A 115,343-nucleotide genomic window follows, 5' to 3' on the forward strand; every position below is an offset into this window, starting at 1 on the left:
TCATCTATCAGATCTACCCCCGCAGCTTCGCCGACAGCAATGGCGACGGCATCGGCGACCTGAAGGGCATCACGGCCCGGCTGGAGCACGTGGCGAAGCTGGGTGCCGACGGCATCTGGCTGTCGCCCTTCTTCAAGAGCCCGATGAAGGACTTCGGCTACGACATCAGCGACTACTGCGATGTCGACCCGATGTTCGGCACCCTGGCCGACCTGCGCGAGCTGATCACCAAGGCCCACGCGCTGGGCCTGAAGGTGATGATCGACCAGGTCTATTCGCACACGGCCGATGCCCACCCCTGGTTCATCGAAAGCCGCGAGAACACCACCAACCCCAAGGCCGACTGGTACGTCTGGGCTGACGCCCGGGACGACGGCAACCCGCCCAACAACTGGCTGTCGATCTTCGGCGGCAGCGCCTGGCAGTGGGACACGCGGCGCAAGCAGTACTACCTGCACAACTTCCTCACCAGCCAGCCCGACCTGAACTTCCACAACCCCGAGGTCCAGCAGGCCGTGCTCGACTCGGTGAAGTTCTGGCTCGACTTCGGCGTGGACGGCTACCGGCTCGACGTCGTCAACTTCTACTTCCACGACAAGCAGCTGCGCAGCAACCCCGGCCGTGGCATGCCCGATGGATCCGACCCGGCGGTCACCGCCGTCAATCCGTATGCCTGGCAGTGGCACAAGTTCGACAAGAGCCAGCCCGAGAACCTGGAGTTCCTGAAGAAGCTGCGCGCGCTGCTGGACACCAAGGCCGACACGACCATGGTCGGCGAGATCGGCGACGACGATGGCCTGGCCCGTGTGGCCGAGTACACCGGCGGTGGCGACAAGCTGCACATGGCCTACTGCTTCGACCTGCTCGGCGAACCGCATTCGGCCCCCTACCTGCACGGCGTATTCGCCCGCTTCGCCCAGGTGGTCGGCAGCGGCTGGCCCTGCTGGGCGATCACCAACCACGACATCCCGCGCGTCGCGACCCGCTGGGGCGGCAAGCAGGCGCCGGTGGCGCTGGTGAAGCTCGCCGCCGCGCTGCAGCTGAGCTTGCGCGGCAGCGCCTGCATCTACCAGGGCGACGAGCTGGGCCTGCCCGAGGCCGAGATCGCCTACGAGGATCTGCAGGACCCCTACGGCATCACGATGTGGCCCGAATTCAAGGGCCGCGACGGATGCCGCACGCCGATGCCCTGGGATTCGACCGCCAAGGATCTCGGCTTCTCCAGCGCCAACCCCGAGGCCAAGCCCTGGCTGCCGGTGGCCGAGACGCACCGTGCGCTGGCCGCCGACGTGCAGCAGCATGACCCCGCCTCGGTGCTGAACTTCTACCGCCGCTTTCTCGCCTGGCGCCGCACCCAGCCGGTGCTGATCCACGGCGAAATGACGCTGCTGCCGGCGGACGAACAGGTGCTGGCCTTCGTGCGCGAGCATGACGGCCAGCGCATGCTCTGCGCCTTCAACCTCAGCGAGCGCGGCGCCACCTTGGCCCTGCCCGCTGGCATGCGCCTTGCACAGCCCTCGCCGATCAGCGACGGCGCGTGGACTTCCCCCTCGTCGTCATCCCCCGACACCGTCAGCTTCGCGCCCTGGGGCATGCTGCTGGCCCCACTGAATTGACCCCATCACCATGAGCAAGAAGCAGCAGCCCAAGGCAAGCCCCGACCCCGTGCCGACCAGCACCGACTGGTGGCGCTCCGGCGTCATCTACCAGGTCTACCCGCGCAGCTACGCCGACAGCAACGGCGACGGCATCGGCGACCTGCCCGGCATCACCCGCAAGCTCGACTACATCGCCAGGCTGGGCGTCGACGCGGTCTGGCTGTCGCCCTTCTTCAAGAGCCCGATGAAGGACTTCGGCTACGACGTCAGCGACTACTGCGATGTCGACCCGATGTTCGGCACCCTGGACGACTTCCGCGAGCTGGTCGCCAAGGCCAGGAAGCTGGGCCTGAAGGTGATGATCGACCAGGTGCTGAGCCACTGCTCCGACCAGCATCCCTGGTTCATCGAAAGCCGCAGCAGCCGCACCAACCCGAAGGCCGACTGGTTCGTCTGGGCCGACGCCAAGCCCGACGGCAACCCGCCGAACAACTGGCTCAGCGTCTTCGGCGGCAGCTCCTGGCAGTGGGACACGCGCCGCCGCCAGTACTACCTGCACAACTTCCTGACCAGCCAGCCCGACCTCAACTTCCACAACCCCGAGGTGCAGCAGGCGCTGCTGGACTCGGTCAAGTTCTGGCTGGACCTGGGCGTCAACGGCCTGCGCCTGGACGCCATCAACTTCTGCTACCACGACGAGAAGCTGCGCAACAACCCCGGCACCGGCGAGCCCGAGGCCAGCCCCGGCACCGCGCCGTCCACCAATCCGTACTCCTGGCAGAAGCACGTGTACGACCGCAGCCGGCCCGACGCGCTGAAGTTCCTGCAGCGCATGCGCGCACTGACCGACCAGTACCCGGACGCGACGATGGTCGGCGAGGTCGGCGACGAGTCCGGCATGCTGATGGTCGCCAAGTACACGGCCGACGGCGACAAGCTGCACATGGGCTACTGCTTCGACCTGCTGACCGAGGACTTCAACGCGCCCTATATCCGCAGCGTGATCGACAAGTTCCAGAAGGCCGCGCCGACGCCCGACAAGGGCTGGGCCTGCTGGGCCATCTCCAACCACGACGTCAAGCGCGTCGCCACCCGCTGGGCCGGGCAGGACCCGCGCGCCGAGCGTCTGGCCGCCGCGCTGCAGCTGAGCCTGCGCGGCGCCTCCTGCATCTACCAGGGCGACGAGCTGGGCCTGCCCGAGGCCGACGTGGCCTTCGAGGACCTGCAGGACCCGTACGGCATCACGATGTGGCCCGAGTTCAAGGGCCGCGACGGCTGCCGCACGCCCTTCCCCTGGGATGCCGACAAGGACGACCTCGGCTTCTCCGGCGGCAAGAAAGTCCGCAAGCTGAAGAAGAAGGCCAAGCCCTGGCTGCCCGTCTCGCCGGCGCACCGCGCGCTGGCCGTCAGCGAGCAGGAGGACGACCCCGACGCGCTGCTGCACCACTACCGCCACCTGTTGAAGTGGCGCCGCAATCAACCCGAGCTGATGCAGGGCGAGCTGGCGCTGCTGCCGGCCGACGGCGCGGTGCTGGCCTATGTGCGCGAGCACGCCGGCGGCCGGGTGCTGTGCGCCTTCAATATCAGTGACAAGCCGGTCAAGTTCGCGCTGCCCCAAGGCCTGAAAATCGCCGGTTTGCTGGAAGACAGCGGCGCCACCGGCGCCAAGGCGGCGCCGAAAGGCGAGAAGATATCCTTCGAACCCTACGGCGCGCTCTTCGCACGCCTCGCCTGACGGTCCTACAGAACAGAAACACAAGCAGTAGCAGGAGACAAAACCGTGTCACGCATCGAACTGAAGAACATCAGCAAGCGCTATGCCCCCGGCCTGCCGCTGACGATCAACGACGCCAACCTGACCATCGAGAAGGGCGAGTTCTGCGTCTTCGTCGGCCCCTCGGGCTGCGGCAAGTCCACCTTGCTGCGCATGGTGGCCGGGCTGGAGACCATCAGCTCCGGCGAGCTGACCATCGGCGACAAGCGCATGAACGACCTGCCCCCGGCCAAGCGCGGCGTGGCGATGGTGTTCCAGAGCTATGCGCTGTACCCGCACATGACGGTCGAGGAGAACATGGGCTTCGGCCTGCGGGTCATGGGCTCCAACAAGAGCGAGATCGACAAGAAGGTCAAGCACGCCGCCGAGATCCTGCAGCTCACGCCGCTGCTGGATCGCCTGCCCAAGGCGCTCTCCGGCGGCCAGCGCCAGCGCGTCGCCATCGGCCGCGCGATCGTCAAGGAGCCGGACGTGTTCCTGTTCGACGAGCCGCTGTCCAACCTGGACGCCGCGCTGCGCGTGCAGACGCGGCTGGAGATCGCCAAGCTGCATCACGACATCGGCCGCTCCAGCATGATCTACGTGACCCACGACCAGGTGGAAGCGATGACGCTGGCCGACAAGATCGTGCTGCTGCGCGCCGGCAAGGCCGCGCAGGACGACGGCAGCGTGGCCCAGTTCGGCTCGCCGATGGACCTGTACCACCGGCCGCAGAACCTGTTCGTGGCCGAGTTCATCGGCAGCCCGAAGATGAACGTGATGCCCGGCCGCCTGGTGAGCGCGGAAGCCGACTACGCGGTCGTCAACGTGCACGGCGTGGACGTGAAGGCCGCGGTGGATGCGCGCGCCGCCCGGCCGGGCGACACCGTCTCGCTGGGCATCCGCCCCGAGCACCTGCTGTGCGGTGACAGCGGCGAAGGCGCCGCGCTGCCGACCACGCTGCACCAGATGGAGCGCCTCGGCAACGAATCGCTGCTGTACCTGAACGTGGCGCCCGGCGCGCCCCTCGCCACGCTGCGCCTGGAAGGCCACGCGACCTCCGCGGAAGGCGCCAAGATCACCTTGCGCCTGCGCCCTGACCACTGCCATCTGTTCGACGCCAAGGGCCAAGCCTTCCGCCGCACCGTGGACCTGCCGGCATGAAATGGAACCCCTCGCCTAGTCTCGCCTCGCTGAACGCGGGCGAGCCCAGTCGGTCCCCCGAGGGGACGCCGGCGCTCGCGGCTTCGAGCCGCAAGCGCCGCCTGACGGGCCGGCTTGGGAGCGGCCCGGCGCTCGGCCCGCGAAATCCTCCTCAGTAACCGAGCATCCAGCACCATGCTGCACGCCGAAGCGATCGCCGCCCTGCTCGCCGCCCGCCACGGCGACCCGTTCTCGTTCCTGGGCCTGCACCAAGACCCGGACGGCGCGCGCCACCTGCGCGCGCTGCTGCCCCATGCCCGCCACGTCGAGGCCTGGTCGGCCGACGGCAAGACCCTGCTGTGCACGCTGACGGCGCTGCATGACGATGGCGTCTTCGAAGGCGCCTACCCGAAGGGCGCCGCGCCCGACTACCGGCTGCAGGTGACCTGGGACGACGGCAATCGCTCGCTGCTCGACGACCCCTACCGCTTCCCGACGGTGCTCGGCGAGATGGATGCCTGGCTGCTTGGCGAAGGCAAGCACCTGCGGCCCTACGAGGTGCTGGGCGCCACGCCGCGCGAGATGCTGGGCGTGGCCGGCACCGCCTTCACCGTCTGGGCGCCGAACGCCAGCAGCGTCAGCCTGCTGGGCGACTTCAACTACTGGGATGGCCGCCGCCACCCGCTGCGCCTGCGCCGCGAATGCGGTGTCTGGGAGCTGTTCATCCCCGGCGTGGCGGCCGGCGCGCGCTACAAGTTCCAGCTGCACGACAGCGGCGGCCGGCTGCTGCCGCAGAAGGCCGACCCCTACGCCCGCCAGGCCGAGCTGCGGCCGGCCACGGCCAGCGTCGTCGCGCCGATGCCCGAGGTCCTGCCGCTGAACGCCGAGCGCCGCAAGGCCAATGCGCTCGACGCGCCGATGAGCATCTACGAGGTCCACCTCGGCTCCTGGCGCCGCAAAGATGGGAATCAGTGGCTGAACTGGGACGAGCTGTCGGACCAGCTGGTGGGCTACGTCAGCGAGATGGGTTTCACCCACCTGGAGCTGCTGCCGATCACCGAGCATCCGTTCGATGGCTCCTGGGGCTACCAGCCGATCGGCATGTACGCGCCCACCTCACGCTTCGGCGATGCCGCGGGCTTCCGCCGCTTCGTCGAGCGCTGCCACGCGGCCGGCATCGGCCTGATCCTCGACTGGGTGCCGGCGCATTTCCCGACCGACACGCACGGCCTGGCGAACTTCGACGGCACCCACCTCTACGAGTACGCTGACCCGCGCGAAGGTTTCCACCAGGACTGGAACACGCTGATCTACAACCTCGGCCGCACCGAGGTGGCGAACTTCCTGGTCGGCAATGCGCTGTACTGGCTGGAGCGCTATGGTGTGGACGGGCTGCGCGTCGACGCGGTGGCTTCGATGCTGTACCGCGACTACAGCCGCAAGGCCGGCGAGTGGGTGCCCAACGCACACGGCGGCCGCGAGAACCTGGAAGCCATCGCCTTCCTGAAGCGGATGAACGAGGTCGTCGGCGGCGAGCGGCCCGAGGCCGTGACCCTGGCCGAGGAGTCCACCGCCTTCCCCGCCGTCTCGCGCCCGACCTATGCCGGCGGCCTGGGCTTCCACTACAAGTGGAACATGGGCTGGATGCACGACACCTTGCAGTACATGGCGCGCGACCCGATCCACCGCAAGCACCATCACGGCGAGATCACCTTCTCGATGGTCTACGCCTTCAACGAGAACTTCGTGCTGCCGATCTCGCACGACGAGGTCGTGCACGGCAAGGGCTCGATGCTCACGAAGATGCCCGGCGACGGCTGGCAGAAGTTCGCCAACCTGCGCGCGTTCTACGGCTTCATGTACGGCCACCCGGGCAAGAAGCTGCTGTTCATGGGCTGCGAGTTCGCGCAGGGCCGCGAATGGAACCACGAGCAGAGCCTGGACTGGCATCAGCTCGACATCCCGCTGCATCACGGCATGCAGCGCCTGGTGAAAGACCTGAACCAGCTCTACCGCAGCGCGCCGGCCCTGTACCAGCGCGACTTCGACCCCAGCGGCTTCGAATGGATCGACCACGGCGATGCCGAGCGCTCGGTGATCAGCTTCGTGCGCCGCGGCCACGAGCAGGATGAACGCATCGTCGTCGTGGCCTGCAACTTCACGCCCACCGTGCACCACGGCATGCGCATCGGCGTGCCGCTGCCCGGCGTCTACAAGGAACGGCTGAACACCGACTCTGCCTACTACGGCGGCAGCAACGTCGGAGCGCCCTTTGGCGAGATCACCGCCGAGCCCGTGCCGTGGAACGGCAAGCCGTATTCGATCGAGTTGTCCATGCCGCCCCTGGCCACCGTCTACTTCGAGCTGATGTAGGAGACCATCATGACCCCCAATCGTTCAAACCGCCTCGCCCGCGACGCGATGGCCTTCGTGCTGGCCGGTGGCCGCGGCAGCCGCCTGATGGAGCTGACCGACCGGCGCGCCAAGCCCGGCGTCTACTTCGGCGGCAAGACCCGCATCATCGACTTCGCGCTGTCCAACGCGCTGAACTCCGGCATCCGCCGCATCGGCGTGGCCACGCAGTACAAGGCGCACAGCCTGATCCGCCACCTGACGCGTGGCTGGAGCTTCATGCGCGCCGAGCGCAATGAGAGCTTCGACATCCTGCCGGCCAGCCAGCGCGTTTCGGAAGACGCCTGGTACCGCGGCACGGCCGATGCGGTGTTCCAGAACATCGACATCGTCGAGAGCTATGCGCCGCGCTACATCGTCGTGCTGGCCGGCGATCACATCTACAAGATGGACTACGAGGTGATGCTGCAACAGCACGTCGACTCCGGCGCCGATGTGACGCTCGGCTGCCTCGAAGTGCCGCGCATGGAAGCCACCGGCTTCGGCGTGATGCATGTGGACGAGAAGGACGTGATCCACACCTTCATCGAGAAGCCCGCCGACCCGCCCGGCATCCCCGGCAACCCGGACATGGCGCTGGCCTCGATGGGCATCTACGTCTTCAACACCGACTACCTGTTCGAGCTGCTGAAGGCCGACGCCGCCAACCCCAGCTCCAGCCACGACTTCGGCAAGGATCTGATTCCCTACGTGGTGAAGAACGGCAAGGCGGTGGCGCACCGCTTCTCGACCTCCTGCGTGCGCTCCGAGTACGAGGCCGAAGCCTACTGGCGCGACGTCGGCACGGTGGACGCCTATTTCGAGGCCAACATCGACCTGACCGCCGTGACCCCGGCGCTGGACATCTACGACACCGAGTGGCCGATCTGGACCTACTCGGAACTCGCCGCGCCCTGCAAGTTCGTCCACGACAACGAAGGCCGGCGCGGCATGGCGATCAGCTCGCTGGTGTCCGGCGGCTGCATCGTCTCCGGCAGCGCGCTGAAGCGCTCGCTGCTGTTCACCGGTGTGCGCGTGCATTCGTATTCGAGCATCGAGGATGCCGTGATCCTGCCCCACGTGACCATCGGCGCCGGCTCCAAGCTGAGCCGCGTCGTCATCGACCGCGGCGTGAGCATCCCGGACGGACTGGTCGTCGGCGAGGATCCCGAGATCGACGCCGCTCGCTTCCGTCGCACCGAAAAAGGCATCTGCCTGATCACGCAAGAAATGATCGACAAGCTGGTCTGAGCATGAAAGTCCTCAGCGTCGCATCGGAGATGTTCCCGATGCTGAAAACCGGCGGGCTGGCCGATGTGGCCGGCGCGCTGCCGGGCGCGCTGGCGCCGCTGGGTGTGCAGGTGCGCACGCTGCTGCCGGGCCATCCCAAAGTGTTGGCAGCGCTGGACGCGGGCGCCAAGGTGGTGGCCGAATGGCCCCTCTGGTTCGGCGGCCCGGCCCGGCTGCTGGCCGGCGCGGCGGCGGGCCTGGACCTGCTGGTGCTCGATGCGCCGCACCTCCACGATCGCGCCGGCAACCCCTATCTGGACGCCAATGGCCGCGACTGGCCCGACAACGCCCAGCGCTACGCCGCGCTGGCGCACGCCGCCGCCCGCATCGGCTGGGGCGAGCTGAAGACCTGGAAGCCCGACGTGCTGCACGTGCACGACTGGCAGGGCGCGCTGGTGCCGGCCTATCTGCACTACCTCGGCAACGGCGGCAATGGCGGCAAAAAACAGCCAGCCACCGTGCTGACGATCCACAACCTCGCCTTCCAGGGTCAGTTCAATGCCGCCGTCTGGCCGCAGCTGGGCCTGCCCGACGAAGCCTTCTCGATGCATGGCCTCGAGTACTTCGGCGACGTCGGTTTCCTGAAGGCCGGCATCCAGTTCGCCGATGCGATCACCACCGTCAGCCCGACCTATGCGCACGAGATCCGCACGCATCGCGACGGCATGGGCATGGACGCGATGCTGCGCTGGCGGCAGGCCGCCGTCAGCGGCATCGTCAACGGCATCGACACCGAGGTCTGGAACCCCGCCACCGACGCGCTGCTGCCCGCGCGCTACGGCGCGCAAGACCTGGCCCCGCGCCTGGCCAACAAGCGCGAGATCGAGAAGCGCTTCGGCCTGACCGCGGACGACTCCTCGCCGCTCATCTGCATGATCAGCCGGCTGACCGAACAGAAGGGCATCGATCTCGTCGCGCAGCACATCGATGCCATCGTCGCCACCGGTGCACGGCTCGCCATCCTCGGCAGCGGCGATGCCGGACTGGAGGCCGCGCTGCGCGCCGGCGCGCAGACCCATCCGCAGCGCGTGGCCCTGCGCATCGGCTACGACGAGCCGCTGTCGCACCTGCTGCAGGGCGGCAGCGACGCGATCCTCGTGCCCTCGCGCTTCGAGCCCTGCGGTCTCACACAACTTTACGGTCTGCGCTACGGCTGCGTACCGATCGTCGCGCGCGTGGGCGGCCTGGCCGACACCGTCATCGACGCCAACGACGCCGCGCTGAAGGCCGGCGTCGGCACGGGCATCCAGTTTGCCGACGTGACAGCCGAGGGCCTGCTGGAAGCGCTTCGCCGCGCCGTCCAACTGTTCCGCCATCAGCCTGCCGACTGGCTGCGCATCCAGCGCAACGGCATGGCGGCGGACGTCGGCTGGCGGTCCTCCGCCGCGGAGTACGCGGCGCTCTATGCCAGGCTCGTCGCCAAGGAATCGCACAAGTGAGCAAGATCCCCGCCGTCCAACGCATCCCCACCCAGCCGATCGCCGGCATGAAGCCCGGCACCAGCGGCCTGCGCAAGCGGGTCACCGAGTTCCAGTCCGGCAACTACTTGGCGAACTTCGTCCAGTCGGTGTTCAATGCCGTGCGGCCGGATGGAGGCTTCACGGGCCTCACCTTGGTGCTCGGCGGCGACGGCCGCTACTTCAACGACGCCGCGATCCAGCTGGTGCTGAAGATGGCCGCTGCCAACGGCTTCGCCCGCGTGCTGGTCGGCGCCAACGGCATCCTGTCGACGCCGGCCGCGTCGAACGTGATCCGCAAGAACAAGGCCTTCGGCGGCCTGATCCTCTCGGCCAGCCACAACGCCGGTGGGCCCGAGGGCGACTTCGGCATCAAGTTCAATGCCGGCAACGGCGGCCCCGCGCCGGAAAAGCTGACCGATGCGATGTATGCCGAGTCGCAGCGCATCAACGAGTTCCTGACCCTCGACCTGCCCGAGCTTGACGTCTCGCGCCCGGGGGCGCACCGCTACGGCGGCATGACGGTCGAGGTGATCGACTCCGTCGCCGACTATGTCCAGCTGATGAAGCAGCTGTTCGACTTCCCGGCCTTGAAGGCGATGTTCGCCGGCGGCTTCCGCCTCGCCTTCGACGCGATGCACGCCGTCACAGGCCCCTACGCCCACGCGATCTTCGAGGGTGAACTCGGCGCCGCACCAGGCACGGTCCACAACGGCACGCCGCTGAAGGACTTCGGCGGCCATCATCCCGACCCCAACCTCGTCCACGCCAAGGCGTTGTACGACCAGATGATGGCGCCCGGCGCGCCGGACCTCGGCGCCGCCTCCGATGGCGACGGCGACCGCAACCTGATCATCGGCCGCGACCTCTTCATCTCGCCCTCCGATTCGCTGGCCATGCTGGCCGCCAACGCGCACCTGGCGCCGGCCTACGCGGGCGGCATCGCCGGCGTGGCCCGCTCGATGCCCACCAGCGGCGCGGTGGACCGCGTTGCCGAACGCCTGGGCGTGCCCTGCTTCGAGACGCCCACCGGCTGGAAGTTCTTTGGCAACCTGCTCGACGCCGGCAAGATCACCTTGTGCGGCGAGGAAAGCGCCGGCACCGGCTCCAACCACGTGCGCGAGAAGGACGGCATCTGGGCCGTGCTGCTGTGGCTCACCATCCTCTGCCAGCGCAAGCAGAGCGCGATGCAGATCGCCCAGGAGCACTGGGCCAGCTACGGCCGCAACTACTACACCCGCCACGACTACGAAGAGATCGACTCCACCGCCGCCAAGAAGCTGATGGCCGACCTGAGCGCCAAGATCGACGCCGGCCTGCAACTGCCCAAGCTCAAGTTCGCCGACGACTTCAGCTACACCGATCCGGTGGACGGCAGCGTCTCGAAGAACCAGGGCCTGCGCGTCGTCTTCGAGGACGGCTCGCGCATCGTCTACCGCCTCTCCGGCACCGGCACCACCGGCTCCACCTTGCGCGTCTACATCGAGCGCTATGAGGCCGATACGAGCCAGCACGGCCTGGATACGCAGGCGGCACTGGCCGATCTGATCGCGCTGGCTGGGAAGCTGGCGGAGATTCGGGAGAGGACCGACCGAGAACGGCCGGATGTGATTACCTGAGCCGGGTGACTGGCATTCTAGGAGGCGTACTAGGCCGAAACCTTCGCGAAGTAAGTTTCGTCATAGAAGGCGGCAACTCGGCAGATTAGTGGGTTCATACATAAAACCCTCAGGATGCCCGGGGGTTGATTTAGTGTGGTTGGATTGATGTGCCAACCGGCGCGGGATGCCTGAGAGTTAGGACGCCAGCCGACACTCGTGTATGTGCCTCGCCCTTTACTTTTCGATCTTCTCAATGATCGCCTCGGCGGTTTTCGTGACGATAACGACGACGACTGCCTTGAGAATTGCACCGAACATGATTTCTCTCCTGGAGAAGTTGAAGGAGCCGTCACGATAGCGACCATCGACAGGCCGAGCCACATCGTCTTCTAGCACTCGCAAACAAATCTACCGGCTTCACTTGACCAGGAACTCCTCAATTCCGGGCATCTCGCGAATCCAACCTGCGATAGCGGTCTCCCGACTCTTCTCGCTCTGGAAGCGCTTGCCCGGCAGTGTCTCCATGAACTTTTCAACACCGTCGGCAATGGCGCGAGCCGCAGCCGTAGGGTCCGACCAGCGAGCGCCACTTTCTGCCCGCTCGCGAACCAGCCGAAGGGCTTCTTCTCTAACCTTCTTCCAGCCCGCTGCCGATACGTTGACGCTGGAACTTGCATTGTTGGACCGAGCTTTACCTTTGATTGCTTCCAACAGATTTTCAATTTTAGGTTCATTCAACGCATTCGATTGCGCCTCCCCAAGATGGAAGAATGCGTCGATCAGGAAGGAGCGAGCAGCTTTTTTTTGACCAAATCTTTCCGATTGACTGGCATGAACGCAGAAGCAATAAGAAAGGTAAATGCTATCAGCAAGGTTTAGTCGCCCCTCCTTCTCAGTGGCAATTCTTCTGTGCTCGGAGTCTGCGTCAATTTCAACTGAATTTGAGGGCAAAGCAAAATACTTGGAGATTTTTTCCACGCCCTCCATTGATCTACTCTCGCAGATCTTGATCAGGGACGCCAGCACAACGCGGCATAACTGGTCTTCCGTAAGGAAGCCAAAGCTTTTCTCGGAATAGCCGAACATCACTCCCCCGCCCCCTTCTTCCGCAGATATTTTCCGATATCTGTTCCACGTTGTTTCAATCGCCTCGAAAAAGTGTCAACCATAGTGGCCTCTGAGATTTTAAGTTTGCTCTTCTCAGCAATGCCAATGATGGCCATTCGAAAATGTCTGACGATCTGCCGCTCTGTGGTCCAACACTTCCCTTTCTCGCCTTCAAGTATCACTAGCCGTACCAGCTCGTCTTCAACCGTTTTCCACGGCGCGACTCTTTGCTTACCTCCCTTAGACCTCATCTCCGACAGCGCTTTTTGCTCTGCATCGTGCTTGAACTCAGGCATGAAAATTTCAAGCGATCTTTCAAGTATTGCAGATCCAGCGAAGTATGAGGCTCTCGCGAGAGAGTTCCAGGCGAATCGGGAACGACTATGGTCGAGGGCTCTTTTGGCGCGCGCGCAGCAAATACAACCCATGACAATAGGATATTGGCGCAGGTTCTGCCCCGAAACTCCAAAACTGCGCTCGAGAGATTGCGCTGCGTTTTCGTCCATTAGCACGCGCCAATAGATATAGTTGAGCGTTTCGATCGGCATGCTCGGAAATATGATTTTAAACGCCTCATTGAGGCGCACCATAGTCCTATTAAGATGATATTCAAAATCCTTGCCCTCTCGTGAAACGCTATTGAACATCGGCAAACCCTCGATCTACCCAAAGAACGCTTTAACCATTGCAGCGCGTAATGTGCCCGAGTTAGAAAGAGCGGCAGGCGCACAGCTTCATGTGGGCCATCTTCGGCCGCTGGTACACGTCGCCGATTGCTCAACGGCTCAAATAAAAATCCATCGGGATCAGTTCGACCGCCCATCCACCTTCTTCCCCCAAGGTCGCCGCCGGATGCATGGCCGCGATCCGCAGCGCCTCCTCCTGGCTTTTCGCCTCAATGATGAACAGCCCGCCCACCACTTCCTTCGTCTCGGTGTAAGGCCCATCGGTGATCTGCGTCTTGCCGGCGCGCGGGCGCAGCGTGCGCCAGTTCTCCAGGTCGCCGAGCGAGGCGGAGACCAGCACCTTGCCGGTGGCACGCATCTTCTCGTCCAGCGCCGGGCACTGGCTGACCAGGGCCTTGACGTCGTCGGGCGCCATCGCGGCGAATTTTTCGGGGGTGAAGTAGGCGAGGCCGAGGTATTTCATGGGGGTCCTTCCGGGTTGGCAATGCCCTGACGACGAAGACGAGGGTCGGGGATCGACAGGATCATTCAAACTATCGCCCATGAATTCAGCCAAACTCGAAGAAGGCCGCGCCTGGCCGATGGGTGCGCACTGGGACGGACATGGCGTCAACTTCGCGGTGTTCTCGGCCCACGCCTACAGCGTCGACCTGTGCCTGTTCGATGCCGTCGACGGGCGCGAGCTGTCGCGCACGCCGCTGCCGGGCCGCAGTCGCGATGTCTGGCACGGCTATCTGCCCGAGGCCGGCCCCGGCCTCGTCTACGGCCTGCGCGCGCAGGGCCCGTGGCGGCCGGAGCGCGGCCACCGCTACAACCCGAACAAGCTGCTGCTGGACCCGTACGCCCGCGAGATCGTCGGCGAGTTCCAGTGGCGTGACGAGCACTTCGGCGCCGACCTGAACTTCCCCGCCCACATGGACCCGAGCGACAACGCCCGCTGGGCGCTGAAGGCCCGCGTGATCGCCGAGGGCTCGGACGATCCGTTCGACTGGGAAGGCGACCGCCCGCTGCACCGGCCGCTGGCCGAGACCGTGATCTACGAGATGCACGTCAAGGGCTTCACGAAGCTGCATCCAGAAGTGCCCGAGGCGCTGCGCGGTAGCTACGCGGGCCTCGCGCATGAGGTGTCCATCGCGCACCTGAAGCGCCTAGGCATCACGGCCGTGCAGCTGCTGCCGGTGCAGTACCGGATCGACGAGTACCGCCTCGACCAGATGGGCCTCAGCAACTACTGGGGCTACAACACGATCGGTTTCTTCAGCCCCGACCCGCGCCTGGCCGCCGGCCTGGAGCCGCTGCGCGACGAGTTCCGCAACATGGTCAAGGCGCTGCACCGCGCCGGCATCGAGGTGATCCTCGACGTGGTCTTCAACCACAGCGCCGAAGGCGACGAGCTGGGCCCCACGCTGTCCTTCCGCGGCCTGGACAACGCCGCCTACTACCGGCTGCTGCCCGAAGCGAAGGCGCTGTACGAGAACCCGACCGGCTGCGGCAACGCCTTCGACCTGCGCGAACCGCGCGTGCTGCAGATGGTGCTGGACAGCCTGCGCTACTGGGCCGGTGAGATGCACGTGGACGGCTTCCGCTTCGACCTCGCGCCGGTGCTGGGCCGAGACGATGCGGGATTCGACGCCCGCGCCGCCTTCTTCACCGCGCTGGCGCAGGATCCGCTGCTGTCGCCGCTGAAGATGATCGCCGAGCCCTGGGACGTCGGCCCCGGCGGCTACCAGCTCGGCAACTTCCCGCCCGGCTGGCTCGAATGGAATGACCGCTTCCGCGACACGATGCGTGCCTTCTGGATCGAGGGTACGCGCACCGTGGGCGAGTTCGCGCAGCGGCTATGCGCCTCGTCGGAAGTCTACCAGGCCAAGGGCCGCGCGCCGGCCGAATCGGTCAACTACGTCGTCTCGCACGACGGCTTCACCCTGCACGACCTGGTCAGCTACGCCGAGCGCCACAACGAGGCCAACGGCGAGAACAACCGCGACGGCCACGGCACCAACCACAGCGCGAATTTCGGCGTCGAAGGCCCCAGCAACGACCCGACCATCACGGCCCGGCGCGACCGCGTCAAACGCGCGCTGCTAGCCAGCGCGCTGCTGAGCCAGGGCACGCCGATGCTGGCCGCCGGCGACGAGTTCGGCCACAGCAGCCGGGGCAACAACAACCCCTACTGCCAGGACAACGAGACCAACTGGCTCGACTGGTCCCGCGCCGACGAATCGCTGATCGCCTACGTCGGCCGGCTGCTGTCGCTGCGCCGCGAGGCCCTGCCCTTCGCCAACCGCTGGTACGACGGCGTGCCCGACCGCCTGGGCCTGCCCGACCTCGCCTGGCTGCGAGCCGACGGCCGCGCGATGGAGATCTCCGACTGGGGCCGCGCAGGCAACCCTGCGCTGGGCTGCTTGATCGGCAAGCCCGGCCGCGCCAAGACGCCGCTGCTGCTGCTGTTCAACGGCAGCGGCAGCGAGACCACCTTCCAGCTGCCCGGCAACATCAACGGCAGCTGGCAAATCGCCGCCGCCAGCTTCGATGCGCGCGAGACGGGCCGCTGGCGCGAAGGCGACGGCGAGGTCGCGCTACCGCCCGGCGCTTTCGCGGCATTGACGACGCTGGCGACGGCCGGGCACGCGATCGACTCGTGAGCGAAAAGACTAGACGGCCGGCCGTTGAAATTGGTAGACGTTCCGATCCTCGCCGTCTGGAAATGACTGCCTCGACACTTGCACGCCGCCCAGCCGGGCTATCAGCGCCTTTGCTGGTTCATTCGAATCGGCACAGTAAGTTTGAACGGCTTGCCAATGAAATTCGGCGTAGGCATGTTCGACAGCGGCACGCGAGGCTTCGAGCGCATAGCCTTGACCTCGCGCCTCGGGGAGAAGCCACCAAGTGAGCTCCCGCGGCCAGCCATGGCCTTGCCAGAAGCCACAGACACCGATGACCGCCGCATCCTCGCGCCGGCGGAGGGCCCAGACCCCGAAGCCCTGGACATGCCAGCAGCCGACGTCATAGACGAGGCGAGACCAAGCCGCAGCAGGCGACAGAGGGCCGCCATAGGCCGCAGACGCCTCGGCATCCGTGTAGAAGCGCTGATACGCCGATTCGCAGGAGCGATCCGGAGGAATGAGGTCGAGACGTTGCGAGTGGAGGCTGGGAATCAGCATGGCGCTTCGATGGGTTCGACGAGATGTGCCCTGTTGGCCGGAGCAGCGTAGGGCTCCGGCCAGAACTCGACGAGACGGGTGATCCGTCCGTCCGCCACGTCGAAGAACGAGATTGCCCTCGCTGACTGCACGCCGTCGGTGACGAAGACATCCGACACCGCCTCGCGTTCATTCCCGGTAACGCGATTGACCGTGAAGCGCCAGGGTCCGTTGGCCGGGTACTCGGAATTCATCTGGATGAAGCGTTCCGCGCCACGGATGCGCTCGTTGGACTGCGGCCATTCCAGGGTGAACTCGGGCGCGAGCACGGCGGCCACCGAAGCGAAATCATTGGTGGCCATGCGTGACCAGAAATCGTGGACCACGTCGATGGCGGATCGGGTTTGCATCAACGCACTCTAGCGCTTGAGCCGGTCAATCCGTAGGTTGGAGTGAGCACCGCGAACTCCAACAAGCAGCCGCGCAATAGGACGTTGGAGTTCACTTCGTTCACTCCAACCTACAGAAGCGGATCGGAAGTTTTCCATGTCAGAGCTCACCATCGGCCACCGGCCGGTCGCGCGGCGCAAGCGCGAAGTACTGCTCAAGAGTGCCTCCACGAAGCGGCTTGACCATGTTCCGCACCGTGACGATTCGCTTGCCCATCTCGATGCCCGGGCGCTCGCGGACCAGAATGTAGCCCCGGGAGGCCCAGAACCTCTCGGCTCGCGTATTGCCCTGCACGACGCCGAGACGAAGCCAGGCCGCGCCATTGGTCATGGCCCATTGTTCGAGCCCGTCATTCAACACCTGCGCATCTCCGCTGCCGTGACGATCAGTCGCCACGATGAAGGTGCCGATGTGGAAGATGGAACCTGCCAGTAGGTCGGTGATGACGTTGGCCATGGCGACCAGCGCGCCATTCGTGCCGACATAGCCGATGACCCATTTCTTCGTGAAGCTCATTCCCGCGGGCAGTTCGCTGGTGATCTCCTCCAACCCTTCGTTGGGTCCGGCAGGCTCGCCCGCCGTCGCCAGGAAATACGCCGGGTTCTCATCGAAGAACTGCTGCAGCAGTGGCGCCCTGTCCGTCGTGAGTTCAATCGTGTGAACGCCCTCTATGGGTGAAACGGGAAGCGTGGTGATCGGCATCGGCGCACTCTAGCGCTAGAACCCGCCCGTTCGTGAGCCCCGTCACGGTCTCGCAGGACCGTAGGCAATCCCCCTACCGCACATTGCAGCTTTGCTGCACCGGTACCGCCGGCATCGCCCACTGCCGGGCGGACGCGGGGTTTGCAACCATGGAGGCCATTGAAACGGGAGGTGGCCCATGAGGATTTTTCTGGTGGAAGGCTCGGTGGCGAATCGTCGGTTGCTGGTGCGCAAGCTACGGGCGATGCCGGGTGTGCGTGTCGTTGGCGAGGCCAATGGCGAGACGCAGGCGCTGGCCCTGATCGACTGGACCCGGCCGGACCTGATCCTGATGTCGCTGCCGCTGGCCGAGGGCTCGGGCCTGCATCTGCTGGCGGAGTTACGCCGCCGAGGCCACAGCTGCCGCATCGCCGTGATGACCAGCCAGGAGCGCCCGGTCTGCTGGGAGGACTGCCTGGCCGCCGGCGCCGATGCCTTCTACGACAAGGCGACCGACATGGACGCGCTGTTCGCCGAGCTGGCGCAGGCGCCGCGCCTGTCCGCCGGCGGCGACAGCTCCACGCTGCTGCGCGAGGGCCTGCGCGGCCTGTACAACAACGTCCCGCTGTGCGAGCGCCTGGCCCAATCGACTCGCAGCGCCCTGCGCGACGGCATGAGCCTCGCCGTCTACGTGCTGCGCCTGAGCGCGCCGCGCAGCATTCCCGCGGTGCAGGCCGACCTGGTCACGCACCTGCTGATCGAGCGGATGCGCGAAGCCAGCGACGAGGCCGGCACCGAGGTGCTGGTGCGCCGCTCGGCCACGCAGTTCAGCCTGGTGATGCCCCAGCTCGACGACGCCGCCCCGGCGGCAGAGCGCGCGAGCCGGCTCGGCGCCATGATGGGCGAGCCGGTCAGCGCCGGCGAACGCGGCTCGGCACTGAAGGTCGAGCTGGGCATGGCGCTGTTCGCCACCGATCCACTGCCCGTGCGCGGCATGCTGAGCCTGAACCAGGCCACTTCCTTCGCCGCCTCGTGAGGGCCGAGGGCAGGCCCTAGTAGTACGTGACGGTGACGCTCAGCGCATCCACGTAGAAGCCGGGCACCGCCAACAGCTGGCGGCCGGGGATGCGGCCGTAGATCCAGAACTGCTGCGCCGGCGCCAGGCCCAGCAGGTCCAGCGTCACGCCGGAGCTGACGAGCGGCGCCGCCGTGCCGTCGCCCCAGACGGTGGTGTAGGCGGGGTCGGAGTAGAGGTTGTAGTTCAGCGTGTTGGCGCCGCTGGTCATGCGCCGGTTCGTGAGGCTGCCGCTGCCGCCGGCGCTGAGCGCGATGTCGAACGGGATCAGCAGCCCGACGACGCCGCCGCAGGTGATCTTCAGGCTCGCGCTGGTGTCGGTATTGCCGAAGGCCAGCGGGCTGTAGTTGCCGAAGGCGACGTTGGTCGTCGCGATCGTGCAGGTGCAGACGACCGGCAGGCACAGCGCCCAGGCGCTGCCCCCCGAACCCAGCGCCATCGTCACAAGTAACCGTCTGGATATATTTCTCATCGCGTCACCTGCATGTCAAGGAACCGAGGTCGGGCAGCTCATCATCGTCGCCCTGCGGCGGCAAGGTGAATTCGAGCTGGCAATGGCCATCCGCCCAGGCGGCGGCCGCATGGTTGAGGCCTTCATCCAGGCCCGCCAGATAGGCGCGGCCGTCGTAGCCCACCGGGTAGCTGCGCGGCTGGCCGATCGTCTGCAGCAAGGTGCCGGGCGGCAGCGGCCGGCCGGCGGCGTCGACCACGCGCAGGCTGACCGAGCGACCACGGTGCACCGGGAAATCGATGTACGCGGCGCTGCGCGCGGCCGGCGTGAGGCGGATCTCCAGCGCCTCCAGCTCGGCGTCCATCGGCAGGTCGGAGGCGTCGATGCCGACGCGATTGGTCTGGTAGCCGCGCAGGCCGGTGACGAAGGCGCGACCCCGCGCATCGGTGTGGGCGACGACCTGGTTGTCCTGCAGCACGCGCACGCCGGCATGGCCGCCGACGTCCACCAGCGCGATGCCGCCTTCGATGCGCCGGCCGGAGAAGACGCTGCCGTCCAGCAGCGCGAAGCCACCGCTGGCGCCGGCGCGGATCTCGGTGTCGTCGCCACGCCGCGCCACGCCGCCGCTGAGCACCGCGTGCTCGCCCTGCCAGGTTGCCTGCGCGAGCTGGTGGCCGTCGGTCTCGGCCAGCAGCTGGTAGCCCAGGCCGGAGCCGATGCCGGCATTGCGCTGCAGCTGTGCCTGCAGCTGGGTGCTGGAGCCGCCTCGGCCATCGGGCTGGCGCTGCACGCTGAGGCCCGCGCTGTGGCGCGCATCGAGCGCATAGCTCCAGCTCAAGGACAGCGAAGTGCCGCTGCCGCCGGGGCTGAAGTCGCGGAACAGTGCCAGGCCCAGGTAGCCGTAGGGGCCGAGCGAGCTGCTGTAGTTCACCTGCGCCAGCTTGCTCTCGACCGGTCCGCCCTGCTGCAGCGTGTAGCCCAGGCCGATCGACTGGCCGTGCCAGGCCGTACCGACGGCCATCGCCACGACGAGCCGCGGCGAGGTGCCGTCGAGCTGGCCGACCTGGCTGAAGCCGGGGCTCATGCGGCGCACCTGGACGCTGCCGCTCCAGTCGCGCGCCTGGCGGTCCAGGCCGGCCGCGAGCATCCAGCCACCGCCCATGGTGCTGGAGTGGCTCGCCACCGCCGAGGCGCTGGCCGTGCCGAGCGCGGGCCACAGCGTCCAGCCGCTGAAGCCCAGGGCCTGCTGCGAGCGGGTCAGCTCGGCACGCAGCTCGCCGGTGAAGCGATCGGTGAGACCGCGGCGCTCGGTCGCGGTCAGCATGCCGCGGCCGTAGTGGTTGCTGGCGATGCCGTAGTCCTCGCGGATCATGCCGACCTCGAAGCTGCCGGCGCGCAGCCCGGGCTTCAGCAGCGCGGGGCTGACGTAGTACGGGGTGACGACGACCTGCTCGCGGCCCAGCAGGTCCTTGACGACAGTCTTGATCTCGCCCTGGCCGGTGACGACGGGCAGGTCCGTCAGGTCGAAGGCGCCGGGCTGCAGCCGGCTCTGCAGGCGCTGGCCGTTGTTGACGTACACGTCCAGCGTCGAAGGCAACGCCGCCTCGCCGCGCAAGGTTGGCAGCGGGAAGCTCAGGAAGCCCGGCTGCAGCGAGAAATCGGTGCCCCACTGCAGGCCGCCGAAGCGCACCGGCCGGCCCCAGGCGCCGGACTGGTTGATCGCGTCGCCCACCGTCAGCCGCGCCAGGCGCTCGGGCATGTCGTGCTGCCAGCGCGTGTCCAGGCGCACGCCGCGGGCCTCGGTGCGCACGAGGCCGGTGCTGCTGAAGTCGCCGTGCGGGCCGAACAGGCCCAGCTCCCAGAGCACGTCGGCGGCGTCCTGGCTGCCACGGTCGTGCTGCCATTGCGCGTCGTAGTTGATGAACGGCGCCCAGGCGGAGGGCTGGGTCACGCGCGGCACGCCGGGCGCCAGGTCGAGCTGCTGCGCGACGAAGGCCGAGGCCGGTGCCTCGATCTCCAGCGTCTGCGTGCCCTCGTCGATGCGCCAGCGCAGCGGGCCGTCGTTGCCGAGCAGCACGTGCAGCTCGCCGTCGATCACGCGCGGCGTGCCGGTCGGCGGCAGGCGCAGGTGCAGTTCGTCCCAGGATGATTGCGGCACCGCCAGTCCTTCGCTGAGGCGCACCGCCCGCAGCATCGCGTCCTGCGGCACGCCGTTGATCGTCAGCGCCAGCAGCAAAGTCTCACCCCACTGGGGGCGAGACTCGGCCTGCGCGGTAACGGCGGTGGCGGCGGAGGACGGCAGGACAAGGAACAACAGCAACGCCGTCGCCAGCGCGGTCAGGCAGGGGCTGTCAGGGGCGGTCCCGAGCCGGATCCGCCAGGTCATTCAGTGCCACCATCCTCACCCCTTCGTCGGTCTGCACCTGCACCCTCGCGGCCGCGACGGCCGTGTTGCCGGGCAAGCGGAACACGCGCTGCTCGCCCGGGAAGATGACCGAGGTGCTGCCCTTCTGCGTCAGCGCGGCCAGCGCCTCGCCGCCCTCGCCCTGCAGGCGCAGCTCGGCGATCTTCAGGTGCACATTGCCCTGGTTGGAAACCTCGGCCAGCAGGTCGCCGTTGGACGCGCGACTCACCTTCCACTGCTCGCTGCGCTTGACCTGCGCGGGCGCCACGAACACCGGCACCCGCATCGTCACCAGCACGCGCACGCTGCCCGAGACCTGTGCGGAATCGGCGGCGCGCGGGATCGGCACCTCGCGCAGCACGATGCGGTAAGTGCCTTCCTGCTGCAGCTCCTGGTTGCGGCGCAGGCCCAGGCGCAGCACCTGCGTCTGGCCCGGCTGCACGGTGAAGACCGGCGGGTTGACGATCAGGTCGGTGGTGGGGCCGTCCTGGTCGACGCCGTTGACGCGGGTCCAGGAGATCGCGTCGGCCTGCATCATCACCGGCTCCGCGCCGTTGTTGACGACCTGCACCGTGGCCCGGTCGTTGTTGCGGTCGAGCCGCACGTTGACCGGCATCAGCGTGACGTCGGAGGCCCGTGCAGCCAGCGGCGAGCACAGGGCGAAAACCAGCAACAGAATCCAGCGGTTCATGGCGGTACTCCTTCTGAGCTCGAGGCTCAATAGCTCACGGTGACGGTGACGGTATCGGTGTAGGCGCCGGGCACGACGTTGGCGAGCGAGGGCAGGCGGCCGTAGATGTTCAGGTTCTGCGCGCTGCCGGTGCCGGTGCCGGTGTAGCTGGAGCTGCCGGCGCTGCCGTCGCCCCAGACGCTGGAGCGGCCGGTGTCCAGGTAGAGCTGGTAGGGCAGCGAGCGGCTGCCGCTCTTCATCGCGCGGGCGCCGAAGTTGGAGGCGCCGCCGGCATTGCTGCCGGCGTTCAGCGCCACCGCGTAGGGCGTGGTGTTGGTGCACTGGACGCTCACCGAGGACATAGCGTCCACCGGCGACGAGGTGGCCAGCGGATCGATCGTGTTGCCGAAGTTCAAGGTCGTGCCCGAGACCGTGCAGGAGCTCACCACCGTGGCATTGACCTGGAAGTTGTTGCCGGTGGAGGCCGCCAGCGCCAGACTCGGCAGCAGGAGGGTGAACAGGGGAAGGCGCATCGTCGTGGGGGCCGGGTTCAGAGCGCGCCGAAGGCGCTGGCCTCGGCCAGCGTCAGCAGGCCGCGGGAGGAGACCGCATCGGTCGGGAACAGCGCCATGCCCAGCTCGACACCGAGCTGGTAGTCCTGGCCGCCATGCGTGAAGGGCTGGGCCATCAGCTCGCGCAGCTGGTGGGCGTAGTCGGTCGCTTCGTCGGGGCCGTCCAGCCGGGTCAGCACGACGCAGAACTGGTCGGCGCTGCGGCGCGCGACGATGTCGGAATCTGTGCAGGAATCGCTCAGGCGCGCGGCGATGTCTCGGGCCAGCGCATCGGCCACCTCGGCCGACAGCGCCGCGTGGCCATCCAGGCGCAGCACGTAGACAGCCAGGTTCACGCCGTCGCGGGCCGCGGCCTTGGCGCTCTGGTCCAGGCGTTCGACCAGCGCGGCCTCGTTGTACAAGCCGGTCAGGCCGTCGCGCAGCAGCCAGGTCGGGTGTTCGTCGACCGGCGTCGGGTGGACCTTGGGCGGGAAGGCGGCGAGATCGTCGAACAGAGTCTCCAGGCCCGAACCCTTGTCGTAGAAGGCGTCGGCACCGGCATCGATGCAGGCGCGGCGGTAGGCGTCGGTGTCCTGGCTCGTCAGCACGGCGATGTGGCCCTTGAAGCCGGCGCGACGCAGCTCAGGCAGCAGGTGCAGGCCGGAGCCGCTGGCCAGCGACAGGTCCATCAGCACGATGTCTGGCTGGGTCCAGCGGATCAGCGCCTGGGCCTGGGTCTCGCCGGTGGCCTCGCCGACCAGGCGCAAGCCCTTCATGCTGTCCAGCCTGCGCACGAGCAGGCGGCGAATGGACGGGGAATCTTCGACCAAAAAGACCTTCATTTCTTCGTCTCCCTGACTGCTATTTCGCGGTAAGCCATGTTCCCAAGACTGGCGTTCGCGGAGCAGCGGGGGATGCTGGAAGCTGAAGTGCGGCAAAGCTGTCTTCCTTTGCAGGTGAATTACCTACACGGGTTCTACAAGGCGGTAAGCCCGTGCTGGACGCAGTACTTCGTCAGCTCGGTGTTGTTCTTCCAGCCGGCTTTTTCGAAGATCCGCGCGCGGTAGCTGCCCACGGTCTTGACCGAGAGATGCATCACCTCGGCGATGTAGGCCGGCGCCCGGCCTTCCGCGATCAGGAGCATCACGCGGTGCTCCTGCGCGGAGAGCTGCTCGTGCGGCAGGGTCTGCGGCGCCTTGCCGCTGAGCAGGCCCAGCAGGTGGTCCGCCATCGAGGCGGTGACGTAGCGGCCGCCCTCGTAGAGCCGCCGCAGCGCGCTGCGCAACTCCTCGGCGGCGCGATCCTTGGGCAGGTAGCCGGCAGCGCCCATCTGCATCAGCCGCGCCGCGTAGGCCGCCTCGGCATTCAGGCTCAGCACCAGCAGCGGCACGTTGTGCAGCACGCGCAGCACGCGGCTGGCGCCCTCCAGGCCGCTGGAGTCGGGCAGCGACAGGTCCAGCACGACCAGGTCGGGCCGCGCGGCCGCGATGCGCTCCAGCGCCGCGGCGATCGTCGCGGCCTCGTCGACGATCGCGTCGGGCCATTCCTCGCGCACCAAGTGCGCCACGCCCACGCGCATCAGCGGGTGGTCATCGACCAGCAGGACTCTCATGCAGCGGCTCCCTGCGGCTGTGCCGCGTCCGATTCGGCCAACGGCAGCCAGACGCCGACGCGTGTGCCCGCGCCTCCATCGGCTGGTCCAAATTCAAAGCGACCGCCGGCCAGCGTCGCCCGCTCACGCATATTGCGCAGGCCCGAGGCATCGGCGCGCACATCGCCGGGCCCCTTGCCGTCGTCGATCACTTCGAGCTGGAAGCCCTCGCGCTCCTCGATCTCCAGGTGGCGGCCCTTGATCGTCAGGGTCTGCGCGCCGGCGTGGCGCAGCACGTTCGTGCAGGCCTCCTGGATGATGCGGAAGAGCTGGCTGGCCTGGTCGGCGCTCAGCAACTCCGCCTCCGTCATGGCCAGCACCGTCTGCATGCCCGCCTGGCGGCCCAGGGTCTGCAGGTAGTGGCCCACCGCGGCCTCCAGGCCCAGCTCGTCGAGCAGCGGCGGGCGCAGCGCGGCCGAGATCTGGCGCGCCAGGCGGATCGATTCGTCGGCCATCTGCTGCAGTTCCTCGACCAGCGGCTCGGTGCGCGGCTTCAGCTTCGAGCGCAAGGAGACCACCAGCATCTTGATCGCCGTGCCGACCTGGCCGATCTGGTCGTGCACCTCGCGCGCCAGGCGGCGGCGCTCGTTCTCGATGCTGCGGTCCTGTTCGACGGCGAAGCTCTGGATGCGCGCCAGCGCCTTGCTCAGCGCGGCCGTGCGCTCGTCGATGAGGCCTTCGAGGTTCGCGTTGGCATGGCGCAGCGCGGCCTCGGCCCGGTCGCGCCGGCGCTGTTCGACCACCAGCAGCAGCAGCGCCATCATCAGCGCCAGCAGGCCCACGCCGGGCAAGAGGTGCGTGATCTGCTCGGTGCGCTCCTGCAGCGCGCGGGTGGCCGAATCGGCCTCGGCAATACGCCACTGCTGCGCGCGCTGCAGCTCCTCGACCTGGTAGCGGAGCTGGTCCATCAGGCGCTTGCCTTCGGCATAGGCCGACAGGTCCTGCAGCGAGCCCCCATGCTCCTGCAGGCGCCCCGCGATATTGCGATCCACCTGGGACAGGCGCTCGCGGATGCCGGCATCCAGGCGGCTGAGCTGGCGCTCGTCCGTGCCGGCGGCAAGCATGCGCTTGCGCAGGTCCTGGTAGACCCGCTCCAGTTCGCCCACGGCCGACTCGTAGGGCTGCAGATAGGAACGCTGGCCGGTGATGATGAAGCCGCGCTGGCCGGTTTCGACGTCGACGAGCAGAGTCAGCAATCGCTGCAGATCGGTCTGCGCACGCAGCGCGTCGCTGCGCTGCGTATCGCGCTGCAGCAGATCGCCGAGACTCTGCGATGCCGTCAGGGCCGTGCCGACGAAAGCGACGAACACGGCCAGCAGCAGTGCCAAAGGAAGCCAGGACCTTCGCATACCCCATGTATGGCAAGCCACACCCATGGGCCCGGCACTCGCGCTCATCGCCGCGCATGCCACCGCCTCAGCGGCTATGGACCCACACCTCCCTCACCGGGGCCGACCGCGGCAGTCTCAGCTGCCGTCAACCTGCATTACAGAGGCTATCGGTCGCACAGAAAAATTGCAAGCATGTGAGGGGAATTTGACGCTTGAATAACGCGTTATGTCAGCGCGCTACGAAGGGTCTTTGCGGATTGCCTGCCGATCGTTTTCGGACAAATGCATCAGGCGATCAGCGCCTCGGTCTGCGGATCGAAGCAGACGAGCTTGGCCAGGTCCACGACGAAGCGCGCCCGCTGGCCCGGAGACAGCGCGGCTTCTGGATCCAGCCGCACGGTGAACTCGTGGCCACCGAGGTCGACCAGCACCAGGGTGTCGGCGCCGGTCGGCTCGATCACCTCGACCTGCGCCTCGATCAGGCTCTGCAGCGGTCCGGCCACCGAGCCGGCATCGGCCAGCGAGACGGCCTCCGGGCGGATGCCGGCGATCACGTCGCGGTCCGCGTAGGCGGCCAGCGCCGGGACCACGGCCTGGGCCGGCAGCGCCAGCGTTGCGCCCTCTGCGCCCTTTGCGGCCTTCTCGCCGATGCGCAAGGTGAAGCCGCCTTCCACATCGCGCAGCAGCCGCGCCTTCACGAGGTTCATCCGCGGGCTGCCCATGAAGCCGGCGACGAAGCAGTTCGCCGGCCGGTTGTAGACCTCCTGCGGCGTGCCCAGCTGCTGCAGCACGCCGGCCTTCATCACGGCGATGCGGCTGGCCAGGGTCATCGCCTCGATCTGGTCGTGCGTGACGTAGACGATCGTGGCCTTCAGCCGCTGGTGCAGCTTCTTGATCTCGGTGCGCATGTCCACGCGCAGCTGCGCGTCGAGGTTGGACAGCGGCTCGTCGAACAGGTAGAGCTGCGGCTCGCGCGCCAGCGCCCGGCCGATCGCCACGCGCTGGCGCTGGCCGCCGGAGAGCTGGCGCGGCTTGCGGTCCAGCAGGTGCTCGATCTGCAGCAACTTGGCCACCGACTGCACGCGCTCGGCGCGCTGCGCCTTGTCGACCTTGCGCATCTCCAGCGGGAACTCGATGTTCTTGGCCACCGTCATGTTCGGGTACAGCGCGTAGGACTGGAACACCATCGAGATGTTGCGGTCGGCCGTGGGCACCTCGGTGATGTCGCGGCCCATCAGCCGCACGCTGCCGCCGGTGGGTTCCTCCAGGCCCGCGATGATGTTCATCAGCGTGCTCTTGCCGCAGCCGGAGGGGCCCACCAGCACGAGGAATTCGCCGTCGGCCAGCGCGATCGAGATGTCGTGCAGCACATGGACCGCGCCGAAGCTCTTCTTGACGTTCGTCAGCTCCAAAGAAGCCATTTGCGGATCAACCTTTCACGGAGCCGGCCATCAGGCCGCGCACGAAATACTTGCCCGAAAGCAGATAGACCAGCAGCGTCGGCAGCGCCGCGATGAAGGCGCCGGCGAAGTGCACGTTGTATTCCTTCACGCCGGTGGAGCTGTTCACCAGGTTGTTCAGCGCCACCGTCAGCGGGAAAGAGCTGAAGTCGCTGAACGAGGCACCGAACAGGAACTCGTTCCAGATGTTGGTGAACTGCCAGATCACGGTGACGACGATGATCGGCGCGCTGTTGGGCAGCAGGATGCGCCACAGCACGCCGAAGAAGCCGGCCCCGTCCATCCGCGCCGAGCGGATCAGCTCGTGCGGGAAGGCGGCGTAGTAGTTGCGGAAGAACAGCGTCGTGAAGCCGATGCCATAGACCACGTTGACGAACACAAGGCCCTTCACCGTGCCGGCCAGGCCCAGCATGCCCAGCGTCTTGGCCATCGGGATCAGCACGATCTGGAAGGGGATGAAGACCGAGAACAGCATCGCGCCGAACAGCAGGTGGCCGCCACGCATGCGGAACTGCGTGAGGATGTAGCCGTTCAGCGCGCCGATCAGCGTGGAGATCGCCACCGCCGGCACCACCAGCAGGAAGGAGTTGATGAAGTAGGGCTTGAGCCCCGTCGGCTGCACGCCGATCTGCGCCGTGCTCCAGGCGGTGAGCCAGGCGGCGACGGTCCAGTCCTTGGGCAGCGCCATCAGGTTGCCGCTGCGGATCTCCTCCAGCGGCTTCAGCGAGTTGACGACCATCACGTAGACCGGCAGCAGGAAGCCCAGCGCCAGCACGGCCAGCAGCAGGTACAGCACCAGCCGCATCGGGGAGGAAGCTTTATTGGCCATGCTTGGCCTTCCTCATCTCGGCAAACAGATAGGGCAGCACGACGATGCCCACCGCCACCAGCATCAGCACCGCGCTTGCCGCGCCCACCGCCATCTCGTTGCGCGTGAAGGTGTACTGGTACATGAAGACCGAGGGCAGCCAGGTCGAACGGCCGGGACCGCCGTTGGTCAGCGCGACGACCAGGTCATAGCTCTTGATCGCCATGTGCGCCAGGATCACGAAGGCCGAGACGAACACCGGCCCGAGCTGCGGAATGATGATGCGCAGGTAGATCTGCCAGGTGCGCGCGCCGTCCACGCGGGCGGCGTTGACCTGCTCGCTGTCCACGCCGCGCAGGCCGGCCAGGAACATCGCCATCACGAAGCCGGCCGTCTGCCAGACCGCCGCGATGACGACGCAGTAGATCGCCATCTCGCTGTCCTTGATCCAGCCGAAGCTGAAGCTCTCCCAGCCGAGGTCGCGCATCGTGTGCTCCAGGCCCACGCCGGGATCCAGCAGCCATTTCCAGGCTGTGCCGGTGACGATCAGCGACAGCGCCATCGGGTACAGGAAGATCGAGCGGTAGAGGCTCTCCGCGCGGATCTTCTGGTCGATCAGGATCGCCAGGCCCAGGCCCAGCGCCATCGCGATCACGATGAACAACCCGGCGAAGGTGCCCGCGTTGGACAGCGCCACCTGCCAGTTCTCGAGGTTCAGGAGCCGCTTGTAGGCGGCCGTGCCCTCGTAGTCCAGCACCGGCATGATCGTCGACGGCGTCAAGGACAGGTAGACGGTGAACATGATGTAGCCGTAGACGCAGACCGCCACCAACAAGGCGCTCGGGCTGATCAGCAGCTTGGGAAGGAATCCGGCTTTCATCGATTGACAAAGCTCCGCGGCCCGGCCGGCTTGCGCCGACCGGAGCCTTCTTCAGAACAGGAAAGAGCGATCAGCCCTTCGAAGCCGAGACCATTTCGGCGACGGCCTTCTTGTCGTCGATCTGGCCATTGAAGTGGCGCGTGATCACGTCGTAGAAGGCGTTCTTCAGCGAGGCGGGCACCGCGTGGCCGTGGGCCATCGAGCCGACCAAGGTGTTCTTCTTGTTCGCCTCGGCGAGGTCCGCCATGCCCTTCTTGCCGCAGTCGTCGAAGGCGGTGTTGGGCACGTCGGTGCGTGCCGGCACGGAGCCCTTGACGACGTTGAACGCCGACTGGAAGCCCGGGTCCATGATCGCGCTGGCCAGCTTGGCCTGCGCGGCGGCCGCGTCGGCCTTGACCTTGAACATCACGAACTGGTCGGAGTTGAAGGACACCATGCCCTGCGTGCCCGGCGTGCGGAAGCACAGGAAGTCCTTGCCCGGCACCTTCTTGGCGTTCAGGAACTCACCCTTGGCCCAGTCGCCCATCATCTGGAAGCCGGCCTTCTCGCTGATCACCATGCCTGAAGCGACGTTCCAGTCACGGCCGGAGAAGTCCTTGTCCACGTACTTGCGCAGCTGGCCCATGCGCTGGAAGACCTTCAGCATCGTGTCGGAGCCGAGCGCCTTCGGGTCGAGGTCGATCAGCGCCTTGCGATAGAAATCGATGCCACCGGTGGACATGGCCACGCCGTCGAACAGCGTGGCGTCCTGCCAGGGCTGGCCGCCGTGCGCCAGGGCGACGAAGCCGGCCTTCTGCACCTTGTCGAGCGCGGCGATGTATTCGTCCCAGGTGGTGGGCATCGCGGTCACGCCGGCCTTGTCCAGCACCGCCTTGTTGGCCCAGACCCAGTTGGTCGAGTGGACGTTCACCGGCGCGGCGATCCACTTGCCGTTGTACTTGGAGAAGTGCTGCAGCGCGGTCGGCACGACCTTGTCCCAGCCCTCCTTGGCGGCGACCGAGTTCAGGTCGGCGACGACGCCCTGCTTGCCCCAGTCGAGGATGTCGAAGCCCAGCATCTGCACGGCGGTGGGCGGGTTGCCGGCCGTGACGCGGGCACGCAGCGCGGTCATCGCCGCCTCGCCGCCGCCGCCGGCCACCGGCATGTCGTTCCACTTGACGCCCTGCTTTTCCAGATTGCCCTTCAGCACGTTCAGCGCGGCGGCCTCGCCGCCGGAGGTCCACCAGTGCAGGACCTCGACGCTCTGCTGCGCGCGTGCCGGCAGCGCCAGCACGGCCGTGGCGATCGCCAGGCCGGTCAACATCAGGGTCCCTTTTTGCTTCTTGCTCTTCATGCGCGTTGTCTCCGTTTGGGTGGGGTGCATGTGCAGCGTCGCGGTCCGGTGTCTACTGCCCCGATGCCAGGCGCGCTGGTTCTCGGCCGGGTGGCAGCGTCGAGGCTGCCGGCCGTCAGGGAGGGTAGTCGGGAAGAAGGGGGAGTGGTTCCTAGGGGAAGTACTAGCGGAGCGACTTGCGCACTCCGTATTGCGGGCCGAGCGCCGGGCCGCTCCCAAGCCGGCCCACTTGGCGATGTGCTTGCGGCTAGACGCCGCAAGCATCGCCGTCCCCTTGGGGGACCGCCCGGGCGCACCCGCGTTCAGCAGGGTGCGACCGGGCGAGGGGCACCATCATTCCCAGTAACGCTTCGCGCCCCAGTAGTCGTAGGTGCGTTCGTTCCAGCCGGTGTCGGGGGCGCTGGGCCAGTTGTCCTTGTCGAAGCCTTCGGCGTTTTCGAAACGGGCCTGGTCGGCGTCCATCACGAAGCACTTGTCGGCCGTGTCCAAGGTCAGCGCGGACCAGGGAATCGCGAACAGCTTCGTGCCCATGCCGAGAAAGCCGCCGCTGCTCATCACCGCGTAGGCGACCTTGCCGCGCGGCACGTCGATCATGATCTCGTCGATCTTGCCGAGCACGTCGCCATTGCGGTTGCGTACTTCGTCGCCGGTGAGCGTGTTGGCGGTCATCAGCCGCGGGCCGGGACCGCCGCCAGGTTCGGCGCCGGGGGATTCATAGGTGCGGGTGTCGATTGCGGTATCCATGCCGTACTCCTTCGTTGGGAAGACGGCTTGATTCGGCAATCACTGTGCCCATCCCTGCCCGTCGTTCACTCGACCGGTTCGTCGACGGCCAGGCCCTCGCGGCGCATCAGTTGCTCCTTGCGCAGCAGCATCGCCTCGCCCAGCGTATCGAGGTCCATGTCCGTCTTCCTCAGCTTCGGAAAGAGTTCGTTCTCTTCCTCGCGCACATGGTGGTCGATGTACTCGCCGAGCACCTTGACCTTGGCGTCGTAGTGCGCGTCCAGCGGCGCGGAGTCGAGGATCTGCACGATCAGATCCTTGGCGGACGCATGCTCGACCTCCGCCTCGTCGACGAGGTCATCGTCGTCCTTGCCGAGCGCCCGGTGCGCCTGCGGATAGATCAACTCCTCCTCGATCATCGTGTGCACCTTCAGCATGCAGCAGATGCGCTCCGCAAGCTGCTGGCGACGCTGATCGCTGGCGCGCCTGGCAACCAGTTGCTGGTATTCCTCGAACAGGCTCTTGACCTCCCGATGGTCGGCCTTCAGGACGGCGATGGCGTCCTTGTGCAGTGTGACGGCTGATGTCATGGCACTTCTCCGATAGCAATATGGTCAGGCGGCAAGCGGGATGCCCGCGTCCGCATCGGCTCGGCGGGAGCCTCGGGCTGCGGCTGGGGGCGTCCACTTCATGTCCCCCGGCCGCTGCGCGGCGTCCTCCTTTACTTCCGTGGCCACCCCCACCCACATCCCGAGGCAGGCCACCAGTGGTCGTTCGCGGGGCAAGCAGGGTGGCGGGGTGCCCCAAAGCGCAGGTAAAGGAGGAGGCCGCGCAGCGGCCGGGGGACACGGAGCTTTGGGGTACCCCGGCGCCCTGCGCTCGTCGCACCAGCCGACTCAGTCCCAGAGGCTGCGCACCTTCGCGCCGACATCGACCGTCGGCACGACCGGCGCGGCCTGGGCCAGCGGCGCACGCGGCGCCGCGCCGACCTGCTCGAACAGCCGCGCCACCTTGCCGGGGATGAAGCGGGTCAAGGTGGCGTAGACGTGCACGTCGCCGTCGCGCCGCTGCTGGCGCACGTAGTAGCGCTGCGGCGCGACGATGGCCAGGTGCTGCTTGGCGCGGGTCATCGCGACGTAGAGCAGGCGGCGTTCTTCCTCGATCTCCTCGGTCTGGCCGGTGGCCATGTCGGAGGGGATGCAGCCGTCGACCGCGTTGAGCAGGTAGACGGCGTTCCATTCCTGGCCCTTGGACGAGTGGATCGTCGAGAGGATCAGGTAGTCCTCGTCCAGCGAGGGCACGCCGGATTCGTCGCTGCTGGCGTTGGGCGGGTCCAGGGTCAGCTCGGTCAGGAAGCGCTCGCGCTCGCCGTAGGCCTGGGCGATGCGGGCGAGCTGCTCCAGGTCGGCCAGGCGCACCGGGGCCTGGTCCTCGTACAGGCGCTCCAGGTGCGGCTGGTACCAGTCGATCACGCGCTCCAGATCGGCCGGCCATTCGCTCTGCGCGGCCAGCGACAGCATCAGCTCGCGCAGCAGCGCCCAATCGGCCGCGGCGGCCGGCGGCGGCTTGAAGTCGCGCAGCGCGGCCCAGGCGTCGGCGGCCTGTTCGTCCATCGCGTCGAGCAGGCGCCGCGCGCTGGCCGGCCCGAAGCCCGGCAGCAGCTGCGAGACGCGGAAGGCCGCCAGCCGGCCGCGCGGGTTCTGCGCCCAGCGCAGCATGCCCAGCACGTCCTTCACATGCGTGCTCTCCAGGAACTTCAACCCGCCGTATTTGCGGAACGGGATGTTGCGCCGCGTCAGCTCCAGCTCCAGCGGCGCGCTGTGGGCGGCGGTGCGGAACAGCACGGCCTGCTGCATCAGCTTCAGGCCCTCCTCGCGCCGTTTCAGCACCTCGTCGGCGACCCAGCTCGCCTGCGCGGATTCGTCCTGCAGCACGATGAGCCGCGGCTTCTCGCTCGACGGTTTGTCCGACCACAGCCGCTTCTCGTGCCGGTGCTTGGCCAGCGCGATCACGGCGTTCGAGGCTTCGAGGATCGGCTGCGTGGAGCGGTAGTTCTGCTCCAGCGCAACGATGCGCGCCGGCGGGTCGAACTGCGCGGGAAAGTCGAGGATGTTGCGCACCTCGGCGGCGCGGAACGAGTAGATCGCCTGCGCATCGTCGCCGACGACGGTGAGGTTCTCGCCCCGCGGTTTCAGGCCCTTCAGGATCGCGGCCTGCAGGCGGTTGGTATCCTGGTATTCGTCGATCAGCACGTGGTCGAAGCGCGCGCCGAGCTCGGCGGCCAGCGCCGGGTCGGACATCATGTGCATCCAGTAGAGCAGCAGGTCGTCGTAGTCCAGCACCTGCTGTTGCTGCTTGGCCTCGGCATAGGCGCGGAACAGTTGCTTCAGCTCCGCCAGGCAGCCGAAGCACCAGGGGTAGAACTGCTGCAGCACCGTGTCCAGCCGCGCCTCGCTGTTGATCACGCGCGAGTAGATCGCCAGGCAACTCGCCTTCAGCGGAAAGCGATCGGCCTTCTCGGCCAGGCCCAGCGCCTGGCGCTGCATGCCCATCAGGTCTTCGGCGTCGGCGCGGTCGAGGATGGTGAAGTTGCGGGCCAGGCCGATGCGCTCGGCGTACTCGCGCAGCAAGCGCGCACCGACACCGTGGAAGGTGCCGGCCCAGGCGAAGCGCGGCGGCGCCTGCGTGGCCGAATAGCCCAGCGCCTGGTGCAGCGCGCGGCCGACCCGCTGCTCCATCTCGCCGGCGGCGCGGCGCGAGAAGGTCAGCAGCAGGATGCGGTTCGGGTCGGCACCGTCCATCACGAGCCGCACGACGCGCGCAGCCAGCGTCTTGGTCTTGCCCGAACCGGCTCCGGCGATCACCAGCAGCGGGCCTTGCGAGCCTTCCGACGTACGGCCGTGCTCCACCGCCTCGCGCTGCTGCGGGTTCAGGTCGGCAAAGACCTGCGGCGGCGACATCTTTTTGCCCATCCAGGCATCATAGACTGTATAAAACAACAGTTATGTTGGAGGAACCTACGATGAGCATCCGGATCGGCACCGCCTCCTGGGCAGACCAGGGCCTGATCGACACGGGCCGTTTCTACCCGCCGGAGGTCCGCACGCCCGCCGCGCGGCTGCAGTACTACGCGACGCAGTTCCCGCTGGTCGAGGTGGACACCAGCTACTACTCGATCCCGGCCTCGCACGCAGCGCGCCAGTGGGCCGAGCGCACGCCCACCGGCTTCCGGATGAACGTCAAGGCCTTCCGCCTGTTCACCGGCCACCAGACCTCGCCGGCCGTGCTGCCGGCCGAGGTGCGCGAGGCGCTACCGCAGGCGCTGAAGCTCAAGTCAGTGCTGTACTACCGCGAGCTGCCGGGCGAGCTGGTCGACGCGCTGTGGCACCGCTTCGTGCAGGCGCTGCTGCCGCTGCGCTACAGCGGGCGGCTGGGCCTGGTGCATTTCCAGTTCCCGCCCTGGCTGGTGCGCAACCGCGCCGGCCATGCGCACGTGGCCCACTGCGTGGAGCGCATGGAAGGCTTCAAGCTCAGCACCGAGTTCCGCAACATCTCCTGGCTGGCCGATGAGCACGCGGCCGAGACGCTGGCCTTCCAGCGCTCGCTGGGCACGGTGCACACCATCGTCGACGAGCCCCAGGGCTTCAGCAACAGCGTGCCCGCCGTCTGGGACACCACGCACGACGCGCAGGCCCTGGTGCGCCTGCACGGCCGCAATGCAGGCAGCTGGGGCTACAGCGGCGCCCGCTCGTCCGGCCGCTTCAACTACGACTACGACGAGGCCGAACTCGAAGGCCTGGCGCGCCAGATCCTGACGAAGCTGGACCGGCCGGGCCTGGACATCCACGTGATCCTGAACAACAACGCCGAGGACCAGGCGCAGCGCAACGGCCGCACGCTGATGCGGGTGATGGACGCGCTGGGCGCGAACGTCGCGAAGCCGGCTGCAGCCTCAGCCCCGATGGGCGACCTGTTCGAGCTGCAGGCCTGAACGAGCGCACACGCAAGAAGGGCCCGGTGCACGAGGTGCAACCGGACCCTGCCGAAACCGTGAGGTGGAATGAGTGGCCCGGATTCACAAGGGGCGACGTCCACTGGGGTTTCGACGCCTTCAGGTTCTCAGAAACCGCGGGGCGCCGGAAGCCGACAAGGCCGCACCGTGCTGTAGGACTTGTCCGGGCCTAGCGTGCAGCGAGCGCTGCGGCGCTGGCCGCAACGGGAGGCGGTGGCACGTACTTCGTGTAGCCGTCCGACAGCGTGCCGAGGAAGGCGACGATGTCCTCGATCTCGCGGGCATTCAGCCGCGGCTTGCCGTTCTTCAGCGGCTTGAAGGGCGCATCGGCGTTGACGTTGTCCCAGTAGCGCTCGGGCAGGTCGTCGTAGCGGCGCGGCTTGCCGGCGGCATCGCGCCCGTACCACTTCTGCGGGTTGGTCTCGCGGGTGGCGTAGAACTCGACGACCTCGCGCAGCGAGTGCATCGCGCCGTTGTGGAAGAAGCTCTTCTTGCGCGCCACATTGCGCAGCGAGGGCGTGCGGAAGGCGCCGCAGTATTCCGGGTGCGTGGACAGGTCGCTGCGCAGCGGGCCGCACAGGCCCAGGTCGAAGAACTCGGGGTTGCGGTTCATCGGGATCTGCGCGTTGCGCGGCACGGCCAGGGCGACGAAGCCGAAGTCCGTGAAGATCGGCAAATGGCTGCCCGGGTTCTTGTGGCTGCTCGTGTGGCAGCTCGCGCAGTTGCCCTTCTTCATGTCGTTGAAGAGGGCCAGACCGCGCAGCTCGGTCGGGCTCAGGTCCACCTCGTCCTTCAGGTAGGCGTCGTACTTGCTCGTGAACGAATGGAACTCGGCCGGCGCGCCCTCGTAGGCCTCCAGCGCCACGGTGACCCAGGCGATGCTGGCGCGCAGGTCGTCGAACACGTTCTCGCCCGGCGCGCTGAGCAGCGCCTTGAACTCGCCGGCGTAGGCGGTCTTCATCAGCTTGTCGAGCAGCGCGCGGTGGTCCGCGTTGCCCATTTCGTTGGGGTCCAGCAGCGGCATCAGCGCCTGGTCGTGGCCGGTGTTGACGCGGCCGTCCCAGGTACGGCCGCCGGTCGGGCCTTCGTCGTCGCCGCCGGCGCCGCTGGGCTCGGCCTCGTAGAAGTGCTCGGTGAACGCGATCGGCGCGTGCAGGTAGGTCAGCGAGGGCGTGCTGCGGAAGCCGAGCCGATCCATGCCGGGGCCGCCCGGCTGGATGGACAGCGCATTCGGCGGGCCGAAGGCGCTCTTCGGGTCATGGCAGCTGGCGCAGGACTGCAGGCCCGAGGCCGACAGGCTCTTGTCGAAGAAGATCTTCTTGCCGAGCGACTGCAGGTCCTCCACCGTCGGCCGGTCGCCGTAGACCCCGGGGTGGTAGAGCTCGGTGCCGATCTCGGGCAGCGCCTCGCCGGAGCAGGCGTAGGCGATCGCGATGGGCAGGGCCAGCGCGATCGCTACGAGGCCGGCGAGCCGTCCGCCGCTCAGCCGCGGCGACTGCGGCGCGCGGAAACGCATGCAACGGCGCCCAGGCCCAGCAGCAGCATCGCGTAGCTCGCGGGCTCCGGCACGGCGGCCGTCACCTGCAGGCCGAATGCATCGGCGGCGATGGCCGGATCGGTGTCGTAGCCGCGGCCACCGCTGTAGTAGGCAAGCGCCGAGGGCAGGTTCGACACACCGGTCGGCAGGACCAGGCCCTGCACGCCGTTGCCGTCGGTCTCGATGGCGACGAAGTAGGTGCCGGCGGGCAAGGTCCAGTTGAGGCCCGACTGGCCGGTCCAGCCACCGTCGGCAAAGGTCGCGGTGAACTGATGCAGCTGGCCCTGGTTCTCGGCGAACCAGTCGAGGTTCGGCACCAACGCGCCGTTGACGCTGGTGCTGCTGTACAGCGCCACGGTGAAGCCCAGGCCCGTGTCGGCGGCGGTGGACTGCACGAAGGCCTTGATGCTGTCGATCGTCGTCGTCGCGCTCAAGGTGAAGCTCTCGGCGGCCCAGTCGACCGCGTCGATGCTCAGCGCACCGACGATGCCGCCGGAGGGCGTGCCGGTGTCGAGCACGCTGGGCGCCGCGAAGGAAGTCGTCGTGGCCAGCAGCGCCGCGGCGAGCAGCGTCCCGTTGAAGATCTTGTTCATTGTTCTGTCTCTCTCGAAAGGGTTCGTCACTGCAGCGCCGGCACCGTCTGCGCGCCGATCAGCTTGCTCGGGCCGTAGGCGGCGGTGAAGCCGTAGACGTTGATGTCGGCCTTGCCGCTCTGGTGGATGTTGACGATCGCGTAGACGTAGCTGCGGTCGGTCGGCGACTGGCCGGAGGCGGTGGGCTTCACGTCGAAGGGCGAGCCGCCCGCGCCGACGATGACCTGCCACGACGGCGGCAGCACGCTGCCGGCGGGCTGTGCCTTCGGCTGGCTCATGTTGTAGACGTGCTGGTGGCCGCTGAAGTAGGTGGCGGCATAGGCCTGCACCACGTTCCAGAAGGCGTCGCGGTTGGCCGTCGAGTAGGCGTTGGCGTCGAGGCCCGCGGCCTTGCCGCCGTTGCCGGCGAAGTTGTAGGTGTAGGCCGGCTTGTGGCCGAACACGAAGAAGCTCTTCGCGCCGCGCGTCTTGGCGGCGGCGAAGTCCTGGCTCAGCCAGTTGACCGGCGCGGTGTTGTCGTTGCCGCCGGAGACGTCGTTGTTGATGACGGCGAAGTGGCTGCTGCCCACGTCGAAGCTGAACGACAGCTGGTTCTGCGGCGCCGCGGTCGTGACCTTGGTGTTGCCGGTCACGAAGGGGTAGTCCAGCGCCGCATGGTCGCCGAGGTCCACGTTCGCCAGGGCCTGGCCGTTCGGCAGCATCGAGGTCAGGCGCGCCTGGTCGAGGATCAGGTCGCCCATATTGGCGCGGAAGGCCTCTTCGTTCTGCGGGATCGCGTTCTTGCCGCCATTGACGCTGCCCAAGGTGTCCTGCCCGGCCACCAGCGCACCGCAGATCACCTGGGGCACGTAGGCGCCGGTGGCGGCGTTGATCGAGGGCGCGGCGAGCGCCGTGCGGCACTGCGTCTCATGGTTGCCCGGCACCGGCACGATGTAGGTGCCCTGCTCCATCAAGGTGGAGGCCATGCCGCGCCAGTAGGCGTACTCGGTGTAGAAGCGGACGAGGTCGGAGTTGATGACCGAGTTCACGTCGCTCACGTTCGTCGACGGATTCGCGTTGCCGTAGCCCAGCACCATGTCGCCGTTGAAGAACAGCAGGTTGGCCTTCTTCGCCGCGATCTCGCGCAGGATGCGGCTGAAGGCTTTGGTGTTGGTCATCCACATCTGGTCCTGGCCGCTCAGCGGGAGCTGCGTGGCGTCCGGCGCGACGTTGTCCTGGCGCGAATCGCCGACGGTGGCGAAGGACAGCACCACGGGATCGGCGGTCTGCGCGCGGGCGGCGCCAGCGGCCATCAGCAGGGCCGCGGCCGCGGCAATGGCGAGTGTCTTCTTCTGCATTCGAAACCTCGGTTCGTTGTGGACGCCAGGGCCGCGAGGATCGCAATCTCGCGTGAATGCAGAAAGTCACAGCTGATACGGACATAGTCCGAACGGACTATGTCCGGGCCGGTTTCAGGCCGCCACGAGCGACTCCATCGGCCCGAAGAACTCGTAGCGCAGCCGCTGCGGCGCGATGCCCAGCTTCAGGCCGCTGGCATAGACCGACTGCATGAAGATGCGCGGGCCGAGGAAATAGAGGTCCACATCGCGGTTCTCGGGCAGGTGCTCGGCCAGCAGCTCCTGCGTGACGCGGCCGGTCTCGTGCGCGGCGTCCTCGGCCGCGCGCGGCATGTCGTAGACGTAGAGCGGGCGCACGTTCGGATGTGCGGCCGCCAGGCTGTCCACCCGGTCGCGGAAGGCATGGACGCCGCCGTGCCGCGCCGCGTGGATGAAGTGCACCGGCCGGCCGCTCGGCGCCACCACCTCCAGCATGCTCATGGCCGGCGTGATGCCGACGCCGCCGGTCACCAGCACCAGCGGGCGCTGCGTCGGCTGCGGGTCCAGCACGAAGTCGCCGCTCGGCGCGTGGGCCTGCAGCACGGCGCCCGCCTCCACATGGTCGTGCAGCCAGCCGGAGACGCGGCCGCCCTCCTCGCGCTTGACGCTGATGCGGTACCAGGGCTTGCCCGGCGCGTCGGACAGCGAATAGTGGCGGCGCACCTGCTGGCCCTCGATGTCCAGCAGCAGGGTCAGGTATTGCCCGGCGTGGAAGGCCGGCAGCGGCCGCCCGTCGGTGGGCTCCAGGTAGAAGGAGGTGATCAGTTCGCTCTCGCGCACCTTGCGGGCCACGCGCAGCGGGCGGGGGCCGCGCCAGCCGCCTTCGCGCGCGGCGTTGTCGGCCTGAACGGCTTCCTCTGCATCGATCAGCAACTGCGCCAGCGCGCCGTAGGCCTCGCCCCAGGCCGCGATGATCTCGTCGGTGGCCGCGGCGCCCAGCACGTCGCGGATCGCCTGCAGCAGGCAGGCGCCGACGATCGGGTAGTGCTCCGGCCGCACGCCCAGCGCCACGTGCTTCTGCACGATGCGCGGCAGCGCGGGCGCCAGCGCGTCGAGCTGGTCGATGTGGCTGGCGTAGGCCAGCACCGCGCCGGCCAGCGCGCGGGCCTGGCTGCCGCTGGCCTGGTGGGCCTCGTTGAAGAAGGCCTTCAGCTCGGGATGGTCGCGCAGCATCGCCTTGTAGAAAGGCTCGGTGATCGCGGGGCCATGCTGCTTGAGCACGGGCACGGTGGCCTTGATCAGGGCGATGGTGGAGGCGGAGAAGGTCATCGGAGGGGTCCTTGGCTTGTTGGGTACTCCTCTCATCTCAACAAACGTGCCAGTGCCGCGGTCCTTGCAAGTGCTTGATTCCTAACGCCCACGTTCAGCGTGTTGTCATTTCGACCGCAACCGCTTCGTTGTCGATGTGACACCTACAGTGTCTGCATGACCACGATGCCCGATGAAGACCATCCGCTGCGCCCGCTGCTGGCCAGCGTGCGCGAGCTGGTGCCCTGCGATGCCGCCGTGCTGCTGCGCCTGGAAGACGACCGCAGCCTCGTGCCGGTGGCCTTCGAGGGCCTGGACGACGCGGTGATGGGCCGCCGCTTCCCGCTCGACAGCCACCCGCGGCTGGCGCAACTGGCGGCCAGCGCGCAGGGCCTGCGCTTCGCCGCCGATTGCGGCCTGCCCGACCCCTACGACGGCCTGCTCGCCGGCCAGCAGCGCGAACTGCTGGCGGTGCACGACTGCATGGGCGCGCCGCTGCGCCACGGCGGCCGGCTGTGGGGCCTGGTGACGCTGGACGCACTCGACCCGCATGCCTTCGACGGCGTCGGCGACGCGCAGCGCCATGCGCTCGTGCGCCTGCTGGAGGCCGGCATCGGCTCCTGGATGGCGCTGGAGCAGGCGGCCGAGCGCCGCGCACGCGAGCAGGTGCTGGCCCGCGAGTTGCGCGGCGCCGCGCCCACGCGCGAGCTGCTGGGCAAGAGCCCGGCCGTGCAGCGGCTGCTCAAGGAGATCGACACCGTCGCGCCGTCGGACCTCACCGTACTCATCCTGGGCGAGACCGGCGTCGGCAAGGAGCTGGTGGCGCAGCGCCTGCACGCCGGCTCGCCGCGCCGCGATGCGGCGCTTGTGCAGGTCAACTGCGCGGCCCTGCCCGAGACGCTGGCCGACAGCGAACTGTTCGGCCACAAGAAGGGCGCGTTCACCGGCGCCGTGCAGGACCGCGTGGGCAAGTTCGAGCTGGCCGATGGCGGCACCCTGCTGCTCGACGAGGTGGGCGAGCTACCGCTGTCGGTGCAGGCCAAGCTGCTGCGCGTGCTGCAGAGCGGCGAGCTGCAGCGCCCCGGCAGCGACCGGCAATTGCGCGTGGACGTGCGCGTGCTGGCGGCCACCAATCGCGACCTGAAGCAGGAGGTGGCCGAGGGCCGCTTCCGCGCCGACCTGTACCACCGGCTGTCGGTCTACCCGCTGCTGGTGCCGCCACTGCGCGAACGCGGCCGCGACGTGCTGCTGCTGGCCGGCGGCTTCCTCGAAGAGAACCAGCAGCGCCTGGGCGCGCGCAACCTGCGCCTGACCCCCGCCGCTAGCGCGGCCCTGCTCGCACACGACTGGCCCGGCAATGTGCGCGAGCTGGAGCACCTGATCAGCCGAGCCGCGCTGCGCGCGCTATCCGCACAAGGGCGAGCCTCGCGCTGGATCGGCATCGAGCCGCAACAACTGGCCCTGCAGGCCGAAGCCGTCGCGCAGCCCCGGCCGGAACCTGCGATGGCTGCCACGCCGCCGGACAGCATCGGCACGGGCCTGGGCCTGCGCGAAGCCACCGAGGCCTTCCAGCGCCAGTGGGTGGCCGCCGCGCTGGCGAGGCACGGCGGCTCGATGGTGCAAGCGGCCCGAGAGGCCGGCATGGACCGCAGCAACTTCCACCGGCTGGCGCGCCGGCTGGGCGTTACATCTGCGCGGGAATGACGGCTGGGCCGTTACCGATTGCTCGATTCGCGCCATCAGCCACGTGCAGCGACGCACCGCCCGGAGCCCGTCAGAACTACGATCGCACGGCTGTCAGTCCAACAAACGGGAGACAACCGTGAGCCTTCTGAGAAAGATCAGCATCTGCAATCGGGTCCTTTATGCGCTGTCGGCCCTGGGCCTGCTGTGCGTGCTGGTGGGTGCCGCCATCGGCTGGCTGACCTCCGACATCGCCACCGAACTCGAACAGCAACTGAAGACCGGCGCGAACGCATCGGGCAGCATCGCCCTGCTGCGTGAGCGCATGAGCAGCCTCGTGTGGACGACAGGCACCGCCGCGGTGGTGCTGGGCCTGCTGGGCGTGATCGCCGGCGTGGCACTGCGGGCCAGCATCAAGGCCCCGATCGAGAACACCATCCAGGCCGTCATCGCGATGGGCAAAGGCAACCTGGGCTCGAAGATCTCCTCGCCCGGCCTCGATGAAATCTCCTGGCTCAACAGCGAGCTGAACTCGATGCGCAAGAAGCTGCGCGAGATGGTGCTGGCCGTGCGCGGGTCGTCGGACTCCGTCAACTCATCGGCGCACGAACTGGCCATCGGCAACAGCGACCTCAGCCAGCGCACCGAGAGCCAGGCCGCGGCGCTGCAGCAGGCCACCAGCTCGATGGCGCAGCTCACCGCCACCTTGCGCACCAGCTCGGGCCTCGCCACCGACGCCTCCTCGCTGGTGACGCAAGCCAACCAGGTCGCCGGCGACGGCGGCCGGCTGATGCGCGACGTCGTGCAGCGCATGAGCGACATCGACGCCAGCGCCAAGCGCATCGCCGAGATCATCCAGGTCATCGACGGCATCGCCTTCCAGACCAACATCCTCGCGCTCAACGCCGCCGTCGAGGCGGCGCGAGCCGGCGAGCACGGCCGCGGCTTCGCCGTCGTCGCCAGCGAAGTGCGCGGCCTGGCCCAGCGCAGCGCCACAGCGGCGCGCGAGATCAAGGTGCTGATCACCGACTCGGTCGAGAAGGTCAGCGGCGGTTCGAGCCTCGTCGACGCGGCGGGCCGCAACATGGAGCAGATCGTCGGTGGCGTCTCACAGGTGTCGGCGCTGATCGCGCGCATCGCCGAGGCCGGACAATCGCAGACCGGCGGCATCGAAAAGGTCCACACCGTCATCGCGCAGATGGACGACATGACCCAGCGCAATGCCGCCCTGGTGGAACAGGCCGCCGCCGCCGCGCAATCGCTGGAGCATCAGGCGCAGAGCCTGTCTTCGTCGGTCGGCCTGTTCGATCTCGGCAAATAGGAAGGTAGATCAAGAAAAGATGAGCGATGTCTTTCACGACCGGCAGGCCCGCGGCTGGTCCCGCACCGGATGGCTGCAGGCCCACTACACCTTCTCGTTCGGCTCGTTCAACGATCCGACGCGGATGGGCTTCCGCGCGCTGCGTGTGATCAATGAAGACATCATCGCCAGCGGCTCAGGCTTCTCCGAGCACGCGCACGATCACTTCGAGATCCTGACCTTCATGCTGTCCGGCGAGTTGGAGCACAAGGACTCGGCCGGCCACGAAGGACGCCTGCACGCGGGCGACGTCCAGCTCATCAGCTCCGGCACTGGCGTCAAGCATTCGGAGCGGAACCCGGGGTCAGAGGCGCCGACGCATCTGTTCCAGATCTGGCTGCATGGCAATGCCGACGAACTCCCGCCGCGCTACCAGTTGCTGCCGCAAGCGCTGCTCACCACCAACGGCCCGCGCCTCGTCGCCAGCGCGCAAGAGCAAGCCGGCGTGCTGCACCTGCGCGCGCCGGTGAGCATCTGGGCCGTGGCCGGGCAGCCCGGCGAGCGCTGCAGCCACAGCATCGCGAGCGACCGCTATGGCTGGCTCCAAGTGCTCGAAGGCGTCGTCATGGTCGAGGTCGACGGCGAGCCGCAGCCGCTGGAACTGCGCGGCGGCGATGGCCTGCAGCTGTCGACCGTCCGCCAGGTCGCCGTGACACCGCATAGCGAGGCGCGGTGGCTCTGGTTCGACCTGGCCTAGTTCATTGAGTTAAGCGAGCGCTTTGCCGAAGGTCGCCAGCAGGCGTCCCCAGGCGCGATCGGCCTGGGCAGCGTCGTAGACCCGCGTATCGGGCGGGCACCAGCCGTGGGCAGCCGGGTACACCTCCACCTCGGCCTGCAGCTTCGCGCTGTCGAACGCGGCACGCAGCGCGCCCTTCGCTTCGGGCTCCTTCGTGTCGTCACTCTCCGCGATGGCGATCAGGTAGCTCGCGCGCGTCTGCGCCACCAGGCGGTGCGGGCTGTCGGGCGCCGGGGTCACCATACCGGCACCGTGGAAGGTGCCGACCGCACCGACCCGGCTAGGCGCCACCAGGGCCGTGCGCACCGCGATCGGCCCGCCCATGCAATAGCCGGTGGTGCCGATCTTGCGCGTCTTGTCCACTTCCTGCTGGCCATCGAGCCAGGCCACGAAGCTCTTGCCATCGCTCAGATGCATCGCCGGCGTCAGCGCCTGCATCAGCGGCATCACCTCCGCGATCGGCGTCTGCCCGCCCTGCGCCGCCGTCGGCGCCTTCTTCTGCCGGTAGAACGGATTCACCACCAGCACGCTGTACCCCGACTCCGCCAGCCGCCGACCCATCTGCCTGAACGCCGGGCGCAGACCGAACACATCCGGCCACACCAGCACGCCGGGCGCTTCACCCGAAGAGGGCGCGACGAAGTAGGCATCGCACTGGCCATCCGGCGTGGCGATGGTCACTTCGCGCTCGGAGACCGCGGCGGCGTTGGCGACGCTCGGCAGCGCAGCCAGCATGCCGGCCGATGCGGCAAAGGCACCGAAGTCGCGGCGGGTGTATTTCTTGATCAGCTCTTCATGCTCGTTTTGATCGCACATGGTGGGTTCTCCTCGTTGGGGTCGGGTGACAGCGGAGCTTCTGCCATGAATTGGGGCGGCAGGCAAGCTGGCTGTATTTCGTCGATGCGCCGGTAGTCGCTAAGTGGCATGAGCAGGCGGTCAGTGCCGAGCGTCGAATGCACGCTGCTGGCCGTGTAGCGGCAACTGAGAAATCTTGATGCCGGAAACACTAACATCCGTTGCGAAGCGCACCGCGGGTTTCCCAAATCCGGAGCCTCCCTGGTCAATGACCATTGGATGCGCGGAAATCAAAGCCAAAGCGCCCAAGATTGCCGGCCTCACCAAAAGACCATCGGCATCGAACTGACCGAGGTCTACTCAACCCGAGACTACGCCTCAACCAATGCCTTTCCGGCCGCCCGTAGCATCCTGTCTCTGGGCACGGAAACGCCGAAATCGAGCCAATGAATGACGTTGTAATAGACCTGATCTGCGGTCACGTACTTCTCAAGAAACTGCTTCACTCGACGACGCGGAAAGGTACGAGCATATTTAATCGAGGCCAACTTCCGAACGTTCTCACTGTCCGAACGCATGAGCTGATCGATGACGTCGGAGGCAAGGCCCTCGAAGGCCTTTTCAGAGATCAACGGGACTATGCATGCCAAGAGGTATCCAGGCATCGCAGTGGTCAACAGGTCATTGAGCCTGTGCTTGCCCAGCGCATACAGCGTACGCGCTGCAGCTTCGTACTTGGTGCTGCCCGCGCTTGAAAGCAACGATGCATATTTATTACGACCGTATTCGGGCCGGCCGAGTGATGCGATGACCAAGGGGATGTCGCACCACTGGCCGAATTTTGCGAGGTAACGTAGGTCCGCTGCTGAGTAGTCGACAGTGCCGAGCGCTAGCATTGCTCGAACCAACGACAGGTCAGTTGCATCGAGCCTGCTGCTGATGATTTCCAATCCTTCACGAGTAAACCTGCTTCGCAAGTACTTCCCAAGTGAGCGAGTCCGTTCAACGAGGTCGGTCGACCTTCCATAGTGCTTGGCCATCTCTTCCAGTAATGAATCGAAACGATCTACGAACTGATTGGCGATTGCCTTACGCAAGGCATCGCCGCGCAGCTTGAAGTCGCGTCGGGCCAATGCGAAGAACGCGTTCTGGTCGTAAATCTCCGATCGCTCTTGTTCTTCGAGTTGAGCAACCGTTAAGCGATCAAAGAAGTGCTCGGTGTAACGCTCTAGGACGGTCTCGCCTTCCGTATCGGGCTGGCTCATTGCGAACAACGCAAGACCGGTCGGCGCCTGACTCTTACGCACAAGAACAGCCTTAGCCTGCTCGATGGAATAACTCCGGCCGCTCGCGACGAGTGCCTGCAGCGCTTCAAAGCGAACCTCTGCATCGTTGTCACTAAGCAATGACTCTGCGACGCTCGGGACAAGCACATGCCGCTTTCGCAACAGCTTGATAACAGTGGTTCTGACCAATGCATTACGGTGGCTGACTCCACGCAGCAGGATCTCTTCGTCAAATTCGGCGTCAAGGCCGAACAGCGCTTCAAGTAGATCTTGCTTTACCGCACTTGGCTGCAGCATGTATCATCTCGCAACGTGATGCGGATGATGGCGTCGGCAGCCGCACCGACCGTCTGTGTATCGTTTCGGGCGAATTCTTCGTTTATGAATGACAGGTCTGACGGTTGACCGCAGTCGCTCAGATATTCCAAGGCCGCCACACGTATCGCATTCTCGGAATTTTCGGCAAACCACATCGAAACGATCTCTTTGCGGCCAAAGTGTTCCTTCTCGACGATCGGTTCTGAGATCAGCCGCATGGCTTTCAGCGCGCCGACGCGCTGACTGGTCGTGTCGACCACGGTGCAAACCGGCAGTATGTTGTTCTTGAAGCCATCGAGCGCGGCAACCCAGTGCCATAGGGGCACGTTCTCTTGTTTGAAGTTAGCCAACCCGTCGTCAAGCAATCCGCTAAGCTCGCGACGGCCAAACTCAAACTTCGTCCTTGCCTTGAACAGAAGATTGCCATCGTGGGCCCCCAGCGATTGCTGGTCGTTGCCATGGACAGCGACAATGACGGAGAGCAGCCTGACACGTGCCACATCGTCCGCAGCAAGTGGTTGTTCATCAGTTGCCTTTTCGGCCGTCGCTAAGAAGTTCCGCAGGAATCTGGCGCCCTCTACAGACAGTGGTGTAGTCGGCCCAGGTTCCGTCGACGACATAGTTTGCGTCTCGGCAAGAGGTGCTTGATCTTTCTCAGATTCCGACGTTCTTTCCTGGTTGGAAAGTGCAATGACATAGCCCTGGACGCACTTGCGGAACTTACTTTCGAAGTCTCGGACATCGGCGAAGGTGCCTGCCAACAATTTTTTCTCGGAAAAGACTTGCTCTTTGAATGCGATGACCTTCTTAAGGTGATCCCCTGGGTCGGCGAGCGACGCGGCATCAAGATCTTTCAGAAGGAGGCTGATTGCGGGTCGGCCTTCCTTCGCGTTTCGCGTCATAGACCGCTTAAATTCTTCTTCGAATCCGGACGTGTAGGGCTCAGTCCCAGGTGGCGTACCCCACCGCTTCCAAAGCATGCCGACGAAGAGATCGCATCCGTCAAGGTCACGATTGATGATCGCTTGCGGCCGGCCCACACCGGGCAGAGTATCTTCCCAGCCGACCAGCTCGACCTGATACCCGAGTGCGTCCGCTAACTGACCGTTGAAATCGTCAACGATCGCCTTGGCAGCCCTGCGCTCTTCAGTCAGGTCGCCAGGAGAAGCAAGAAAGACTTTAACGAACCGTCGTGTTCCCGCCATTGCCAACCCCCCCCGTTGAATTCGCTTGTTGTTCATTGATGAAACTTGTCACGCGCTGCCGGTCCACGTCCTTTGTGCCGGACTATATGGGCGACTGCGCTGGTCCGCCTGCACCCGTTCTCGACGCGCGGAAGTAGCTGTGGAGGCGAATGACCGCAAACAGGTCCAGAGTCGGCGCGGCGTTCAATGACAAGTGTTCGTGGTTGCGGTCATTCAAAGCACGAGCGACGAAGGAGTTCAGCCAGCCTCAACTCGCAGCTCCGCGCAGCCGTGCAGCCGCGAGCAAGCGCACAACGATCGCCCCCACCCCAGCTGCTGAGACAATGCCGCCCTCCCATCCCGCAACACCGTCCCACCCATGAGCACCACTCTCGGCACCCCGCTTTCTCCCCACGCAACCAAGGTCATGCTGCTCGGCGCCGGCGAGCTGGGCAAGGAGGTGCTGATCGCGCTGCAGCGCCTGGGCGTGGAGACCGTCGCGGTGGACCGTTATGACAACGCGCCCGGCCAGCAGGTGGCCCACCATGCGCGCACGATCACGATGAGCGATCCGGCGCAGTTGAAGGCGCTGATCGAGGCCGAGAAGCCGGCCATGGTCGTGCCTGAGATCGAGGCCATTGCCACGCCGATGCTGGAGGAGCTGGAAGCCGCCGGCGTGGTCCGCGTAATCCCCACCGCCCGCGCCACGCGGCTGACGATGGACCGCGAAGGCATCCGCCGCCTCGCCGCCGAGACGCTGGGCCTGCCGACCAGCCCCTACAAGTTCTGCGACTCGCTGGCCGAGCTGCAGGCCGCGATCGATGGCGGCATCGGTTATCCGAACATCGTCAAGCCGGTGATGAGCAGTTCCGGCAAGGGCCAGAGCAAGATCGACGGGCCGTCCGATGTGCAGAAAGCCTGGGACTACGCGATGGCCGGCGGCCGCGTCAGCCACGGCCGCGTGATCGTCGAAGGCTTCATCGATTTCGAATACGAGATCACGCTGCTAACGGTCCGTGCACTGGATGAGACCGGCCACGTCCAGACCCAGTTCTGCGAGCCCATCGGCCACGTGCAGAAGGGCGGCGACTATGTGGAAAGCTGGCAGCCCTGCCGCATGGCGCCGGCCGCCCTGCAGCGCGCCCGCGAGATCGCCAAGGCCGTGACCGACAACCTCGGCGGCCAGGGGCTGTTCGGCGTGGAGCTGTTCGTCAAGGGCGACGAGGTCTGGTTCAGCGAAGTGAGCCCGCGCCCGCACGACACCGGCCTGGTCACGCTGACCACGCAGTGGCAGAGCGAGTTCGAGCTGCACGCCCGCGCCATCCTCGGCCTGCCGGTGGACACCAGCCTGAAGACGCCCGGCGCCAGCGCCGTGGTCTATGGCGGCGTCGATGCCCTGGGCGTGGTCTTCGACGGCGTGGACGAGGCGCTGCGCGTGCCCGGCACCGACATCCGCCTGTTCGGCAAACCCGAGAGCTTCGTCAAGCGCCGCATGGGCGTGCTGCTGGCCCGCGCGGGTGATGTGGAAGAGGCGCGCGTCAACGCCAAGAAGGCCGCGGCCCTGGTGCGCCCGCGCGTCCCGACCGAGGACTGAGCCCCTCTCTCGTTCAGGTCTTGGCGCCGTTTTCTTGCAACTGCGCTCGCAACGCCCGGACTTCCTCGACCAGATCGACCACGAGAGCGGCCAGTTCCTGGTTGGCGTCGAAGTCCTGCTCGACCGCCAGCAACCGGCGGGCGCGCTCCAACTGCGGGCTGCCGAAGCGGCTCGTCGACCCCTCGCCGCTGCAGCAGACGAGCAGCCCTGCGCTCAGGCGCGCATGCAACCAGTCTTCATTGACGCCGCAGGCGCGGGCCAGTTCCTCTGAGGTCAGCAGGTATTCGTCGACCAGAACTCCGACGAGTATGGGTTCTTCGTCCATGGCACATCCCTTCTGGATCAGCCCGCGGCGTCCGGCCGTGGCTTGAAGCGCGGGCCAAGCGCTGCAGCCATCGTCTGGTAGACCGCGCTTGCGCCCGGCAGGGTGGAAGGTGGCAGCACGACCTGGACCTCGAGCAGCATGTCTCCGGCCGGCTCTCCTGCACGCCCGCGTCCCTTGAGTCGCAAGCGCTTGCCATGCGGCGTATCCGGCGGCACGGTGACCCGCACCGGGCCCGCGGGCGTTGCGGCCGTGACCTCCGAGCCCAGCGCAGCCTCCCAGGGAGCCAGGGGCAGGGTTTCGTGGAGATCCGGGCTCGGCGCCACCGGCGCGGCGGCCTTGAACTGGATCTCGAGGTACAGATCACCGGCATCCGCGCCACCCCGGCCGGCCGAACCTTGTCCCGGCAGCCGGATGTGCTGGCCCGGCTTGACGCCCTTGGGAATCTGAACCTGCACGCGGCGAGGCAACACGGCGCGATAGCCCTGTTCATCGGAGCTCAGTCGGCGCACCGTGACCGAGCGGACCGCGCCCTCGACGGCATCCCGGGCATCGATCTGCAAGGTGACGTGCTCGTCGGCACCACGCTCGGGCTTGGCCTCTTGCGGCTCAGGCTTCGACGCGCGGCCGAACATGCTGGTGAAGAAGTCGGTGAAGTTCTGAGCCTTGCGCCCTGTGGTCGGTGCGCCATCGAAACGGAAGCCCTGCTTCCAGTCATCAGGCAGATCGGGTGCTTCCGTCGATCCTGAATCTGATGCAGCGGGCGTTTGAGCGTCCGCCGCACGGCGATGCCGGCTTCGCACCCCGTCGTAGGCCTTGCGGCGCTGCGGGTCCGACAGCACTTCATACGCCTCGTTGATCTTGAGCATCGCGGCGTGCGATTCAGCGCTCGGGTGCAGGTCGGGATGATGCAAACGCGCCAGGCGGCGATAGGCCTGCTTGACCGCCGACGGGTCGGCGTCGGGGCTCAGGCCCAGGATCGCGTAGTAGTCCTCGAAGCGCATCGCTCTGCCCCCGTTGCATCCGGCATGAGTGCAGGCTAAGGCCGTGCACGGCTGAAAAACCAGGAGGACACGCGAAAACGAAGTTGTCCGAGCACGCCGAGGCATGGTCTCCGACAAGCGGGGCCGAGGTCCCGGAAACGGGCGGACAGCTGCGCGCTCCGACTACGGACTAACCGACATCAGCCCAAGTCGACACAACAAGCGCCGGGCAAAGAACCCTCATCCTGACGGGCGCCCAGCGCTCACGAGGCTTTGCGTCGCTTGTTGGACAGCAATCCGACAAGTCCCAAGCCGACAAGCGCGAGCGCCGCGGTGGCCGGCTCAGGGACCGGTTGCGCCGTCGAGATGATCGAGTAGCCGCTCTGCCCGACGTCGGCGGCATTGGTGCTGACGCGGTTGGTCCAATTGATCGAGGCGTCGGCGATATTGGCCGCCATCGCGAAGGCGTAGGCGTTGAACGAAGCGTGCGTGTCGTACAGACCGCTGATCTGGAAGTCGACCCTGACGCTTCCGGCATCGATCGCGCCGCGGTCCGATGTGTTGCCGAGGTTCAGGTCAACGAACATCAACACCTGCTGGTTGGCCGGGTTGGTGATGTCCTCACCCGACCAGAACGGCAGCGTCCAGCCATCGCCCGGGCCGGGCTTCGCAGCGTTTGGACCGTAGCGCAGATCCGCGCTGGTGAAGGTCTCGTTGACCGCGCCGCTCACGTAGGTCAAGGTCGACGGCAAGGACGTGCCTGCGTCCCATTGGTAGCCGCTGGACTTGATGGACAAGCTGAAGTCGCTCGGTACGGGCCCGGTCATCGAAAAGGCCAGCACGATGTCGTCGTTGTAACCGCGACCGCCGGTCGTCGTGACCCAGAAGCTGCCCGAGGTCGACGACGTGGAGATCGTCTGCGTCGTCACTTGGCCGGACACATTGCCGGCCGCGCCGCTGTTGGCGATGTGCAGCTGATTCAGGCCGCCGCCCGGTGCGTTGATCCAGTAGGTGTCGTCCGCGCCGCTGCCATAACGCGCGCCGGCATCGTTGGCCACGCCGACGTAGATGTTGCGGTTGGCGGGAAGCTGCTCATAGGACTGCGCCCATTGGCTCGTCATGGCCAGAAGGCCCACACAGGCCCAACCGATCGCTGAATGCTTCATCCGTGTCTCCGGGGTTTCGTGATGTGTTGCCGCTTTTCTCGAAATATACAGTGAGATACAACGCGCGTTGTATATTTCCAAATACATCGAATTCGACACAACAATCCCTAGGAGACTTTCGATGACGTTTCGTTTCCGTGCGCGCGGCGCGAGCATCGCTCTCGCGGCGCTGATGACCTGCGCCGCCCTGGCCGCACTGCCTACCGACGCTGCGGCGGTCACCGTCGTGCTCGGCGCCGGCAAGGTCTCCACGCTCTTCCAGAACCAGCCCGATCACAGCATCGGCAAAGGTCCGGCGACCTTTGTCGGCGGCGACGCCAGCGGCTCGCCGCGACGCGGCCTGATCGACTTCAACCTGGCCGCCAACATCCCGGCCGGCGCGACGATCACCGATGTGCAACTGACGCTGTATCTCGCAGGCGTGGCGACTGGCGACACGACACCACGCGAGATCGATTTGCACCGCATCACGGCCGACTGGGCGCACGGCCCGACGGGCCTGGGCGTGACGCAGATCGACGGTACCGACCAGGGCTTCCCGGCCATCGCGCCGAGTCCGACCTGGTACGACCGCCGCTACCAGCAGAATCAGCCCTGGGCCACGCCGGGCGGCGACTTCGCCACCGCCGTGAGCGCGGCAAGCATGATCGGCCAGACGGCCGGTAGCGCCTACAGCTGGTCGTCCCCGCAGATGGTGGCCGACGCGCAGTCAATGCTCGATGCACCGTCCACCAACCAGGGCTGGGCACTGCTGAACGTCGACGAATGGAGCGCCAACAGCTATCGGATCTTCTACACGCAGGCATGGGACGACACATCGCTGCGCCCGCAACTGCAGGTGAGCTATGTGCTGGCCGCAGTGCCTGAGCCGGCGACGGGCATGCTGCTGCTCGGCGGGCTGATCGCGATGGCGCTGCGGCGCCGGACGCCCACAGAGAAAGGCTCGCAATGATTGCCAGTGCCTCGCTCTTCAAGCGCAGCCTCGCGACAGCTTCGCTCTCCGCGCTGCTGTGCGCTCACGTCCATGCCGCCGTCATCACGCTGACGCCGTCGAAGGACGCAACGATCTACGGCGCCAGCATGAACCAGGGCTTGCCGAACTCCTCCGGACAGGACTTGTTCAACCACAGCAATGGCGCCGGGCCGGGCATCTTCGCCGGCGGCAACGGCCAGCTCGCGCCGCACCGGGCGCTGATCGAGTTCGACATTGCTTCAGCCCTCCCGGCTGGCGCAGTCATCACGTCCGCGCAGCTCACCATGCATATCGGCATCGTTGCTGGATCGGGTGGCGCACCGGGCCTTGGCGACCAAACCCCACGCACGATGGACCTGTTCCGCCTGACGCGTGACTGGGGCGAAGGCACGACCGGCGCCAACGCGACAACGGTTGGCGGCACCGGCCAGGGCTTTCCGGCCAACGTGGGCGATGCCACCTGGCTGCAGTCCGCTTACCAGCAGGTGTCGTGGACCACGCCGGGAGGCGATCACGTGGCCGACGTGAGCAGCTCGCTGGCCGTGGGCAGCGTGTTCGGCTCGGCGCAGACATGGAGCTCGACGGCGCTGATGGTGTCGGACGTGCAGGGCTGGCTGGACAACCCGAGTTCCAATGACGGCTGGATCCTGATCAACCGGGACGAAAACCTGAAGCAGACACATCGCGCCTTCTATTCGAGCGAATGGCCCGACGCAGCGATGCGCCCGCAACTGCAGATTACCTACGAACTGGCACCGGTGCCCGAGCCTGGCAGCACCGCCCTTCTGTTGGCTGGCCTCGCTTTGCTCGGTTGGCGCGCTTCTGCACGTAGAGGCAGGAAGTCCTTGCCGGATTGAGCCCCGGCTCCGATCAGACCGCGATCAAGTGCTCGTACAGGATCGCCGCCCCGACCGCCGCCAGCACGAGGCCCCCGATCACCTCCGCGCGCTTGCCCACCACGTTGCCCAGCACGCGCCCCAGCATCACGCCCAGGGTCACCATCACGAAGGTGGCGCAGCCGATCGCCGCGGCGACGACGCCGATGTTCACGTCGATGAAGGCCAGGCCCACGCCGACGGCCATCGCGTCGATGCTGGTGGCGAAGCCGGTCAGGGCCAGGCGCGCGAAGCTGTGGCTCGACGGCTTGTCGTCGGGCGCGTCGGCCTCGGGGTCGTCCTTCTTGAGCCCGTTGTAGATCATGTGCAGGCCCAGCGCGCCGAGCAGGACGAAGGCGATCCAGTGGTCCCAGGCCTTCACCGCGTTGACGGCGCTCAGGCCGAGCACCCAGCCGACCAGGGGCGTGATGCCTTCGATGACGCCGAAGATGGCGCCGGTGCGCAGCGCTTCGGACCAGCGGGGATTCTTGAGCGCGGCGCCCTTGCCGATGGCTGCGGCAAACGCGTCCGTCGACATCGCCAGGGCAAGAGCGGCTGTGGAGATGAAGTTCATGATGGGGTAGGAGTCGTCCAAGGTCGGGCCAAGTCGCAACGACGCACCATCACTGCCCGACCTGACGTCGTGATAGCACATCGTTGGTCTCGCCAACCAGAACTGGCTACCTGCGCCATGAGCCGCGGAGGCTCAAGTATGTTGACGCAGGCGCTTCCAAGCGATGGAAGCAGGCTACTCCCCAAGAGTGGACGGCATTCTAGTCGAGAGATTTTGGTGCTCGGCCGACTTACGGCTTCAGTGACCTATGGCGTCAAGGCGCCCAGGGATTGAGGAGCGTTGCGCCAGTCCCTTGAAAGTCGACGACATTGCGGGTCACGACGGTCATGCCATGAACCATTGCAGTCGCCGCGATCATGGCGTCACGTTCTGAACGTCGAGTCGGAATGTGGAGTTGGGCGCACTGAAGTGCTACTGCCGTATCAACGGGCAGTACTCGTCCGGCAAAGGCCGGCAAGACGTGGCTGTGCAGCCAGGTTCGCAGAATCGCAGCTTGCGCCGGATCGCGACGCTCGAGAGCAAGGATGCCGAGTTCAAGCTCGAGCACACAGATGGCCGAGACATACAAGGTCCCAGTAGCGACCTTGCTTGCCCAGGCAACGACGTTGGCATCAGCCCGGCCCGCCCCTGCTTTGCGCAGTTCCGAGACGACGTTGGTGTCCAGGACGTACATCAGCCGAGGTCCGCCTCGCGATAGATCTCACCAGCACGAGGTGGGTCGAAATCGATGTCTGCTGCGCCTGGCATAGAAAGCAGGCTGACGATGTTGGTCGTGGGGCCGGACAGTTCCTGATAGCGCTCGATCGTCAGAAGCACGTGCGCCGGGCGTCCACGATCCGTGATGAAAACGGGGCCGTGCGCGGCAGCCTTCTTCGCGCGACCGGTGTCTTGGTTGAACTCGCGGCTGGACAGGGTGGTGATGCTCACGGCTGACTCCTCAAGATAGTAGGAACATTACTACATCAAAGAGGGGCCTGCAAACGCCGACCGGCATCAGCCCTACTTGGTTAGCCCGACACGCAGCGCTGCAAGCCCGCCCACCAGTCCGCATGAGAGACAGGCTTGGCCAGATCGCCCGGCGCATCGGGCCTCGCGCTGCAGCACAAGAGCGCCAGGCTCGGCCCCGCCGACCGGCGCAACTCGACCATTTCATCCACCGACAGCGTCAGCGGCTCCACCACCATCAGCACCGGCGACGCACCGGCCAGCAACTCGCTCGCCTCGTCCAGCGAAGCCGCCTGCAGGATCCGGTCGAAGCTGGCCAGGGCCAGGCGTTCTGCCAGGGCCTCGCGCGCCGTCGGGCAGGCGTCCAGTACGAGGGCCAGCCAGCCTTCGCCGAGCAGCTCGGTGCCGGGTTCGGCCTGCGGCAGCGGCCATTGCACCTGGTCTTCGTCGGCGGCCTGCCAGGGCAGCTCGATGCTGAAGCGGCTGCCGGCGCCGAGGCGGCTGTGCAGGGTGATGTCGCCGCCCATGGCGCGCACGGCCTGGCGGGCGATGCTCAAACCCAGCCCCAGGCCCGGCTGGCGGCCCTGGCCGGTGGCGCGCACGAAGGGTTCGAAGACCAGGGGCAGGTCGGCTTCGGCGATGCCCTGGCCGGTGTCGCTGACGCTCAGATGCAGCATGCCGCCGGCCGCATCGGCCTCCAGCACGATCTGACCCTGCTGGGTGAACTTGGCGGCGTTGGACAGCAAGTTGAACAGGACTTGGCGCAGGCGCTTGGCGTCGAGCTCGACGACGGCGGGCAGCGCCGGGCCGCGCTGCAGGCTCAGCTCGTTGCCGCCGCTGCGTGCCATCGCCTGTGCCTGCTCTACCACCTCGATCAGCAAGCCGTGCAGGTACAGCGGCGCGGTGACGATCTCCGGCGCGGCTTCGGCCTCGGGGCTGCGGGCGAAGCGCTGCAGCTCGTCGATGGTTTCCAGCAACATCAGCCCGCTGTGCTCGATGGCGCGGCGCGTGGCCTCGAACTCGCGGTCCTGGCCGAGGCGGCGCGTCAGCTGCACCATCGATGCCAGCGGCGCGCGCAGGTCGTGGCCGATGTAGCCCAGCAGCCGGCCCTTGGCGGCGTCGCTGGCCTGCGCGCGGGCGCTGGCCGTGGCCAGCTCGGCGGTGCGCTGGCGCACAGTGGCCTCCAGCGTCTGCGCGTGCTGCGCGCGCTCGCGGTCCAGTTGCAGCAGTACCGAGCCCATCAGCGCAACGGAGCCCACCACGCAGCCCAGCAGCGCGCCGCTCTCGACCAGGTCGGTGTTCGGGATCACGCCCATCAGGCTTAGGTAATGCTGCACCACGCCCACCTGCTGGCACAGCACCGCGAAGAACCAGGCCGGGCCGAGCGGGCCGCCCGCCTTGACACCCTGCGCGCTGATGAGGATCGTCATCGCGATCAGCACGAACAGGACGGTGTTGTTCCACTGCGTGGCCAGCCGGTAGTCGCCCCACAGGCACCACAGCCCCGTCAGCAGCGGCAAGGCGATCACCGCGAGCAGCGCGCGGTCCATGCGCGGCCGGCGCTGCTTCACGCCCAGCACCTGCCGCATCGTCAGCGCCTGGGCGATCGTGGCGCCCGCGCCGAGCACGCCCAGCGAACGCTGGGCCCAGTCGGTGGCATCGGGCCACAGCAGCGCGAAGGCCGCGCCCTGCATCCCCGCCTCGTACAGCAGGGCCAGCAGCAGGTAGGCCGCCAGCAGGCCGAAAGCCGGCTGGCGCAGCGCCAGGAACAGGCCGGCCGCGAGCAGCGCGATCATCGCCGGCAGGCTGAACAGCACGCTGTGGATCAGGTTCGCCCGCGTGCTGGCGGCCAGCAGCGCGGTGGGCGTCCACAGCCGCGGCCGCAGGCTCACCGCACCACGGCTGGCGACGCGCAGCAACAGCTCGCGCGTCTCGCCGGGTGCCACGCGCACGACGAAGGCGCTCTCGCGGGTGGGCAGCTCGCGGGCGGAGAAGGGCTGGTCGGTGCCGGCGCGCGAATACTGCCAATCAGGCGCCCCGGCGCGGCGCGAGAACAGCGCGACCGATTCCATGCGCGCCGGCTCCAGCGCCAGCACACGCACCTGCGCCTCGTCCTCGGGGTTGTGCAGCGTGATGCGCAGCCAGAAGGCCGCGGCGCTGTAGCCCGGTGCGAGCAGGGCCGGCGTGGTCGGGCGAAACACCGGCTGCCCCAGGGCCTGCGGGTCGGGCGACGCGGCCGGGTCGACGTGGATCAGCGCCAGCGCCCCCAGCTCGATCGGCGCCGAGTCGCTGGAGCGCAGTTCCACGGCGGTCTGCGCCATCGCCGGCAGGGCCAGCATCACCAGCAGCTGCACGCCGGCTGCCCAGGCGAGCAGCCGCCTCAAGATTCGTTCCGCCGGCCCTGGCGGTGCGCCTGCCGGTAGGCCTGCGGGCTCAGGCCGTGGCGGTCGCGGAAGGCGGTCGCGAAATTGCCCGGGTTGCCGTAGCCCACGTGCGCGGCGATCTCCTGCACGGGCATCTCGGTTTCGGTCAGCAGCCGCAGGCCGGTGCTCAGGCGCTCGCCGCGCAGGAAGCCCGAGACCGTCTGGCCCACGTGCTCGCCGAACAGCGCGAGCAGGCGCTTCTCGTGCGTGCCCACCTGCTGCGCGATCTGGCTCACGGTGAGCGCCTCGCCCAGGTGTTCGCGGATGAAGCTCACCGCGCTGTGTGCCAGCAGCGCGCCGGGGTCGCGCTCCGGATGTTCGTCCTGCGCCTCGGGCACCTCGTCGCTGCTGCCGCGCCGGATCTGTTCGGCCAGCCGCAGGTGAACGCGGATGCGCGCGAGCACCTCCTCCGGGTGGAAGGGCTTGCTGATGAAATCGACGGCACCCACGTTCAGGCCGTGGATACGGTCCGCCGCGGTGCTGTGCGCGCTGAGGAACAGCACCGGGATGTTGCGGGTCTGCGGATCGGCCTTCAGCAGCTGGCACAGCGCGAAGCCGTTGAGGTCCGACATGCCGACGTCCAGCAGCGCCAGCGCGGGCTGCAGCGCCTGCGCGCGCGACAGGGCCTGCCTGGAATCCGAGGTCAGGGCCAGGCGATAGAGCGGCTGCAGGATCTGCGTGAGCCAGCGCAGCTCTTCGAGCTGATCGTCCACGATCAGCAGCAGGGGGCGTTCAGTCATGCGCGGTGGTCATCGAGGCGTGAAATTGTGCATGAGGGCATATGACGATCCCGCAGCATTCGCCCGACGGCGGCGGTCGCGCAGTGTGGCATTCGCACACCCGCGCATTGGCAATAGTCCACGCTCCCCGACCAATTGTTTCCAATGGTTCCTTTGCTCAAAAGTCCCGTCCGTTTCCGCAAAACCCCACATCCCGCGTAGCGCCGATAAACCGGGCCATGCGTGCATGTCCACGCAAACGAACGAGTGGGTGAAGAAGCATGGATTTGAAGAGCAAGACGAAGCGTCTGCACGTGGCCTCGGCCGTTCTGGGTCTCTCGCCGCTGCTGGCGCTGGCGGCACCGCCGGATGCTGGCCAGCTGGTCAATGAACGCCAGCGGGTCGAGATGCCGCCGGCCCGGCCCGCCGCCGAGCCTCGGCAGGAGCCCGAGCAGGCGACCGGCACGGCCGGCCAGGGTCTCAGCGCGCTGGTCTCGCGCGTGCGCTTCACCGGCGCCGAAGGCCTGGCCAGCGACACCGAGCTGCAGGGCTGGGTGGCCGACCAGGTGGGCCAACGCCTGAACCATGCGCAGATGCAGGCCCTGGCCGCGCGCGTCACGGCCCGGCTGCAGGCCAAGGGCTACCTGCTGGCCCGCGCCTACCTGCCCCGCCAGGACCTGAGCGGCGGCGAACTGCAGATCGCCGTGCTGGCCGGCCGCCTGCAGGACGGCACCGGACGCCTGAACCTCAGCGGCGGCGACGCCGCGCTGCAGGCACGGCTGCACGCCATTGCCGACGCCAACCTGCCGGACGGCCCGGCCCGCGCCGATGACCTCGAACGCGCGCTGCTGCTGATGCGCGACGTGCCCGGCATCACCGTGCGCTCGGCGCTGGAAAAGGGCGACCAGCCCGGCACCAGCCGCATCCAGGCGCAGGTGGAGGAGCAGTCGCGCTGGGGCGCCTCGGCCTCGCTGGACAACTTCGCCAACCGCTACACCGGCGACGTGCGCGCCACCGTGCGCGGCGTGCTGAACCGCCCGCTGGAGCGCGAGGACCAGCTCTTCGCCTCGCTGAGCGCGACCCGCGACACCAGCCAGGCCGCGCTGTCCTACGCCTGGGCGCTGAACCCGCAGGGCCTGCGCGCCAATGTGAACGGCTCCTACATGCGCTACAAGGTCGGCCTCGAACTGGCGCCGCTGGAGCTGCGCGGCACGGCCCGCAGCATCGGAGCGGGCCTGAGCTTCCCGCTGCAGCGCAGCCGCGAGCGCAATGTCTGGCTGAACCTGGACGGCGTGGAGAACCGCCTGGACGACGATGCGCTGGGCACGCCCCTGCACCGCCGCCGCATCGATCAGCTGAACTTCGGCGTGACGGCCAACAGCTACGACGAGCTGGGCGGCGGCGGCCAGAACGACCTGGGCGTGAACGTCAGCGCGGGCAATGTGAGCCTGACCCGCAACGCGGCCGACGCCGCCGTCGACGCGATCAGCGCGCGCACCCAGGGCGGCTTCACCAAGCTCAGCGGCCACATCGCGCGCAACCAGGCCCTGCCGGGCCTGCGCGACTGGACCTTGTTCGCCGTGGCCAGCGGCCAGTTCGCGGGCAAGAACCTGGATTCGTCCGAGAAGTTCCTGCTGGGCGGCCCGTCCAGCGTGCGCGCCTATGCCGTCGGTGAGGGCTCGGGCGACAGTGGCTGGCTGGCCAGCGTCGAGCTGCGCCGGGACTTCGGCCTCTTCGGGCTGCGCGCCCAGGGCCTGGGCTTCGTCGACGCCGGCGGCATCACGCAGCACCAGACCTTGTGGAACGGCGCCCTGTCCGACCCGTCCGCCAACCACTACCACCTGGCCGGCGCCGGCCTGGGCTTCAACATCGGCAACGAGACCTGGAACCTGCGCAGCGCGTGGGCCCACGCCATCGGCAGCAACCCCGGCCGCGGCGCCAACGGCCTGGAAGCCGACGGCCGCGCCGAGCGCCAGCGTGCCTGGGTGCAGCTCAACGTCGCCTACTGATCGTACGGACCAAGCAAAGAACATCTCATGAAGAACTCCCTGAATCGCGCTTACCGCCTGGTCTGGAACGAGGCCACCGGCACCTACGTCGCCGTCGCAGAAACCACCCGCGCCCGTGGCAAGCGAGCCTCCGGCGCCGTGCGCGCCGCAGCTACCGGCCTGCTGGTGGCGCTGGCCTCCCATGCGGCCTGGGCGCTGGACCCCGGCACCCTGCCCCGCGGCGCCAACGTCGCCGCCGGCAGCGCCGGCTTCACGCAGAGCGGCAACGCGCTGAACGTCCAGCAGTCCTCGCAGAAGCTGGTCATCAACTGGGGCAGCTTCGACATCGGTTCGGCCGCCAGCGTCAACTTCAGCCAGCCGTCCAGCAGCGCCATCGCGCTGAACCGCGTCAGCAGCGGCGTGCCCACGCAGATCGAAGGCGCGCTGAACGCCAACGGCAACGTCTGGGTGCTCAACAGCGCGGGCGTGGTCTTCGGCAAGACGGCGCAGGTCAATGTGGGCGGCCTGGTGGCCAGCTCGCTGACGCTGTCCGACGGCGACTTCCAGTCCGGCCGCTACACCTTCAGCAATGACAGCGGCGCGGCCGGCACGGTCAGCAACGCCGGCAGCATCAATGCCCGCGGCGGCGTCGTGGCGCTGGTGGCACCGGTGGTGCGCAACAGCGGCAGCATCGCTGCTTCCACCGTAGCCCTGGCCGCGGGCGACCAGGTGACGCTGGACTTCAAGGGCGACGGCCTGCTGAGCTACACGATCGACCGCGCTGCGCTGGGCGCGCTGGTGGAGAACAGCGGCAGCATCAGCGGCGACACGGTCTCGCTGAGCGCGCGCAGCGCCAGCGCCGCGGTGGCCACCGTGGTGAACAACGAAGGCGTGATCGAGGCCACGGGCCTGTCGGAGAGCGGCGGCCACATCGTGCTGGACGGCGGCGACAACGGCGCGGTCCACGTGGCCGGCACGCTGGACGCCAGCTCGGCCGCGGCCCAGGGCGGCAGCATCACGGTCACCGGCCATGCGATCACGCTGGACGGCGGCGCCACGCTCGCGGCCGACGGCGCGACCGGCGGCGGCAGCATCCACGTGGGCGGCGGCTACCAGGGCAAGGACACGAGCCTGCTCAACGCCACCACCGTCAGCGCGGACAGCAGCGTGACGGCCTCGGCCAGCGCGACGGCCAATGGCAACGGCGGCGAGGTGGTGTTCTGGTCCGATGACCACACCAGCTTCGCCGGCAGGATCGGCATCCGCGGCGGCGTCCAGGGCGGCGATGGCGGCCGCGCCGAGGTCTCGGGCAAGGAGACCCTGAACTACAGCGGCCTCACGGATGCCAGCGCAGCGAAGGGCGCGACCGGCAACCTGTTGCTGGACCCGAGCACCATCACGATCAACGGCGGCAGCGGCACCAACGCATCCGACGGCAGCGTGCTCTACGCCAGCAACCTCGAAGCGCAGACGGCCAACGTCTACCTGCTGGCGAGCGGCAACGTCACGGTCACCGACCTCGACCTCAACGGCGGCAACGGCAAGCTGACGATGCAGAACAACGTCGGCCTGCGCATCGACTCGTCCACCGGCATCATCAAGTTCAACGACCCGACCAACACCATCGAGGTTTCCGGCACCGGCTACATCTACCTGCAGGTGACGCGGTCCGGCAGCCTCAGCAACATCGGCAACCTCGTGGCCTCCGGCCCCGGGGTCGCCGCGGCGACGGGCTTCTTCACCGGCGGCGTCAGCGACGGCGTGGGCACGCCCGCGGCCGGTTCGATCACGCTATTCGGCTCCGAGGGCGTCACCCTGGGCGGCTCGGTCACCACGAACGGCGGCTACGTCCGCATCTGGGCCGATGCCAACAACGGCGGCGGCGGCTCGCTGACCCTGGCCAAGCCGATCACCACCAATGGCGGCAACCTGTACCTGTCCACGGGCACGGGCGGCATCAACATGAACTCGGACATGACGCTGGGCACCGGCCGGATCACCTTCGGCGCGGATGGCACCCACACCACGGGCACCAATGTGCTGAACGGCCTGCTCAGCGCGTCCGGCGACATCTCGATCTCGCAGTCGCTGCAGTTCGGCGCCGGCGCGGGCATCTCGACCGACGGCCGGCTGACCATCAGCAGCGCCTCCAGCATGACGGGCTCGGGCGCCTCGCTGACGCTGACGGCAAGCTCCTTCGACCTGCAGCAGGCCATCGCCGGCAACAGCGGCACGGTCACGCTGAAGCCCTACCTGGCCGGCACCAACGTGGACATCGGCGCCGCCGGCAGCGGCAACATGCTGATCGACACGAACGCGCTGTCCAAGCTGAGCGGCTTCTCCAACATCATCATCGGCCGCAACGACGGCACCGGCACCACCAGCGTCAACGCCGACACCTCGGTGGCCGCGGCCGGCCGCATCGAGCTGATCAACCAGACGCTGAACGTCAACGGCGGTGCGCTGACCAACACGACCGGCGACGTGACCCTGACGGGCAACACGCTCAGCATCGGCAACACGGTGAACGCCAAGGGCGGCACCGGCAAGATCACGCTGCGCCCGCTGGCCGCCGGTGCGCTCGTGGACGTGGGCGGCAGCACCATCAACACCGCGCTGCTCAACCAGCTGCAGGCCGCCACCCTGGAGATCGGCAGCAGCACCAGCGGCGACCTGACGTTCAGCAGCGACATCGCCACCACGGCCACGACGGTCAACCTGATCAGCGGCGGCAACATCACGGCCACGGCCGGCGGCGTCTCGGCGCCGCACCTGGTGGCCACGGCCGGCGGCAGCGTCACGATCAGCGACAGCACCTTCGACTTCAGCACGCTCTCGCTGACCACCGGCGTGAACAGCAGCAGCAGCGTCACCAGCAGCAGCGCGATCTGGGGAACGACGAGCCTGAACCTGGGCGCCGGCAGCAGCACGACGCTGACGGCGGCCAGCTCGCTGGACCTGGGCGGGACCATCAACTTCAACAGCGGCGCGACGACGCTGGCCCTGCTGTCCAACGCCTTCACCGGCACGCCCACCAGCTCGAACAAGACGCTGGCCGGCGTCACGTTCGACGTGATCGACCACGGCAACACGCTGACGGTGGGCGCGGCAAGCAGCACCCTGCCCGGCACGACGCTGAGCGGCTTCAGCGGCACGAAGAACATCACCATCGGCAGCGCCGGCACCGAGGTGTCCACCGAGGCGGCGCTGAATATCGCCACGGCCGCCGGCGGCCAGCTGAAGCTGGTCGGCAGCCACGTGAACGTCGGCGACGACATCAGCGTGACCGTCGGCAGCCTGGCGCTGGACTCCGGCAACACGCTGAACATTGGCCACGCGCTGACCGCCACCGACACGGTCAGCCTGACGACCAACAACGCCGACATCGACGGCGGCAGCAACGGTGTCATCACGACCAATCACCTGATGGTGGACATCGGCGGCGGCGACCTGTCGCTGGCGACCGTGCAGCAGGTCAACACGCTGAGCGCCACCGGCCACAACGTGGCGCTGATCAACGGCAAGAGCCTGGTGGTGAACGGCGTCGACGCCAGCGGCCTGGTGGGCCTGTGGGCCTCCGGCAGCAGCTCCGACCTGACCCTGGCCGGCACCGTGAGCGCTGACAGCGCCGGGCAGGCAGGCGGCCAGATGTCCATGGTCCTGATCGCCGACCGCAACTTCATCAACAACGTCGGCAGCACGGTGCTGGATGCTGGCGCCGGCACCTGGCGCGTCTACTCCACCAGCCCGCTGAACGACACCCGCAACGGCCTGACGCCCGACTTCAAGCAGTACAACGCCAACTACTTCGACGGCACCGTGCTGGGCAGCGGCAACGGCTTCTTCTACAGCGTGGCGCCGACGCTCACCGTGGGCCTGACCGGCACGATCAGCAAGACCTACGACGGCAACACCGGCGCGAGCCTGGCCAACGCCACGCTCAACGCCACCGGCGCCATCGACGGCGACCACGTCGTCGTCACGGCCAGCGGCGCCAGCTATGACACCAAGGATGCCGGTACGAGCAAGACCGTGACCGCCAGCGGCGTGGAGTTCAGCGCCAGCAACGGCGCCATGCCGGTCTATGGCTACACGATCGCGGCGCCGGTGACCGGCACCGGCGTGATCACGCCGCGCACGGTGAGCTTGTCGGGCAGCAAGACCTACGACGGCACGACGGCCCTCTCGGGCAGCAACGTCACGATCGGCAACCTCGTCGACGGCGAGACCCTGGGCTACAGCGGTGCCACGGCGAGCGACGCGCACGTCGCGACTGCGGGCAAGTACATCGACGGGATCACGTTGACCAACGGTAGCGGCCTCGCGAGCAACTACGCTTTGCCGACCTTGGATGCGGCGAACGCGGCCGTGACCATCACGCCAGCAACGATCGCCGCCACGGCCGCCATCGTCGGCGCCACGAGCAAGACCTACGACGGCACGACGGCCGCCACCGGCGCCGGCATCAGCGGCACGGCCACCGGCGTCGCCGGCGACGTGCTGGTGCTGGACACCAGCAGTGTCACGCTGGCCTACGACTCGGCGCACGTCGTCGACGCCAGCCACATCGGCGCGACCGGCAGCGTGGGCTACATGATCGCTTCCAGCAGCCACGGCAGCCAGGCCAGCGACTACGTCTTCACCGCACCGACGCTCGCCGCCGTGGACGCGGGCATCAGCGCCAAGGCGATCTCGGCCGGCGCCGTGAGCGTGGCCGGCAAGGTCTACGACGGCAGCACCGTGGCCAATGTCAGTGGCGGCGCGCTGTCGGGCGTCATCGAAGGCGACAACGTGTCGACGACACTGTCCGGCCAGTACGACAACAAGAACAAGGGCACCGGCAAGGACGTCACCGTCACCCTGGGCCTGAGCGGCAGCAGCACGAGCGACTATGTGTTGGAAACCACCACGGTCCATGCCAGCGGCGACATTGCCGCCAAGACCGTCGACGTCGGCGCAATCAGCGTCGCCACCAAGTTCTACGACGGCACGACCGCCGCCATCGTCAGCGGTGGCGCGCTCACCGGCGTGATCGCGGGCGAGGACGTGACGACGACGCTCTCCGGCAGCTATGCCGACCCGTCCGCCGGCATCGGCAAGACGGTCACAGTGACCCTGGGCCTCAGCGGCGCCGACGCTGGCAACTACCAGCTCAGCGCGACGCAGGTGACCGTCAGCGGCAGCATCGGCGGCAACCCGGCCGCCAATGCGGTGAGCGCCCTGCAAGTCCAGCCCAACAGCAGCAACGGCACACAGCAAAGCACGACCGTGAACGGCAGCATCGCCGACGCAAGCACCGGCAGCACGCTGCTGCCCGGCACCTCGGGCCAGGCGCAGTTGTTCGGCGGCAGCGATGCCCGCGGCTCGGCCACACCGGCTTCGTCCGGCAACGCGAGTCCGCTCCAACCAGCCGTGCAGCTGTCCAGCGAAGGCGAGTTCCGCACGGCCGAAGGCGTCAGCGTCGCCACCCCGGCCGGCCCGAACGATGCACCGGCCCAGTCGAAGCTCGCCGTCTTCGTGGCGGATGCCGGCGCGGGCCTGAGCTACCAGGGCCAGTACGAGGCGCTCGACCAGGCGGGCAGCCTGTCGCTGCTGCGCCAGGCCGGCCAGCCCGCCGGCCAGCCCCAGCTGGATGGCGCCGTCACCTTGCGCACCGAAGCCACGCTCGGCGACGCGCGGATCGAGCTCTCCCTGCTGTCCACCGGCAGCCTGGTGGTGCAGGTCCCCAGCGAACTTGCCACGATGAGCCGCGACACGCTCAGCGCCTACGCACTGAGCGCGCTGAAGGCCAGCACCAGCACCGGCGTGGACAAGGTGAACGCCATCGTGCTGCGCTTCGTCAAGTAAGCCCCGCGATGCAGGCGATGGAAAGGGACGCTTCGGCGTCCCTTTCTCATTGCGCTATCCGATGACCCGCGAGCGGCCGGCCAACACGCCGCAGCCGGCCATGACGAGGCTCAACACCGCCCCACCGACGAGCACGGCGCTCCACCCGCCGGTGAGGCCATGCAACTGGCCAGCCACCGCGGGCCCGCCGGCGGCGAGCAGATAGCCCACGCACTGCGCCATGCCAGAGAGCGCCGCGGCCTGCTGCGGATTGCTGGCCCGCAGGCCCATGAAGATCAGCGCCAGGATGAAGGCGCCGCCAGAGGCAAAACCGAAGCAGGCGGCCCACAGGCTCGCCAGGGCCGGCCAGCAGGCCAAGCCGACCAGCGACAGCCCCAGCAGGCCGCTCATCAGCGCGGCCACCAGGCGCTGGTCCTTCATCCGGCCAACCACCGGCCCGAGGAAGAGGCCCGGCACCGCCGTGGCGAGCTGCATCACGCCATGCAGCGAACCGGCGAGCGCAGGCGACAAGCCGGCCGCGGTGAGCATGCTCGGCAGCCACGCGACAACGACGTAGTACAGCAGCGAGTTCGTGCCGATGAACAGCGTCACCTGCCACGCGATGGCCGAGCGCCACACCGGCCCGCCATGCGGGGGCGAGGCCGTGCCGGCGGCGGGCGCCGTGTGCCGGCGCAACTGGCCGATCCACACCGCCCCGGCGAGCAACGGCAGCAGCACCGGCATGCCCAGCGTCAGCTGCCAGCCGGCGGCCGCGCTGAGCGGCACGGCGCTGGCCGACACCAGCGCGGCGGCGATGCCCATCGCGAGCGCGCAGGCGCCAGTGATGCCGGGCACGCGCCGCGGGAAGTCGCGCTTGACCAGGCTGGGCAGCAGCACGTTGCCGATCGCGATGCCCGTGCCGATCACCGCGGTGCCGACGAACAGGCTCCAGGCGGCGCCGGCCGAGCGCAGCATCACCCCGCTGGCCACCAGCACCAGTGCGGCGAACAGCGAGCGCTCTAGCCCGTATTCCCGCGCGAACAGGGCGGCGAAGGGCGAGACGATGGCGAAGGCCAGCAGCGGCAGCGTCGTCAGCAGCCCGGCCTGCGCCGCCGACAGGGAGAACGCCGCTGCAGTTGCGCCAGGATGGGCGCGACACCGGTGATCGGCCCGCGGAAGTTCATGGCGATCAGCAGCAGGCCCGGCAGCAGCAAGGCGGAAGTGGCATTGGCGCGTGCGGCCGCTCGTGGGCTCATGGCGCTTTTCCTCGGTGAAGTAAAGGGCCTCACAAGGTAGCCGGAATGCCGTCGGCAGGATTTGGATAATCGGACTGTTGATCGCTGAATCCTGCCAACTTGCCTTCATCACTCCCATCCCCTCGCCCGCTGGACGGCGTCCTCACCGACTTCGACGAGCGCCGCGTGCGCAGCCTGGTCGCCGGCTGGCGGCTCGACGTCGGCCAGCAGAAGAGCGAGGTGCCGCTGCACACGCACCGGCTCGGCCAGCTGGTGTTCGCGCTGCGCGGCGGGGTGACCTGCGAGGCGCCGCACGCGATCTGGATGGTGCCGCCGCACCGGGCGATCTGGATTCCCTCGCAGACGCCGCACAGCGTGCGCGCCACCGCCAACGCGAGCCTGTGCTACCTGTTCGTTCAGCCGGGCGCCGTCCGGCTGCCGGCGGACTGCTGCACGCTAGCCATCTCGGCGCTGGTACGGGAGCTGGTGCTGGACATGAGCACCCAGCCCTGGGACTACGCCTCCGACAGCGCGGTCGGCCGCAAGGCGCGGGTGCTGCTGGACGAGCTGGCCGGCCTGCAGGTCGAGGGCGTGCACGTGCCGACCTCGCAGGACGCACGGGTGCGCCGCATTGCCGCGATGCTGGCCGATGATCCCGCCGACCGGCGCACGCTGGCCGAATGGGGCCGACTGGTGGCGATGAGCGAGCGCTCGCTGGCGCGGCTGGTGCAGTTAGAGACCGGCCTGTCCTTCGGCCGCTGGCGGCAACAACTACATCTGCTCGTCGCGATGCGGCAGCTGTCCGCGGGCGACAGCGTTCAGCAGGTCGCCGGCCAGCTCGGCTACGACTCGGTGACCGCCTTCATCACGATGTTCAAGAAGGCGGTCGGCGAGTCGCCAGGCCGGTACTTCGCCGGCAAGGAAACTGGCGTCGCTTGAATTTCCTAAATGCGAATTAATTCACGGCAGCGCGAGTTTTCCAGTTTCAAAATGGATTGTCAGAATATTGACAATCATCTACGTAGGAATACAGATTCGCCCATTGACGCCTAATCAGGGGATTGTGGCTCCATCTACTTTTGGCGAGCATGGCGGGCTTGACCAATCAATATTGACAACTGGATTTATGGTTTCGATGAATCTGCCCGCACGCATTCTTCCCCTCGTGATGTCCATCGGCGCCAGCGCGAGTTTCGCCGCAACTCCTTCGATTACCGGTACGGTCGGCGCGACGGAAAATGGTTATACGGCCTCGATCACGAATATGACGTTCGCGGATGGCGCCAGCGCTTTCGGCGGCAGCGGCACCATCGTCTGCATCGCACCGTCCACCGATTTCCCGGACATGAATTCGGTGCACTCCTACAGCATCGTCGACGCGGCTTCGGTGATCAGCGCCAAACCCGCGGCAGCGCCGAAGGCACAAGCCGTTATTAATTGGCTGTTCGACAATTACTACGCCACCGACATGCTTTCCGCCACCGCGAATTCCAATTCCGGCTACGGATTCAACCAGGCGCTCTGGGAAATCACCACGGATTTCACGGGAAAAGCCAGCAGCCTCGATTCCAGCAGCGGATCCATCTTCTATAACGGATCGGATTCCTACCTCTCGATCATGAGCGCGCTGAAGGCGAATTTCTCGTCGATCCCGGTTTCCTATACCTCGACACAATATTCGCTGCAGTTCCTGTCCGACAGCGACAAGAAGTATCAGAACATGGTGCTGGTCACCTCGCCGGCAGCGGCCGTGCCGGAACCTGCGAGCTACGCCCTGCTGGCGTTCGGGCTGATCGCGCTCTACGGCCTGCGCAAGCGATCGCGCAAGTAAGTAATTGCTCGCCGCCGCACAGGCGCGCACCTCCCAATTGACCATCCCGCCCGGCGTGTCAGAAACTGACCCGATTTGATACGGGGGTTGGATGGACATCGGCGGCAGAGAGGACCGTCCCTTGCGCAGCAAGGATTGGCTGGCGCGCATGCGCCATGACGGCGCCACGGCCGCCGAGGCGCCGCCGAAAGCCCGGCGCAAGATCACGCGGCTCGAACTCGGCACCTTCGCCAACGACCTGGAGGCGGCCGCGACCTTCCTGGGGCGCAATCGGAAATCGCTGGGCGACTACCTCGCCGACGGCATTGCGGAAAAGTACGGCCAGGTGCTCGACGTGTGGGCCTCCCGGCGCGCCTTTCCGATCGACCTGCCCTACGACGCCGACGTCATCGGCGCGCCGGCGCACGATGCCTTTCACCAGCTGCGGGCGGGCAATCCGCATATCGCCGGGCCCATCGCGGCCTATGCGCTGAACGCCCAGGCCAAGAGCTATCACACGGGCCTTCCCAACCAGTCGGACGCACTGCAGACCTGCTTTCTGCGGGCGGTCGTCGCGCTCTCGTGGGTGGCCAATCCCAATCCGCAGCGATTGGCGGCGCTCAGCGGCTCCGTCGAAGGCATGCCGGCGCTGGCGGCGCTCCACCATGAAGTCGTGGCGGTGATAGAGGCCCAGCAATATCAGCGCGGCGTGCCGGAACATGAGCCCTGGTTCTACCTGCACGAACTGACGGCCGGTTTTCTTCTCTGCTACGAGTTGCTCCGGATCGTCTGCAATATGTTCGTGCTGACCGAGGAAAACCGTGCGCCGCTGAACCGCGATGAACAGCGCCACGCCGCGCGAGAAATACTGGGCCGATACGCGCACTACCAGCTTGCCGATCTGACACGCCTGCATTCCTCATCGCGGATGCACTGGAATTTCGTCCAACTGGCGACGATTGCCAACGGGGCTGGGGATATTGATCCACTCGATACCCGACCCGAAGCCGTGGCGATATTCGAGGCCAGAACCATATTCATCCGCGGCATTGCGCAATTGAAGCGGAACTACGGCCGGCATTTCCCGGCGATCCGGCGCTTCCTGGATCAGGACGAAGACACCGGCCCCCTGCTGAGACAGCTGGGCTACGGCGAGCGCCCGTCTCCTCTGTAAGATTTTTCGACACTCCCAGCCGGGCATCCACTCGCCATCGGCGTGCGTGATTCGCCCGTCCTGGTGCGCAAGCTCGCTCGCCTCCGCGTAAACCATGAGGGTTTGGCGTCGAAACACCGGCCTCCCAGCCTGCTTTGGAAAATTTCCACGATCGTAATTTCGGCACCGGCATTGCTGCCCATCCAGCACCTGGGCCGAAGTCGTTGATGGCGGTCCTGGTCAATTCGTCCAACAGCAGATATTACGGAGTTGATCCATGTCGACCAATTACATTCGCAAGCTGGCTCTATCGAGCCTGGTATTGGCTGGTGCAGCACTGTCGGCGCAAACCGCCTCGGCAGACGTCATCACGGTTGATTTCAGCGGGAATCCGCTTTCCGTCGTTCCTTTTGACCTGGGCGGGGTTTATCTGAATCTCGTCACCGGCGGCGCCAGTATTTCCGATAGCGATGTTCCGGGCTGGGACATCAACCCCTTCTTCCTTGGCACCGACGGCGGCCAGCCCGCGCGCTTCGAGCTGTACACACCGGACTTCAGCGGCGGCATCGTCGTCGCCGGCGTGATCCCCAGCATCCCGGCCCAGCAACTGGCGATCGGTGCGACGGTCGGCCCGGGCCTGGTCTACAAGAACGGCGCCGTCAATGCCAGCTCGGGCAGCACGGACATCCACTACATCGGCTTCCGCTTCCTGAACGAGGACACCTCGGTCGAGAACTACGGCTACCTCGCGATCCAGCAGTCGGTCTCGCCGGCCGCCGAAGGCTCCGTACGCATCCTGGGCTGGGCCTACGACAACACGGGCGCGGCCATCACCGTGAATGCCGTGAGCGCCGTGCCGGAGCCGGCCACCTATGCGCTGTTCGGCGCGGGCCTGCTGGCCGTGGCCGGCTTGCGCCGCCGCCGAGCCGCCAAGCAAGCCGACTGATCAGTACAGCGTCTCGACCTCGCTGGCCAGGCGATAGCCGGCGCCGCGCTCGGTGACGATGAGGGTCGGGGTGGCCGGATCGGCCTCGATCTTCAGGCGCAGGCGCCGGATCTGCACGTCGATCGTGCGGTCGTACACCTCGGCCTCGTGCAGCCGGGACAGGGACAGCAGTTGGTCCCGCGACAGCACGCGCTGCGGCGCGCGGCACAGCGCGTTCAGCAGGCTGAACTCGCCGTTCGACAGGTCCACCGCCTCGCCGGCGGGCGAGACGAGCCGCCGGGTGCGCAGGTTGAACTCCCAGCCGGAGAAGCGGAAGGCGCGGCGCGCGCTGTCCCGCTCTGGCAGCGTCGCCTGCACCTGGTAGCGCCGCAGCACCGCACGCACGCGCGCCAGCAGCTCGCGCGGGCTGAAGGGCTTGGTCACGTAGTCGTCGGCGCCCAGCTCCAGGCCCATCACCCGATCGGCCTCCTCGTCGCGGCCGGTGAGCAGCACGATGGGCACGGTGGCGCGCTCGCGCAGCTCGCGGGCCAGCTGCATGCCGTCTTCACCCTGCAGCTTCAGGTCCAGCAGCACCAGGTCGATCGACTCGCGATCGAAGATCTCGAACATCTCGCGGCCCGAGCTGCCGCAGCTCACGCGCATGTCGTTCTTGCTCAGGTAGGTGGAGACCAGTTCGCGGATGGTCTGCTCGTCATCGATGACCAGGATGTGCGGAAGGGCGCTCGAACTCATGGCAGCAAAATATAACGCTGGCCGGGAGACGGCCCTGACGACCACTGCTCGATGACTGTTCACGACACCAAGGCAAAAAACCAGCGACCGGGCCCGCGCATCTGGGTGACCGCGGCGGTGCTGTGGCTGCTGCTCACCCTGGGCACGGCGGCGGCCTTGCTGAACCTGCGGCACGCCGCCATCCATGAGCAGGCGCGCGAGCTTGAACTGCTCTCGCTGGCGCTGGGCGATGCGATCGAGCGGGGCCTGCGCGGCGCCGACGAAGGGATCGAGGCCCTGCGCGTGGAGTTGCGCGACGGCGACCTGCCCCTGGCGACCGAGGCGCTGGAGCGGGCGCTGCGCCGCCGCGCGGAGCTGATGCCGCTGGTGCAGTCGCTTTGGTTCGTCGATCCGCAGGGCCACTTGATTGCCGCGTCGCACCCGCAGGCGATGCCGGCGCCGGAGAGTTTCGAGCCGCCTCTCGCGACGCTGCGCGGCAAGGCCCTCGCAGTGAGCAAGGCCTTCGTCTTCGCCGGCGAGAAGACGCCCATGCTGGCCCTGGCGCGCCGCCTGCCCGGGGGCGGTTGGGTATTGGCCGCCCTGCCCGCCAAGGAACTGTTGGGGAAGTTCGGCAGCAACCTGCCCACGGCCGACACCCACATCGCCATCGAGCGCGCCGACGGCAGCCTGCTGGCCGGCGTCAACCTGCCCTCGCACCCCGCGGCTCCGCGAGGGCCGGAGCGACCGGCCGGTGAAGGCGTGGTCCTCCAGCACCGGGCCGACGGCAGCGACGAGCTGCAGGGCAGCCTGGAACTGCCCGGCTACGGCGTGAGGGTGCTCGTGTCCAACGAGCTGGGCCTCGCGCTCAAGCCCTGGCGCGAGACGCGCGACCTCGCGGTCCTGCTGCTGGCCGCGCTGGCGCTGGCGACGGTGGCGGGCGTTCGCCTCGTGATGCGGGCGAACCATCGGCGCCGCGAGGCCCAGCGCGCGCTGCAGGTGCAGAAGGAGCGCTCCAGCCGGCTCGAATCGCTGGGCACGATGGCCGGCGGCGTGGCCCACGACTTCAACAATGTGCTGGCCGGCATCCTCGGCTTCACCGAGATGGCGCAGGACGAGGCCGAGCCCGGCAGCGACCAGGCCCAGTACCTGGACAAGGTGATGGCCGCGACCTTGCGGGGCCGCACCCTCGCCGAGCGCATCCTGGCCTTCAGCCGCGGTGGGGCCAAACTGTCGAAGGTGTTCGAGCTGCAGCCGCTCGTGGAGGAGGCGCTGACCCTGGTCTCGGCCTCGCTGCGCGAGGACATCCGGCTGGAGCGGGACCTGCGCGCACCCGGCGCGCTGCTGCAGGGCGACCCCACCCTGGCCTTCGAGGCCGTGCTGAACCTCTGCACCAACGCCATGCAGGCGATGCAGGACACATCGCGCACCAAGACCTTGAGCGTGCAACTGCGGCGGGAGCAAGTCCTGACCCCGCGGGTGCTTTCGCACAGTGCGCTGCCGGCCGGCAGCCACCTGGTGCTGTCCGTCACCGACGAGGGGCCGGGCATCACGGACGAGGTGCTGGAGCGATTGTTCGAGCCCTTCTTCACGACGCGGCGCGAGCAGTCCGGCACGGGCCTGGGCCTGGCCGTGGTCCATGGCGTGGTGTCGGAGTTCGGCGGCGCGATCGATGTGCAGGGCCGCCTCGGCCTGGGCGCGCGCTTCACCCTGTACCTGCCCGAATCACAGCAGCGCGCGGGGCCCGCGACCGAGGCCGACAACACGCCGGCGCGAGGTGCCGGGCAGAAGCTGCTGGTGCTCGATGACGAACCGGCCCTGCTGCAGGCCACGACGGCACTGCTGAACGAGCTGGGCTATGCCGGCACGCCGTTCAATGACCCCGCGCAGGCGCTGCAAGCGCTGTCCCGGGATCCGGCGCAGTTCGCAGCAGTGGTGACCGATGAGGTCATGCCCGGCATGACGGGCACCCGACTGACGGCAGCGCTGCGAGCCCAGGGCATCCACCTGCCGGTGCTGCTGCTCAGCGGCTACGGCGGCAGCCTGCTGGCGCAGCGGGCCGCGGAAGCCGGCGTCACCACCGTGCTGGGCAAGCCCGCGCAGCGGGCCGAAGTGGCGAGGGCGCTGGCGCAGATGCTGGCCTGATACAGCCCATATTGCATTTGTCATCTTCGCCCCGCCGTTCTGCAAACTTGGCGAGCGGCTCGTTCGAGAACATGGGTTCCAACGCATCAAGGGATGCGTCGGAAACAGGAGAAATACCCATGAAGATCACCCAAACCCTCATCGCCAGCCTGCTCGTCCTCGGCGGCATCGGCGCCGCTCAGGCCGCCGACGGAACCGGCGCCTACGCCGGTGTCAACGTCGGCACGCCGGACTACCACGGTGCCGTCAACGGCATCCAGGGCAGTGGCTCCGGCGTCGGGGCCAAGATCTACGGCGGCTACCAGTTCAACAAGAACTTCGCCGTGGAAGGTGGCTATGCCGACCTGGGCCACATCGACAACGCTAACGGCGACGTCAAGACCCGCGACGTCTACGTAGACGCCGTCGGCATCCTCCCCGTCACCGACAAGATCTCGCTGACCGGCAGCGCCGGCGTCGCGGAAGCCCGCTTCACCACCAGCGCCGGCAAGGATTCGAGCCCGGGCTTGAAGGCCGGCATCGGCGCGCAGTACCAGCTCACCGACAAGGTCGCGCTGGTGAGCCAGTACGACTACTACCACTTCACCAACGCCTTCGACGAGAAGCCGAACGTGGGTGAGTTCAGCGTGGGCGTGAAGGTCGGCTTCTGATCAGGCTCAGGCCACGCGGAACCGGCGGATCAGATCCGTCAGCTGCTGGGCCTGATGCTTCAAGCTTTCCGCGGCCGAGGTCGATTGCTCGACCAGAGCCGCGTTCTGCTGCGTCACCTGGTCGAGCTGCGACACGGCCACGTTGACCTGGCCGATGCCCTGGCTCTGCTCGCTCGCCGCGGTTGAGATTTCAGAGACGATCGAGGAGACCTGACGCGCCGAACGCACGACGTCGTCGATCGTCCGGCCCGCTTCCGCCACGAGATCGGATCCGGCAGACACGCGCTCGACCGAGGATCCGATCAGCGACTTGATCTCCTTTGCCGCCACGGCACTGCGCTGCGCCAGGGAACGGACTTCCGACGCGACGACGGCGAATCCGCGGCCCTGCTCGCCGGCACGCGCGGCCTCCACGGCCGCGTTCAAGGCCAGGATGTTGGTCTGGAAGGCGATGCCGTCGATCACGCCGATGATGTCGGCAATCTTCTGCGACGAGCCCTGGATCTCCGCCATGGTCTGAATGACCTGGGCAACGACCTGGCCGCCCCGCTCGGCGACGGCAGCGGCCGTGCCGGCCAGTTCGTTCGCCTGCCGCGCGCTTTGGGCCGACTGCTGAACGGTGCCGTGCATCTGCTCGATGGAGGCGGCCGTCTGCTGCAGGCTCGAGGCCGCTTCCTCGGTCCGCGCTGACAGGTCGAGGTTGCCGTCGGCGATCTCGGAGGATGCGGTGTTGATGGTTTCCGTGGTCTGGTGGACGTTGGACACCAGGGACTGGAGCGAGCCCTGCATCCCTTCCAGCGCGGCCAGCAGGTGTCCGGTCTCGTCGCGATCGTGCGTCTCGATGCGCTCGGTGAGGTCGAAGCCGGCGATCCGATTCGCCACGCCCACCGCCCGGTTGAGCGGCCCGGTGATGCTGCGGACCAGCCAGATCGACAGCAAGACGCCGAGGACCAGGGCACAGGCACCGAAGCCCAGCAGGGCGAACTTCGCGTGGCGGCTGGAGGTCTTGACCAGATCGCCCAGCTTGTCGATGCGATCACGCTCGTACTGGGCTAGGCCCTGCAGCGCATCCTGGAACTTGACCGAGGCCGGGAGGTAGCGTTCGTCCAGCACCTTGCGGGCGCCTTCTGCATCTCCCGACTTCTTCAATGCCGTCACGGCATCGCGATCGGCGATGTAGCCCTTGCGGATCTCGGAGATATCGCGGAACAGTTGCCGCTCTTCGTCCGTCTGCATCGCGGCGCTGACCTTGTCCTGGATGTCGACCGAGATCTTCGTGGTCTCGGCCGTCTCCTGGCGAAAGAACTCGGTGAGGCTCGGGTCGGAACTCGCCGCGATCGCCGAGGTCCTGCGCACCGAGATGGCGGCATACCGGTACCAGTCCGAGACCAGCCGCTCCTTGGCGACGGCCTCATCGACGAGGTGAGCCGTCTCGTCCTCCGCCTGATTCAGGGCCCAGGCGCCGTAACCGGCACCGATCATCGCCAGCGTCAAGGTGACGCCGAGCACGAGGGCCATCCGCCCTCCGAGAGTTCTGGGTTGAAACGAACCGCTGGTCATGGATCACGAGGAAATGTTGGAGTGGCAGCCAGTGTCCGGGAGCCGCGCCGCCTCCTTCGTGAAATGCGGCCGACCGCCTGCCGGAGCCCGTGACGGTTTTCACGTCACGGCGATTGCCTCAGGGCGCGACGTGCTGCACGACGGTGTCCCCCGGCCCCAGGATGCGCCCATCGTCGGCACGGACCTCCAGCTTCGGGATGGGACGGCCCTTCTTGCGGTCCACCAGCAGCACGTGAGCCTCGTCGGGCTCGAAGAAGAACGCCTCGCCCCACTGCCGCAGCGCCACCAGGAGCGGAAGCAGCCCGAGTCCCTTCTCCGTGAGGACGTACTCCTGGTGGGCACTGCCGTCGGCAGCGGGCACCGCCTCCATCACGCCGTGAGCCACCAGGTGACGCAGCCGCGCCGAGAGGATGTTCTTGGCCAGGCCCAGGTTCTTCTGGAACTCTCCGAACCGGCGCAGCCCATCGAAGGCGTCGCGCACGATCAGCAGCGACCACCCGTCGCCGATCGCGTCTAGCGGCCTAGCGACGCCGCAATGCGAATCCTTCTGGCTGGTTCGTTTGACCACGGCTGGCCTCCTCGTTGGAACCCCTGAGACAGCCCTGGGACTTGCAGGGCCATTTCTCGTTGAAGGTTGCATCATAAAACTCTTCTGATACAACGCATTTGGTTTCATATTGAAACCACATGCACATCACAGCCATTCCCAGGAAACGAGACCACCATGATTCAGCCCAACGAAACCTTTGACGGCACGTTCCCCTTCGCACCGCACTTCAGCGAGGCACCCGGATTCCGCATGCACTACGTCGATGAGGGCCCGCGCGACGGCAACGTCGTCCTTTGCCTGCACGGCGAGCCGACGTGGGGATACCTGTTCCGCCACCTGATCGCGACGCTCAGGCCGACGCACCGCGTCGTCGTGCCCGATCACATGGGCTTCGGCAAGAGCGCCACCCCGCGTGACCGCAGCTATTGGCTGCAGGATCACATCGACAACCTCGAACGCTTCGTGCTGGCGCTGGACCTGCGTGACATCACGCTCGTCATGCACGACTTCGGCGGCCCGGCGGGCATGGGCCTAGCGGCAAGGCACCCCGACCGCATCCGCCGCATCGTCTCCACCAACGGTCCGGCCCCCTTCGGCCAAGCCGACCTCGCGGAGCGCTGGGCGGCCAACGCCTTGGTGTCACCCTGGTTCCAGTGGATCCTGAAGGCCGAGTCCGAGGGGCGCCTGGAAAAGGTGCTGGAAGAACTGGGCTACAACATCCTCAGCACCTTGAAGCTCAACGGCTTCGAGAACCACGCGCTGATCAACGACACCTGGCTGCGCGCCTATGGGTCGCCTTTCGCCACCCCGGCCGAGTGCGCCGGTGCGATCGGCTGGGCCAAGGGCTTTGCCACCGGGGCACACCGCATCGAAGTGCCCGATGAAGCCGCCCAGCGGGCGATCCAGTCCAAGCCCGCTCTCGCGATCTGGGGCGAGGCCGACCACACGCTGCATGCCGAGCATTTCCTGCCGTCGTTCAGCACGCTGTTCCCGCACGCGGCTGTGCACCGGCTGCCCGGTGCCGGCCACTACTGCCTGGAGGACGCACCCGAAGAGATCTCGGCCCTGATCCTGCAGTTCCTGCAGCGCACATGAAAGCGCAGCCCTCGGACATGCCGCGAGGCCTGGTCGGGCTGTTCGCCGTCGCCAGTGGCCTGAGCGTGGCGAATGTCTACTACGCGCAGCCCCTGCTGGACGCGCTGGCGCGGGACTTCGGCATCAGCCATGCGGCCGTCGGCGGCGTGGTCACGGCCACGCAGGCGGGCTGTGCGCTGGCCTTGCTGCTGCTGGTGCCGCTGGGCGACCGGGTGGATCGCCGCCGCCTGGTGGTGCTGCAGTTGCTGTCGCTGGTGGCTGCGCTGGTGGCTGTGGGCTTTGCACGATCGGCACCTGCCCTGCTGGCGGGCATGCTGGCCATAGGCCTGCTGGGCACGGCGATGACGCAGGGACTGATCGCCTATGCGGCCAGCGCCAGCATGCCCCATGAGCGGGGGCGCGTCGTCGGCGCGGCGCAAGGCGGTGTGTTCATCGGCCTGCTGCTCGCACGGGTCTTCGCCGGTGCCGTCAGCGACCTGGCCGGCTGGCGCGGCGTGTACCTTGGCGCCGCCGCGCTGATGCTGACGATCGCGTTGCCGCTTGGATGGCGGCTGCCCGTGCTGGCCCGTTCGCCGGACGCGATGAGCTATCCACGCCTGATCGCCTCCATGCTGACACTGCTGCGCCAGGAGAAGGTGCTGCAGGTGCGCGGCATGCTGGCGCTGCTGATGTTCGCGGCGTTCAACATCTTCTGGAGTTCGCTTGTGCTGCCGTTGCGCGCACCGCCCTACGGCTTTTCGCACACTGCCATCGGGGCCTTCGGACTCGTGGGTGCGGTCGGCGCGCTGGCGGCCTCGCGCGCCGGGTACTGGGCCGACCAAGGGCACGGCCAGCGCACCAGCGTGGCAGCCCTGGCGGTGTTGCTGCTGGCGTGGTGGCCGCTGTCGCTGATGGGCTCATCGCTGTGGGCGCTGGTGATCGGGATCGTGCTGCTCGACCTGGGCGGCCAGGCGCTGCACGTCACCAACCAGAGCATGATCTTCCGCGTGCGACCCGAGGCGCACAGCCGGCTCGTAGGCCTCTACATGCTGTTCTACGCCGTCGGCAGCGGGTTGGGTGCGATCGCTGCGACGGCCACCTACGCCCGCGCCGGCTGGCGAGGCGTCTGCCTGCTGGGCGCGGGGGTCAGCTTGTTGGCGCTGCTGTTCTGGTGGGCGATGGTCGCCAACAATGAAGTCGGTCGGGACAATGTCCGCGCACCGATTTCGCTAAGAAACGCACTTGCGCTGTCGAACTAGAAATCAATATCGCCGTACGAAAATCCGCTAGACCAAAGTCAGTCGGGATCAGGCGCTCACGATCCAGCCATTGACTTCTGCCTGAGCTAATGCACGCCGGATGCCTGTGCCGCGACAGCGTGGGGTGAAATCTTCCCAATTCGCCGGCACGATTCGCGATACGCCTGCCTGCATTTGCAGATCTGGAGAATTTCCAGAATTTTCAGGTGCTCGGATACCGAGCCAAGCGCTGACAGTTCGACTTGGAAGCTCGCAAACGAACCGAAGCCCAAGCTCGCCACACCTTAGCCGTCGACATCAGCGGGCCCTTGGATCTCCCGGGCATCAATTAAATACGCCTCCTCGATCCGCCGTCCTTCGCTGGCGGCTGCTTCCGATGGCGGCGCTGCCGCAGCCCCGCCAACTGTCGACGGTGAAGCCGATTCCGGTTCAGGAACTGTGCCATCGAATACCAAGTATGGAATCCGGGTGCACTTCAAAGTCCGCAGCTTGATCGCGCGCCGGCGCTCCGGAAGTGATGCCAGATCCAGCGCATCCTTCACGCTCGCCCCTAGCAGTTCCAAGATGGCCCGGAGACTACCTCCCCGTCGGACTTCAGCCAGGGGATAAAGCATTGGTTCGCCCGCGGCGGCGAACGTCAAGTCCTGGATCAGGCCCTCCAGTTGGTTCTGCAGTTGCCTGGCATCGCACTCGGGATGACGAGCAATCGCTTCAACGATATGACCAAGGAGCTCGGAAAAGGCTTTGATCTGCGTGTTCTGGGCTGCCTGAAGCCTCATGAAGTCGAAGGCGATCTGAATTGCGCCAGCGATATCTGCAATCGGGCTTGCCAGATACTCCTTGAACTTCTGAAGCCCTCCATGAAGGAAATAGCCGCCCTGCATGATCATCATTGAAAGGTCGATCGCCGTGATCGAGATGAAGGATCGATTTCCTATGAACTCCTGCAGTATTGCCATCCGGTAGGCGGTCGGCGCAATGATCTCTTTGGCAACAGCATTTACCAGAAGAGGCTGCGGCCAGATGGTCTGCGTTTTGAACGTCGCCTGAGCCAGTTGCGCCAATCGACCGTCCACCGTCATCAAGGTGGCCCCTAGCTCGGCGACGAGCAAAAGAACCGAATACTCTTCGGCCTCTAGTGTGTCCTCTGCCTGCTCCATGCCTTCAGGCAGAACGTCGGGTCCATAAGCCGGAACAACCTGACAGTACTTCCCGACAACATCCACCATGGCTTGACGGGATTCGAGGCGCTTCTCGTTGCGCCTCTCGTCGAACTTCTCGAACCGCATGACGCCGTCGTCGTCATAGATCGTTCCTCGGGCTCGGTCGGTTTTGATCTCCTCCAAACCTGCCTCTAGGGTCTCCAGCGTCTTTGTCGTGCAATACAGTTTCGGAAAGACGGCAAGTGCGTCCTGTGCGCGCAGCCAGACAAGTTCGGCGATAGTGACGGCGTCAATGACGTAGACAGCGTCCACACGATCCAGAAGTTCACTGACGGCTTTCCGCTCATCCATCGTTCCATTGCAGACGAACATTGAGGGGCCTATGTTGGGCCAGCCCGCTACGACTTCCGTAGCACTACGACCAAGCATGCGCGCGAACAACCCCAAGGTCAGCGGGCCGTCTCTATAAGCGTCCATTACCGCTTTCGCATGCGCCGACTGACGCTTGAGGACTTCGTGCATGTGAGAGAAGTCCGCGCCCTCCTCCGTGCTCGGAACGGGGACAGAGGTCACCGCCGCATCGGTCGAAATGGACGAGTGGAGCTTCGACTGCGCGATGTGCAGAGCATGGCGATAGGTTGAGAGGATGCCGGCCACTGTGTACTTCCGGGTCATCCCCAGGCCGGCAGGCAGTTCGACAACTGCTCCAGCAGGAGCACCGAGAAGCGCCTGAACCTCGTGGTGATCATGAGGATAAAAGCCGTCTCGTGCCGTCAACGGTCCGACATCGATGGGATCGATGGAAACGGTCAGCTTTCCACCAAATTCATCCTGCAGATGCACAGTGCTGCCGGGCGCAACTTCCGGCAGCGAGTCCTCCATATCCGGCAGATCCCCGCGACCTGCAACGATGCAAATGAAGAACGCGGAGGCGGCCTCTACGTCGTCCATGTTCTGACGGAACATGCGGAAGAGTCGCTTCATGCCCGCGAGTTGGCGGTCGTACTTGAGCTCCAAGGCCGCGACCTGGCCAATTTGACGAGGCACGCCCTTCAAATCACGGGGTAGCGCTTCCAAATCCTGATGGAACCGAAGCATCTTCCCAGTCTTCAAGTCAAGGTACAGATTGAGCAGCCAAGCGCCAGAACTGTTCGGCGCACGCTCACGCTGACGCTCGGCCAGTGGAATCAAAAACTCCCAGTCGGCCGCCTGCTGGCCAAGTTCCAGCGCTTGGCGGCGAACATCGTCGTCTGCCGCCCAATCACCGGGCATGGAGGCCAGTAGTTCTTTGGCTTTCTTCCTTGCACCTCCACGCACGTATGCGGTGAGTAGGCGCACCTGGAGTTCGGATTGGGGATTCTTGGGTGCATGCTGCTCATAGAACGTAGCAGCCTCCGAGAAGTTGCCAGTCGCGAAAAGCAGATCTGCAAACTGGAGCGCAGGCTGCGCCCCTTCCGCAGATTTGACGAGCACCCTACCCCGCTCTATGGCGGCGTCACGTTCGGTCTCAAGGTCTGAGTGATGGAGAACTCGCGCGCCGGCGCAGATGAGCGGCAAGCTGTCTGTAGTCGCGAGATTCGCTTCCTGCACTTCCCTCAACGCCTGTGCCCGACCGTCCTTCGATTGCCAAAGTGCAACCCACCGCAGCGCGCTCAAGACATCCAACGACGCAGCCGAGGATCTCGGCACGTTCCGAATTCTCCGAGCGACCGCATCGACGAGCGCGACGTCTCCAGAATCGGCTGCGACCTCGCCGAGGAGAATTAAGGCATCTTCATCAAGCGCCTCGATCCATGCACGGCCGTTTGCGATGAGCTCGTCGAGCCGATCTAGTCTGCGATAGGCCTCAAGTGCTACACGTTTCAGACGGGGGCTCACTGCATCAGCGTGCTGCGCCTCATCGAACACCTTCAATGCTTCTTCGGGCTGCCCAAGGAGGATAAGCGCGAACCCTAGCTGGACAACCGCATCGTCTCGCGATGTTGCACTCTGAATACTCCAAAGCCGATCCCTGCGGGGCGCGAACTCGGCGACTGCTCGCTCCAGGGTCGAGCGTATTTTTCCTGGCGGCACCACGAAGGCGCCATACGCATTCTGCGTAGCGGCTTCGACGGCCAGCGCGAGGGCATTTCTCCTCGCAAAGAATCCGGCTTCCGGAAGGTCAAGTGCAGCAGCGATCGTCTCCAGCGCGCCATCAATATCCCCTGCAGCTTTCCGCCCAAGGGCGAGCATCTGCAGTACGTCGCAGTTCGTCTTCAGCGCAGCCGGCGCATAGGTTACCTTGTCGTCGTTTGCCAATCGGGCGTTGGCGTAGGCTGTCCACACGTGCGCCGAAGCGGGGAATTTGCCAACTGCAGCCCCGCCCGCTGCCAAGGCACCAGCTGGGTCTCCAGTCATCAGCAGGCCGCGGATTCCCGCAGCGGCCATCTTCTCGTCGTCTGGGTAGAGCTGCGCTGCCTTGAGGAAGTCCTGCGCTGCGGCTTGTTCGTCATCGAGATGCCATGCGCAGAACCCTCGCTGGACGTACCACCGCGCCTGCTGGTGAGCGTCAAGCAGCTCCATGTTGGCTCCAATCCGCTTCACCTGCTCAGAGGCATCTTTGAAGCGACAGGCCTTCAACTGCTCATTGATGGCATCTAGCTGGCCGGACATGTAGGTATTGACCGAGTCTGGTCGCCCCGCCGGCAGGCCTGCAAGGACATCGATCTTTGACTCCATGCGCATGCTTGCGGCATGAAGAGCGCGTTGCCCCTCCCGCATCTCGTCGAACGTTGCCCCAGGCGAATTGGGTGCGTAATCCCGCTGCAGCTTCGCGCTTCCGCGAATGTGGCGGCAGATGTCGTCCCAGAACTCGATGTCGACGGAGAACTGGCCGGCAGCAACACGGCGGTCCGAACGAGCTTGAACTGCGCGTAGCAGCTTGACATCGCTTGCCGCCGTCGTCGCCACGATGAGCCGAACAATTGGCGCTTTGCCTTTGTCAGCCTTGCTCACCTCGGCTTCAACGTCTTTGAGCGTCAGGGCTCCGTCAACGTATCGCTTTGCCTGGATTCCGACGCGGCCCGCCGCGGAATTGACGAAGACGTCCACTCCCGCCTGAGCTTGGCCGCGCCGCCCATTGATCTTTGGCGTGGCGTCCTGAAAGACTTCCCCGTAGACACGGGCGCACATGTCCTCGAAGGCGGAATCGTCCGTTGGCTTGGTGATCTCGTGTTGCACTGCGTGCATATCAACCCCTGTTGATCTTCTGGTTCTCAGTAGTCTCCGAAGCGCGCATGGCGTTTGGCTTCATCGAGATGCACATTGTTTCGCCAATTCCAGGCCGATCGGTCGGCAGCAAAGCCGGGTTTGGCTGCCCAAAGGATCCATGTCGTTGTGCCTATCGACCTAAGCCCTGGTCAGGGCCTAGGTGGCCTTGCTCCATCCTGCGACGGTCGACTACTAGATATCCGCAGATTTACTGTTGCCGTGCAGGCTGCGATGGAGCAACCTGCCACCAGCAGTGCATCCGTCAGGGCAGCACCAGCCTTCAGGGGGAGCCATCATGTCCAATCGGCAATCCGGTGGGTCCGGCCGCGCGTCGTTCGCCCGTCATTCCGGCCTGATCTTGGCCGCGCTGTCCCTCACAGGCTGCGCGGCGATTCCAGACGTCACCATGACCTACCAGCCGGTGGATTGGTCGGTCGGCGTCAGCGTGATCCACACCTTTACTTGCACCAGAGACGGAAAGCGAGTGCTCATCGCTCGCAGTGCGACCTTCTCTCCCGTGTACAAGGCCGACGCGAAGGCTAGCCCGATCCCTTTGCGTATTAAGGACATGGATCGCTTCTTCGCGGATTCTGATCTCACAGTGGCTTTCACCGACGATGGCCGACTGAAGTCGGTCAATCAGTCGACAACCGGCCAGGGGGAAGACATCACCAAGGCCGTTGCCACCACTGCGGCAACGATCGGCAGCGCGGGTGTTCTGAAGAACGTGCCGATGCTCGACGCCGCGCCTAAGCTGACGACGGAGTTGAAGGGCACCTTCAGCCTGTATGACAACCGAGTACGAAAGACCGAAGTTGCCCCTGCAGCCAGTGAAATCTGCGGGGTTGTCTCCCGCTGGAGCACCGCGTCGGGTCCGAAGGATCTGCCGCAGATCTCTGTCATTCAGATCGCAGGGATCTCCAGAGCAGTGACTGCCATGGATCTTGAAGCAGCTGATGACCAAGCGACCAGGCTCATGGCCGAGTTCAGAGCCATTCACCTGGACCTGGGCGCCAAAGTGGACGCGCAGTTCGTGAAGGACAACTACGCAGCGCCGCAGCCGGTCAATGCGAAGAGCACCGCCGGTTTCAATGAGGTTGCCCTACAGATTCAGCAGATGCAAGCGCTGTCGCTGACGGCGACCTCTGCGCTCGACGCGAGCAAGCCGGCTGGCAGCGGAACGGTGGTGGTGCCGATGAAGGACCCAGCGAGCTACATCGTTCTACCCATCCCGAAGGCAGCACTGTTCGGGAAGCAAAACTTCTCCGTCGTCCTCGCAGATTCAGGGCGCATCACAACGCTCGGATACGGCCGCTCTGTCGGCGCATCGGGTGCACTCAATGCGCTTTCCTCCGTTGTCGGCGAGCCCGCGGCCGAAGACACGGCTGAGCAGGCCGCGCTCAAGGCTGCAGCCGACAAGATTGCTCAGCAGGCGCGGCTGAGCAGTTGTATTCAGGACCCTTCCAACTGCCCGAAGTGAACAGCACCGGCACGGAGTGCCTTCAGAAACAGTGGCCGAATAAAAAGGGGGCGCTTCCGCGCCCCTTTTTTGCTGGCGGCTTCTCCCGGAAACTCAGTCGACACGGCTCTTCTGTTGGCTGACGCCGTCCAGCTCGGTCGCCAGTTCCTCCGGGACGTACGCGCTCAGGATGCGATCGGATAGGACGCCCAGGCAGCTCAGGTTCGGGAAGCCGGGGCCCTGGGCAGTGCCGGCCAGCATCGGCACGTGCACCGGGGCGACCGATTCGCCGTCGAAAGGCACCGGGACACGCAGGTTCCAGTCGACCTTGCCACGGATATCGCGAGTCAGGTCGACGCGCTCGCCCTTGGCATTGGTCACATGGCGGTGCCGCTGGTGGGCCGGCAGCAGTTCGGTCCAAGACAGCGCGTCGGACCCCGTGGCAATGATCACCTTGTCGTATGAGTATTCCTTGGTCTGCTCGCCACGGCGGACATTGACACGGACGTTCTTCCCCACTTCCGCCACGCTCTGCACGTTCCCGGTGATCACCCGGATCGTGTCCACCTGATCGATCACCTTCTGCGCCTCGACGGAGAACACGCCGCGATCCGTGCGCCGGATGAAGTCTTCTCGGTCGATTTCCTCCATCTGGAGCCACAGCGTGGGGTCCGAGTAGATGGCATTCTCAGAGTAGCTCTCACCCCGCGTATAGAGAGTGGCATGGCGCGTGACGATATCCACCGACAGGCCGGGCGAATTGGTGACCAGGTCGATGGCCACGCTTGCTGCCGTTTCACCGCCGCCGATCAGCGCCACGCGCTTGGCCTTCTGCCCCATCTCAGCGAAAACGGCCTTGCGCTGCCAGTACTGGGCGCCACTTAGGATCGCCTCGTTCCAGTCGTGCGCGCCGATTTTGTTGGGCGCCCCGGGGCCGGTGATGACCACGCCATCGAAGCGGTGCTTCTGAACGCTCCCGTCAACGTGCTGGCAAGTCAGCAGAACGCCCTGCCCCTGGTCGAGCACCTCGATCTCGGTGATGCGCCCCCGCACCACCACCAGCCCGATTTGCTTGGCTACCCACCGCAGGTAGGCAGCCCAGCGCGCGTGATGGGGATGGGGCTTGCCCCGATCCACATAAGGCCCGTACCGCCCCTTCGAGACCAGGTAGGCCCCGAACGTGAACCTGAAGGTCTCGCTATCCACCTTCGGGCCGAACACGCTCCGGTACGGATAACCGATATCCTTCTCTGCGGGCGTACCCAGGCGATGGTCGCCATCGGTGTGCCCGTGCTCCCCATCCCAGTTAGCGGCGATATCGACCGCGTCGATCACCACCACTTCGATATCGGCGATACCCAATTGGCGCAGCACGTGCGCTTTGGCCGCGATGGCCATCGCCTTCGGACCGGCCCCCATGACGGCAATGCGCTTCGGCTTGCACTTCCTCGGGATCCCGAGGGCGTCGTTGCCGGTCGCGTCGTCAGACTTCTCCTTGCGGTCGAACACAGTGTCCACGGTTTGTCTCCTTAGGTTTTGGCCCAAATGCGTCGTAGCAGCGAGGGGCTCGATTGCTAGCTGCTCTCTCGGAAAAGTCGTGTCTCCGAGGCGCATGAGCGAAGCCTAGGCGTGGTGGACCTATAGAAAAATCTTTCCGTTCGGGCAAAAAAAGATCTCGGGAGCGCGCGACGATTTCGAATCGGCCGGAGCGCACATGTCTGCCGCCTCGACGTCCTCCATACCCTGCTGGCCCCGCAGGGGGGCCCATGTCGGGGGCCAGTCCCGAGGAGCGGGAGATCAGGGTTTGTACTAAACAGCGTGATTGAGGGCGTCCAATGCGCGCTTCAATTTGACTCGCTGACGGTCCACCAGGTGCTCGTAGAACGGACGATCACGGCTGATGGCCGTCAGCATCTCGAGGTCGTGAACGGCCAATTGCCGATGCCTCTCGACTTGGCGCTGCAGCTCTTCAATTTCGCTCACGGCCATGGTCTTGAGCAGGTCCTGCTGGGTCGCCGACAGCTTCAAGAGCGCGGCTGCGGACTTGATACGCTCAAGCAGGACTCGACGTAGGTGCCCTGGGCGGAAGCCAAGACTAATGAGTCGACGTTCTGCCTGGGCCAAGAGGTCCCAGCAGCGCTCCAGCAGGTGGCGACAGTGGTTGAACTCAGTTCTGAATTTCTTCCGGGCGTGCTCTGCCGCTTTGCGCGCGACGCCAAGATCACGCGTCAGATCCAGGCTTCCGGGCCTAGCGTCTAAGGCTTCCTGCGCCCGCTCTTCAGCCGACCTGGCATGGCTCAATTCAGCCGCTGACCGCTCAAGGAGGACACGTGTCCAGGCGCGCAACCTGATCGCCTCCAGTGTCAACATCGAGTCCCTCTCCCGGACGAATTGGTAGTTGTGCCGCGTATAAACCTCGATCCTGCTTCCGGCAAATTCGAGAAGATCGGTAGTCAGCCGGTACATCGGCTGGCCATGCAGCGGCCGCTCCTTTGAGAAAAGGCGCGCCAACTTCAGCAGCACACGTACGAAATAACGCATCGGGCGCGGACTGGCTCGAGGCCACCTCACGCCCTGCCCGTCTAAGACAACGATGCCCGAGCGCACACGATCGGCAGTCCAGTAGACGGCCAGCGACTTGGCAAACGACAAGGCGACCTCTTGCCTCTTTGAAGAAGCAGCGCCGGTCTCTGCGCCCTCTGACGGTGACTCGTTCAGTTCATCAGCACGGGTCGCCAGAATCTCGCCCCACCGAAACATGAAGTCGACCACCTCTTCTCTGGACCCGACTTCGGCAGTGTTCTCCTCGATAAACCGTTGAGCGGCCAGCAGCGCCTCAAGAATTGCCCTGCGCACCCCGGTACGGTTCTCGTAGAGCTTGGCGATGGCATCGGACGTCGTCCCGAATAGGAGCTCAGACAGGCGCACCGTATCAACGCCGATCTTCCCCAGGCCGCGGAGGCAAAGGCGCTCGGCCTCCGTCAAGCTTTCAACCGTGTCGCGCGATTGCAGCCAATCGATGCGGAGCTTCGTTGCGGACGTGAGCAACCGTTCGTAGCTACCGCCCCGTCCTGGGCGCGGCAACGCCGCAATCACAGAAGCGGGCGCGCCCTCGTGAGGAAGCCGACTCAACGCCCATTCGATGGCGCGCGCCCCCAGTTCTCCGTCCAAGTCAGCCCCGGCCCGTCCAATAGCTTCAACAAGTTCAGCCCACAGCTCCTTGTTCTGTACCAGTTCTGGCGCCACGGGCCGCTCATCGCCCGCACCCCGGGCGGTAACGGGATAGCTGGGAAGGAACGCCGTCGAATCACCTGGCGCCAACCATCGGAAAAGCGCTGGCGCCGAACTCGGGTTGACGATCAGCGTCAGCAAATCCAATCGGAGGTCAGATCGTCCTAGCGACCGGCCCAGCCGCCAGTTCTCGTTTTCGATCAGATAGCGATAGATGTGTGACACCAAATAGCGATGGCGTTTGCCCCGGTCGGCCGGCAACGGCGGGCCGAACAGATCATTTGCCGCTGAGAAGTCTACGAACGCGTCAGCGCGGAGGTCGAGCGACGCGACACCATGCACCAGTGCAGTTGCAGCCAAACGCAGAAACTGGTGGGCGCCAGAGCCGTCCTCTCCCATGTGGTTCCGGAGGTGCCACGTACATTGCCGCAAGGCCTCCGTGCAGATCAGATAGTGCAGGTGGCCCCAACTCATGGTGGCCAATCGTCCCACCGCAGACTGCGCGGAGGGATTCGACGAGCTCATCGCCCCGTCAATCCATGACTCAACATAGGCAAGCTGTGCCCTGGCGTTGCAGAACGCCAGCACTTCGTTGTCCTTGGAGCTTGCATCATCAACATGAAGGGAGACCGTGGGCGATCGATTGAGATCCAACTCACGCATCGATAGTCTCTGGACGGGATGTTCGTCGTCTGCAAACCACCTGAGCCGGGGCCCGAACTTTGTCGCGACAGACTTCAATGCCGCATCAAACGATTGAGAGCGGTTGCCTCCGAACAAGAGCAGCCAGTCCTCGTGACACCGCCGCAACGTACTGCGCCGCATGCCATCTTTGCTCAGCGACACCAATCGCGCGAGCAGCAGCTCCGCTTCACTGAGGTCGCCTTCTTGACGGACCGTCGACTGTTCGGAGGCTGGAAGGCCTGCATCCCCAATTGGCTTGGCGACCCAAACCTCAGCAAGTTCCACGGAATCTATCCAGGGCGCCAGCCCAGCGATCGGCTGTGAAGTTGCCACGAGGATCTGATACGTCGCCGCGGGCGGATCACTTGACGCCAGAAGCGTCTCGAGGTGAGGTTGCGCGAGCACACGCAGGAATTCCGCCCAATTCGTGTTCGAGAGGAAGTCGTTCAGGCATTCGAATGGGCCGGACGCGACATCCCAGCCGTCAAAGAGCAGCGTCACTGCATTGACCGTCAGAGCCTTCCGCACCGGGTCAAGATCTGCGGCCAGATCGATGCTGCGAAAGCCCGCATCGATCGCCTCCAAGGAAGCGCTATCTAGATTGAACACTTGATAGAGCTTTTTCAGAATGGACAGCTTGGTCGCACCCCGGGCCAATGACAACCGAATAGTCGGCACCGTTGCATCGGCCTCGTGTAGCTGCCGGTAGGCAATCGCCACAAAGTCCCGCAGCGCGCTGTCATCACGTGACCAAACGTTGGTGAGGTGCCCGCTGAGCATTGGCACCGCCGCCGACGCAGTATCACCAGTCTTTTGCGGCGCTTGGCTGACAACCAGGCGGGTATGGAGCTGCGCCCACCCTGCGCCGAGTTCGCCTTGCGCACAACTTGCCCTCGCCACCAAGTCATCCTGGCTCGCCTGACGTCGAGGCAATCCGACCCCCCATGCCAACCATTTTCTGAACCACGAGATCGGCTCAGCTCCGACTCTCGGCTCGGCCGCGTCAACGGGAACTTGGACATTCTGAAAGTCGTTCGACGTGATCTTGCGCCCCCGGGTACTGGCCACCCGCTCATTGAGCCGCTCGATGAGCGCAGTTGCGACCAGGGCCGCATCGGTATCGGCCTGGGATTTCCCCGGGGCATACTCCGATCTATACCAATAGGCCTGCACCAGAATGTCATCGGTCTTGCGAACTCCGAACATTCTTCGCAAGCGCCTCTTCATCATGCCCCGGTCGCCGCTCATATTGAGCTGCCTGTGCAGTGGCGTTATCGGTTTGGGGCAAGACTCCGTCAGCATGTCGGCAGCGACCAGCCAACGGGTCAAGGGGCCTATTGAGCGTGCGACGCCGCTGCCAAATGGATCCAACTCGAGGTAACAAGTCGGCGACCGCCCCAGAGCCACCCCAGCGTCCGATTGGAGACGGACTGGCATGGACTTCACATAGTCCAAATGATCTCGGATTCGGCCAACGGAAATACCGATATCCGGGTTTTTTCGCTGATCCTCTTCGCTGTCGGCTTCGCTCTCGTTCAACATGCTCCCGCCCTCTCGCGATGAGGTCGTCTCCGATGAGCAACCTCGGCTTTTATTAGCCGCCTCGCTCCGATAACTAGAGGGCAAATCACCGTTGCACGCCCTGGGCTTCTCGGTCACGGACAGCGCGCGCGAGTATTGCACCGGCAATGTCTGGAACACACCCAGGAAAATGCCGACTTGGCCCATGGGAAGCCGCCTAGCCCAGGACACCTGGTGAAAAGCACCACAACTTGGCGAGCCAGGGTAGATCCGAATATGAGCGGCGCATTTCGAGCGGACTTCTGCAGCGCTTGGTTGAGGAGAACGCATCCGCAGCTGCAAGCCTCAGCCAACAGGCGAGCGACTTGGTCGGCGCTGTGTCGTTTTTCCACCTGTCACCGCAGGCTTGATGCAGCGTCCGGGACGCATGGCGCCTCTTCCTCCGGATGTCTCAGGTGGCCAAGCACCAGGCGCATCTTGGCAATCATCCGCTGCTTCTCGCCGATGATCTCCTAAGCGATGCGGCTCAGCTACGACACCACGAACGCAATACTCGCTCTCTCGCGGACAAGTGCTGGCTCACCTATCATCCGGCCAAATAGCTTGGCCCCAAGATGCCAGGCAATGAGGGGAAAGATGTGGGGCACGCGCTCGATCACACCGCACGCAAGCGTGATGCGGTACGAATCCTATTCATACTGGATCAGGCCGGAACCGCGCCAGGAACGGTAGCGCCGGCTGGTGCCGTTTCGGTTATCAAGGCAGAAAAGCGACTTCAGGCACTCGATTTTTGGGTGAGGAGCCCGGACTATCTGGCAGCCGAACTGGTGCAGTTGCACGAGAAGTATCCCGAGGAGGGCTTCCTGGACGAAGCCTTCAAGGTGATGCAAGGGGATGAGCCAGACATCCGCAGGATGCAGATGATGCGCTTCCTGTTCGGTGCATGGGAGCAGATCGATGACTCCATGTCGCAACTGATCTCCCTGGGCCTGGCGACCATCAAGCGCAATATCAAGCCGGACGGCAAACTCAGCCGGACCGACTTCTTCTTGTTGGAGTCTGGTCGGACCTGCGCTGCGGAACTTGCGGACTACTCCTCTCATCTCGCCTGGTATCGCGACAGAGCAGCCTTGGTGGCCAGGGTCGCTGGCACGGGATCAGGCGATGAACTGAAAGCGCGACAGTACGCGCAGGCTGAGTATCAGGGTGCCCGGTGGAACCAGGCCATTGGCCCCATCAAGCAGAGGGTGCTCAAGCGCCTCGAAGAACTCAAAAAGGGAATGCAGCCGTGACGTCGACTTACGCTCAGAAGATCGCGCAGAGGACTGGACGATCGCTCGATGATGTTCGTGCGGTACTCGCCCGGCATCACATCGTCGACGCACCGACACCACCCGTGTCGCGCCAGCTCCGCCTCAAGCGGCTCCAGTTTTCGGGTGAAAAGCACGTCCATCACGAAACCGTGCCCTTCAAATTCGATTGGTCGCCCCAGCAGGAGGGAGTGAACGTCATTGCCAGTGACGACAACCTCGTTGGCAAGTCGAGCATCCTGCAGACCATGCTCTGGGCGGTGCGCGGCGAGCCGAAGTCGTTGACGGCCACGGTTCAGGGTTGGATCAAGAACGTCGTCGCCGAATTCCAAGCTGGAGATCGACATGTCCGCGTGGCGTTCGACGTCGAAGATGGCGTGCCCCATGGCGTGATCGAATTGATCAACAAGGACGGAGCGGTGATCCACTCGCTCGGTTTCTTTACGGCAGAGCTGTTCAAGTCGCAAATGAACAGCGTCATGCTGGATGCCCTCGCGCTAGATCCCATTGCCACGTCCCGCGAAGTCGCCTCGCTTGAGAAGGTTGTGATGTACGCCGACGGGTGGGCCGCATACACCGGTGCGTTCCTCTTCGACAGCGAAAGCAGCGCCATCATTGGCGAGCACACCGGCACTGACCTCGCGCAACGCCTGCTTCAAGTATTTCTGGGCATCCCTTGGGCGACGACCCTGTTCCAAGCGCGGGCCGCAAAGCGCGTCACCGAGTCCCTGGTCCAGTCGAGAAAGCGAAGGCTGGGGCAGCTCGGGGACCGGTCGGTCCAGCAGTTGCAGGATCGCCTAGAGGAGATTGCACGGCAAATCGCCGATGGTTCAGCCCAACAGACAGCTCTCGCCCAGCTCGATGCTGCACAGCGGCGGTATGACGAGCTGGCGGAGAAGGTCTCTCAGCTGAAGGCCACGTCCACCGTATTGGATGCGGAGGTGCTGGCCGGCAACGAGGAGCTCAACAACAAGAAGCGCTCGTTGCTTGAGATCGAAGAGGAAATGGCGGCGTCTCGCTTCTTCGGCCGCCTCTCGCCCACTTGCTGTCCTCGCTGCACCCGCGCCTTCGACAAGAGCCGGATCGACAGGGAGCGGACCGCCGGCGACTGCTCTGTTTGCCTGACGCACGTAGAACAGACCGAGGAGATCAACTGCGGTGCCTTGAAAGAAGGCCTCTCCAAGGAGGTCAGCAAGCTGGAAAAGCTGCTTCGCGCCGTCGCGACCAATGCAGGCGAGGTGAAGAACGAGTTTGAACAGGCGCGCAAGGATCTCGAAGGGGCGGCTCGCGATGTTTCGCGGCTCGCCGCCGGCGGTACGGCCCAAGAGGAGCAGAAATTGCGCCTCGAGGCGGCAAAGCTTGAGGGCATGCTGGAGGCCGTGTCAAAGATGGTCCAGACCGACACGGGCGAGGAGTCTGACCTGGCCGTTCTGGAAGCTGCCACTGACGTCGCAAAGGATCAAGTGGAGTCGGAAGCTGAAGCCGTTCTCGAGCGCAGCGGGGAGCTGATCTGCGAAATGGTGCAGCGGCTTGGCATGCGAGATGTTGAGAGGGTCGTCCTGAAGCGCAACGCCGGCGTCGAGATCCACAAGGGCGGCAGCCTGTCAACGTTCACGCGTCTATCCGCGGGCGAGCGCCTGCGCGTTCGGATCGCGACCGTGATTGCGCTGCTGCAGGCCGCGCAGCAGTTCGGCGTCGGTCGACACCCTGGCTTCCTCATCATCGATTCGCCGGCCAAGGAGGAAATGGCCGATCCTAACGTCGAAGAACTGCTGGAATCGCTCGCGGACCTCCCCCGCACGGTGAACCTGCAGCTGTTTGCGGCGTTCCGTGGGACTCAGCGCGCGCTGAAGCACTTCCAGGAAGACCACTGTCTTCTGGCGCGCGCGAATCAGACTCTCTGGTGAGCTAGCACTGCTACGCCATGGCGCACACCCCACAGTCCGTGCAGCAGCGCATGATGGATGCGCTTTCGCTCGGCCGCGACCTCCAGGCCAACGACTATCCCGAGTCGGAGCTGATTGCGAGTGCCGAGACCCTCGGTGCATCGGCACTGCTCGGCGACTTCGTGGAACTTCTACTGGTGCAATGGTCTGACCTGGATGACCAAGCCGCTGCTGTCAAAGCGATATGCGGGGGTCTGAAGCGCAACGTCCACCGCGATGCGTTCATTCATGCTGTCGATGCCCTGGCCGAATCGGATCTTGACGACTTCGCGCCCTTCGCGAGAGCACTTGATGCTCGCACGGGGGATGAAGACTCCCCGCTGCACATCAGGGTGGAAGCCGTGGCTGGACTCACCAGGCTTGCCCTTCGATCGCCGCAGTGGACGACCTTTGCCGGTGCGGGCGTTCTGCGCCTCCTCAGCGTCGACGACGAATGGGTGAAGGCCAAGCTGTGCCGGCTGACGTCGATCCTCCATGACCAACTGGCCTGGGACCAGGCGATCGAGTCGCTGAAGGCACTCACCAGTTGCGCGGCCTGCGCGGCGGAGGCCCGGCAAGAATTGGGCTTCGTAGAGATGGCATCGGCGTTCGGAAGCGACGACCTCGTGTCGATGAGCGTTCATCTCGCTCAATCGGCCTCATGGTTCAGTCAGAGTGCGCACTACGCCGAAGATGCTCCGCGGGCGCGAATGTACGGTGCCGTGGCCGGAGCTCTCGCGCAGTCATTGAACGCCGGAGCGGGTGGCGCGCTAGACGTTGCATCGCTGGCGGATGACATCCAGTTCGTCGTCCACTACTGCCCACCCCGCGCGGGCGCCGTTTGGCTGGCACCGCCGGCCGAGGCCGAGCTTGAATGGATCCCTCTGCTGGCCACGCAGGATGGCTCTGCGGCCCCCGATCCGCTGTCGCTCCTTGCTGGCGCCATCCAGGTCTTTGAGAAGGTCCGCTCCGTGCAGGTGATCATCAAGGGCCGGCGCGAGTTTCGAGTTCCGCCCCTGAGCCGGCTCTCCGAGCGAGCCAGGGAGGTCGGCCTGGCGCGAAGCTGGTTGCGCAGCAGCGCGGCGTCAGGCTTGACCGCAGACGGTAGAGCGCGGTTGGAGGCGATGCTCAAGCCACCGGGAGACTCGCCGGGAAAACACTAGAGGAATCGGTACAACGGTCACCCGACTTCCTCCAGCTCACGACGACCGGGCTTTCGGAGGCAGACCAAGAACAGGTGGTCAGCTTCAGAGACTCATACGCCCTGGTTCGACTACCGTTGAGCAGTACCGAACAGACCATGGTGGACGACGTCCGCAGCAAGCTCTCAGGAGCACCGGACTACGTCGGCAAGGTCAAGAATTGGTTCGATCTTCTCGTGGTACGGCTCTGCAAGTTTCTGACGTCGCGAGCGGACCTGGGCATCATCAAGGACCACTTCAAGTACCTGGCCGAGGTGTCTGACCGGGCGAAGCTCCCACCCGAATCCGATCTTCAGATGGACCTATTCAATTATCTGAAGAGCGCCATGGGCACGCCGCTCTTGGAGGTCCCGTTCGTCGCCGCAGGCCGGACCGATATCTACCTACCGTTTGACGGATTCCGTTTCATCATTGAGGTGAAACGGGCGACCGCCCAGACCTGGTCATGCTTCGGTTTCCGTCCTCACTCTCTGCAGGCGAGCGCATACAGCGTCGGGGACGTACGGCTGGGTGTTCTCGCAACCCTGGATCTTTCCGAGCGCCTCCCGGGCACGCCCCATGTCACGGAGTGCTTTGGTGTGATTCGGCGGCGCCTATCTCCGACAGACACCCGAACGATCATCTTCATGCGGGTCGGGGGAAACAGGCAGACGCCTTCGTCGGTGTCGCGCTAGACGACCTTCCCTGTACCGATCCGACCCAGAAATTGGAAACATTCATATGCCACTGACCTTCAAGAAACTGGCGGTACGCGAGCGGGCAAACGTCAACGTACCCGACGTATTTCAGCTAACTCCAGGCGACTGGGACGACTATTCGTTCAAAACAACCTTCTCGATGACGGTCTTTCTACGGGGGCAAAAACTGGAACTTGGAACCGTGAAGATTGGCTATATGGGTCAACCGCATGGATGGACCCGAGACCTGATACCGGAGTCCTTCACCCACCTTCCCGACGGCTGGTTCTCCCTCGGACAAGATGTCGAGTACTACCAAAACTTGCGAGAGAAGCTGCCTGAGCAAGTGCGCATCGAACTACTGACCTCGCTGCGAGATGTCGTTCATGACGAGAGCCTGCACGCCCGAGCTGAAGCTGAGTCAGTCTTCAAGAATTCACTGATGCGCGGCGTCAGTAACTCAGTCATACAGGGGCAATTCAAGCGCGTCCTGCGAGGGGAGGTAGAGCTGTCAGATTTCAAGTTCACGTTCAATCAACAGGCTGACGACCGGCATGCGGCTGTGCGCCTTCAGTTTGACGTCACCGCGGCGTCCCACCCGCCCACAAACATTCATGTGCTCATTGGCAGAAATGGGGTCGGCAAGACAACGCTCCTGAACAATATGGTTGGTGCGCTGATAGCTCACAGCCCACCAACGACGCCGCCCAGTGCATTTGCGACACAGACCCCCCTCCCATTTCTGCTCGATAAGGACTACTTCAGCAGCGTCATTTCTGTTTCATTCAGTGCGTTCGATCCGTTCATCCCTCCGACGGACCGGCAGGACCGGACTGAGGGCCCAGCGTACTACTACGTCGGCATGAAGACGATTCGTGCGGGCGAGTCGCTTGAACCGAGCCCACCAAAGACTCACTCGGCTCTTGTCGATGAGTTCGTCGAGAGTTTCGGCCTTTGCATGAGCCAACCAGAGAAGAGGGCAAGATTTTTCAGAGCGGTATCTCGTCTTGAGTCGGATACGAATTTCAAGGAGATGGGATGGGCGAAACTCGCTGAAATCGAGGACAGCATTCAAGCATCCGCGGAGGCGGCTTCCATGGCGCGACGAATGAGCTCAGGTCATTCGATAGTTCTCCTGACCATGACTAAGCTCGTCGAGATGGTCGAGGAAAAGTCGCTCGTGCTACTCGACGAACCGGAGAGCCACCTTCATCCACCACTGCTGTCAGCCTTTACCCGAGCACTTTCCGAGCTTCTATCAAATCGCAACGGCGTAGCGATTGTCGCCACGCACTCGCCGGTTGTGCTGCAAGAGGTTCCGAAGTCCTGCGTCTGGAAGTTGACGAGAAGTCGCCTGGAGGCTCGAAGCGATAGGCCTGCCCGGGAGACTTTCGGCGAGAACGTGGGCGTTCTGACCCGAGAAGTTTTCGGCTTGGAAGTATCGAAATCTGGTTTCCACGAAATGCTGGATGTAGCCGTGAGCGCTGGTGGCACGCTAGACAGCATTTCGGCCACGTTTGGTGGACAGCTAGGCGACGAAGCGCAGGCAATACTTCTGTCCATGCTTCGCGAGAAGTCGCAAGGGGCGCTGTCATGAGACGGCTGCCCATGCCTACGATGGACAGTGCCACCGTTTACGCAGACTGCGTCGCTGGGCTATCGAATGCAGCCTTGTCGGCAAAGTTTTCGGCGGCCACCCAAGCGGTAAAAGATGAAGCGGACTTGTATGCGGTGCGCGCTGCAGCAAGTGAACTGCATCTCTTTCAGGCCGCTGCCTGGGGAGACGGTGATCAGCTCGTCCTGCAGGATCTAACCAAAAGCGAGTTCGTTGGACTCTACGACGGTCAAATGTCTAGCACCAACGGAAACGGGCGCAATCACTATGACCGACTGCGAATGACTGAGCTTGGGATATGCCCATTCTGTGGTTTTGGCCATGTATCCACGTTAGATCACTTCGCGTCCAAGGCCAGATACCCAGCGTTCTCAGTTCTGCCGATCAATCTAGTCCCTGCGTGTGCAGACTGCAACAAGGGAAAAGGATCAGCCCCCATTGAGGCAGGCTCGGCCATGCCTCATCCTTATTTCGAGGAATCCCGCATCGAATCTGACACTTGGCTATTTTGCGACGTTCTCCAGACCCAGCCGGTCACGACGTCGTACCGCGCGGAGACTCCGGCGCATTGGCCCGCCGCCCTCAGCGGGCGCGTTCAGCGCTACTTCTCAGAGCTCGAGCTGGCCGGCCGCTACGCGGTCCAGTCCGCAAGCCACCTTGCAAATATCAAGGCGTTCCTGAGAAAGCTGATGCCGGACGAACTGCAGTGGTACCTCAGCCGAAAGGCAGTTGGTTTCCCGTATCCCAACACGTGGGAGGCCGCCCTCTACGCAGGCCTGCTTCGATCGCCTTGGTTTATGCAGGAGGGATACCGGCTATGACAGGCGCCTCACAACCAAACTTGAGTGAGCGCCATGGCCGACGGCTCCCGCCCTGTTCAGATTAGGAAACGACGGCTACGCCGGGAGCGACTACTCGGACGCCTTCAGTTCCTCTAGCCTGGCTGCAACTTCCCGCTTTCCCATACCGCGGAGCGCGGCGATTGCCGCGAGATTCTTAGGCCGCGGCGTCGCGCGCCCCTGTTCCCATGCATAGATCGACTGACCGGTCGTGCCGACAAGCAAGCCGAAATCAGCAGCCGACAGGCCAAGCCTCTGGCGATTGCTTGCCATACCGTTGGCGCAAGCGCACTCAACGACCGCATGCTGGCTGCGCTGGCATTCGCGGAGCGATTCGTCGCCGGCAGTCGCTACATGGCAGGCGATGTGTTCCCCATGGCAGACATTGCCGCCGTCACGATCACCCTCTCCGCGGCCGGAAGCCTGGACTGGGGCACTCTTCCGAACCTCAAACGCTGGTTCGATGAAGTGGTCGACAGGCCGTACGTACGCGCCGGACTTGCCGCGTTCAATCAGCCAGGTCGATAGCAATCGGTGGGGCACTCGGACGTGGATGCCGCGCGCTCCGCGCACGTGGTGCGATGAGATGGCAGGTTGCGCGGCACGTCTTAACTTCACACCCGCAAGCCCCTTCTCAATACTGGCACTCCAGCATTCAGTTAGCCTTGACGGACTGAATGTCACCCGGACGTTAGATGAGCCCCCTGGACCCCGCTAAGCTGCGAGAAGCAGTAGCCTACGAGACGTATTTGCTATTGAACGTCTACCGTTTGCTCCAGGAGCCGCTTCAAGGCCAGTACGAGCGGGTCTGGATCTATCCACGCGGCTCCGATTCCCCAGTTCCGCTCCCCGGCAGGCCGGACCACCATGTCATCGACGGCGTGTCGCATTGGAGCGGTGGCTTCCGTGTCGCTGGCGGGCCACTGATTGTCGTGACCGCCTTCAAGGTGCTCGACATGATCGTTGAGTGGATCATTGGTCCACCCAAAAGCAACCAGTGGCAATTCAATGACAAGGCCAAAACCTTCGAGGCGTCGGTTACGTTGCCCGCGCTCCTGAAGCAGAACCCCTGGCTCACACAGCGCTTCTCGCGGCTGTATCGAGAGCTGTATCCGTTGCGAAATACGTTGATCCATACCGATCGCTTCCGTGCTGGCCCGGGGGGCGTGGCTGTTGCGCCGAGTCTCGGTCGAGGCGCGTACGGAGATTCGCAGGTTCCCATTCAGCCCGCTCAGATCGCAGCCATTGCGTCAGTCGCCACCATCCTTGCGCGATGCCTCGACGGCTCGTGGGCATTCAACGCCTATCTGGTGGCGCAGCTCAAGTGGCGTCTCGATCAATTGGCTTCGTTCCACCGGGAAGAAACGTTCGGCGCAAAGCAGCCTCAGCTCTCGCTCGTCCGGATTCTTAGGGACGACCAACCATCCGTTGATTTCGATGTAGCCCAGATCTTGAATGACGTGAATCAGCGCTGGCTTGTACCCACCCCCCCCGGCCCAGCGGTAGACATGCGGCGCTTCGGCACTGTGTTCGACATAGAAATAGGCATCACGAATGAGGGCCCTGAGAACACCCTCAATGTGTATCGGATTCCCATGACTGAGATCTCACGATTCCCAATAGGCATCACGAAGAACGAACTGCAGCCCTTTCTCTCGGAGACCGCCGTCGAGGTTCGCACGTTCACTGGCAGTGCTTGAGTCACGACAAATCCCGGAGCGACCTTCGCTGCGCGCCTGCAACCAATGATCCGTGCGAGGCTCATCACACAGGTAAGGATTGATCACGATGGACCTCCCCTATCGAAGTGCGCTCATTGTCGGCTCGTATCGGCACGGTGATGTGCGACACCGGCATGAAGTACCTGTCCAAGTTCTCGGAGGACCTGGGCGAGTAGCTTTCGCCAGCTCATCAGTTGTCGCCCGACATCCAGCGGCCGCAACCGGGGAAACCTGGTGATGATGAGCCGAGGCTCAGCGTCGAACGATGAGTTGATCAGGCGAGGCAGACATCACCGACATCGTGCTCAAGGCCATGCCCGCCGCGTTGGTGAGCACCAACGATCCGTTTGCCGCCAGGCTCCAACGCACCTTCGACGACGCCGCCCCGTCGGCAGGCGCGATGGCCGAGTCCGTGCCCGTGCCATCCGCCCGCAACTCGAAGCCGTGCCGACCGCGCGACGGCGGGAAGGCGTAGCTAGCCCGCCGATAAACGCTTTCGCCTGGCGTGTCCTCTTCGTGCGAGTGGCGCCAGGTCCCGATCAGCGCGGACTTGTCGATCATGTGCCGATCTTCTTGCGAGGGCCCGTCAGCGTGGCATGCATGCGTGCCGACTGGCCGGCCGTGAACATCACCATCGCGTCGTCGTCGACGTAATCCATGTAGTTCATGAACATGTCGCCGTTTGGCCCGTTCTGGCAGGTGACGTGCGGAAACGCTGGCTTGCCGTAATTTGGCAACTGTTGATCCGGCGTGTCGTCGACGTGGTCGGTGCCGCTGCAGTCGCTGGTGTCTCCCCAAATGTGATTGAGGTTGAGCCAGTGACCAACCTCATGAACGGCTGTGCGGCCGAGGTTGTACGGCGCGGTCGCCGTACCTGTGGTGCCGAATGCCGTGTTCAAGATGACCACGCCGTCGGTCGCCGCGGGGCCGCCCGGGAACTGCGCGTAGCCCAAAAGGCCTTCGCCAAGACTGCAGACCCAAAGGTTCAAGTACTGGTCGGTGGGCCATGCGTCCGCACCGCCCTTCGCTGTGAACTTAACCTCATCATGGCTCGAGAATGAGGCCGCCTTGGTCTTGGTACGAGTGATGCCGTCGGTGACCTTGCCCTCCGGGTCCTTGTTGGCGAGCTTGAACTGCACGCCGATGTTAGTGACTAGGCCCCTCCAACAAGCTGGGGTGTCGCCCTTGTCCTCATTGGCGGCCGCGTAGTCCCTGTTCAGCGCGGCGATCTGACTCTGAACCTGTGCTTGCGAAATGTTCTCGGCGGCAATGCGGTAGACCACATGTACGACGACCGGGATCGTCACGGGCCCCTTTTTAACGCGGGCGAAGGCGCGGCCGGTGCGAACCATCACTTCCGTCTCTGCATGGATCTTGCCGCGGTTGACACGGAACTCGGGATATTCCTCGCACAGACGTGCGTGCACTTCGGTGGCGCCGCACATCCTGCGCCGGGTCGTTGTCTTTGCCGTCGTGGATATCGTTGTTCGCACTACTATCTTGGGTCTCTTCTCCATAGAACCTCCCCTTTGAAGGACATTTGCGAGACTGCGCAACCCGAATATTCGAACGTGGGTCGATGCATGTCAATGTGCCTCCAGGTGGTTCCATCGGCCGAACCTGATCACGAACTAAGTCAGGGTGGCGTAGAGGCATTCGCTTCGATTCGCAGCAGCATGGTTCGCAGGAGCGACGCCTCCGCGACGCTAAAGCCAGCGAATGCCTTCGCCTCGAACTCCGCAACCGCAGCTTCAAACTGGTGCGCGACTTCAGCGCCGCGACCCGCCAAGTTCAGGCAGATCACTCGCCGGTCCGCGCGACTACGGTCACGACGCACAAGCCCCGCGGCCGCGAGTCGCTCAACCATCCGGGACACCGCAGGGAGTCCGATCCTTGCCGCCTCTGCAAGCTCGGAGAGGCTACGACCTGGCACCGCAGCCAACAAGGCGCATGCGCGCTGCTCGGCAAAGGAAAGGTCGCTCGACGGGCTCATCCTGGCCATCGCCGCGTTCACTCGCAGGCCTACTCGCACCAGCGATTGAGATAGCTCCTCACCCAGTTCGGCTCGATCAGTGGCCGCCTGACGCCTATGGACTGGCATTCACAAGACCCCAGGCCGAGGGCAATTGGCTTTCAGGCGAGTGAACGGGACATCGATCGACACCGCGACGACGGGTTTTGCCGGCGCTTGCAGCGCCAAGAGCATTCCGAAGTAATCCAAGCTGCCAGCATGCAATCGAGCAGATTCAGTCCATGGCCGACCGAATCTCACCGGTATCGTCCCAGTCCAAGCTCTTACCGACCACGGCCGCCAGCGCCCTGACCAATGCGTTGTAGGACCAAAACAAGGAGGCAAGCAGCTGGGCGTCCTCAATCTCGTTTGCTGCGAGCGCATTGAGTACAGCCCGAGCGACGGCATGCCCGGTATCGGAGCTCGATTTGACCTGCTGAGTGAAGACGACCTTGCGCAGCTTCAGAGCGATCCAACCCAGCGCGTCCGTCGTACGGTCGGAGAGCTTGTTGTCCTCCTCGACCAAGGTGTCCCGCAATCTTTGGAGGCTGACCCCGCGTCCCGCAGCCATGGCCAAGAACCGCGCGCCTGCTTTGGAGCCGTGCATGCCAATTTCGGAGCATGAGTTTGGAGACGTCCGATGGACGGAACAGTAGTCGGAATGATGCTGAACAAAATCCACCTTCTTCAGCTCCCGGATCGGCAGATCCTGCTCGAACATGAACTCAAGTGTGTACGCGCCGTTGTAGTAGTGCTTGTCATTGCTCGAGTCGTACCACCAGGGTCCGTCCCCCTTCTCAGGATCGTAGGGAGTCAGGCGAGCCGAGTGATCCTCAGTCGTGACCAGAATCCGCAAGGCCGGAGGTTTGTACTTGGTGATCACTTCGACCCAGTAGTACTTCTTGCCCTTGACCAGGCTCGCGAAGTCAAACGTGAATCGAACGTTGCCGTACCGGTAACCGTAGGCCCAGGAGTTTGGTGAGAGCCAACTGACCAGCACCCGTTCGGTGTTCAGGATCGACTCATCGAAGACAAGACCTTGCTTGATCTTCCTGTCCTCCACGATCCTGAGCGCGGACTCGATATGGCTGACGTGACTCACCTCGTCAAACGGTTGGCAATCGACACTCCACCCTGTATTGGTCGAAGGGGCTCCGACTTTGTACGGCTTCCACGGTTTGCTGGCAGGTGGCATGACAGAAGGCTCCTAGTTCTAGACGGTGTCCGAGAGCATAGACAGAAGCATGGGCGCCTCGCTATCCAAGGTCCGTGACGCTCAGTTCCTAGCCACACCCGAGCCGTTCATAACTAACCCCGAAGGCTCGCCTGCCCCCTCCGGTGTCCAGCCGCCGCCGAGCGCCCTGAACAACGCGACGGCCGCGCGTGCGGCCCTGGCCTTCGCGTCATCGAGTTCTTCCTTGGCCGACAGCAGCTGACGGTCCACCGTGAGCAAATCAGACAGCGTTGTGGCGCCCGCCTTGTAGCTGCGCTCGGACAGATCGCGCGCTCGCGACAGCGCAGCGACCTCGGCGTCGACCTAGGCTCGATGAACCTCTTGCTGGGACAGCGACATCACGGCGTTCTCGACGTCCTCCGCGGGTCAGCTATCTCGCGCGAGCGCCTGAAGGCGGTATCCCAACGCTGATCCTGCTTCGCCGCGGCCGCTTGTCCTGAACGACCGAAGGCCGGTGACGGTGCTTCTGGCTCACCGCTCACTGATCCACGTCATCGAAGACGCTGCGAGCACCATGTGCTGCGTCGACCGCCGTAGCAGCGCCGAGCGTACGGGGCACCATGCGAGGAGTTTCGTAGTCATTCTCATCCATCCATGCCTTCGCCTCGCTGATCTGCTGCTCGATCAAGTCGACGACATTGGCATCATCGCCGAACGTCTCCTTGAGGGTGTCCAAGTTCTCTAGAAGCTGACTCAGGTGATCGTCTGCAGGGCTGTCGTGCTTATACGAGTCCTGCTCTCGCTCGCGAACGTAGCGCAACCTGGGCAAGAGTTGCCTGCGTACGCTCACGACAAGCGAGGCGCGCTCTGCATCCGTGAACAGCCCGCGGATGTCATCATCGCTAAGCCCCCGCATGTCGTCACCGTCAATTGCGTAATTGCTGACGGTGTGTACAAAGGCAAGCCGGTTGGCCTCAGGAAGTAGTTGGAATTCGTGCAGGCGCACGGCCAGGTCGACCTCCGAGGCGGCGCTGAGCGCCAGGCCCGGGCGACTAACTTGTTCAAGGAGATCAGGATTCGCCTGGACATACAGGGCCAGAAATTCCTTGGAGCACCGCCTTGTAAGAAAGGCATGCAGCGTCCACTTGGCGTGCCAGCTGGCCATGTATCTTGACGCTTCGTTGTTGCCATTGGTGAGTTCTGCAAGCCTGGCCAATACCAGCTCGAACAAGGTTCTTGGCACACGGACCGCACCTCGAATTGACACGTCACCACACACGACCTGTTCTATCAGGCTCTCGACGGACGTACCCGTCAGGAAAATCCCCATAAGGTCCGGCTTCCTGGCCAGGCTTGCCGCAAACGCGTCACCGATCGTCGGATGCTTGAAGCGCCATACCGAGTCACCGTCAACCTGCTGATGCACGACAAGGCTGCCGTTCAAGGCCTCCAGTCCATCGATGCAATCTCCAAGGCTACTATCCAGTCGCTGTAGGGCGTCCTCTTCGGCGGCCGTCAACGATATCGGGCTTTGAAGGTGGTCCTTCTTCATGTAGATCAAGGCAAGCGCCGCTAGGCTGTCTTTGTCCAACCCATCCAGAACTTCTTGCAGCAGTTGCTCCCGCCTATCAACAAAATCGCTGAGGTGGTATTCCGTTAGATGCAGGTGCTTGGTAAACGCGGGATCAGCGAGGCGCCTGGCAATCTCGGGGATGAAGCGCGCATGCCCCGAAACGGATGGAAGGTGCGGCTTGATCTGCGACTTGAAGCTAGATGGCTGTGTGCCAAGCTTCAAATGGTTGTACAGAATCTGCTCCCGCTCCCTCGGCGCAAGATCGTGGACATCAATCACCACTTGGCTCTCATTGAAGAGCGGAAAGGCACCGCGCTTCAGGTCGCCGCGTGCGCGACTGTAGATGTAGTCGCGCGACGTCATGACGATCTTGGCCCCACGCAGCAGCATGGTCTTGATCTGTGGGAGGATCCGATTCCAGGCGTACGCCAACGACGGTTCGTACTGCATGATGCCGAATGCATCGTCAACCCAGAAGAACTGAGACGGCTCATGAGGATTCCATCGCTCCTCAACCTTGCCCGGGTCATTGAGCTTGAGCACAGACGAACCCCACTTGTCCGCGGCCGACATTGCAAGCATCGACGCAATGGTCGTCTTACCTGCGGCAGGCTCGCCTATCAAGAGCACAAATCCATGGACGTCCAAGGCGCTGACCGCCTTGGCATAGGACGCCGTAATGACGACCTTTGACAGATCCTCTCGCATCGACTCGAGCACCGCTTGAGCCTGCGCATAGGCTCGCTCGTCCAGAATCTGGCTGAGGTCGCCCAGCCCATACAGCCGTGGCACATGCATGCGCAGATCCCTGTTCGCTTGAATCTGCTGGTTGATCCACGTCGAACCGAAGATCAAAACCTGTTTCACGCCCGCGCGCACCAGTAGCGCCTCGATACGGCTGGACTGCGCTCCAGAGACCCCGGCGTTCGTCATAAGAACGTAGACGTCGCACAGCCCCTGCTTCACAAGCCGCTCGACCTTTTGAATCTCGTCCGTAATATCGGACGGCTTCAGTTTCTGACTTGGGTCTGCCGTGTACTTGCACTGAATAACGAAGCGGCCCGAATAGGTCTCCCCGGGGCCCGGTGACCAAGTGCCAGCGAAGGCGCCATCGCGGCCGGCATCGTTTGAGTCCAGAAATGACTGGACGGTCTGCCCCAGTACCCTTCGGCAGATGGTCTGACAGAGCTGTTGAAAGCTATTCCACCCTAGGCGGTGGAGTTCATAGATAGGCACGCCGCAGACCTCTTGGAGTCGCTGTTGGATCGGGAGCCCTTCTCCCAGCTTCCAGTGTATTTCGCACCAGTACGACCAAGGAGCTTCCGCACAGCGGAGAGCACGGGCGGTTGAAGCTCAGGGAGCACAGGAGGCAGAACCTGAAGGCACAGTCCAGGACAGGCTGAGCCTACCGGCCAATAATCGGGCATCGAGCGGTCAAGAAAGGATTGAGATGAGCAGTGGCTTCCTGGAGCAGGTGCGCTGCTTCGTGGCGGTCGCGCACGCCGGAAGCATGACCGTCGCGGCAGCGCAGCTCAGGCTGGCTCAGCCCACCATCACTCGGCAGTTGGCAGCGCTGGAGGCTCGGCTGGGAGCCCCACTTGTGCGACGCTCAGCCCGGGCGCTCACATTGACAGAACAAGGGGAGAAGTTTCTGCCGCGTGCGGAGCGCTTACTGCAGGCTGGCCAGGAGGCCGTGCTCGAATCGCCGTCGTCGGTATCAGGGTTTCAAGGAGGACTACGAGTTTCCTGCTCGCACGCTTTCGCAAGGCACGTCCTCATTCCTGTCCGGCAACGTCCATGGGTATTCAAGGGCGAGGCTGGAAACGTCAGTGTCCGTGTCGACGGCCGCTTGAGCGTGTCAACGACGGACGCGCTTCGCACCGCCGTTATGGCCGACCTGAGCGTAGCCATTACGCCAGCCTGGTTCTGGGGCGATGAACTCGCCCAGGGCCAAGTGGTACGACTTCTAGACCATTGGCACCTGTCGCGAAAGCCATTGCATGCCGTGACAGCCGAACGGCCGCAGCGAGATTCAAAGGAGAGCGCGTTTGCTGATTTTGTGCAGGCCGCCTTTGCTCCGTTCAATGCCGCATAGGCAAGACGCTGAGACGCAACTACAGGCTGCGCTGGACGCCTGTTCCGAGCATAGGCACGGATTCAGGTCCGCTTGGACGCCGGCTACTGCGTCGTTTGCATAAAACCCATTGCCCAGCGTTGGTGGTCCAGCAGTCTGTGCGGCAGGGGCTCCCATCGTCAGGCCGAATCCACGGCTGCAGCACAATCCGCGGCTGGAGTTGGGCCCGAAAGGCTTCGCGATCGGCAATCACTGCATGGAAACAGGCGATATGAACAATGACGCGACGCGCGCGGCGTTCTGGACGGCTGCAGACGACTGGCTCTGTGACGGCTATTCCATAGACGTTCGCTACTTTGCAGAGTGCGCAATGGTGGGCCGTATATTGCAGGCGAAGATTGCGCTTGCACCGCTCAAGCCAGGGTTCGACCACCGGTTCCAGATCCGCACTCCCAACTTCGCGGTAGGCCAGGCCCAGGGGTACCCCATGAAGAAGGCTGCCCTGATGGAAACGCTCGCGGCAGCACTCGATGGCCGTCTAGAACTGCCAGGCAATAGCTTCAAGCTTCAAGCGATCCAGCCGCTCGACTACTTCTCAGAGATGGCCTTCCGCGACAGGTGGTTCTCGCCGCTTCACATGCAAATTACCGGAGATCGGACGGCTCCACTTCTGACATCAAGCGACCTAGCTGGAATCGACAACGCTTTGCGGCTCGCTACGCCGCCATTCGATGGCCTATCCGATGCAAGTGCATGGCTGGATCTCCCTGCTCCCGGCACCATCACGCCGCCAGCAATCAACATCCATGGTTCCCCGCCCTGCGATCTCATCTTCGAACAGTGCACCGTTCATGACAATCGCATTCATCTGATTCTTCACGCCATAGAGGGATTTGACGTAGATCGCGTGAGGTTGGCGGTGCGCGCCGTTCCTGGGTTGGGCCTTGATGCGAGACAGCAGGTTGCGGCCCGCATTAACTGGTCTGGCGTTGAAGACGGCTTGCGGATGGGGACGGCGACCATTGAGTTGGACAGGGCCGAGAACGTATTCACCATGTTGATGATTGGAAGTTCGGTCATCAGGCGTCAGTGGTTCATAGATTCAACGAAGGCTCGGAACAGTCGATTGCTCGCCGTTCGGCACTTCGATAGGGACTTGAAGATGATCCGGCAGGGCGTGCTGGAAGGCCAAGACTCTTCGAAGTTCGAACTCGGCGTTGCAGCGCTGCTATTCCTTCTGGGATTCTCACCAGCTGTTCAACTGGAGACGAATGCACCAGACATCATCGTGGCTACGCCAGCAGGAAAGCTGGTCATCGTTGAATGCACGACTCGTATTGCCGATTTCAGCGCAAAGCTTGGAAAGCTAGTGGATCGACGCGGCGATCTGACCAGAGCTCTAGCGGCAAGCGAACACCCCAATGTCGTCGCTACGGTGCTCGTCTGCCGACTTCCTCGCGATCAGATTGCTGCAGAGGCAGAAGAACTGCGCAGGCATGGAACCATCTTGTTAACGCTCGAGAACCTGGAGCAGGCCTTCGAACGGGTCAGGATTCCGAATGACCCCGATGCAATGCTTGACAATGCTATTGCCCAGATCTCAGGACCGTCCGGGGATGGGGTGCAATTGCAAGACGGGTCAATGCTTTGACATCAGCATGCCTGCAGCCGAATGTTCGGTTGCGTTGTCGGTGGTCATCAGTTGAGTGGCAATCCGAGCATCGCCCGTCTGTGTAAATCCGTTAGATGAATCGCAATGAGGGGGCTGCATGGCCAAGCGCCTATACGAGGTTTCTCTTGCACGTGGCAGAAGCAATCCAGGACACTCAGTTTTCCTGCAGAACGTACTGAACTTGAACGGCAAGTCCTCGGGGCATGGCGGCATCAATGGCTTGTGCGTTGTCAGTCATCACATGGGCCAAGAAGTCGTTCACGATCTGTGTGCTGAAGGACTAGGGAAGGGCTCCGGGGACCTTGTAGTTACTGAAATCACGAGAAAGACGCTGGCTCCGCCCAACGGGCCCCACCGTCTCCACGCCGAGCTTATTCGCAACTACTTTCTTCCATACGACGACTATCCAAGAATTGAATAGTCCGCTCGAGCGGTGCAGGCCAGTTCGTCAATTCAGCAGGCCGCCGCTCGCGGGTGAGACATCCTCGGGACAATCTCGACTGCCGATGATCACGGACCAGAGAGGCTACTCTCCAATAGCAACAGCTTGCGCTTGGCCGGTTGCTGCTGCCTTGTCGCTCGCCCCTGAAGGACACGGACAAACCGGTGTTCATCCTGCCGCTGCGCCTGCCCGACGAGGCCGATCCAGCATTCGCCCCGGGTCGAATCACCCCGACAGAAAATATGCACCAACCGAAAATTCCGCCCGCGTCAACGCTGCTTTTGTGATTGCAAGAATTCGTGCCCTTGCTTAAGCATGTCCGCAGTTGCGGATGGTCGCCGCCGAGCAGTTGGCTCCTTTGTAGGCAATTCTTCCGAGTGCTGCAAGTCCTTGAGTTTCGCGGTCTCATCAGGTTTGAGCGACGCGAGCAGCGCCTGCTGTTGTGTTCGGCGCTTCTCCTCGGCATTTGCCCGAACGGAGTCCGCTGGGCTGGGCGACCCTGGAGTATCGAAAGGACACCAATAGTTTCTGTCCACCCACGTGCCAGTCACCGCCTGCTTGCGCAAGATGTCTGCATCCCTCCGAAAATTCGCATATTCGACGGATCGGAACGCAGACTGCAGGTCGAGTGAACTGACGACTTCATTCTTGCTTCGCTCGCGGCAGGCTTTAAATGCCAGCGAGAGCAAGCGAATCTTTGCCCGATGGAGTCCGCCTGTGTACTCTTGCATTTGTTCAAGCAGAGCCTCACGCTTACTCAGCAATGCTCCATTTGAAACAATGGTGTACTGTCTATCAAGGTCCACGCTCGACTTTGAGTCAATGACGTCAGGGCGAACAATGATTGGATTCGCGAGCAAGCGATATTGATCCTCGGGCGGTCTCGACAGCAAACGCCTAGCGACGCTGTAGTTGGTCACGTAGAAAAGAGGAAGACCCAGATAGCGCATTCCATGCAAGAGTTTTGTGATCAGCGAGTTTGCATTTTCACTCTGAGTCAAGAATTGCAGCTCGTCCAGAAACGCCAACAGAACCCCCATTCGGTAAGCAGCCCGGCTAACTGAAGCGGAAAAATCTCCACTCTGTTTCAGAGAGTTGAAGTTATGAAGGCACCCTGCCAGCGGGTCTTCGAGGAGCGATCGCAGCGTCGTTCTCGTCGACGCCTTAACATGCCAGAACATCTCGAATGAGACCGATGGATATCCCGATCCCGGCTCGACTACAAGCCGTGTTGCCATCAATCGCCCAAGCGCTCGCCCCAGCGCGGACTTCCCAACGCCTTGAAGCCCAGTGATGCATGTGGCAATAACATCTTCCTCAAGCAATGGCGACTTCTTTGCGTTGATTCCTCGCAGATACGCTCCTCGATCACCATAGTAGCGGAGCAGATGGGATCGCATTGCATCGACGATCTTGCGGAGTGCTGCGATGACACCATCACTCGGTTCAAAAATCTCTCCCAATCCCCGCTCCAGAGCTTCAGCGGCCGGCCCGGGCCTCATGTCCATGAGGCCTGGGATCGGCTCCCCTGGCAGGCGCACAACGTTCTTGATTTCGTCGTCAGTCCAGCCGAGCGCAAGCTCGACTGGCCACGCAGTTGTTGCCATTGAGAAGTCTCCATTCTGATGATGCCGGAGTGACCTTCAACAGATCGCTCATCGTTGTCGGCGAGAATTCAGCGACGGCCACGATCCGATCGGCGGATTCACGCGCGCAACAGTTCTCTCGATACAAGGATTAGTCCGTCAAGCCTGCTTTTCGAGCCGACTATCGCTTTGGCTGTGAAGAATGCTTCAAATGCTGGATTTCGCGCTTGGCAACGCCGGACTTCGCTTTGGCTTGCCCCCTTACACGCCTTGCCGCGTGAGGCTCGATTCCAGAATCCCGCTCAGCCGCCTCCATCTCTGCGGCTCGCGCAGCTGGTCTATTCTTGTCAAGACGTCGACGGTCGCGTCGTTCTGCCAATCCGTGAGCTGCAAGCTCATTCAGCGACATATACAGCTGTTCACCGTCATCTCGTATTTTCAGAAGCGCGTCGACCTCAACGATGCGGTTCTCGATCGTTACCCACGCGTGCCGAACGCACATGTTGAGGGCGAAGCCATCAACTTCGACGACATGCCATCGTTTGCTGTAGTTGGCCGACGTCAACGCTGTCGTCGCCGCCATCGAACCGTACGGCATCTTTCCAAGATAGAACTTGCCGTCTTCCAGCTTAAACTTTACAGGCGTCAGAAACATACGCACCGCGTCATCAAACGATATCGCCTGCGCGTCGTTGCGTCCACGCGCGTCGAGATAGTTCCAGACGCCGAGTGGCGTCGGCAGAACGCCGGCCTTGCGCATTTCCGGGGTCATTCGGCTCTGCGCAGAGGCCGACTTGTTCCTGGCGATCATCTGCCGAATCTCGCGTCGTGCCAGGCCGACCGCATTCAGCCGGCTGATTTCGTGCGTCGGAGCTCCTGCTACGTGCATGTCCCTTGGATGCCCTGACTCGACCACGCCGTGACTCTGCGGCTCGTATGACGGCGGCAATTCAACGATGGCAACGACCTTCTTCAATTGCTCAACAACGTCCGCTGCTGATCCCGAACCTCGATCCGGAGTGAACATCGCCATCAAGCCAATGCACGGCCAGTCTGGCCCGTCAATCTCTATTCCGAAGAGCTCGCAGAACTTCTTCTTTGGTATTGCTGCGCAGAACAGCGCGCACCGGTAAGCCTCGCTTGTCTCACTCCCATGACTGAAGCCGATGCCGAATCCAACCCCTGAAGTAACGCATTGCAGGCGTACCACGTACACCTTCGGCGACGCATGGTTTGCGGTAAAGCCCGTCGGATGCTCTCGCGTCGAGTACGCGTCGCCTTCTGCTTTCTCCATCAAGTTGGCCACAGCCGCAATGTAGCTGCCCTGCGGCGCCAAGATTTCATGCCGATTTCGATGATCGCCATAAACGCGACGATTGAGGTCGTTTTTGCCGAACAGCTTTTCGGCCCAGTAGCGGAACTGGTTCTGCGACGGGAACGGTGCGCCTTCAGGATGCACGAACGAGGTCGATCCATCATCGCCCTGAGCAGTCCTGCATCCGAACACCTTGGTCACTGCAAGCCGATAAACGTCGATCATCGGGCGTCCAACGACCGCAAACTTGTCTACCGCGAACTCAATCTTCTCCCGCATGGAGGCGTCGACACGGAATCCGTGCAGTCCGCCGTCAATCGACAATCTGCCCAGTTTCGCCGCTGGGCAGTTGTCCCGATCCGAGTGTCCGATTCGATGGAATGCTGGAAGAAGCGCCCAGACGTTTCGCCCGAAGGCCAGATAGACAAGCAGCCAGCGTGTAAACCGAGTCTCGTTCTGCCGAGGAATGGAGACTCGGGCGCAGCGGTTGATTTCCCGTCTGACATCGTCAGAGGCGAAGACCTCGTCGAGTCGTTCCACTAGCGGCTGCAGATGGAACAATCGCAACTCCACCATGTCTCTTAGGCTTTGCTTGCCTTTCGGCCGAGCTTGGTCAAACGATGCGAAGTCCTCACCGCCAAGATCAATGAGCCAAGGAGGCAGGTTGAGAGTGTCTTCACAACGAACAAGACGATCGCTTAGAAGCGCAGTTTCAAAATCCTCAACTTGCATCGCATGAAGCGCTGCCGATTGCGAGGGCAGGAAACTGGCCAGGAAGACCCGACCGCTCTTGAGGCTGACATGAATGCGGTGGTATCGAACGCCACGCTTCAGTTCGCCTAGTCCGTCGGGCGCGAAGAATTGACTTGTCGCGGTCATGACTACCTCTCGAACCAGTCAGCGTATACCGCCAGAACATCGCGGCGCTCGGCCAGCATGGGTCGATCCACGACGATGTCTCGAAAGAGATCGAGTCGAAGCTCACGACTCATAATTGCGCGATAGAACACCCTCCTGCAGGCATCCATCGATGCGCTGGTGTCCCTGGAGAAGCGCCTGAAGACCTCGATAGGTGTTGTTTCGCTGAGCAGCGCGGCGCGCAGCTCTGACATGAGGCCGAATTGCAGCTCATCGGTCATGTCCGGTGGCCGACGTTGCCATGCCACGGCCGCGCGGAGATTGTTGGTCACGGTCCGATCGATCTCACTGCCAGCGACTCGCACGGTTCGGATGTTCGCTTCGTGGAAATAGGCCAACACAACCTTATCCCGCGCCTGCGCCCTTGAGATCGCCTGTCGCCGTCGAGACGGCGCATAACCCGGGCCCGGCATGCCATGGTCCCCGGGCTTGGCTTTGGTGTCCCAGTGGAGGCAGTACATGCCCTGCTCGTCCTCCAGGTAGAGGAGCAGATCACCATGCCAGTAGCCGGGAACGCAGTAGGAGTCGGCCGTGTCGAACGCTGTCGTCGCCAAGTCGTCAGTCCGCAGAACCGGGACGTCTTGCCAGGCTTTGGGATGAAAACGAAGCAGCCCCATGCGGTCCGCGATATCGATCGTGCCGCTCACGGGCGGCAAGGCAGGGCCGGTATACCGGGGATGACCCTCAAGAGGATTGAGGTCCGGCATCGGGGAGAGTTCCTTCTGCTCAATCAGCTCGAACAGCCCGGGATGATGCAGGGCCAGCAGACCGGCGACCTGTTCTGGCGTCGACAGCAGTTCTAGGAAGCGCCCCACCTTGGGCGAATACAGTTCGCTGGCCCGCGATATTGAAGGCGCCTCGCCCCGGCTTGCTCTCAAGGGTGCCAGATAGTCGGGTCCCCAGCCAGAGGCTGCCGCTCGGGCGCGCGTGGTTGCGATCCGACGCATGGCCGGATTCTTCGATTTGGGCATGATTGCTCCATCGCGCACGGATATTGGCAGGGCCTGAATGGGCGCCAAACGCCGAAATCCGTAGCAACAAAACCGGCACGCGGAAAGTTAGCCGGAAATAGGGGGCCCCGGGCCTTGACAGCCCAGTTTGGCAGGTGCACGATGGAGTCAGGGTTAGTTCCGCATATTCTTGACCCCAGCAGGGCCCCGTCTCGCCAAAGACCGGGCCCTGCGCCTTTTCCGCCCCGATTAGTCGACATGGCTAGTTTGCGCCCTCCTCTCCAATTCTTCGGTTGAATTGCGATTGCCGGAAATTCCAATCCCAGCCGGAAGCGGTCCCGGGGGCGCCTTCAGGCGGAGTGCCACGGCTATTTGGTGCGCTACGCCTCGCCGCCCTGACGTCCTGCCATTGAGAAAAGCGTAGACCTGCGCACGGTCGAACCCGTGCTCGTTCGCCCAGTCGGTGACCGACAAGCCCGCGGCTTCAAACCACGCCTTGACGCGCTCTCTTTCACTCGCAGTGGGTGCCATTTCGGACAAAGGTCTCCAACGGGGTGTGCGTATGAGCGAGTTTCGACAACTTTCGATAGGTAGCGAACCGTACTCTCACCTATTCTCAACAAGAGCCACAGGTGATAATATATTTTCCGTTTTCTCGACTTACCATCGCGTATTGAATATATTGTACGCAGCGCACTCGCTTCAATATTCAATGGAAAGCTGAAATACAATTTCTTCGATTCGACAGGGAAACGCGTCGGCGCACGGGAGGACGGAGCGACACGGGTATGACGAATCTCCAAGAGGACGGCGGCTTGGGATTTGCCGACTTCGCCTTCATTCACTGGCTGCCCGATGAAACGCTGTTCAGCCTGGCAAGCCGCTACCACCGCCTCTCCCTGCAGGTACGGCCCGAGACGACCTGTCTGACGCTCTTCGGACGTCGTCGCGGTGGACTCGCCCATGACTTACCGGACAGCGTTGACGCCTTCGCTGATCGCACGCGGGCGGTTTTGGGATGCAGCGCTCAGGAAGTGATCCGCGACCGCACGCTCCTGCCCTTCTACCTTCCATTCCAAGCGGCGTTCAAGGCCAACGCCGCAGTCGACGCCATGCGTGGCCCCTACATCGGCTCGCTCAAATTCCAACTCGGCATGCTGACCAGCCGGTTCCGCGCCAACCACCCACTCAAGGCCTGCCTTCGCTGCATGGAAGAGGACCTGGTCGAGTTTCATGCTCCGTACTGGCATCGGCAGCACCAGCTCCCTGGCACATGGGTCTGTACCAAGCACCGCGTGCACCTCAGGGAATCGACGCTGAAGTCGACCGGCGTTCGCCGCTTCCATTGGACGCTACCTGATGAAAGCGACCTGACCACCGCAATCGGGACTGCGTCTGAAGGGCCCTGCGGCAGCAGTCAGTTGGAAACTTTGCTGTATCTCTTTGCGTCTGCGGCGAGCGGGCTCGCGGCACTCCCCATTGGGTTTCACTTTGATTCCATACGACTGGCCAGCCTCAACCGGCAGCAACTGCAGGCTCGCGGCTTCCTGCGGCACGGCAACCAGCTGAGCCCCAGCGCTGGCCAGAGCCTCACAAGATTTCTTGCGCCCCTGAACGCTGTCCGCGAATTGGCCCCCCTGGCGGTGCAGGGCTCATCTGCTCAATCTCAACTGAGTCGTCTCAGCAATCCCAGCCGAGTGATGACCCATCCGCTGCGTCATCTTGCCTATGCCCTTTGGCTCTTCGAGAGTTGGGATCGGTTTGTCGAGTCGTATCGGAAGTGGCAGTGCGCCGAGCTGCCAGCCGCTGAGCCCGCGGGCGACACCAATGACGGGGATTCCCGCCACTCCAACCTTGTGGCGCTCGTGAGAGACAAGGGGCATTCCGTCTCGCGAGCGTGCAGGATCGTAGGAATCGACACGACGACCGGCATGGCATGGCTGTCTCAGGCTGGTATCGCGGTAGGGCGCCGGCCGAAGAAGCTACGACCGGACGTTCGCGCCGCTCTGGTGGAGGCGCTTAGGCGCGGCTGCGACAAGGCGACCGCAGCAACGAGATTCAATGTGTCGATTGTCACGATAACGACAACACTGCGAACCACTGTGGGACTGCATGACGAATGGTCTCGCGCACGCATCGAAACGCGTAGGGCGGCTGAGCGCCAGGGCTGGCTGGCCCTGCTGGTCGGCAACCAAACCGTTGGACTGAAGCTACTACGACGGTTAGCACCTGCCACGTACGCATGGCTGTACCGGAATGACCGAACTTGGCTGGTTGAGCAGTCAGCTTCCGTGACCGGCGCCAAGCGCGGGAACCACTCCTCCGTGAACTGGGACGCGCGTGATCAAAGTCTGGCCACCATCGTCGCAACGCTGAGCATTGAACTGGCGACAGAGTCCCCTCTGAAGCGCATCACCCTGTGGCGCCTATATCAGCGCTTTCCAGAGCTGAAGCCGAAGCTGGGTCATCTCGACCGTCTTCCCTTGACGCGAGCGGCGATCGACCGGGCCCTCAAGTACCTGCCGGACAGTTCGGCACCCGTTGCATAGCGATCAGCGATCGGAACCTAGTCAAGCGCCGCACGCGAGTATTGCCGTTGGCGACGCCTGCGATCTTCAGTAGCTACTCACCATCTCGTAGTCAGAAACCGAGAGAGATCACTCTTGATTTATTTTATGCATTTATGTATTTTTCTGCCATGTCGAGTCATCGTGCATCAGCCGGAATACTCCAGACTAGAAAAGCAATTGAGCGCCTTGGCCTCACGCAAATGCAGATATCTTCAGCCA

At 64.9% G+C, this 115,343-nt stretch carries 89 protein-coding genes, 2 pseudogenes and 1 riboswitch (1 of these 92 only partly in view); of the genes and pseudogenes, 39 read left to right on the forward strand and 52 right to left on the reverse strand.

The annotated features are described in order from the left end of the window. From SNE35_RS29320 to SNE35_RS29350, 7 genes are all read left to right on the forward strand, one after another. On the forward strand, nucleotides 1–1,616 hold the 3' portion of the coding sequence (locus SNE35_RS29320) for an alpha-glucosidase family protein (protein WP_320426603.1). The gene continues 31 nt to the left of window position 1, outside the view; the window shows 1,616 of its 1,647 coding nt (coding positions 32–1,647); its start codon lies off the left edge, out of view; it ends in the stop codon at nucleotides 1,614–1,616. Nucleotides 1,617–1,626: 10 nt separating this feature from the next. Then, nucleotides 1,627–3,333, forward strand: a complete 1,707-nt coding sequence (locus SNE35_RS29325) for an alpha-glucosidase family protein (protein ID WP_320426604.1) — start codon at nucleotides 1,627–1,629, stop codon at nucleotides 3,331–3,333. Between the two features lie 45 nt (nucleotides 3,334–3,378). Beyond that, nucleotides 3,379–4,515: an ABC transporter ATP-binding protein gene (locus SNE35_RS29330; RefSeq protein ID WP_320426605.1), complete on the forward strand. Its 1,137-nt coding sequence runs from the start codon at nucleotides 3,379–3,381 to the stop codon at nucleotides 4,513–4,515. Between the two features lie 174 nt (nucleotides 4,516–4,689). After that, entirely contained in the window at nucleotides 4,690–6,867 is a 2,178-nt protein-coding gene (gene glgB, locus SNE35_RS29335; RefSeq protein ID WP_320426606.1) for a 1,4-alpha-glucan branching protein GlgB, read from the forward strand. Nucleotides 6,868–6,876: 9 nt separating this feature from the next. Next, nucleotides 6,877–8,136: a glucose-1-phosphate adenylyltransferase gene (gene glgC / locus SNE35_RS29340; protein ID WP_320426607.1), complete on the forward strand. Its 1,260-nt coding sequence runs from the start codon at nucleotides 6,877–6,879 to the stop codon at nucleotides 8,134–8,136. Nucleotides 8,137–8,138: 2 nt separating this feature from the next. Beyond that, nucleotides 8,139–9,614 (forward strand): glycogen synthase GlgA, encoded by a 1,476-nt coding sequence (glgA, locus tag SNE35_RS29345; RefSeq protein ID WP_320426608.1) that lies wholly within the window; start codon nucleotides 8,139–8,141, stop codon nucleotides 9,612–9,614. 47 nt (nucleotides 9,615–9,661) lie between these two features. Continuing rightward, entirely contained in the window at nucleotides 9,662–11,251 is a 1,590-nt protein-coding gene (locus SNE35_RS29350; RefSeq protein WP_431312808.1) for an alpha-D-glucose phosphate-specific phosphoglucomutase, read from the forward strand. A gap of 399 nt (nucleotides 11,252–11,650) precedes the next feature. Here the strand turns inward: SNE35_RS29350 and SNE35_RS29355 are convergent, their stop codons facing one another. The 3 genes from SNE35_RS29355 to SNE35_RS29365 all read right to left on the reverse strand — a co-directional run bounded on the left by SNE35_RS29355 (nucleotide 11,651) and on the right by SNE35_RS29365 (nucleotide 13,489). Then, complete coding sequence (locus SNE35_RS29355; protein ID WP_320426610.1) at nucleotides 11,651–12,319, reverse strand: hypothetical protein; 669 nt, start codon at nucleotides 12,317–12,319, stop codon at nucleotides 11,651–11,653. After that, the gene (locus SNE35_RS29360) at nucleotides 12,319–12,987 is read right to left on the reverse strand and encodes a hypothetical protein (protein ID WP_320426611.1); all 669 of its coding nucleotides are present in this window, start codon (nucleotides 12,985–12,987) and stop codon (nucleotides 12,319–12,321) included. The genes SNE35_RS29355 and SNE35_RS29360 overlap by 1 nt, the downstream gene beginning before the upstream one ends. A 130-nt stretch (nucleotides 12,988–13,117) precedes the next feature. Continuing rightward, nucleotides 13,118–13,489 carry a YciI family protein gene (locus tag SNE35_RS29365; protein ID WP_320426612.1) on the reverse strand — a complete coding sequence of 124 codons (372 nt, stop codon included), beginning with the start codon at nucleotides 13,487–13,489 and terminating at the stop codon, nucleotides 13,118–13,120. A gap of 79 nt (nucleotides 13,490–13,568) precedes the next feature. Here SNE35_RS29365 and glgX point away from each other — a divergent pair, with 79 nt between their 5' ends. Continuing rightward, nucleotides 13,569–15,671, forward strand: a complete 2,103-nt coding sequence (gene glgX, locus SNE35_RS29370) for a glycogen debranching protein GlgX (RefSeq protein ID WP_320426613.1) — start codon at nucleotides 13,569–13,571, stop codon at nucleotides 15,669–15,671. 9 nt (nucleotides 15,672–15,680) lie between these two features. Here glgX and SNE35_RS29375 read toward each other — a convergent pair whose 3' ends face one another. The 3 genes from SNE35_RS29375 to SNE35_RS29385 form a co-directional block, all read right to left on the reverse strand. After that, nucleotides 15,681–16,190, reverse strand: coding sequence for a GNAT family N-acetyltransferase (locus SNE35_RS29375; protein WP_320426614.1), 510 nt, complete (start codon nucleotides 16,188–16,190; stop codon nucleotides 15,681–15,683). Next, nucleotides 16,184–16,579: a nuclear transport factor 2 family protein gene (locus SNE35_RS29380; RefSeq protein WP_320426615.1), complete on the reverse strand. Its 396-nt coding sequence runs from the start codon at nucleotides 16,577–16,579 to the stop codon at nucleotides 16,184–16,186. The genes SNE35_RS29375 and SNE35_RS29380 overlap by 7 nt, the downstream gene beginning before the upstream one ends. A 139-nt stretch (nucleotides 16,580–16,718) precedes the next feature. After that, nucleotides 16,719–17,321: a GNAT family N-acetyltransferase gene (locus tag SNE35_RS29385; RefSeq protein ID WP_320426616.1), complete on the reverse strand. Its 603-nt coding sequence runs from the start codon at nucleotides 17,319–17,321 to the stop codon at nucleotides 16,719–16,721. A gap of 178 nt (nucleotides 17,322–17,499) precedes the next feature. On the opposite strand from SNE35_RS29385, the gene SNE35_RS29390 reads away from it, so the two are divergent. After that, nucleotides 17,500–18,336 (forward strand): response regulator, encoded by an 837-nt coding sequence (locus tag SNE35_RS29390; RefSeq protein WP_320426617.1) that lies wholly within the window; start codon nucleotides 17,500–17,502, stop codon nucleotides 18,334–18,336. A gap of 16 nt (nucleotides 18,337–18,352) precedes the next feature. Here the strand turns inward: SNE35_RS29390 and SNE35_RS29395 are convergent, their stop codons facing one another. From SNE35_RS29395 to SNE35_RS29460, 14 genes are all read right to left on the reverse strand, one after another. Next, nucleotides 18,353–18,814: a Csu type fimbrial protein gene (locus tag SNE35_RS29395; RefSeq protein ID WP_320426618.1), complete on the reverse strand. Its 462-nt coding sequence runs from the start codon at nucleotides 18,812–18,814 to the stop codon at nucleotides 18,353–18,355. Nucleotides 18,815–18,851: 37 nt separating this feature from the next. Further along, nucleotides 18,852–21,212, reverse strand: a complete 2,361-nt coding sequence (locus SNE35_RS29400; protein ID WP_320426619.1) for a fimbria/pilus outer membrane usher protein — start codon at nucleotides 21,210–21,212, stop codon at nucleotides 18,852–18,854. Continuing rightward, nucleotides 21,178–21,921, reverse strand: a complete 744-nt coding sequence (locus SNE35_RS29405; protein ID WP_320426620.1) for a fimbrial biogenesis chaperone — start codon at nucleotides 21,919–21,921, stop codon at nucleotides 21,178–21,180. The genes SNE35_RS29400 and SNE35_RS29405 overlap by 35 nt, the downstream gene beginning before the upstream one ends. Nucleotides 21,922–21,947: 26 nt before the next feature. Then, nucleotides 21,948–22,433 carry a Csu type fimbrial protein gene (locus SNE35_RS29410; protein ID WP_320426621.1) on the reverse strand — a complete coding sequence of 162 codons (486 nt, stop codon included), beginning with the start codon at nucleotides 22,431–22,433 and terminating at the stop codon, nucleotides 21,948–21,950. Nucleotides 22,434–22,450: 17 nt separating this feature from the next. Then, nucleotides 22,451–23,293 carry a diguanylate cyclase domain-containing protein gene (locus SNE35_RS29415; protein ID WP_320426622.1) on the reverse strand — a complete coding sequence of 281 codons (843 nt, stop codon included), beginning with the start codon at nucleotides 23,291–23,293 and terminating at the stop codon, nucleotides 22,451–22,453. Nucleotides 23,294–23,427: 134 nt separating this feature from the next. Next, nucleotides 23,428–24,063 (reverse strand): response regulator transcription factor, encoded by a 636-nt coding sequence (locus SNE35_RS29420; protein ID WP_320426623.1) that lies wholly within the window; start codon nucleotides 24,061–24,063, stop codon nucleotides 23,428–23,430. Beyond that, nucleotides 24,060–25,430, reverse strand: coding sequence for a CHASE3 domain-containing protein (locus tag SNE35_RS29425; protein WP_320426624.1), 1,371 nt, complete (start codon nucleotides 25,428–25,430; stop codon nucleotides 24,060–24,062). Before SNE35_RS29425 ends, SNE35_RS29420 begins: the two co-directional genes overlap by 4 nt. A gap of 290 nt (nucleotides 25,431–25,720) precedes the next feature. After that, nucleotides 25,721–26,854, reverse strand: coding sequence for an ABC transporter ATP-binding protein (locus SNE35_RS29430; RefSeq protein WP_320426625.1), 1,134 nt, complete (start codon nucleotides 26,852–26,854; stop codon nucleotides 25,721–25,723). Between the two features lie 7 nt (nucleotides 26,855–26,861). After that, nucleotides 26,862–27,722, reverse strand: coding sequence for a carbohydrate ABC transporter permease (locus tag SNE35_RS29435; RefSeq protein ID WP_320426626.1), 861 nt, complete (start codon nucleotides 27,720–27,722; stop codon nucleotides 26,862–26,864). After that, a complete protein-coding gene (locus SNE35_RS29440) occupies nucleotides 27,712–28,581 on the reverse strand; it encodes a carbohydrate ABC transporter permease (RefSeq protein WP_320426627.1) in 870 nt (289 codons plus the stop codon). Before SNE35_RS29440 ends, SNE35_RS29435 begins: the two co-directional genes overlap by 11 nt. Nucleotides 28,582–28,651: 70 nt before the next feature. After that, a complete protein-coding gene (locus SNE35_RS29445; RefSeq protein WP_320426628.1) occupies nucleotides 28,652–29,914 on the reverse strand; it encodes an ABC transporter substrate-binding protein in 1,263 nt (420 codons plus the stop codon). Between the two features lie 333 nt (nucleotides 29,915–30,247). Continuing rightward, on the reverse strand, nucleotides 30,248–30,658 hold the full coding sequence (locus SNE35_RS29450) for a PRC-barrel domain-containing protein (RefSeq protein WP_320426629.1): 411 nt from the start codon (nucleotides 30,656–30,658) through the stop codon (nucleotides 30,248–30,250). A gap of 65 nt (nucleotides 30,659–30,723) precedes the next feature. Beyond that, the gene (locus SNE35_RS29455) at nucleotides 30,724–31,227 is read right to left on the reverse strand and encodes a hemerythrin domain-containing protein (protein WP_320426630.1); all 504 of its coding nucleotides are present in this window, start codon (nucleotides 31,225–31,227) and stop codon (nucleotides 30,724–30,726) included. Nucleotides 31,228–31,533: 306 nt separating this feature from the next. Next, nucleotides 31,534–33,609: an ATP-dependent helicase gene (locus tag SNE35_RS29460; RefSeq protein WP_320426631.1), complete on the reverse strand. Its 2,076-nt coding sequence runs from the start codon at nucleotides 33,607–33,609 to the stop codon at nucleotides 31,534–31,536. A 50-nt stretch (nucleotides 33,610–33,659) separates the two neighbouring features. Here SNE35_RS29460 and SNE35_RS29465 point away from each other — a divergent pair, with 50 nt between their 5' ends. After that, nucleotides 33,660–34,628, forward strand: a complete 969-nt coding sequence (locus SNE35_RS29465; RefSeq protein ID WP_320426632.1) for a DUF72 domain-containing protein — start codon at nucleotides 33,660–33,662, stop codon at nucleotides 34,626–34,628. A gap of 190 nt (nucleotides 34,629–34,818) precedes the next feature. On the opposite strand, the gene SNE35_RS29470 is transcribed toward SNE35_RS29465, so the two are convergent. From SNE35_RS29470 to hmpA, 4 genes are all read right to left on the reverse strand, one after another. Next, the gene (locus SNE35_RS29470; protein WP_320426633.1) at nucleotides 34,819–36,165 is read right to left on the reverse strand and encodes a cytochrome-c peroxidase; all 1,347 of its coding nucleotides are present in this window, start codon (nucleotides 36,163–36,165) and stop codon (nucleotides 34,819–34,821) included. Then, entirely contained in the window at nucleotides 36,132–36,779 is a 648-nt protein-coding gene (locus SNE35_RS29475; RefSeq protein ID WP_320426634.1) for a PEP-CTERM sorting domain-containing protein, read from the reverse strand. The genes SNE35_RS29470 and SNE35_RS29475 overlap by 34 nt, the downstream gene beginning before the upstream one ends. Nucleotides 36,780–36,805: 26 nt before the next feature. Continuing rightward, the gene (locus SNE35_RS29480) at nucleotides 36,806–38,116 is read right to left on the reverse strand and encodes a metallophosphoesterase family protein (RefSeq protein WP_320426635.1); all 1,311 of its coding nucleotides are present in this window, start codon (nucleotides 38,114–38,116) and stop codon (nucleotides 36,806–36,808) included. Nucleotides 38,117–38,230: 114 nt separating this feature from the next. Next, complete coding sequence (hmpA, locus tag SNE35_RS29485; protein ID WP_320426636.1) at nucleotides 38,231–39,424, reverse strand: NO-inducible flavohemoprotein; 1,194 nt, start codon at nucleotides 39,422–39,424, stop codon at nucleotides 38,231–38,233. Nucleotides 39,425–39,580: 156 nt separating this feature from the next. Between hmpA and norR the strand changes: the two genes are divergently transcribed. The 4 genes and pseudogenes from norR to SNE35_RS29500 all read left to right on the forward strand — a co-directional run bounded on the left by norR (nucleotide 39,581) and on the right by SNE35_RS29500 (nucleotide 43,143). Continuing rightward, nucleotides 39,581–41,107 carry a nitric oxide reductase transcriptional regulator NorR gene (gene norR / locus SNE35_RS29490; RefSeq protein ID WP_320426637.1) on the forward strand — a complete coding sequence of 509 codons (1,527 nt, stop codon included), beginning with the start codon at nucleotides 39,581–39,583 and terminating at the stop codon, nucleotides 41,105–41,107. Nucleotides 41,108–41,411: 304 nt separating this feature from the next. Beyond that, nucleotides 41,412–41,630: pseudogene (locus tag SNE35_RS32150) on the forward strand (HAMP domain-containing protein); the annotation flags it as partial. A gap of 3 nt (nucleotides 41,631–41,633) precedes the next feature. Beyond that, nucleotides 41,634–42,407: pseudogene (locus SNE35_RS29495) on the forward strand (methyl-accepting chemotaxis protein); the annotation flags it as partial. A 19-nt stretch (nucleotides 42,408–42,426) separates the two neighbouring features. Further along, nucleotides 42,427–43,143, forward strand: coding sequence for a pirin family protein (locus SNE35_RS29500; RefSeq protein ID WP_320426639.1), 717 nt, complete (start codon nucleotides 42,427–42,429; stop codon nucleotides 43,141–43,143). Nucleotides 43,144–43,152: 9 nt separating this feature from the next. Here the strand turns inward: SNE35_RS29500 and SNE35_RS29505 are convergent, their stop codons facing one another. The 3 genes from SNE35_RS29505 to SNE35_RS29515 form a co-directional block, all read right to left on the reverse strand. Then, complete coding sequence (locus SNE35_RS29505; protein WP_320426640.1) at nucleotides 43,153–43,998, reverse strand: dienelactone hydrolase family protein; 846 nt, start codon at nucleotides 43,996–43,998, stop codon at nucleotides 43,153–43,155. Between the two features lie 350 nt (nucleotides 43,999–44,348). Beyond that, the gene (locus tag SNE35_RS29510; protein WP_320426641.1) at nucleotides 44,349–45,560 is read right to left on the reverse strand and encodes a hypothetical protein; all 1,212 of its coding nucleotides are present in this window, start codon (nucleotides 45,558–45,560) and stop codon (nucleotides 44,349–44,351) included. Further along, complete coding sequence (locus tag SNE35_RS29515) at nucleotides 45,539–46,822, reverse strand: DUF4062 domain-containing protein (RefSeq protein ID WP_320426642.1); 1,284 nt, start codon at nucleotides 46,820–46,822, stop codon at nucleotides 45,539–45,541. The genes SNE35_RS29510 and SNE35_RS29515 overlap by 22 nt, the downstream gene beginning before the upstream one ends. Before the next feature lie 322 nt (nucleotides 46,823–47,144). Between SNE35_RS29515 and purT the strand changes: the two genes are divergently transcribed. After that, nucleotides 47,145–48,359: a formate-dependent phosphoribosylglycinamide formyltransferase gene (purT, locus tag SNE35_RS29520; RefSeq protein WP_320426643.1), complete on the forward strand. Its 1,215-nt coding sequence runs from the start codon at nucleotides 47,145–47,147 to the stop codon at nucleotides 48,357–48,359. Nucleotides 48,360–48,372: 13 nt separating this feature from the next. On the opposite strand, the gene SNE35_RS29525 is transcribed toward purT, so the two are convergent. The 3 genes from SNE35_RS29525 to SNE35_RS29535 form a co-directional block, all read right to left on the reverse strand. Further along, nucleotides 48,373–48,684 carry a chaperone modulator CbpM gene (locus tag SNE35_RS29525; protein WP_320426644.1) on the reverse strand — a complete coding sequence of 104 codons (312 nt, stop codon included), beginning with the start codon at nucleotides 48,682–48,684 and terminating at the stop codon, nucleotides 48,373–48,375. Nucleotides 48,685–48,701: 17 nt separating this feature from the next. Further along, the gene (locus SNE35_RS29530; RefSeq protein WP_320426645.1) at nucleotides 48,702–49,685 is read right to left on the reverse strand and encodes a DnaJ C-terminal domain-containing protein; all 984 of its coding nucleotides are present in this window, start codon (nucleotides 49,683–49,685) and stop codon (nucleotides 48,702–48,704) included. A 242-nt stretch (nucleotides 49,686–49,927) separates the two neighbouring features. Next, nucleotides 49,928–50,830 carry a PEP-CTERM sorting domain-containing protein gene (locus tag SNE35_RS29535; protein ID WP_320426646.1) on the reverse strand — a complete coding sequence of 301 codons (903 nt, stop codon included), beginning with the start codon at nucleotides 50,828–50,830 and terminating at the stop codon, nucleotides 49,928–49,930. A gap of 121 nt (nucleotides 50,831–50,951) precedes the next feature. Here SNE35_RS29535 and SNE35_RS29540 point away from each other — a divergent pair, with 121 nt between their 5' ends. Continuing rightward, nucleotides 50,952–51,782 (forward strand): DNRLRE domain-containing protein, encoded by an 831-nt coding sequence (locus tag SNE35_RS29540; protein WP_320426647.1) that lies wholly within the window; start codon nucleotides 50,952–50,954, stop codon nucleotides 51,780–51,782. After that, the gene (locus SNE35_RS29545) at nucleotides 51,779–52,660 is read left to right on the forward strand and encodes a DNRLRE domain-containing protein (RefSeq protein ID WP_320426648.1); all 882 of its coding nucleotides are present in this window, start codon (nucleotides 51,779–51,781) and stop codon (nucleotides 52,658–52,660) included. The genes SNE35_RS29540 and SNE35_RS29545 overlap by 4 nt, the downstream gene beginning before the upstream one ends. 13 nt (nucleotides 52,661–52,673) lie before the next feature. Here the strand turns inward: SNE35_RS29545 and mntP are convergent, their stop codons facing one another. The 5 genes from mntP to SNE35_RS29570 all read right to left on the reverse strand — a co-directional run bounded on the left by mntP (nucleotide 52,674) and on the right by SNE35_RS29570 (nucleotide 57,360). Continuing rightward, nucleotides 52,674–53,252, reverse strand: a complete 579-nt coding sequence (gene mntP, locus SNE35_RS29550; protein ID WP_320426649.1) for a manganese efflux pump MntP — start codon at nucleotides 53,250–53,252, stop codon at nucleotides 52,674–52,676. Between the two features lie 22 nt (nucleotides 53,253–53,274). Beyond that, nucleotides 53,275–53,443, reverse strand: a riboswitch (yybP-ykoY riboswitch). A 62-nt stretch (nucleotides 53,444–53,505) separates the two neighbouring features. Continuing rightward, entirely contained in the window at nucleotides 53,506–53,928 is a 423-nt protein-coding gene (locus tag SNE35_RS29555) for a type II toxin-antitoxin system VapC family toxin (RefSeq protein ID WP_320426730.1), read from the reverse strand. Beyond that, a complete protein-coding gene (locus SNE35_RS29560; protein WP_320426650.1) occupies nucleotides 53,925–54,179 on the reverse strand; it encodes a type II toxin-antitoxin system Phd/YefM family antitoxin in 255 nt (84 codons plus the stop codon). Before SNE35_RS29560 ends, SNE35_RS29555 begins: the two co-directional genes overlap by 4 nt. 80 nt (nucleotides 54,180–54,259) lie before the next feature. Beyond that, complete coding sequence (locus tag SNE35_RS29565) at nucleotides 54,260–56,581, reverse strand: sensor histidine kinase (protein ID WP_320426651.1); 2,322 nt, start codon at nucleotides 56,579–56,581, stop codon at nucleotides 54,260–54,262. Continuing rightward, complete coding sequence (locus SNE35_RS29570; RefSeq protein WP_320426652.1) at nucleotides 56,578–57,360, reverse strand: DNA-binding response regulator; 783 nt, start codon at nucleotides 57,358–57,360, stop codon at nucleotides 56,578–56,580. The genes SNE35_RS29565 and SNE35_RS29570 overlap by 4 nt, the downstream gene beginning before the upstream one ends. A gap of 260 nt (nucleotides 57,361–57,620) precedes the next feature. Here SNE35_RS29570 and SNE35_RS29575 point away from each other — a divergent pair, with 260 nt between their 5' ends. After that, entirely contained in the window at nucleotides 57,621–59,348 is a 1,728-nt protein-coding gene (locus SNE35_RS29575) for a ShlB/FhaC/HecB family hemolysin secretion/activation protein (protein WP_320426653.1), read from the forward strand. Nucleotides 59,349–59,375: 27 nt separating this feature from the next. Further along, nucleotides 59,376–65,174 carry a YDG domain-containing protein gene (locus tag SNE35_RS29580; RefSeq protein ID WP_320426654.1) on the forward strand — a complete coding sequence of 1,933 codons (5,799 nt, stop codon included), beginning with the start codon at nucleotides 59,376–59,378 and terminating at the stop codon, nucleotides 65,172–65,174. Between the two features lie 54 nt (nucleotides 65,175–65,228). On the opposite strand, the gene SNE35_RS29585 is transcribed toward SNE35_RS29580, so the two are convergent. Continuing rightward, a complete protein-coding gene (locus tag SNE35_RS29585) occupies nucleotides 65,229–66,518 on the reverse strand; it encodes an MFS transporter (RefSeq protein WP_320426655.1) in 1,290 nt (429 codons plus the stop codon). On the opposite strand from SNE35_RS29585, the gene SNE35_RS29590 reads away from it, so the two are divergent. The 4 genes from SNE35_RS29590 to SNE35_RS29605 all read left to right on the forward strand — a co-directional run bounded on the left by SNE35_RS29590 (nucleotide 66,509) and on the right by SNE35_RS29605 (nucleotide 70,297). Next, nucleotides 66,509–67,327: an AraC family transcriptional regulator gene (locus tag SNE35_RS29590; RefSeq protein ID WP_320426656.1), complete on the forward strand. Its 819-nt coding sequence runs from the start codon at nucleotides 66,509–66,511 to the stop codon at nucleotides 67,325–67,327. The genes SNE35_RS29585 and SNE35_RS29590 overlap by 10 nt on opposite strands. Before the next feature lie 196 nt (nucleotides 67,328–67,523). After that, nucleotides 67,524–68,219: a PEP-CTERM sorting domain-containing protein gene (locus tag SNE35_RS29595; RefSeq protein WP_320426657.1), complete on the forward strand. Its 696-nt coding sequence runs from the start codon at nucleotides 67,524–67,526 to the stop codon at nucleotides 68,217–68,219. A 121-nt stretch (nucleotides 68,220–68,340) separates the two neighbouring features. Then, nucleotides 68,341–69,372, forward strand: a complete 1,032-nt coding sequence (locus SNE35_RS29600; RefSeq protein ID WP_320426658.1) for a hypothetical protein — start codon at nucleotides 68,341–68,343, stop codon at nucleotides 69,370–69,372. Between the two features lie 256 nt (nucleotides 69,373–69,628). Next, complete coding sequence (locus SNE35_RS29605; protein ID WP_320426659.1) at nucleotides 69,629–70,297, forward strand: PEP-CTERM sorting domain-containing protein; 669 nt, start codon at nucleotides 69,629–69,631, stop codon at nucleotides 70,295–70,297. Here SNE35_RS29605 and SNE35_RS29610 read toward each other — a convergent pair whose 3' ends face one another. After that, the gene (locus SNE35_RS29610; RefSeq protein ID WP_320426660.1) at nucleotides 70,298–71,029 is read right to left on the reverse strand and encodes a response regulator transcription factor; all 732 of its coding nucleotides are present in this window, start codon (nucleotides 71,027–71,029) and stop codon (nucleotides 70,298–70,300) included. It lies immediately after the preceding gene. A 51-nt stretch (nucleotides 71,030–71,080) separates the two neighbouring features. Here SNE35_RS29610 and SNE35_RS29615 point away from each other — a divergent pair, with 51 nt between their 5' ends. Further along, a complete protein-coding gene (locus tag SNE35_RS29615) occupies nucleotides 71,081–73,150 on the forward strand; it encodes an ATP-binding protein (protein WP_320426661.1) in 2,070 nt (689 codons plus the stop codon). A 119-nt stretch (nucleotides 73,151–73,269) separates the two neighbouring features. Further along, nucleotides 73,270–73,800 (forward strand): outer membrane beta-barrel protein, encoded by a 531-nt coding sequence (locus SNE35_RS29620; protein WP_320426662.1) that lies wholly within the window; start codon nucleotides 73,270–73,272, stop codon nucleotides 73,798–73,800. A 6-nt stretch (nucleotides 73,801–73,806) separates the two neighbouring features. Here SNE35_RS29620 and SNE35_RS29625 read toward each other — a convergent pair whose 3' ends face one another. Then, nucleotides 73,807–75,318, reverse strand: coding sequence for a methyl-accepting chemotaxis protein (locus SNE35_RS29625; RefSeq protein ID WP_320426663.1), 1,512 nt, complete (start codon nucleotides 75,316–75,318; stop codon nucleotides 73,807–73,809). Between the two features lie 160 nt (nucleotides 75,319–75,478). Next, a complete protein-coding gene (locus tag SNE35_RS29630; RefSeq protein ID WP_320426664.1) occupies nucleotides 75,479–75,928 on the reverse strand; it encodes a winged helix-turn-helix transcriptional regulator in 450 nt (149 codons plus the stop codon). Nucleotides 75,929–76,084: 156 nt separating this feature from the next. Between SNE35_RS29630 and SNE35_RS29635 the strand changes: the two genes are divergently transcribed. Further along, the gene (locus tag SNE35_RS29635; RefSeq protein ID WP_320426665.1) at nucleotides 76,085–77,005 is read left to right on the forward strand and encodes an alpha/beta fold hydrolase; all 921 of its coding nucleotides are present in this window, start codon (nucleotides 76,085–76,087) and stop codon (nucleotides 77,003–77,005) included. After that, nucleotides 77,002–78,243 carry an MFS transporter gene (locus tag SNE35_RS29640; protein ID WP_320426666.1) on the forward strand — a complete coding sequence of 414 codons (1,242 nt, stop codon included), beginning with the start codon at nucleotides 77,002–77,004 and terminating at the stop codon, nucleotides 78,241–78,243. Before SNE35_RS29635 ends, SNE35_RS29640 begins: the two co-directional genes overlap by 4 nt. A gap of 284 nt (nucleotides 78,244–78,527) precedes the next feature. Here SNE35_RS29640 and SNE35_RS29645 read toward each other — a convergent pair whose 3' ends face one another. Then, a complete protein-coding gene (locus tag SNE35_RS29645) occupies nucleotides 78,528–82,625 on the reverse strand; it encodes a tetratricopeptide repeat protein (protein WP_320426667.1) in 4,098 nt (1,365 codons plus the stop codon). 325 nt (nucleotides 82,626–82,950) lie between these two features. Between SNE35_RS29645 and SNE35_RS29650 the strand changes: the two genes are divergently transcribed. After that, nucleotides 82,951–84,135: a hypothetical protein gene (locus SNE35_RS29650; protein WP_320426668.1), complete on the forward strand. Its 1,185-nt coding sequence runs from the start codon at nucleotides 82,951–82,953 to the stop codon at nucleotides 84,133–84,135. 93 nt (nucleotides 84,136–84,228) lie between these two features. On the opposite strand, the gene SNE35_RS29655 is transcribed toward SNE35_RS29650, so the two are convergent. Together SNE35_RS29655 and SNE35_RS29660 are read right to left on the reverse strand one after the other, a co-directional pair. Beyond that, the gene (locus SNE35_RS29655) at nucleotides 84,229–85,632 is read right to left on the reverse strand and encodes a SidA/IucD/PvdA family monooxygenase (protein WP_320426669.1); all 1,404 of its coding nucleotides are present in this window, start codon (nucleotides 85,630–85,632) and stop codon (nucleotides 84,229–84,231) included. 291 nt (nucleotides 85,633–85,923) lie between these two features. Beyond that, complete coding sequence (locus tag SNE35_RS29660) at nucleotides 85,924–89,571, reverse strand: hypothetical protein (protein WP_320426670.1); 3,648 nt, start codon at nucleotides 89,569–89,571, stop codon at nucleotides 85,924–85,926. Nucleotides 89,572–90,188: 617 nt separating this feature from the next. On the opposite strand from SNE35_RS29660, the gene SNE35_RS29665 reads away from it, so the two are divergent. From SNE35_RS29665 to SNE35_RS29690, 6 genes are all read left to right on the forward strand, one after another. Further along, entirely contained in the window at nucleotides 90,189–90,842 is a 654-nt protein-coding gene (locus SNE35_RS29665) for a hypothetical protein (protein ID WP_320426671.1), read from the forward strand. Further along, a complete protein-coding gene (locus SNE35_RS29670) occupies nucleotides 90,839–92,767 on the forward strand; it encodes a hypothetical protein (protein WP_320426672.1) in 1,929 nt (642 codons plus the stop codon). The genes SNE35_RS29665 and SNE35_RS29670 overlap by 4 nt, the downstream gene beginning before the upstream one ends. A 17-nt stretch (nucleotides 92,768–92,784) precedes the next feature. Then, nucleotides 92,785–93,948 carry a hypothetical protein gene (locus SNE35_RS29675; protein ID WP_320426673.1) on the forward strand — a complete coding sequence of 388 codons (1,164 nt, stop codon included), beginning with the start codon at nucleotides 92,785–92,787 and terminating at the stop codon, nucleotides 93,946–93,948. A gap of 137 nt (nucleotides 93,949–94,085) precedes the next feature. Beyond that, a complete protein-coding gene (locus tag SNE35_RS29680; protein ID WP_320426674.1) occupies nucleotides 94,086–94,661 on the forward strand; it encodes a hypothetical protein in 576 nt (191 codons plus the stop codon). A 46-nt stretch (nucleotides 94,662–94,707) separates the two neighbouring features. Continuing rightward, a complete protein-coding gene (locus tag SNE35_RS29685; protein WP_320426675.1) occupies nucleotides 94,708–96,261 on the forward strand; it encodes an AAA family ATPase in 1,554 nt (517 codons plus the stop codon). A 20-nt stretch (nucleotides 96,262–96,281) separates the two neighbouring features. Then, nucleotides 96,282–97,100, forward strand: a complete 819-nt coding sequence (locus SNE35_RS29690) for a hypothetical protein (RefSeq protein WP_320426676.1) — start codon at nucleotides 96,282–96,284, stop codon at nucleotides 97,098–97,100. 90 nt (nucleotides 97,101–97,190) lie between these two features. Here SNE35_RS29690 and SNE35_RS29695 read toward each other — a convergent pair whose 3' ends face one another. Then, complete coding sequence (locus tag SNE35_RS29695) at nucleotides 97,191–97,391, reverse strand: helix-turn-helix domain-containing protein (protein WP_320426677.1); 201 nt, start codon at nucleotides 97,389–97,391, stop codon at nucleotides 97,191–97,193. 30 nt (nucleotides 97,392–97,421) lie between these two features. On the opposite strand from SNE35_RS29695, the gene SNE35_RS29700 reads away from it, so the two are divergent. Beyond that, nucleotides 97,422–97,646 carry a glutathione binding-like protein gene (locus SNE35_RS29700; protein ID WP_320426678.1) on the forward strand — a complete coding sequence of 75 codons (225 nt, stop codon included), beginning with the start codon at nucleotides 97,422–97,424 and terminating at the stop codon, nucleotides 97,644–97,646. 167 nt (nucleotides 97,647–97,813) lie between these two features. Beyond that, the gene (locus SNE35_RS29705; RefSeq protein ID WP_320426679.1) at nucleotides 97,814–98,818 is read left to right on the forward strand and encodes a hypothetical protein; all 1,005 of its coding nucleotides are present in this window, start codon (nucleotides 97,814–97,816) and stop codon (nucleotides 98,816–98,818) included. A gap of 273 nt (nucleotides 98,819–99,091) precedes the next feature. Here the strand turns inward: SNE35_RS29705 and SNE35_RS29710 are convergent, their stop codons facing one another. The 5 genes from SNE35_RS29710 to SNE35_RS29735 all read right to left on the reverse strand — a co-directional run bounded on the left by SNE35_RS29710 (nucleotide 99,092) and on the right by SNE35_RS29735 (nucleotide 104,833). Further along, nucleotides 99,092–99,400, reverse strand: a complete 309-nt coding sequence (locus SNE35_RS29710; RefSeq protein WP_320426680.1) for a hypothetical protein — start codon at nucleotides 99,398–99,400, stop codon at nucleotides 99,092–99,094. Further along, a complete protein-coding gene (locus SNE35_RS29715; RefSeq protein ID WP_320426681.1) occupies nucleotides 99,397–100,356 on the reverse strand; it encodes a zinc metalloprotease in 960 nt (319 codons plus the stop codon). The genes SNE35_RS29710 and SNE35_RS29715 overlap by 4 nt, the downstream gene beginning before the upstream one ends. A 119-nt stretch (nucleotides 100,357–100,475) precedes the next feature. Continuing rightward, a complete protein-coding gene (locus tag SNE35_RS29720) occupies nucleotides 100,476–100,832 on the reverse strand; it encodes a MarR family winged helix-turn-helix transcriptional regulator (protein WP_320426682.1) in 357 nt (118 codons plus the stop codon). A 253-nt stretch (nucleotides 100,833–101,085) separates the two neighbouring features. Beyond that, nucleotides 101,086–102,045 (reverse strand): hypothetical protein, encoded by a 960-nt coding sequence (locus SNE35_RS29725; RefSeq protein ID WP_320426683.1) that lies wholly within the window; start codon nucleotides 102,043–102,045, stop codon nucleotides 101,086–101,088. A 517-nt stretch (nucleotides 102,046–102,562) separates the two neighbouring features. Then, nucleotides 102,563–104,833 (reverse strand): nSTAND3 domain-containing NTPase, encoded by a 2,271-nt coding sequence (locus tag SNE35_RS29735; protein ID WP_320426684.1) that lies wholly within the window; start codon nucleotides 104,831–104,833, stop codon nucleotides 102,563–102,565. Nucleotides 104,834–105,047: 214 nt separating this feature from the next. On the opposite strand from SNE35_RS29735, the gene SNE35_RS29740 reads away from it, so the two are divergent. Then, a complete protein-coding gene (locus SNE35_RS29740) occupies nucleotides 105,048–105,692 on the forward strand; it encodes a LysR family transcriptional regulator (RefSeq protein WP_320426685.1) in 645 nt (214 codons plus the stop codon). A gap of 235 nt (nucleotides 105,693–105,927) precedes the next feature. After that, a complete protein-coding gene (locus SNE35_RS29745; protein WP_320426686.1) occupies nucleotides 105,928–107,322 on the forward strand; it encodes a hypothetical protein in 1,395 nt (464 codons plus the stop codon). A gap of 732 nt (nucleotides 107,323–108,054) precedes the next feature. Here the strand turns inward: SNE35_RS29745 and SNE35_RS29750 are convergent. The 4 genes from SNE35_RS29750 to SNE35_RS29765 all read right to left on the reverse strand — a co-directional run bounded on the left by SNE35_RS29750 (nucleotide 108,055) and on the right by SNE35_RS29765 (nucleotide 113,085). Then, on the reverse strand, nucleotides 108,055–109,392 hold the full coding sequence (locus SNE35_RS29750; RefSeq protein ID WP_320426687.1) for a hypothetical protein: 1,338 nt from the start codon (nucleotides 109,390–109,392) through the stop codon (nucleotides 108,055–108,057). Between the two features lie 160 nt (nucleotides 109,393–109,552). Beyond that, nucleotides 109,553–111,565 carry a hypothetical protein gene (locus SNE35_RS29755; RefSeq protein WP_320426688.1) on the reverse strand — a complete coding sequence of 671 codons (2,013 nt, stop codon included), beginning with the start codon at nucleotides 111,563–111,565 and terminating at the stop codon, nucleotides 109,553–109,555. 2 nt (nucleotides 111,566–111,567) lie between these two features. Then, nucleotides 111,568–112,575 carry a PDDEXK family nuclease gene (locus SNE35_RS29760; RefSeq protein WP_320426689.1) on the reverse strand — a complete coding sequence of 336 codons (1,008 nt, stop codon included), beginning with the start codon at nucleotides 112,573–112,575 and terminating at the stop codon, nucleotides 111,568–111,570. A 228-nt stretch (nucleotides 112,576–112,803) separates the two neighbouring features. Beyond that, the gene (locus SNE35_RS29765; RefSeq protein WP_320426690.1) at nucleotides 112,804–113,085 is read right to left on the reverse strand and encodes a DNA-binding protein; all 282 of its coding nucleotides are present in this window, start codon (nucleotides 113,083–113,085) and stop codon (nucleotides 112,804–112,806) included. 257 nt (nucleotides 113,086–113,342) lie between these two features. Between SNE35_RS29765 and SNE35_RS29770 the strand changes: the two genes are divergently transcribed. Beyond that, nucleotides 113,343–115,103 carry a TnsD family Tn7-like transposition protein gene (locus SNE35_RS29770; protein ID WP_320426691.1) on the forward strand — a complete coding sequence of 587 codons (1,761 nt, stop codon included), beginning with the start codon at nucleotides 113,343–113,345 and terminating at the stop codon, nucleotides 115,101–115,103. Nucleotides 115,104–115,343: the final 240 nt, after the last annotated feature.

The sequence above is a fragment of the Roseateles agri genome, from assembly GCF_034043675.1.
Classification (GTDB): Bacteria; Pseudomonadota; Gammaproteobacteria; order Burkholderiales; family Burkholderiaceae_C; genus KK5.

Coding starts and splice junctions, on each gene's coding strand:
- SNE35_RS29575 (WP_320426653.1), top strand. CDS start 57,621: ATGGATTTGAAGAGCAAGACGAAGCGTCTGCACGTGGCCTCGGCCGTT.
- SNE35_RS29390 (WP_320426617.1), top strand. CDS start 17,500: ATGAGGATTTTTCTGGTGGAAGGCTCGGTGGCGAATCGTCGGTTGCTG.
- SNE35_RS29435 (WP_320426626.1), bottom strand. CDS start 27,722: ATGGCCAATAAAGCTTCCTCCCCGATGCGGCTGGTGCTGTACCTGCTG.
- SNE35_RS29430 (WP_320426625.1), bottom strand. CDS start 26,854: ATGGCTTCTTTGGAGCTGACGAACGTCAAGAAGAGCTTCGGCGCGGTC.
- SNE35_RS29400 (WP_320426619.1), bottom strand. CDS start 21,212: ATGACCTGGCGGATCCGGCTCGGGACCGCCCCTGACAGCCCCTGCCTG.
- SNE35_RS29465 (WP_320426632.1), top strand. CDS start 33,660: ATGAGCATCCGGATCGGCACCGCCTCCTGGGCAGACCAGGGCCTGATC.
- SNE35_RS29545 (WP_320426648.1), top strand. CDS start 51,779: ATGATTGCCAGTGCCTCGCTCTTCAAGCGCAGCCTCGCGACAGCTTCG.
- glgC (WP_320426607.1), top strand. CDS start 6,877: ATGACCCCCAATCGTTCAAACCGCCTCGCCCGCGACGCGATGGCCTTC.
- SNE35_RS29725 (WP_320426683.1), bottom strand. CDS start 102,045: ATGCCACCTGCCAGCAAACCGTGGAAGCCGTACAAAGTCGGAGCCCCT.
- SNE35_RS29445 (WP_320426628.1), bottom strand. CDS start 29,914: ATGAAGAGCAAGAAGCAAAAAGGGACCCTGATGTTGACCGGCCTGGCG.
- SNE35_RS29650 (WP_320426668.1), top strand. CDS start 82,951: ATGTCCAATCGGCAATCCGGTGGGTCCGGCCGCGCGTCGTTCGCCCGT.
- SNE35_RS29610 (WP_320426660.1), bottom strand. CDS start 71,029: ATGAGTTCGAGCGCCCTTCCGCACATCCTGGTCATCGATGACGAGCAG.
- SNE35_RS29760 (WP_320426689.1), bottom strand. CDS start 112,575: ATGCCCAAATCGAAGAATCCGGCCATGCGTCGGATCGCAACCACGCGC.
- glgX (WP_320426613.1), top strand. CDS start 13,569: ATGAATTCAGCCAAACTCGAAGAAGGCCGCGCCTGGCCGATGGGTGCG.
- norR (WP_320426637.1), top strand. CDS start 39,581: ATGACCACGATGCCCGATGAAGACCATCCGCTGCGCCCGCTGCTGGCC.
- SNE35_RS29410 (WP_320426621.1), bottom strand. CDS start 22,433: ATGCGCCTTCCCCTGTTCACCCTCCTGCTGCCGAGTCTGGCGCTGGCG.
- SNE35_RS29440 (WP_320426627.1), bottom strand. CDS start 28,581: ATGAAAGCCGGATTCCTTCCCAAGCTGCTGATCAGCCCGAGCGCCTTG.
- SNE35_RS29405 (WP_320426620.1), bottom strand. CDS start 21,921: ATGAACCGCTGGATTCTGTTGCTGGTTTTCGCCCTGTGCTCGCCGCTG.
- SNE35_RS29765 (WP_320426690.1), bottom strand. CDS start 113,085: ATGGCACCCACTGCGAGTGAAAGAGAGCGCGTCAAGGCGTGGTTTGAA.
- SNE35_RS29625 (WP_320426663.1), bottom strand. CDS start 75,318: ATGGCCCTCGTGCTCGGCGTCACCTTGACGCTGGCGATGATCGGTGCC.
- hmpA (WP_320426636.1), bottom strand. CDS start 39,424: ATGACCTTCTCCGCCTCCACCATCGCCCTGATCAAGGCCACCGTGCCC.
- SNE35_RS29585 (WP_320426655.1), bottom strand. CDS start 66,518: ATGAAGGCAAGTTGGCAGGATTCAGCGATCAACAGTCCGATTATCCAA.
- SNE35_RS29480 (WP_320426635.1), bottom strand. CDS start 38,116: ATGCAGAAGAAGACACTCGCCATTGCCGCGGCCGCGGCCCTGCTGATG.
- purT (WP_320426643.1), top strand. CDS start 47,145: ATGAGCACCACTCTCGGCACCCCGCTTTCTCCCCACGCAACCAAGGTC.
- SNE35_RS29640 (WP_320426666.1), top strand. CDS start 77,002: ATGAAAGCGCAGCCCTCGGACATGCCGCGAGGCCTGGTCGGGCTGTTC.
- SNE35_RS29605 (WP_320426659.1), top strand. CDS start 69,629: ATGTCGACCAATTACATTCGCAAGCTGGCTCTATCGAGCCTGGTATTG.
- SNE35_RS29500 (WP_320426639.1), top strand. CDS start 42,427: ATGAGCGATGTCTTTCACGACCGGCAGGCCCGCGGCTGGTCCCGCACC.
- SNE35_RS29535 (WP_320426646.1), bottom strand. CDS start 50,830: ATGAAGCATTCAGCGATCGGTTGGGCCTGTGTGGGCCTTCTGGCCATG.
- SNE35_RS29380 (WP_320426615.1), bottom strand. CDS start 16,579: ATGCAAACCCGATCCGCCATCGACGTGGTCCACGATTTCTGGTCACGC.
- SNE35_RS29415 (WP_320426622.1), bottom strand. CDS start 23,293: ATGAAGGTCTTTTTGGTCGAAGATTCCCCGTCCATTCGCCGCCTGCTC.
- glgA (WP_320426608.1), top strand. CDS start 8,139: ATGAAAGTCCTCAGCGTCGCATCGGAGATGTTCCCGATGCTGAAAACC.
- SNE35_RS29350 (WP_431312808.1), top strand. CDS start 9,662: ATGAAGCCCGGCACCAGCGGCCTGCGCAAGCGGGTCACCGAGTTCCAG.
- SNE35_RS29715 (WP_320426681.1), bottom strand. CDS start 100,356: ATGGAGAAGAGACCCAAGATAGTAGTGCGAACAACGATATCCACGACG.
- SNE35_RS29475 (WP_320426634.1), bottom strand. CDS start 36,779: ATGAACAAGATCTTCAACGGGACGCTGCTCGCCGCGGCGCTGCTGGCC.
- SNE35_RS29700 (WP_320426678.1), top strand. CDS start 97,422: ATGCTGGCTGCGCTGGCATTCGCGGAGCGATTCGTCGCCGGCAGTCGC.
- SNE35_RS29635 (WP_320426665.1), top strand. CDS start 76,085: ATGATTCAGCCCAACGAAACCTTTGACGGCACGTTCCCCTTCGCACCG.
- SNE35_RS29755 (WP_320426688.1), bottom strand. CDS start 111,565: ATGACCGCGACAAGTCAATTCTTCGCGCCCGACGGACTAGGCGAACTG.
- SNE35_RS29740 (WP_320426685.1), top strand. CDS start 105,048: ATGAGCAGTGGCTTCCTGGAGCAGGTGCGCTGCTTCGTGGCGGTCGCG.
- SNE35_RS29690 (WP_320426676.1), top strand. CDS start 96,282: ATGGACAGTGCCACCGTTTACGCAGACTGCGTCGCTGGGCTATCGAAT.
- SNE35_RS29525 (WP_320426644.1), bottom strand. CDS start 48,684: ATGGACGAAGAACCCATACTCGTCGGAGTTCTGGTCGACGAATACCTG.
- glgB (WP_320426606.1), top strand. CDS start 4,690: ATGCTGCACGCCGAAGCGATCGCCGCCCTGCTCGCCGCCCGCCACGGC.
- SNE35_RS29325 (WP_320426604.1), top strand. CDS start 1,627: ATGAGCAAGAAGCAGCAGCCCAAGGCAAGCCCCGACCCCGTGCCGACC.
- SNE35_RS29460 (WP_320426631.1), bottom strand. CDS start 33,609: ATGGGCAAAAAGATGTCGCCGCCGCAGGTCTTTGCCGACCTGAACCCG.
- SNE35_RS29745 (WP_320426686.1), top strand. CDS start 105,928: ATGGAAACAGGCGATATGAACAATGACGCGACGCGCGCGGCGTTCTGG.
- SNE35_RS29510 (WP_320426641.1), bottom strand. CDS start 45,560: ATGCTGCAGCCAAGTGCGGTAAAGCAAGATCTACTTGAAGCGCTGTTC.
- SNE35_RS29455 (WP_320426630.1), bottom strand. CDS start 31,227: ATGACATCAGCCGTCACACTGCACAAGGACGCCATCGCCGTCCTGAAG.
- SNE35_RS29675 (WP_320426673.1), top strand. CDS start 92,785: ATGGCGCACACCCCACAGTCCGTGCAGCAGCGCATGATGGATGCGCTT.
- SNE35_RS29705 (WP_320426679.1), top strand. CDS start 97,814: ATGAGCCCCCTGGACCCCGCTAAGCTGCGAGAAGCAGTAGCCTACGAG.
- SNE35_RS29615 (WP_320426661.1), top strand. CDS start 71,081: ATGACTGTTCACGACACCAAGGCAAAAAACCAGCGACCGGGCCCGCGC.
- SNE35_RS29695 (WP_320426677.1), bottom strand. CDS start 97,391: ATGGCAAGCAATCGCCAGAGGCTTGGCCTGTCGGCTGCTGATTTCGGC.
- SNE35_RS29505 (WP_320426640.1), bottom strand. CDS start 43,998: ATGTGCGATCAAAACGAGCATGAAGAGCTGATCAAGAAATACACCCGC.
- SNE35_RS29515 (WP_320426642.1), bottom strand. CDS start 46,822: ATGAACAACAAGCGAATTCAACGGGGGGGGTTGGCAATGGCGGGAACA.
- SNE35_RS29470 (WP_320426633.1), bottom strand. CDS start 36,165: ATGCGTTTCCGCGCGCCGCAGTCGCCGCGGCTGAGCGGCGGACGGCTC.
- mntP (WP_320426649.1), bottom strand. CDS start 53,252: ATGAACTTCATCTCCACAGCCGCTCTTGCCCTGGCGATGTCGACGGAC.
- SNE35_RS29540 (WP_320426647.1), top strand. CDS start 50,952: ATGACGTTTCGTTTCCGTGCGCGCGGCGCGAGCATCGCTCTCGCGGCG.
- SNE35_RS29595 (WP_320426657.1), top strand. CDS start 67,524: ATGAATCTGCCCGCACGCATTCTTCCCCTCGTGATGTCCATCGGCGCC.
- SNE35_RS29395 (WP_320426618.1), bottom strand. CDS start 18,814: ATGGCGCTGGGTTCGGGGGGCAGCGCCTGGGCGCTGTGCCTGCCGGTC.
- SNE35_RS29770 (WP_320426691.1), top strand. CDS start 113,343: ATGACGAATCTCCAAGAGGACGGCGGCTTGGGATTTGCCGACTTCGCC.
- SNE35_RS29420 (WP_320426623.1), bottom strand. CDS start 24,063: ATGAGAGTCCTGCTGGTCGATGACCACCCGCTGATGCGCGTGGGCGTG.
- SNE35_RS29720 (WP_320426682.1), bottom strand. CDS start 100,832: ATGAGCCCGTCGAGCGACCTTTCCTTTGCCGAGCAGCGCGCATGCGCC.
- SNE35_RS29375 (WP_320426614.1), bottom strand. CDS start 16,190: ATGCTGATTCCCAGCCTCCACTCGCAACGTCTCGACCTCATTCCTCCG.
- SNE35_RS29450 (WP_320426629.1), bottom strand. CDS start 30,658: ATGGATACCGCAATCGACACCCGCACCTATGAATCCCCCGGCGCCGAA.
- SNE35_RS29530 (WP_320426645.1), bottom strand. CDS start 49,685: ATGCGCTTCGAGGACTACTACGCGATCCTGGGCCTGAGCCCCGACGCC.
- SNE35_RS29360 (WP_320426611.1), bottom strand. CDS start 12,987: ATGTTCAATAGCGTTTCACGAGAGGGCAAGGATTTTGAATATCATCTT.
- SNE35_RS29750 (WP_320426687.1), bottom strand. CDS start 109,392: ATGGCAACAACTGCGTGGCCAGTCGAGCTTGCGCTCGGCTGGACTGAC.
- SNE35_RS29580 (WP_320426654.1), top strand. CDS start 59,376: ATGAAGAACTCCCTGAATCGCGCTTACCGCCTGGTCTGGAACGAGGCC.
- SNE35_RS29570 (WP_320426652.1), bottom strand. CDS start 57,360: ATGACTGAACGCCCCCTGCTGCTGATCGTGGACGATCAGCTCGAAGAG.
- SNE35_RS29620 (WP_320426662.1), top strand. CDS start 73,270: ATGAAGATCACCCAAACCCTCATCGCCAGCCTGCTCGTCCTCGGCGGC.
- SNE35_RS29710 (WP_320426680.1), bottom strand. CDS start 99,400: ATGATCGACAAGTCCGCGCTGATCGGGACCTGGCGCCACTCGCACGAA.
- SNE35_RS29355 (WP_320426610.1), bottom strand. CDS start 12,319: ATGTTCGGCTATTCCGAGAAAAGCTTTGGCTTCCTTACGGAAGACCAG.
- SNE35_RS29680 (WP_320426674.1), top strand. CDS start 94,086: ATGGTGGACGACGTCCGCAGCAAGCTCTCAGGAGCACCGGACTACGTC.
- SNE35_RS29685 (WP_320426675.1), top strand. CDS start 94,708: ATGCCACTGACCTTCAAGAAACTGGCGGTACGCGAGCGGGCAAACGTC.
- SNE35_RS29660 (WP_320426670.1), bottom strand. CDS start 89,571: ATGTTGAACGAGAGCGAAGCCGACAGCGAAGAGGATCAGCGAAAAAAC.
- SNE35_RS29365 (WP_320426612.1), bottom strand. CDS start 13,489: ATGAAATACCTCGGCCTCGCCTACTTCACCCCCGAAAAATTCGCCGCG.
- SNE35_RS29385 (WP_320426616.1), bottom strand. CDS start 17,321: ATGCCGATCACCACGCTTCCCGTTTCACCCATAGAGGGCGTTCACACG.